This window comes from Ciceribacter sp. RN22 (assembly GCF_024054295.1).
GTDB classification, from domain to species: Bacteria; Pseudomonadota; Alphaproteobacteria; order Rhizobiales; family Rhizobiaceae; genus Allorhizobium; species Allorhizobium lividum.
Map to the genome: position 1 here is coordinate 1,119,362 of NZ_JAMXLD010000002.1, position 113,578 is coordinate 1,232,939.

Consider the following 113,578-nt stretch of genomic DNA (forward strand, 5'->3'; position numbering starts at 1 on the left):
TCACCCAATGACAAACGAGGCCGGTGCATCATAACAAATGCACCGGCCTCGCAATGTATAAGCCGCCGGGAACTATGTCCCGGCGGCGTGTAATCTTAAGCGGCTTGGCGGTCAGGCGGCGAGATCGCGCAGAACGGTCTGCAGGATGCCGCCGTTCTCCATGTAGGTGACCTCGTCGAGCGTATCGATGCGGCAAAGCAGCGGAACTTCCTTCACCGAACCATCGGCATAGGTGATCTTGGCGATCTTGGTTTCGCGCGGTTTGATGTCGCCTTCGAGACCGTCGATGGTGACCGTTTCGTCGCCCTTGAGGTTGAGCGAAGCCCAGGTCGTGCCGTCTTCGAAGGTGAAGGGAACGACGCCCATGCCGACCAGGTTCGAGCGGTGGATACGCTCGAAGGACTGGGCGATCACGGCCTTGACGCCGAGCAGGTTGGTGCCCTTCGCGGCCCAGTCGCGGGACGAGCCGTTGCCGTATTCGACGCCGGCGAAGATGACGAGCGGAACGCCCTCTTCCTTGTACTTCATGGCCGCGTCGTAGATCGACATCTCTTCTTTCGACGGATAGTGGATGGTGTAGCCACCTTCCTTGCCGTTCGGGCCGAGCATGTGGTTGCGGATGCGGATGTTGGCGAAGGTGCCGCGCATCATGACTTCATGGTTGCCGCGGCGCGTGCCGTACTGGTTGAAGTCCGCGACCTGGACACCGTTGTCGAGCAGATATGCACCAGCCGGCGAGGCGGCCTTGATCGAACCGGCCGGGGAGATGTGGTCGGTAGTAATCTTGTCGCCGAACAGGCCGAGGACGCGGGCGCCCTTGATGTCGTGCAGGCCCTCGCCGGTTTTCTTCATGCCGATGAAGTAGGGCGGGTTCTGAACGTAGGTCGACTTGTCGTCCCAGGCATAGGTCTGGCCTTCCGAAACCTGCACGGCCTGCCAGTTGGCGTCGCCCTTGAATACGTCGGCATACTTCGATTCGAAGAGTTCGCGGGTGACGTATTTGTGGATGAACTCCTGCACCTCGGCAGAGGTCGGCCAGATATCCTTGAGGTAGACCGGATTGCCGTCCTTGTCCTCGCCGAGCGGTTCCTTGGTCAGGTCTTTCTGGACCGAACCAGCGAGCGCGTAGGCGACGACGAGCGGCGGAGAGGCGAGATAGTTCGCCTGAACGTCGGGCGAAATGCGGCCTTCGAAGTTACGGTTGCCCGACAAAACGCCCGCAGTGATCAGGCCCTTGTCGTTGATCGTCTTCGAGATCGCCGGCGGTAGCGGACCGGAGTTGCCGATGCAGGTTGTGCAGCCGAAGCCGACGAGGTTGAATCCGAGCGCGTCGAGTTCCTTCTGCAGGCCGGACTTGGCAAGGTATTCGCCGACGACCTGCGATCCTGGTGCGAGCGAGGTCTTGACCCACGGCTTGGTCTTCAGGCCCTTGGCAACGGCGTTGCGGGCGAGAAGGCCGGCGGCGATCAGGACGCTCGGGTTCGACGTGTTGGTGCAGGAGGTGATGGCGGCGATGCAGACGTCGCCATGGCCGAGATCGAAGTTCTCGCCTTCGACCTGATAGCGCGTGGCGAGCTGGCCCGGCTTCTTGTAGTCGCCTTCGAGGGCGGTTGCGAAGTTCGGGGCGATGGTTTCGAGCGGCAGGCGGCCTTCCGGACGCTTCGGGCCGGCCATGGACGGTACGACGTCACCAAGGTCGAGTTCGAGTGTGTCGGTGAAGACGAGATCGGAACCGTCACCTTCGCGCCACATGCCCTGTGCCTTCGAATAGGCTTCGACGAGGGCGATACGATCCTTGCTGCGGCCGGACATGTCGAGATAACCGACCGTTGCCGAGTCGACCGGGAAGAAGCCGCAGGTCGCGCCGTATTCCGGGCCCATGTTGCCAATGGTCGCGCGATCGGCGACGGGCAGCGTGTCGAGGCCGGGGCCGAAGAACTCCACGAACTTCGAGACGACACCCTTCTTGCGCAGCATCTGCACGACGGTCAGCACGAGGTCGGTGGCGGTGACACCTTCCTTCAGCGTGCCGGTCAGCTTGAAGCCGATGACCTCAGGCAGAAGCATGGAGACCGGCTGGCCGAGCATGGCGGCTTCGGCTTCGATACCACCGACGCCCCAGCCCAGCACGCCGAGACCGTTGATCATCGTGGTGTGGCTGTCCGTCCCGACGCAGGTGTCCGGATAGGCGATCGTCTCTCCGTCCTCTTCCTTCGTCCAGACGGTCTGACCGAGATACTCAAAATTCACCTGGTGACAGATGCCCGTGCCCGGAGGAACGACGCGGAAATTCTTGAAGGCCTGCTGGCCCCATTTCAGGAAGCGGTAGCGCTCCCCGTTGCGCTGGTATTCGAGCTCGACGTTGCGGGCGAATGCCTGGGGCGTGCCGAATTCGTCGACGATAACCGAGTGGTCGATGACGAGGTCGACCGGAACGAGGGGATTGATCTTCTCCGGATCGCCGCCGAGCGCCTTGATGCCGTCACGCATCGCGGCGAGGTCGACGACCGCCGGAACGCCGGTGAAGTCCTGCATCAGGACACGGGCCGGGCGGTAAGCAATCTCGGCTTCAGTCAGACCCTTGTTGGTGAGCCAGGCGGCGACACTTTCGATGTCGGCTTTGGTGACTGAACGCCCGTCCTCGTTGCGCAGCAGGTTCTCAAGAAGCACCTTCATCGAGTAAGGGAGCTTCGAGACGCCTGCGAGGCCGTTCGCTTCCGCCTTGGGAAGGCTGTAATAGACGTAATCCTTGCCATTCACGGTAATCGTGGATCGGCAATTGAAACTGTCGAGTGATTTGGACACGGATATGAACCCCGCTTATTCTGATAGCCAACACATTCGTGCGGACGCCTATGCACTTCATGCACATCAGGATGCGGGTGCGACCATTTCCGCTGTCCGCCCGAGAAAACCGCTCCTCGCAATCTTCAAGTTCGGCACAAGGATGAACTACACGCCGGCCGCTGGCGTGGTTGCAGGTCTTATAGATAATTTCTAAGAAGGGTACCAGACCAACGAATGGCGAATTTCTACAAATTTTTGCAGGGCCCGAAGGGCCTCCGCTGGAAGGCTGGAACATGCGGCTGAGTGCCGAAAATCTCTCCGCCAAGCGCGGCGAGGACTTCATTTTCGAAGACATCTCCTTCACGCTGGGCGCGGGCGAAGCACTGGTCCTGACGGGACGGAACGGTTCGGGAAAATCGACGCTCCTCAGGGTGCTCGCCGGTTTGCTGAGACCCGAGCGAGGCCGTGTCGATTTTGTCGCCGCCGGAGATCACGAAAGCCGCCCCGCTCGCGAGGCGAGCCACTATCTCGGCCACCGCAATGCAATGAAGCATGAGCTTACGGTGGCGGAGAACCTCGTCTTCTGGAAGGAGTTCCTCGGAGACTTTGGCGGGGGGGATGGTATCCCGGTAGAGGATGCTGCCCACGCCGTGGGTCTCGAAGGTATTACACATCTTCCGTTCGGCTACCTTTCGGCCGGCCAGCAACGGCGCTTCGCGATGGCGAAGCTGCTGGTGGCCTACCGTCCGGTCTGGATTCTCGACGAACCGACCGCAGCCTTGGACGCAAGCGCCGATCGTATGTTTGCCGGTCTGGTCCACGATCATCTCGCAGTCGGCGGGATCGCGATCGCCGCGACGCACCAGCCGCTTGGCCTCAACGCCGCCCGCGAACTGAAGATGACGGGGTTCTCCGGCGCCCCCGGAGGTGTTTGGCAATGATGGCGCTCTTCCTACGTGACCTCAAGCTTTCCGTCAGGGCCGGTGGCGGCGCGCTGATCGGCGTCCTGTTCTTCATGACCGTCGTTGCCGTCATCCCGTTCGGTGTCGGACCTGATCTCAACCTGCTTTCGCGTATCGGACCCGCCATCGTCTGGATCGGTGCTCTTTTGTCCGCGCTGCTCGGACTCGACCGCCTTTTTCAGGCCGAGCGGGACGACGGATCGCTGGATCTGATGCTGATGCAGGAGTCGCCACTGGTCGTAACGGTCATCGTCAAGTGTCTGGCGCATTGGACTGCGACGAGCCTGCCGCTCGTCATCGCCTCACCCCTGCTTGGCCTTTTTATGAACATGAACGAGATCGCGATCGGGGCGGTGATGCTGACCCTGCTCGTCGGTTCGCCCGCCATCACGTTTATCGGTGCGGCAGGTGCGGCTGTGGCTGTTGCGCTTCCGCGCGGTGGCCTGCTCGTGTCCATCCTCGTGCTTCCGCTTGCCATTCCCGTGTTGATCTTCGGCGTCAGTGCGTCCTATGCGGCGGTCGAGGACCCCGCCCCATTTATGCCGCCCTTTCTGTTTCTGATCGCGATCGTGCTCTTCTTTGCCGTGATCGGCCCTGTGGCCGCTGCCGTCGCCTTGCGCAACGCCTCGGATTGATTGGTATCAATTGCAGCAAAACGGCAGTCAGGTTAGAAGTGTTCTATGAACCAAGCGAGCCTTACCATCTCCAAGATCACCGACCTTGCAAACCCCACCCGTTTTCTCGCACTTGCCAGGCGCGTGATTCCGTGGCTCGCGGTCTTGACCGCGCTGTTCTTCGTGGTTGGCCTCTATCTGAGTTTCACGACCGAGGGCGATTATCAGCAGGGCATGACGGTGCGCATCATGTATGTGCATGTGCCTGCCGCCTGGCTCTCGATGATGTGCTACACCATCATGGCGATTTCCGCCATAGGAACGCTCGTTTGGCGTCATCCGCTGGCCGACGTGTCCCACAAATCCGCAGCGCCGCTTGGTGCGGCATTCACGTTCATCGCTCTTCTCACCGGCTCCCTCTGGGGTAAGCCCATGTGGGGTACGTGGTGGGTCTGGGATGCCCGGCTCACTTCGGTTTTCGTGCTGTTCCTGATGTATCTCGGGCTGATCGCACTCAACCGTGCCGTGGATGAACCCTCCAAGGCTGCGCGGCTCAGTGCAGTTCTCATTCTCGTCGGATTCGTGAACATCCCGATCATCAAGTTCTCAGTCGAGTGGTGGAACACGTTGCACCAGCCGGCTAGCGTGATGCGCATGGGTGGCCCGACGATCGACGTCGAGTTCCTTCGACCGCTACTCGTGATGGCGATCGCCTTTACCCTTCTCTTTTTCACACTGCATATCGCGGCCATGCGCAACGAGATCTGGCGCCGTCGGATCGCCGTCCAGCGACGACTCGCCGCACGTATGGCGGGCCGGGAGACCTCGCAATGAGCCACGACTTTTATATCTATGTGTCGTATGGCGTGAGCGGTTTGGTCATCCTGGCTCTGATCGGTTGGGTCTGGCTGGATGGCCGTGCACGGCAGCGGGAACTGAAAGCGCTGGAAGCGGCAGGTGTCCGCCGCCGCTCGGCGACGGGTGCGAGTGATCGGCAGGCATGAGTGAGAGATTGAGCGAATCCCCCGAAAAGGCTGGTCGAGGCATTGGCCGCTACGCCTTGGCGATCGTGCCGCTGGCCATCTTTCTGGTCATTGCCGGCACTGCCGGCAAGATGCTCTATGATCAGGATTTCAACGGCAAGAGCACGACGGAAATTCCCTCCGCCCTGATCGGCACAAAGGCGCCCGATCTTGACTTGCCCGTGCTCGAAGGCGCGCAGGTGCCGGCACTGACTTCCAAGGTCGTTGCGGGCAAGCTGACACTGGTCAATGTCTTCGCGTCCTGGTGCGTTCCTTGTAGGCAGGAGCATCCCATCCTCAAGGAACTCGCAAAGGATCCGCGGCTTACGGTCGTCGCCATCAACTACAAGGACACCAGCGAGAATGCGCTGAAGTTCCTCGGCGAACTCGGAAATCCCTACAGCGCGATCGGCGTCGACCCCAACGGCAAGGCGGCTATCGACTGGGGTGTTTACGGCATTCCGGAGTCCTACCTTGTCGACGCCGACGGAACGATTGTCTACAAGCGCGTCGGTCCCTTCGACGCGCTCTCGCTCGAGAAGGGGCTCTATCCGGCGATCGAAAAGGCGCTGGCAAAAGGCTGAATCAAAGGCCGGCCTGCCACACCTTGATGGCTTCGATAGGCCACAGCAGCATCAGCACGTTCAGCGTCAGGTTGTCACGGATCAGCCATCCGACGTAGATCTCCAGGAACACAGCGATCGAGACGGTCAGCCACACGGGCGCGCGTGCGGCGAAGAGGAAGCCGACGACCATGAACAGGGTGTCCATGGTGGAGTTCAAGATGCTGTCGCCCTGATAGCCGATCGCCATGGTCGCAGTGCGATATCGGTCGATGACGAGCGGGGAATTTTCCACCAATTCCCATGCGGCCTCGATCAGGGTCGCAAACGCAAGTCGCATGGACAATGGCCGTCGTCTAAAGAGGACGAAAGCGAGAAGATAAAACAGGAAGCCGTGAATGATGTGCGACGGTGTGTACCAGTCCGCGATATGCTGCGAGTTTCCTGCGGTGTTCACACCGGGCTCGAAGAGCTTGATATAGCCGCATTCGCAGATAGGTATCCTGCCCATCAGGTGAAGGATGCCGATCTGTGCAAGGACGATCAGGCCGATGGCGGACAGCCAGAGGCGGGTCGCTTTGTGGCGATCCTGCGGATCGATCGCGGTGATCGTCACTTCGTCTCCTCCGTCTGTTCCTCGAGTGTGTGACGCATGATCAGCGGCATCTGTGCGAGCGTGAAGAGGATCGTGATCGGCATCGTACCCCAGACCTTGAAATTGACCCAAGCCTCGTCGGAGAAGTTGCGCCACACCACTTCGTTCAGGACGGCCAGAAATAGAAAGAAGACACCCCAGCGCAGCGTCAGCTTTCGCCAGCCGATGTCATCGAGTTGGAAGGCCGCGTTGAAGACATAGCCGAGCAGTGACTTGCCGAAGAAAAGCCCGCCGAGCAGGACAGCGCCGAAGAGCGTATTCACGATCGTCGGCTTCATCTTGATGAAAGTCTCGTCCTGCAGCCAGATGGAGAGCGATCCGAAGACCAGTACGACGATACCCGAGACGAACGGCATGACCGGCAGGTGACGAAAGACAATCTTGGAAACGATCAGAGATGCAACCGTCGCGGCCATGAACAACGCGGTTGCGATGAAGAGCGGGCCCCCCACGGCAGCAAGCACCGGGAACGTCTTCGCAAGCCATTCGCCACGAAGGTTGCCGAAGAAGAAGATGAGCAATGGGCCCAATTCCAGCGCCAGTTTGAGAAGTGGATGGTGCTTCTCTTCCTCCGTTGGTTTCTCGGATTCAAACTGCGCTTCGACCTGGGCAATGACCGTTCCTCGTACAGGGTCTTGCTTCAGGCGCGAGAAACCATTTGTGAACCAGCGAAAGAGCGGTTGCTTGCTCATGCGTTTACTCCTGCAATCGCCTTGGCGAAATCATCCGCCTCGAACGGTTCGAGGTCATCGATACCCTCGCCGACGCCGATGAAATACACCGGCAGCTTGTGCCTGGCGGCAATTGCTACGAGGATGCCGCCGCGGGCGGTGCCGTCCAGCTTGGTCATTACCAATCCGTTGACACCGGCGACGTTACGGAAGATCTCGACTTGGGCCATCGCGTTCTGACCCGTGGTCGCATCCAGCGTCTGGAGTACCGTATGCGGTGCATCAGGGTCGAGCTTGCCGAGCACGCGGACAATCTTCTCAAGCTCCGCCATCAGTTCCGTCTTGTTCTGAAGACGACCGGCGGTATCGATGATCAGGACGTCCGAGCTTTCGGCCTTGGCACGCTCGAAGGCGTCATAGGCGAGACCCGCCGCGTCCGCTCCCAGTTTCGTGCCGACAAAGGTTGACCCGGTACGATCGGCCCAGATCTTCAGCTGTTCGATCGCCGCGGCGCGGAAGGTGTCGCCGGCTGCCAGCATGACCTTCAGGCCGGAACCCGAGAGTTTCGCCGCCAGCTTGCCGATCGTGGTGGTCTTGCCGGTGCCGTTGACGCCGACGACCAGGATGACGTGCGGCTTATGGCTGAGGTCCAGTTCGAGCGGTCGTGCAACGGGTTTCAGAACCTTGGTAATCTCGCTTGCCATGATGCGGGCGACGTCTTCGCCGGTGACATCCTTGCCGTAGCGCTCGGAAGAGAGCGTGTCAGTGATGCGCATCGCCGTCTCGACGCCGAGGTCGGCCTGGATGAGCAGGTCCTCGAGGTCCTGAAGCGTGTCCTCATCGAGCTTTCGCTTGGTGAAGAGGGCGGTGATCTGTCCGGTCAGCTGCGAAGACGTGCGGAACAATCCGGCGCGCAGACGCTGGAACCAGGAGAGCTTTTGAACAGGCTCCTCCGGCACGTCCTCAGGCGCAGCCGTACCTAGCGCAAATCCCTTCGGAAGAGCAGGTTCGGCGAGACTCGCCTGTTCCTTTTCTCCAACCGGAGGCATCGCCTCGGCGTCTTCCTGTTCCGCTTTCGCTTCCGTATCCGAGGGCGCCTCCGGCGCCTCGTCACGGTCGGCGGGCAGGGGAGGAGCCTCTTCCTGCTCGGGCGGCGAGGTCTTCGCCTTGTCTTCGGACGTCAGATCGGCAACGGCCTGGTCTTCCCCGGTCTGGTGCAGTGTCTCGTCAGAGGCCGAAGCGTCGTGCTCTGTGGGCGCCGAGCCGCTCGGCTTGTCCTTGCCGAAAGTGAAGACCTTCTTGATGAAGCCGAGCGCCATGAACAATCCGTTCGAGATCAGGCAGCCGAGCGGCTAGCCAATTGCATTTCCAGGTTCTTGCCATTGTGGCCGGTGATCGTGACGGTCACAAGGTCGCGTGGCGCAAGCCCGGAGGCCTCGACCAGCGAGAAGTTTTCCGTATGGCCCATGCCGTTGTTTTCGACAAGGATCGTCTGACGCGTTCCGACCATTGACGACAGATGTGCGGTATGAAGCTTCTGGGCGCTTTCGCGCAAGCGTGCCGCTCTCTCCTTCACCAGCGTGCGATCGAGCTGCGGCATGCGCGCCGCCGGCGTGCCCGGGCGCGGACTGTAAGGGAAGACGTGGAGGTGTGCGATGCCGATCTCCTCGGCAAGGCCCACGGCGTTCCCGAACATTTCCTCCGTCTCCGTCGGAAAGCCGGCTATCATGTCCGCGCCGAACGCAATGTCCGGCCGCAGTGCCCGGACCTTTCTCGCGAAGTTGACTGCGTCCGAACGGCCGTGGCGACGCTTCATCCGCTTGAGGATCAGGTCATCTCCATGCTGCAGCGAGAGATGAAGGTGCGGCATGAAGCGCGGCTCATCCGCGATGAGATCGAACAAATGGCTGTCGACTTCGATACTGTCGATCGAGGACAGGCGTAGCCGCCGGATCTCCGGCACTTGCTTCAGGAGCGTTTTTGCAAGCAGGCCAAGACTCGGCCCGCCGGGAAGATCGGCACCATAGCTGGTCGCGTCGACGCCGGTCAGCACCACTTCGCGATAGCCGTTTTCAGCAAGCCTGCGGGCCTGCTCGACGACTGCACCCATCGGGACAGAACGGGAGTTGCCGCGGCCGTAGGGTATGATGCAGAATGTGCAACGGTGGTCGCAGCCGGTCTGAACCTGCAGAAAGCCGCGGACGTGGCCATCAATATGCGCGACCATTTGCGGCGCAGTTTCCGAAATGCTCATGATGTCGTTGACGCGGATCTTTTCCTCGCCTTCGACCCCGAAATCCGGAATCCTCCGGTAATATTCAGCTTTGAGTTTCTCCTCATTGCCAAGGACGGCATCGACCTCGGGCATTGCGGCAAAGCTCTGGGTATCGGTCTGAGCGGCGCAACCGGTCACCACAATCCGGGTGTTCGGATTCTCGCGGCGCGCGCGGCGGATCGCCTGGCGCGCCTGCCGGACAGCTTCGCCGGTAACCGCGCAGGTGTTGATGAGAATCGCATCGCTGAGGCCGGCTTTGGCCGCTTCAGCCTTCATCACTTCGGACTCATAGGTGTTGAGTCGGCAGCCGAAGGTAATGACCTCGATCCCGCTCACGAGGCGGATGCTCCGCTTTCCGACGGTGTGCTGCGCTGCCAGGCGCCGGTCGCCGGATCGAGCGTGCCGGACCATTCCCATTCGGCGGGGCCGGTCATGACCACACGGTTGTCGCGTTCGCGCCATTCGATCGTAAGGGCCTGCCGGTTCGGGCTGGAGGCGACGGTAACAGTCACCCTGCGGCCGGTTCGGCCGGTGCGTGCGCCGGTGACGGCCGCCGCGCATGCGGCTGAACCACAGGCGAGCGTCAGTCCCGCTCCGCGTTCCCAGGTGCGGGTCGTCATTGCGTCGGGTGCGGTCACCTGCGCCAGTGTGATGTTCGCCTTTTCAGGAAACATTGGATGATTTTCGAGAAGCGGACCGAAACGGTCGAGATCGAAGGTCATCGGATCGCGGTCGACCCAGAAGATCGCGTGCGGATTGCCCATCGAAACGGCCGAGGGTGAATGCAGGATCGGAGCGTCGATTGGGCCGATCTGCAATTCGATGCGGCTGGTGTCGTGAAATTCTTCGGCAAGTGGAATGCGGTTCCACTCGAAGACGGGTTCGCCCATATCGACCGAAATGGTACCGTCCTCATGCTCGACGGCATTCAGGATCCCAGCGATGGTCTGAAATGTGAAGGTCTTGCGTCCTGTCTCGGCTGCAAGCGCCTGCACGACGCAGCGTGTTCCGTTACCGCAGGCCTGCGCTCGCGTGCCGTCGCAGTTCAGGATATCGATATAGGCATCGGTGCCAGACAGCTTCGGATCGTGGATCGCCATGATCTGGTCGAACGCCGTTTCCGGGTTACCGGCGAGGCTGACGGCCGCCCCCGGCGAGACCCGGTCGGCACGGCCGCGCATGTCGATGACCAGGATCTTGTTGCCAAGCCCGTTCATCTTCGCGAATTCGACCGTCGCTGCCGTCATGCTGTCACTTTCGATAGTTGTCGTCGCTTATATGGCGGAAAAGCACCGGAATTACCAGTGTGCTTCATGCTCGGTCGGAGCCTTACGGGGCATGAATGGTGGCTGTCCGGGGTGCCCCGAAGGGGGCTCGCGGGCAGATCGACGGGTGCATTCGTCAAGAAGGGGCTGAAATACTTGACTCCGGCGCGGTTTTCCTGTTTACCGCCTGCAAATCTGCGACGAGATTGAGACTCCGAGCCGCCGACCGGGACCCGCCAAGGTATAAAGAGATCCCGGAGGTCAACACCCGACAGCGCGTTGCGCCCTCGGGTGCTTTTTGGTTTTGCGTCTTGTTTTCGGCGGAGAAAAGACCAACGTTTCGGGGATCCGAAACGATAAGGAAGAGCCGATGTTTGAAAACCTCCAGGACCGCCTTGGTTCCATTCTGAATGGACTGACGGGCCGTGGCGCCTTGTCGGAAGCCGATGTTTCCGCCGCGCTGCGCGAGGTACGCCGTGCGCTTCTGGAAGCCGACGTCGCCCTTGAGGTCGTGCGCTCGTTCACCGACCGAGTGCGGGAAAAGGCCGTCGGCGCTGCCGTCCTGAAGTCGATCAAGCCCGGGCAGATGGTCGTCAAGATCGTCCATGACGAACTCGTCGAGATGCTGGGCTCCGAGGGCGTTTCGATCGATCTCAATGCGCCGGCGCCGGTTGTCGTGATGATGGTCGGTCTGCAGGGTTCGGGCAAGACGACAACCACCGGCAAGATCGCCAAGCGCTTGACCGACCGCGAGAAGAAGAAGGTCCTGATGGCCTCGCTCGACACGCGTCGTCCGGCCGCCCAGGAACAACTGCGTCAGCTCGGCATGCAGACCGGCATTGACGTTTTGCCGATCATCGCCGGCCAGTCGCCGACCGATATCGCCTCGCGCGCCGTGCAGGCCGCAAAGCTCGGCGGCCATGACGTGGTCATCCTCGACACGGCCGGCCGGACCCATATCGACGAGCCGCTGATGATCGAGATGGCCGAAATCAAGGCCAGGTCGAAGCCGCACGAGATCCTGCTCGTCGCCGATGCGCTGACTGGTCAGGACGCCGTCAATCTCGCGCGCAATTTCGATGAGCGTGTCGGCATCACCGGCCTCGTGCTCACCCGCATGGACGGCGACGGTCGCGGTGGTGCTGCTCTTTCGATGCGCGCGGTCACGGGCAAACCGATCAAGTTGATCGGTGTCGGCGAAAAGATGACGGAACTCGAAGAGTTCCATCCACGGCGCATCGCCGATCGCATTCTCGGCATGGGCGACATCGTTTCGCTGGTCGAGAGGGCGGCCGAGACGATCGATGCCGAGAAGGCGAAGGCCATGGCCGAGAAGATGGCCAAGGGCAAGTTCGACTTGAACGACCTCGCCGAACAGCTGAAGCAGATGCAGAAGATGGGCGGCATGGGCGGCATCATGGGTCTTATGCCCGGCATGGCCGGAATGAAGGACAAGATGGCCGCCGCCGGGCTGAACGACAAGCTGTTCGGCCGCCAGATCGCCATCATCCAGTCGATGACCAAGGCCGAGCGGGCCAATCCCGACATTCTCAAGCATTCCCGCAAGAAGCGTATCGCCGCCGGTTCCGGCACGGACGCCGCCGAGATCAACAAGCTCCTGAAAATGCACCGCCAGATGGCCGACATGATGAAAATGATGGGCGGCAAGAAGGGCGGCGGCATGATGAAGCAGATGATGGGCGGCCTCGCCGGCAAGATGGGCCTTGGTGGCATGGGCGGGATGCCGGATCTGTCCAGCATGGATCCGAAGCAGATCGAAGCACTTGCCAAGCAGGCGGAAGCGGCGGGGATCAAGCCGGGTGCGCTTCCGGGGCTTGGCGGTGGCGGATTGCCTGGACTGGGCGGAAAGTTGCCGGGTCTCGGTGGTGGGTTCCCGGGCCTTCCCGGGTTGCCGAAGAAGAAGTGAGGCAAGACACACCATGATCGCTCCGCACGTCAAGGAACAGCTCGCGAGCTACCGTCAGTCGATCGACAATATCGACGCTGCTCTCGTGCACATGCTCGCCGAACGGTTTCGTTGTACGAAGGCGGTCGGCGTTCTCAAGGCCCAATACGATTTGCCGCCGGCCGATCCGGCGCGCGAGGAATACCAGATCGAACGTCTTCGTCGCCTGGCGCAAGACGCCCATCTGGATCCGGATTTCGCAGAAAAGTTCCTGAATTTCATCATCAGGGAAGTTATCCGGCATCATGAAGCAATCGCCGCCGATATCGGCAGCAATTCGGAAAAGACCGCCTGACATCAGGCGGACCAGAAAAGCCCAAGGAGTAAAGAAATGGCACTGAAAATTCGTCTCGCCCGTGGCGGTTCCAAGAAGCGTCCGTACTACCAGATCGTCGTTGCCGACGCCCGCTCGCCCCGCGACGGTCGTTTCCTCGAGAAGGTCGGCGCGTGGAACCCGATGCTTCCGAAGGACAGCGAGAAGCGCATCGAACTGAACGTCGAACGCATCAAGGAATGGGTTGCCAAGGGCGCCCAGCCGACCGACCGCGTTCTGCGTTTCATGGCTGAAGCCGGCCTCGCCGCTCGCGACGCCCGCAACAATCCGGAAAAGGCAAAGCCGGGCAAGAAGGCCCTGGAGCGCATCAAGGAAAAGGAAATGAAGGCCGCCGAGGCCGCTGCCGCTGCTGCCGAAGCAAGCGCCGCGGAGTAATTTCCATTCCCTGCGAATCCGACGGGCGGCAGCATCTTGCCGCCCGTTTTTCGTTTCCTTTCACCGTGCTTCGTCCTAAAAGACAGCATAGTGAAGATCTCGGATGGCCAGTACTCATGACGACCCTTAGGAATCCTGTTCTGATGGCTACTGTGGGCGCCGCCCAGGGGCTCCGGGGAGAGGTTCGCGTCAAGGCGTATACGGCCGATCCGATGGCGCTCGGCGATTATGGCAACCTGCGGAGCCTTGACGGTCGGGTCTTCGAGATTCTCGAAATTCGCGAGGCGAAGAACGTGGCGATCGTGCGCTTCCGTGGCGTGAATGATCGCAATGCAGCCGAGGCGCTGAACGGACTCGAGCTCTATATCGAGCGGGACGCACTTCCTGATGGCGAGCTCGAGGACGACGAGTTCTACTATGCTGATCTCGAAGGCCTCGATGTCTATGACGGTGCCGGTAAGCACTACGGGTCAGTGTCCGCCGTGTTCGACTTCGGGGCGGGGGATCTGCTGGAAATCAAGGGGCCGGGCAAACGACCCGTACTCATCCCGTTCTCGGAGACGGCTGTACTCGAAATAGATCTCGAAAGCGGCCGTTTGCTGATCGACCCCATCGCGGCGGGCCTCGAGGAGGAGGGCAAGCCACCGCGCAGGGACGGACAGAGTTCCAAAAGTCCCGACGAGAGGTAAGTGGCCGGACATGGGCTTCCGAGCGACGATCCTTACCCTCTACCCCGAAATGTTTCCCGGCCATCTGGGTTTCTCGCTTGCGGGTCGCGCACTCGAGCGCGGCCAGTGGACGATGGAGACCGTTCAGATTCGTGACTTCGCCGCTGACAGACATCGGACGGTTGACGATACGCCGGCTGGCGGCGGCGCCGGCATGGTGCTCAAACCGGACGTGCTGGCGCGAGCGATCGATGACGTGGCGAAGGACGACCGGCCGAGGCTGTTGATGAGCCCCAGGGGCAAGCCACTGACGCAGCAACGGGTGCGGCAACTCGCGTCCGGCGAGGGTGTGGTAATCGTCTGCGGCCGTTTTGAAGGTGTCGATCAACGCGTCATCGAAGCCCGCGATCTCGAGGAAGTCTCGATCGGCGACTATATCCTCTCGGGAGGGGAGCCGGCGGCGCTTGTCGTCCTCGATGCTGTTGTCCGCATCCTGCCGGGGGTCATGGGCAACGAACTTTCCGGGGTCCACGAGAGCTTCGAAGGCGGTCTCCTGGAACATCCACAATATACCCGCCCGCAGATCTTCGAGGGGCGAGAAATTCCCGCGGTGCTGACGTCGGGCAATCACGGCGCGATCGAGAAGTGGCGCCACGAACAGGCGCTTGCTCTCACAAAGGAGAGGCGCGCGGACCTCCTGAGTGGCGATACCGGGTCTCAGCCGGTGAAGAAATAGTAGGCTGCGAGAGCCAGCCCGAGGGCCACGACGATCCAGCGCAGCAGGGCCTGTGGTGCACGCCTGGCGATACCGACGCCGGCGTAGCCTCCTAGCGCAACGGCCGGCACCATGATGGCGGCGTGCAGCCAGGAAATGGCACCGGCGGATGTGAAGACGGCAATCGCAACCGCGGCGATGACGATCGAGAGGAAGTTCTTCAGCGCGTTGAGACGGTGATAGTCGCCGCCACTGGCAAGTCCCAGTGAGGCGAGCATCATGATGCCCATGCCGGCGCCGAAGAAACCTCCGTAGAAGGAGGTCGCCGTCTGCAGCCCGAGACCGAGCGGGCTCGCGGGATGGCTTTCTCCCGCATTCTTGGGCCGCAGTTTCGGCCCGACGGCGAAGACCGCGGTCGCCGCGACCAGCAGCCAGGGAACCATGGCGCGAAAGGCAGGATTGGAGAGAGATACGAGGAACAGAGCGCCGCCTAGGGAGCCGGCCGCCGACACGAGTGCCAGGACGACCGTGCCCTTGCCGATCGCCTTCAGTTCGCGCAGGTATGCAAGAGTCGAGGTGATATAGCCCGGAAACTGGGTAATCGACGAGGTGGCGTTGGCGGCGATCGGAGGAAGACCGGCAAGCGTCATGGCTCCAAAGGTCAGGAAAGTGCCACCACCCGCGATGGCATTGACCACGCCCGACAGGAAACCGGCGACAAACAGAAGCACAATGACGGCCAAGGTCATGATCTCACCCCTCCAGATGCACGGCATGCATATTCGTTCTGACCGTTGTCGGCAAGCTTGCGCGACGGGGACAAAAGAGGCGGGAGGGGGTGACAAGCCGCTTCGTTTCGTGTAATGGCACGCGCGGAAATGGGCTTTTGCCCGTCTGCCACAACAAAGAACCGCGTATCCGCTCCGACCCTTCCGGGTCAATATCCCGAGGCATGACCAAGGGATCACAGTCGAGCGCTCTGGCTGTTTCAGAAGAAATCGAGGTTAGACAGATGAACATCATTCAGCAGCTGGAAGCCGAACAGGCCGCCAAGATCGAAGCCAAGCGCAAGCTCCCGGAATTCTCCCCGGGCGACACGCTCCGCGTCAACGTCACCGTCAAGGAAGGCAACCGTACCCGCGTTCAGGCCTATGAAGGCGTGTGCATCGCTCGTTCGGGCGCCGGCATCAACGAGAGCTTCACGGTTCGCAAGATCTCCTACGGCGAAGGCGTCGAGCGCGTATTCCCGGTCTACTCGCCGCTCGTTGAAAGCGTCGAAGTCGTGCGCCGTGGTAAGGTTCGTCGCGCCAAGCTCTACTACCTGCGCGATCGTCGCGGCAAGTCGGCTCGTATCGTCGAGAACACCGGCACCCGCGCCCGCAAGCTCAACGAAAACGAGCGCGCTGCGATCGCCGAGGAAAAGGCACGCATCGAAGCTGAAAAGGTTGCAGCAGCCCAGGCTCTCGCTGCCGAAAAGGCAGCCGCAGAAGCCGCTGAAAAGGCCGCTGCCGCCGAAGGCGCAGCAGAATAAGATCTCCCACAGCGGGTTTGGAAAGGCGGCTTTCGAGCCGCCTTTTTTGTTTCGTCCGTTGGTCAACGACGTTCCAAAGCGGGAATCGCCGCTTGCGCACCACGGTGGCTGCTGTACATTCTCTCGGCTACCTGGGGGAGGCGATGCGACGTAGAACAACGACATGGCAGATGGCGACGCGTGTTTTGTGCGTGGTCACGCTTGTCTTCATTGGCCTCGCTCATCGCGCACCTGCAGTTGCCACCTCCAGTCTTTCCGCGAGCGAGATAGCAGCCTTCACCTTGCCCGACGGCAGTTGGCCGGCGCTCTGCCTTCCCGGTGACGGTAAGGCTAGTGGTGACAAGGGCCAATTGGCCGGTGGTGGTTGCGAAGCCTGTCGCCTCGCGGCGGGTATGCTCCTTCCGCAGCCGGAGGATGCAATCGGCAGACGCCTGCCCGATGTCCTCGACATTCTTCCAACCGTTCGTGTTGCCGTTGCGAGCTTCCGGCATTTCTCACCGAACGCCGCGCCGAGAGCGCCTCCTTTCCCGACCGTCGCCTGAACCCGGCCGCGCGGACTCCGCGTTCGCGCGCCGGGTACGTGTTCACAGCCTAGAACGATCTTCTTTTCGATCGCTTATCCGCAGCGGCCCAAGACGGCTTCAGCGTGTGGGTTCCCGGCGCTGTGAACCGAATCCACTCTCTGCCCGCTCGTGTGTAGCGCTGGCGGAGCCACAAGGCACTCTTCTTCTTTGAGGTAACTCATGTCCATTCTCGTCGAAACACCGGCGGTTCAGAAATCCTCTTCCCTTACCCAAGGTTTCTACTTTACCGCGTGGCGCTGGCACTTCTATGGCGGGCTCTACGTGGCTCCCTTCCTGATCATGCTCGCTGTTACCGGTCTCGTCATGCTGTGGTCCGCCGTCCTTGTCGGACGTGATGGCGAAAAGGTATATGCGGTCAGCCCCAGCGGAGTCGAAGCTCCGATCGTCCAGCAGGCCGAAGCCGCACTTTCGGCGGTTCCGGGTGGCGCGCTCGTGCAATACATCGCACCACGCACGTCGGAGCAGGCTGCGATCTTTCGCGTCAATCTCGGCGATGCTTCCACGATGGTGGCGGTGGATCCCTATTCTGCTGCGGTGCTCGGAAGCTGGGAGCGACGCCACGGCCTTTACGACCTTGCTGATACGATTCACGGCACGCTTCTGATCGGTGACATCGGCGATCGGTTCATTGAAGTCGCGGCCGGTTTCGGTGTCGTCTTGATCATCACCGGCCTCTACCTCTGGTGGCCGCTTAATGGTGGAGGCCTCTCGTCCGTGCTGGTGCCGAGACTATCGGCGAGCGGTCGGCAGCTTTGGAAATCGCTGCACCAGACCGTCGGGTTCTATGCTTCCCTGATCCTACTTGTCTTCCTCCTCTCGGGCCTCACATGGGCAGGTGTTTGGGGTGAGAAGTTCACGCAGGCGTGGAGCACGTTCCCGGCGGAAAAATGGGATAATGTTCCATTGTCAGACGTCACTCACGCCAGTATGAACCACGGCGGCATCAAAGAGGTGCCCTGGACGCTGGAGAAAACCCGGATGCCGGCCTCCGGCTCGCAATCCGGCATTCCGGGCATAGCCCAGGGCGAACCCGTAAACTTCGGCAGCGTTGTCGCCTTCGCCCGTCAGCTTGGCTTCGACCATCGTTTCGAACTTGCGTTCCCGTCTGGCGAAACGGGTGTCTGGACGATCTCACACGATACCATGAGCAACGACGGCGGCGATCCGACTTCCGACCGGACGGTGCACATCGACCGCTACAGCGGAAATGTGCTCGCGGACGTCGCCTTCAAGGACTACGGACTGGCGGGAAAGGCTATGGCGATCGGCATAGCCTTTCACGAAGGTGACATGGGCACCTGGAACATCACCCTGGTAACGCTCTATTGCCTCTCGGTGATTTTCCTTTCCGTCAGCGGCGTGGTCATGTGGTGGAAGCGGCGACCAAACGGCGCTCGCCGTTTGGTTGCTCCGAGCGTGCCGGCCGCAACACCGGTATGGAAGGTGGGCATGGTCATTATGGTTGCGGTATCGTTGCTCTTTCCGCTGACTGGGGCCGTCCTGATTACGGTGCTCGCGTTCGACATGCTCATTGTTCGGTATTTCAAGCCACTGAAGAGAATTCTGAGCTGACATTTTCCGAGAGGAGCTGCGGTCCGCCGTCTCGGCAGCAGGACCGCAAAGCTGTTTCGTGGCGTCGTGCCTATCGGGGAACCGATGTGGTACGACTCCCTGAATACTGGGGGGCCTCCCTTGCAACGGCAGAAGAAATTGTGACACTCTGCCGTTGCCACAATTCAGGAGACCACAATGTTCCTTCGCCGCGCCGTCCTTGCCGGTCTGTCCCTTCTTGTCCTCGCGCCCTTCTCTTTCTCTGCCGACTTGCCGGATCTCGGCGGCAAGACCGTTGTGGTTGTGACGGAGAATGCCTATCCCCCGCTGCAGTTTGTCGATCCCAAGAGTGGGGAGGCGATCGGCTGGGAATACGATGCGATGAACGAGATCGCCAAGCGGCTGAATTTCAAAATCGAGTACCAGAACACCTCCTGGGACGCGATGATACAGGCCGTTTCGGACGGACAATACCAGATCGGCATGACCGGCATCACCATCAAGGACGACCGCAAGGAGAAGGTCGATTTTTCGAACCCTTACATGCGTTCGCAGCAGCTTATGCTGGTACGAGGAGACGAGGCGAGGTTCAGCGACGCAAAGAGTTTTGCAGCGCTCGAAAGCGGCCTCGTCGGTGCGCAGCCCGGTACCAGCCCGTTCTACACGGCGGTTTATGAGATTCTCGACGGCAACGAACAGAACCCGCGGATCAAGCTGTTCGAGACGTTCGGCGCAACCGTTCAGGCACTAAAGGCCGGTGACGTCGACCTTGTCCTGACCGATAGCACCGCGGGTGAAGGTTACGTCGCCGCCTCGAACGGCAGTCTGAAGATTGTTGGAGAGCCGCTCGGTACAGAGGACTTCGGCTTCATCTTCCCCAAAGGGTCCGACCTCGTCGTCCCGGTCAATGCGGCCATTGCCGCCTTGAAGGCAGATGGCACGTTCGAAACGCTGAACAAGAAATGGTTCCTCGACTACAAGATGGGCGAATGACCACGCCCCGTTGTCTCTTGGGTGGGGCGCTCTTCTGATGGGCTTTCAGACTCTACCCGGTACGAGTGACAAAGGCGATCGGCCGTGGTGGTTGGTCGCCTTTGTCACGGCGGCCATTGCCATCGCCACGATCATCGTCGTCAACGAGCTTTACACGCAGGTCTTCAGAACCGTCGCGGCCGGACTCGGCGTGACGATCTTCGTCACGCTTGTCGGCTTCGCGCTGGCCATCGTGTTGGGGCTCATGATCGCCCTGCTCGGCATGGCACAGAGCCGCATCCTGCGCCAGATCGCACGTTTCTATGTCGAAGTCATCCGTGGCGTTCCTATCCTGGTGCTGCTGTTCTACATTGCCTTTGTGGGCGCACCCGGGTTTGTCGCGCTCTACAACTTGATGACGTCACCGCTTGCTGCAGCGGGGTTCATCGAACCGCTGGTCGTGCGGGACGTTTCGCTGATGTGGCGGGCGATCATCGCACTGTCTATCGGCTATTCTGCCTTCATAGCGGAGATCTTCCGTGCCGGATTCCAGTCGATCGAAAAGGGACAGATAGAGGCGGCGATGGCGCTCGGTCTCAGTCGTTACCAGCGCTTTCGCCTGGTGGTCTTTCCCCAGGCGATCCGCGTGGTCTTTCCGCCGCTGTCGAACGACTTCGTCGCAATGGTCAAGGATTCGTCGCTGGTCTCCGTCCTCGGCGTTGCCGACATTACTCAGATGGGTAAAGTGTACGCATCCGGCTCCTTTCGCTTCTTCGAAACCTATTCGATCGTCGCTTATATCTATCTGTTGCTGACAGTCGGACTGTCCCTTCTCCTTCGCAGTTTTGAAGGAAGGATGCGGAAGAGGTATTCGGCGCGTTGATCAGTTCGTCGATAGGGCGCGCGTGCCGGAACCAATTTGATTGCCGGTTTTCGCGAAATCTGGTATGAGCCCGGCCATGGAATCTAAGTTCGGATGTCTCGCGCCTCATATTTTCGTGCTGCAGGACCGCAAGCGGCTGCCGGCACGTTTTTTTGCGCGCGTCTCCGGGGCGCTCAACTGCCGCCTATCCTGATCGGCCGACCTTTCGAGCCGCAGGCGATTTCCGCCCGCCAAGATCCCGTTCCATTCACTCACGGAAGCTGATATCATGAGCGCACCCCGCACCCTTTACGACAAGATCTGGGACGACCATCTGGTCGACCAGCAGGACGATGGCACCTGTCTGATCTACATCGATCGCCATCTGGTCCACGAGGTTACGAGCCCACAGGCCTTCGAAGGTCTCCGCATGGCCGGCCGTGCCGTGCATGCGCCGCAGAAGACGCTTGCAGTCGTTGACCATAACGTGCCGACGACCCCCGATCGCGCTGAGGGGATCAAGAACGAAGAGAGCCGGATCCAGGTCGAGGCGCTTGCCAAGAACGCTGCCGATTTCGGCGTCGAGTACTATTCCGAGAAAGACAAGCGCCAGGGTATCGTCCACATCGTCGGACCAGAACAGGGTTTCACTCTGCCCGGGATGACGATCGTTTGCGGTGACAGCCACACATCGACGCACGGCGCCTTTGGTTCGCTTGCGCACGGTATCGGCACGTCCGAGGTCGAGCATGTGCTGGCAACCCAGACGCTGATCCAGAAAAAGGCGAAGAACATGCTGGTGCGCGTCGACGGCAAGTTGCCGGAAGGCGTCACCGCCAAAGACATCATCCTCGCCATCATCGGCGAGATCGGCACGGCCGGCGGAACGGGTCATGTCATCGAGTTCGCCGGTGAGGCCATCCGGGACCTGTCGATGGAAGGCCGCATGACCGTGTGCAACATGACGATCGAGGGCGGCGCGCGTGCCGGCCTCATCGCCCCGGACGAAAAGACCTTCGAATATATCAAGGACAAGCCGCGCGCGCCGAAGGGCGAGGCCTGGGACCAGGCGGTTGCCTACTGGAAGACGCTGCACACCGACGAGGGCGCGCATTTCGACAAGGTCGTCGTGCTCGACGCCGCCAACCTGCCGCCGATCGTCTCCTGGGGCTCCTCGCCGGAAGACGTCGTGTCGATCGAGGGCGTCGTGCCGAACCCGGACGAGATCGCCGACGAAAACAAGCGCGTCTCGAAGTGGCGGGCGCTGGACTACATGGGCCTGAAGCCGGGCACCAAGATGACCGACATCGCCATCGACCGCGTGTTCATCGGCTCGTGCACCAATGGCCGCATCGAGGACTTGCGGGCGGCCGCGAAGGTCGTGGAAGGCAAGAAGGTCGCTTCGTCGGTTTCCGCGATGGTGGTGCCGGGCTCCGGGCTCGTTAAGGAACAGGCTGAGGCAGAGGGTCTGGACAAGATCTTCAAGGATGCCGGCTTCGAATGGCGCGAGCCGGGTTGTTCCATGTGCCTTGCTATGAACGATGACCGTCTGAAGCCGGGCGAACGTTGCGCCTCGACCTCGAACCGCAATTTCGAGGGTCGTCAGGGGTATAAGGGCCGGACGCATCTCGTCTCTCCGGCCATGGCTGCGGCCGCGGCCATCGCCGGTCATTTCGTCGACGTTCGCGACTGGAAATAAAGACGCCGTTGCACGTGTTTCGGGATGCCGCTCCGAACGGGGCGGCATTTTGCTTTTCGCAACCTTTGACTCCTGTGGCATGCTGCGCCGTCGGCCATGATGGAATGGAGCAGCGGCGATGGGTGATCACAACGGCAAATACGCGGCGAATACACGGCGTCGGCTCTTGCTGTTGCGCCACGCCAAGTCGGACTGGCCTGACGATGCCGAGGATCATGAGCGCCCATTGGCAAAGCGTGGCAGAAAGGCAGCCTTGCTCGTCGCGGATTACATGGTGAAGAAACGTTTGAGGCCAGACGTCGTGCTCGTCTCCGGCGCTCGGCGCACGCGGGAGACATGGGCTTTCATCGAGAGTCGGCTGACAAAGACAACCGAGATACGCATTCTCGAGACGTTGTACGAGGCGCCTGCGGAGCGCATTCTCGCTCTCTTGAGAGACCTCCACCCCAAATACCGGGACGTACTGGTGCTGGCCCACAATCCTGGTCTCCAGGATATTGCGCTTCGGCTCGCAAGCAACGGCGAAGGGGATGCTCTAGCGCGCCTGCGTGACAAGTTCCCAACGGGAGCGCTCGCATGCATCCTTTTCGATGCCGAGGATTGGAACCAAGTCGGCGAGGGGCGCGGATATCTGGAGCGGTTCGTTGTACCGCGGTCGCTCGCCTGAGATGTCCTGCTGCGTGAAGGTTCACAGAATGTGAATACGTGTGCCGCAACGGAAGTGGCGGATGAGGCACAGCATGTCTCTTCGGGCGATCGCGATACAGCCCTCGGTCGGCGTGTAACCCGGGCGCGCCAGGTGGAAGAAGATTGCCGATCCCCTGCCTCGTCGACGTGAAGTGACGTTCCAGTCCATGATCAGGCATATGTCGTAGAGCGAATCGTCGCGCATCAGCCGTTCATGGCTGGCTGCAAAGGGCGCGGAAACCGGACGGTTATAGGCGGGGTGTCCCGGCTCGTCGCACCACAGCATGCCCGCTTTCGTCCGCGTCATTGGTAACGGCGTGACGAGATTCCTGATACGATCGCCCCGGATGTAACCACCCAGCAGCCGCATCGCCGCGCGGGGAGACCCTCCATCACCTTCCTTCTTGCAGAGAACCGTGCCGGCGCGACCCAAGGCCGCGGGCAACCGAAGGACACCGAACTGCAGGACGGCCCGCGAGCGATCACCGGGTGCGGTGCGAAGCACGACCGGTTGACCCCGGCCGGCAGACTGCTTCCGAAGGGGCGACTTCACGAGATTTTGCCTTGCCTGTGACTCGTTGTATTCATAGCAGCGGAAACGATAACAAAGCGTTTGGTGCTGCCGAAACCCGGATTTTCGATCCGGTCCGGAAAGCGGGCGCAACGACAAGAGGCGAGATCATGACGGCGCGGACAATTCTTCTTGTGGACGACGATGAAGACCTGCGGCAGACGCTCATCGAGCAATTGTCGCTGTATGAAGAATTTTCTCTTCTTCAGGAGGAGACTGCCGCCAAAGGCATCCAGACGGCCCGCAGCGCACAGGTCGATCTTCTCATCATGGATGTCGGACTTCCCGACATGGACGGGCGAGAGGCAGTGAAATTGCTGCGCAAGAACGGATTCAAGGCGCCGGTCATCATGCTTACCGGGCATGATACCGATTCGGACACAATTCTGGGCCTGGAGGCTGGTGCCAACGATTATGTGACGAAGCCGTTCCGTTTTGCCGTACTGCTTGCGCGCATCCGTGCCCAGCTTCGTCAGCATGAGCACAGCGAAGACGCCACCTTCACCGTCGGCCCCTATTTGTTCAAACCGAGCCAGAAGCTGTTGACCACGGAGGACGGCAAGAAAATCCGCTTGACCGAAAAGGAAGCGGCGATCATCCGTTATCTCTACCGGGCGGGCCAGAAGGTGGTCACTCGTGACGTGCTTCTGGAAGAGGTTTGGGGCTACAACTCCGGCGTAACCACTCATACGCTTGAAACCCACGTTTACCGACTGCGACAGAAGATTGAGCACGATCCTTCGAATGCCGAGATCCTGGTGACGGAGAACGGCGGCTACAAGATCGTCCCTTGATTCGGAAAGGCCGCAATGGCGCTGAGCGACGACATCGAACTGCTCTCATATGTGCCCTTGTTTGAGGGGCTGGACAAGGACCAACTGCGGCTGATCGCCTTCGGTGCCGAGCACCGCACGGTCGCAGCGGGACAGGCCTTGTTCCGCGAAAGGTCTCCGGCCGAGTGCGCTTACGTTGTCTCGAGAGGGCGATTGGAGTTGTCTACTTTCGGGCGAGGTGGGAAGCCGAAGGTCGAGGCGGTGGCCGAGAGGGGAACCATGCTCTCGGAACTGGCACTCGTGACCATGGTCGAGCGGAAGTACACGGCGATTGCGCTGGACGATTGCGAGGTGATCAGAATCACCCGAGCCATGTTCCATCGCTTGCTCGAAGAGTATCCCGCGATGGCCGTAGTCGTGCAGGAGCGTATCCGGCGGTCGCTGCGGTCGCTGGTCGAGGGAAGCGCTGCAATAGCGCCACGCTTCGAATAGAAAGTTCCTCAGGCCGAAAAATGAGCCGTCACGGGAACATGATCGGACGGCCTTTCCCATCCGCGGGCCTCTTTCAGGACCTCGATCCTGTCGAGGTACTCTCCGAGGTCGGGAGATGACCAGATATGATCCAGTCGGCGCCCGCGGTCGGCCGCCGCCCAGTCTTTCGCCCGATAGCTCCACCACGTATAGAGCTTCTGGGAGGGATCTATGGCCTGACGCATCAGATCGAGCCATCCTCCGCGACTGATGACTTCCAGAAGCCCTTCCGTCTCGACCGGTGTATGGCTGACGATCTTCAGCATTTGTTTATGAGACCAGACGTCGTTCTCGAATGGCGCGATGTTGAGATCTCCGACCAGGATCGATGAAACGCCAGGCTCCGCATTGGCTCGCAAGGCTTTCATCTCGTCGACGAAACTCAACTTGTGCGCAAACTTGGGATTGGCAGTCGGATCCGGTTCGTCGCCTCCCGCCGGGACATAGAAATTGTGCAGCCGGATACGTCTGCCAGCCCATTCGAAAATCGCCGAGATGTGGCGAGCGTCGCCCATTCCACAATAGTCTTGGCGATGATCCTCGCTGAGCGGCAGTTTCGAAACGATGGCGACGCCGTGATAGCCCTTTTGGCCGTGGAGGATGATGTTGCCGTATCCAAGCTCCCGCAGTGCGTCTGCCGGGAACTCCTCGTTTTGACATTTGATTTCCTGGAGGCACAGGATGTCGGGTGTGAACTGCTCGAGGAATTGCACGACAATCGGCAACCGCAGCCGCACCGAGTTGATGTTCCACGTGGTGATCGAAAGAGCCACGGCGATTTTCTCCTTCTCGGGGACGGTAAGCGCCCAACGAACCTGGATGAAGAACTAGGACGTTCTATCCGTCGTGAATAGCCGAAAGCCGGAGGCGCCAGCGGGCACCACCGCTCTTCTCCACAGACAATCCGGTGATGTCAGCGTTTCTGGCTGTGAACGTCGCTGTAGGGAATTTCAAAGACGCTTGGATCGAATGCCGTCCCGGTCTTCACATTGAAGATCATCACGGTGGTATCCTTCGCCTGAGCATCCGTGATCGTCCACTGACGCAGGTCGAAGGTCTTTGGATCGAACATGAGGGTTATGGTCGAGTCGCCGAACACCGTCCTGTCGCCGAGGACGATCGTGGTCAGATCTGATTCTTCCTTGACGTCGCGGACCATCTGGTGCCCGAGATCGATCCTGTTGGACAGGAGCAGGCTGAGCGGCGTCTTCGACAAGGGGTAGAGATCCCAGGTCTTCAGCTTGGTGTTGCCGATGACGACGTTTTTGCCATCCGAGATCACCCGCATCGGCGAAGGCTTCTCGTAGTTGAAGCGCAGCTTTCCCGGGCGCTCAATGAAGAATTTTCCGCCCGTCTGTTCGCCGCGCGGGCCGAACTGCACGAACTCGCCCATCATTGTCTTAACCGATGAAAAATGGTCGGCGATCTTTTGTGCGGCGTCCGAGGCGTTGGTAACGGCAAGAGCGGGCAGGGGCAGGGCGGCAGCCGTGAGCAGCGCGGCTGCGCCGGCGAGAAACGCCCTGCGCTCGGTTTTCACGTGAATCATTGGATACTCCTTGATTTGTCCCTGCATGGCCGAGAAACGCGGCGCCATCATGACGATACCGGTCGAGCCGGCGGATGGTTTCGGACGCCGGCGTCGGGCGGCAAAGGCCGCCACTAGCGCTCGATGATGTCGGCCTCCGTAGGCACGAGAATTTCGCGTTTTCCGGCGTGGTTCGCAGGTCCGATGATGCCTTCCTGCTCCATGCGCTCGATCAGCGACGCTGCACGGTTGTAACCGATCCCGAGGCGTCGCTGGATATACGATGTCGACGCTTTTCCGTCGCGGAGCACGATCGCCACAGCTTGGTCATAGGGATCGTCGGAGTCGGCAAGGTTGGAGGCTCCGCCATGTCCGGCATCGTCCTCATCCTCCTCGTCGGCGGTGATCGCGTCGAGATACTGCGGCGCGCCCTGCGTCTTCAGGTAAGCGACGATCTCCTCGACTTCGTTATCGGAGACGAAGGGGCCATGAACACGCTGGATCCGTCCGCCACCGGCCATGTAGAGCATGTCGCCCATGCCGAGCAGTTGCTCCGCTCCCTGTTCACCGAGAATGGTGCGGCTGTCGATCTTCGAGGTCACCTGGAACGAGATACGTGTCGGGAAGTTCGCCTTGATTGTACCGGTAATGACGTCGACAGACGGGCGCTGCGTCGCCATGATGACATGAATACCGGCCGCTCGCGCCATCTGGGCTAGCCGCTGGACCGCCCCTTCGATGTCCTTGCCGGCGACCATCATGAGGTCTGCCATCTCGTCGATGATGACGACGATGTAGGGGATCGGCTGAAGATCGAACTCTTCCGTTTCGTAGATCGCCTCGCCCGTCTGCCGGTCGAAGCCGGTCTGTACGGTGCGCGTCAGGATCTCGCCCTTGGCGAGCGCCTGTTCGACGCGGCTATTGAAGCCGTCGATGTTGCGCACGCCGATTTTCGACATCTTCTTGTACCGCTCTTCCATCTCCCGGACGGTCCATTTCAGAGCCACGACCGCCTTCTTGGGATCGGTGACGACCGGCGACAGCAGATGAGGAATTCCGTCGTAGACGGAAAGCTCCAGCATTTTCGGGTCGATCATGATCAGGCGGCACTTCTCCGGCGGAAGCCGGTAGAGCAGCGACAGGATCATCGTATTGATGGCCACAGACTTGCCGGAGCCGGTCGTTCCGGCCACCAGAAGGTGCGGCATCTTGGCAAGGTCTGCGATCACCGGCTCGCCACCGATGGTCTTGCCAAGGGTCATTGCCAGCTTCGCCTTGCTGGCCTCGAAATCATGACTGGCGATAAGTTCGCGCAGATAGACCGTTTCGCGTGTCTGGTTCGGCAGTTCGATGCCGATGGCGTTGCGGCCTGGAACAACGGCAACACGAGCCGCGATAGCGCTCATCGAGCGGGCGATGTCGTCGGCAAGGCCGATCACACGCGAAGACTTGATGCCGGGGGCGGGTTCCAGCTCATACAGGGTAACGACAGGCCCCGGTCTGACGTGGATGATTTCGCCCCTGATGCCAAAGTCCTCCAGGACGCCTTCCAGCATGCGGGCATTCTGTTCCAGTGCGTCGGCCGATAGCATCGCTGCGCGGCCGACGTTCTTCGGCTCCGCGAGAAGATGCACGGACGGGAGCTGGAAGCCTTCGGGGCGAATGAAAGAGGCCTGTGCTTCTCTCTCGACGCGTGCGCCGGGCTTCGGACGCGCGGGAGGTGCGGCAATACGCGGGGAGACCCGCCCGCTGGAAGGGGACCTCATATCGCCGGAAGGCGCCTTGATCCAGTCGTCACCGTCATCATCCGGCAGGACACCTGCAGGACGGGCGTCGTCCAGATCGAACGGCGGATCGTCATCGAGGCCAAGATCGGAGTGATCGCCCATCATCGGAGGCGGTGCGACGACGGATCGTTGCCGCCCAAGACCAGCTGGCGACGTCGTGTCCATCGACGGTTCCCTGCGGATTCCGGCGCCGCCCTTTGCCCGTGTCGGTTCGGTCAGCGGGCCGAATTCATCCTCGTTGAAGTCGTAGGGTTGATCGAAGCGATTGCGGTTGTGCTCGGACGGCTTGAGACCCAGGAGGCGTCGCACGCGGGCGCGGGCCGTATACCAGCTGTGGGCAATCGCTCCGAGGGCCAGCCAGCCCCCGTCATCCTCATCAGTCTCGTCCTCGAATGCCGGTTCGATCCGCGTGGACTTTGCAGGTACCCTGGCCGGGGCGATCTCCTGTTCGTCTTCGATGGTTCTACCAACCAGACCCGCGGCGAAGAGCAGTGACCAGGCTGCAGGAACGGCCAATATTGCGCTGACGATCATGGAGGCCGTCCCGGTGGGATAGCTGCCGATAAAAAGCCCGGGAAAGCGAAGGATGGCGTCGCCGAGGACGCCGCCGATTCCGTTGGGGATCGGCCATGTCAGTGGCGGCGGGAAGCAGCCAATGACGGCCGACGAGAGAAGTGAACCGATCGCCCAGGCGCCAAGACGGGCAGGGAAACGATGGAGTGGGCGGCTGGTGATGAGTGCCAGCGACCAGGCAAGCACGGGAAGCAATGCAATAACGCTCGCCAGCCCCAGAAACTGCAACATGAGGTCCGCGAAGGCGGCACCGCCGCGGCCGAGAATGTTCGTCGGTTCGTTGGCCGTTGCGTAGGAGAAGCTCGGGTCCGAGACGTTCCACGTCGCCAATGCCGCGACCGCGAGCATCAGCAGCACAAAAAGCGCGAAACCGGCCAGTGTGAGAAGCTGCCGGAGAAGGAACGCCGTCAAGGCGGAACGATCGCCATGGTCTCCCATCATCACCGAGTTACCTCTGTTCATGTCCTGCCTGCCCGTTTCGAGAATCGTTCACACATGCGCTGCGAACGATGGCTTTCTGGCCCTCTCGCCCTTCGCCGCACAGTAAGCGAGGTACAGTTAATGGCCTATTAACCATCCGCAGGCACTGGCCGCCGCCGGGCAGAGGAGAGGTGACAAAAAAGAAAAGCCCAGGCTTGGTGCCTGGGCTTCGACGGCCGCGGGCGCGACCGTTTGGGTGGGGTCCACGCCGGCTTGGGACCGGCGTGGCTTTGGGCTCAGCTGTGGTACGCGGCTTCGCCGTGCGAGGCGAGGTCGAGACCTTCGCGCTCTGCTTCCGGAGCAACACGCAGGCCGATGATCAGGTCGGTGATCTTGTAGAGGATGATCGAGCCGATACCGGTCCATGCGATGGTGACGAGAACAGCCTTGATCTGAACGATGACCTGAGCGCCCATGGTGACGCCTTCAGCATAGCCGATGCCGCCGAGGCTTGCAGAAGCCAGTACGCCGGTGCCGATAGCGCCGAACATGCCACCGATTCCGTGAACGCCGAAGACGTCAGCCGTATCGTCGTAGCCGAACTTGTTCTTCACAACAGAGACGAAGAAGAAGCAAAGCGGGGAAACGAGCAAGCCGAGAATGATGGAGCCCATCGGACCGGCAATACCTGCAGCCGGCGTAACGGCAACGAGACCAGCAACCATGCCGGAGATCGCGCCGAGGACGGAAGCCTTGCCGCGGACGATCTTTTCAACCAGCGACCAGGAGAGGGTTGCTGCGGCGGTGGCAACGAAGGTGTTGACGGTTGCGAGCATTGCGCCGCCAGAAGCTTCGAGGTTGGAACCGGCGTTGAAGCCGAACCAGCCGAACCACAGCATGGCAGCGCCAACCATGGAAAGCGTCAGCGAATGCGGAGCCATCATGTCTTTGCCGAAGCCAATGCGCTTGCCAACCATGATCGCACCAATCAGGCCTGCAATACCGGCGTTGATGTGAACGACCGTGCCGCCAGCGAAGTCGAGAGCGCCCCAGCCGAAGAGAAGGCCGTTGGCGTCCCAGACCATGTGAGCGACCGGGAAGTAGACGAAAGTAACCCAAAGTGCGCAGAACAGAACCGAAGCGCCGAACTTGATGCGCTCAGCGTAAGCGCCGATGATCAGGCCGGGTGTGATGGCTGCGAAGGTCATCTGGAACAGCATGAAGATGTATTCCGGAATGACGGCATCAGAGAAGGTCGCAGCCGTGCTGTCCGGTGTGATACCGGCCAGGAACATCTTGGCGGTGCCGCCGAAGAACGGATTTGTGCCGCCGCCGAATGCGAACGAGTAGCCATAGACGACCCAGATGATCATCACGGTGCAGGCGATAACCGTCGTCTGCATAAGGACCGACAGCATGTTCTTGGTGCGAACAAGGCCGCCATAGAAGAGAGCGAGACCCGGGATGGTCATGAACAGCACGAGGATGGTGCTGAGGAACATGAAGGTCGTGTCGCCCTTGTTCGGAACGGGCGCTGCAGCGGCGGCTTCGGCGACCGCAGGCGCAGCCTCCTGCGCGAAGGCCACGACCGGCGCCAGCAGGGCGGCCGAAGCGGCGCCGATACGGGCGCAAGTGGAAGAAAATTTGGCAAATGACATCAGAAAGACTCCCCTAGCGGCCATTTTTTACAGGGCTTCGGAATTGGTTTCGCCGGTACGAATGCGCACGGCCTGGTCGATCGAGTATACGAAGATCTTGCCATCCCCGATCTGACCCGTCTTGGCAGCGGACGCGATAGCCTCGACTGCCTTGTCCGCGAGCTCCGACGCTACGGCGATTTCGATCTTGAGCTTGGGCAGAAAGCTGACGGCATACTCTGTGCCGCGGTAGATTTCGGTGTGGCCCTTCTGGCGGCCGTAACCCTTCACCTCGGTTACGGTGAGGCCTTGTATGCCGACGGCTGTGAGGGCTTCGCGCACCTCGTCCAGTTTGAACGGCTTGATAATGGCCATTACAATTTTCATCTGGCGTCCCATCCTTTGTTTGTCCTCGGCTCGGAGCCGACTCTCCTTGCCGCTGGCGACGTGATTTGATCAGCGACCAGCGTGAGACATTCAAAGGGCGTGCCAGATTCTGGGTGCCATATAAGTTATTGAAATGTAAAGGCTATAGTGTGCCCGTTCAATAAAGCGGCACGAAAAGGATATTCATCTGATAAAAATATAGGCAGATTCTATTTTTTGCCTTCGTTTTCATCATTTGCACGATTGCGGATCAGACCCTCTTGCGCAACCGAGGCGATCAGCTGACCAGACCGCGAATAGAGGCTCCCGCGTGTCATGCCTCTTGCGCCCGAAGCACTGGGGCTGTCCTGCGTGTAAAGCATCCAGTCTCCGAGGTCGCAGGGACGATGAAACCACATGGCGTGGTCGAGGCTCGCAACCTGGAGGTTGGGATCAAAAATTGACGTGCCGTGCGCGTAGAGCGAGGTATCCAGCAACGTCATATCGGAAAGATAGGCGAGGATGGCCGCCTGGTAACGATGATCGTCGGGCACCGCTCCCACTGCACGAACCCAGATGTGTGCGGTTGGTTCCAGCTTTTCCTTGGAGACATAGTGGATGAGCGAAACCGGTCTGATCTCGATCGGACGGTTACGCCCCCAATACCGCCGCACGTTCTCGGGCGCATCCGCGAGGAAGATTTCCTTGAACTCCTTTTCGCCGATCAGTTGTTCCGGTGGAGGAACTTCTGGCATCACCACCTGGTGGTCGAAACCGGGTTCCTCCAGCTGGAAGGAGGCCGACATCGAGAAGATCGCTTTGCCGTGCTGGATTGCGACAACGCGGCGGGTTGTGAAGCTTGCGCCGTCACGAATGCGCTCGACCTGATAAATGATCGGCACGGATGGGTCCCCGGGACGCATGAAATAGGCGTGGAGGGAATGGACGAGACGGTCATCCTCGACGCAGCGCTGCGCCGCCATCAATGCCTGGGCAATGACCTGCCCACCGAAGACGCGTTGCCAACCGTTCTGCGGGCTGCTTCCGCGAAAGAGGTTCTCCTCCAGCTTCTCGATATCGAGGGTCTTGATGAGACCGTCCATCGCACTGGGTTCTTCGTTCTGCTGGGACATGTTATGAAGGCCTCGCATGTAGGAAGAAGTTCAAGGCTGATCTATATAGGTGCCTTGCCACACACAAGTGCTAATGGAGTGCGTGATGTTGGATATGTTGGTCGTCGGCGGCGGATATGTCGGGCTTTCGGTGGCGCTGGCGGTCAAGCAGGCCGCCCCGCATCTGTCCGTGGAGGTCGTCGAGGCCGCTCCGGAAGACGCCTGGAAGAAGGACCCCCGTGCCTCGGCGATCATTGCGGCGGCCATCCGCATGCTGGAAGTTTTCGGGATATGGGCTCGTATCGAGCCGGAGGCGCAGCCGATCACCAGGATGATCGTGACCGATTCGAAGACGTCCGACCCGGTCCGGCCGATTTTCCTCACGTTTGACGGTGCGGTCGAGGAAGGGCGACCGTTTGCCTATATGATACCGAATGTGGCCATGGTGGGTGCACTGAGGGACGCCTGCGCCAAGGCTGGCGTCGCCATTCGGCACGGGTTGCGCGCCACCGGATTCGAAAGTGGTCCGGCTGCCGCGGCATTGACGCTCTCCGACGGGACGGTGCTGTCCGCCCGACTCGTCGTTGCTTGCGACGGCGTGCGCTCAAGACTGAGAGACATGGCCGGAATCAAGACGATCACCTGGGACTACGGCCAGTCTGGAATCGTTACGACCGTCGAGCATGAGCGGCCGCATGATGGCTGCGCCGAAGAGCACTTCCTTCCCGCCGGACCCTTCGCCATCCTGCCGCTGAAAGGCAATCGCTCGTCCCTCGTGTGGACGGAGCGCACGGAAGAGGCCGACCGGCTTGTTTCTGCCGACGATCTCGTGTTCGAGGAAGAACTGGAACGTCGTTTCGGTTACAAGCTGGGCTCTATACGGGCGGTGGGCGACCGACGTGCCTTCCCGCTCGGACTGACATTGGCACGTGCCTTCGTCGCACCGCGCCTTGCGCTCGCAGGCGATGCTGCCCATGGCATTCATCCGATCTCGGGTCAGGGCCTGAATCTCGGCTTCAAGGACGTGGCGGCGCTTGCCCAGACAGTGGTCGAGGCGGACCGTATCGGCCTTGATATCGGCGATCTCAACGTACTCGAACGTTACCAGGAGTGGCGGCGCTTCGACACCTTCCGCATGGGTGTGACGACGGACGTGCTGAACCGCCTGTTCTCGAACGACGTGTCACCTATTCGAGCCATGCGCGATTTCGGATTGGGCCTTGTCGATCGGCTGCCGGGGCTGAAATCGTACTTCATTCGTGAAGCGGCCGGAACCGGAGGGGGCGCCGGGCAACCACGACTTCTGGCGGGCCAGTCGCTTTAATCGGTCGCGTCGTCAGTCTCCGAGCCTGCGCGCTTCGGATACGAGCATGATCGCGACGCCGTCGCGAACCGGATAGGCGAGCTTCGCCTTTTCCGAAACCAGTTCGTTTTTCTGTCGGTCATAGGTCAGGTGGGTCTGTGTCAGCGGACAGACGAGAAGCTCCAGAAGCTTCGGATCGACTGTGCTCGTTAGGCTATCCATACCGGTCGTCCTACTGGAGAATCGTGTCGGGGTCGCCAAACTCGCGCGCAAGAGCAATCTCGGTGATCGCAATCAGCGTTTCGGCACGGCTGCGCATGTCAGGAGCCTCGAGGAGCGCTTGCTTTTCTGCCGGGCCGAAGGGCGACATCATCGACAGGGAGGTCACGAGCGTCGTGTTGCTTGCACGCTCGACGCTTTCCCAGTCGGCTTCCAGTTTGTTCGCCTCGAGGTAGGCGCGGAACGCGGCGAGAAGTGCGTTGCGATCGATCGTCGCCTCTTCGTCCGCATCGGAAAGGTCGGCAAAAAAGGGCGCGATCCGAAAGCTGCGGTAGGGACGATGACTTGCGATCTCCTCCATCAGCCGGAAGCGACATACGCCGCCGAGCGAGGTGATGTAGCGTCCATCGCCCGTCTCCCCGAAGGAAGTAATTCGTCCGATACAGCCGACCTGACAGAGCGCTGGTCCCGACACGGGTTCGCTCGCGAACGTTCCCTGGAATGCTGGTTGGACGACGCCGATCAAGCGGTTACCCGCCAGCGCATCGTCGAACATCTCAAGGTAGCGCGGCTCGAAGATGTTGAGGGGCAATTGTCCGCCGGGCAGCAACAAAACGCCGCTCAAGGGGAAGACCGGCAGGACTTCCGGCAAGTCCTTTTCCGTCAGATATCTCGCATTGCCGACTTTCATCAATGCACTCCCGGTACGGGCGGAAAAGCCGCCCGTACCTTTCAATATGTGGTTCGTGCCGAAGCGAACTCAAGAAGCGCTTGATCGATCGTCAGGAAAAGAGGATCGACGAAAGCTTCCTTCGGGCCATGGCTGTCACCGGGTCCTTTGCACCCCATACATCAAAGAACTGCAAGAGCTGGCGACGGGCGCCATCATCATCGAAAGCCCGGTCGCGACGCATGATCATCAACAGGTGCTCCGCCGCTTCCTCGCGCCGCCCCTGCACGTTCAGAATCTTGGCGAGTTTCATGCGGGCTTCGTGATTGTCCGGGTCGAGAGACAGTTCGTGCTCGAGCGCTTGCGGATCTCCGAGCTTGCGAGCCTCGCTGATCTGCTCCAGCTTCCTGGTCACAGCCTGCAGTTCCGGCGCCTTGGCAAGGGGCTCGGGAAGATTGGCAACGAGCTGCGACGCGCGCTCGTGCTGACCGGTGCCAAGCATGCATTCCGCGATGCCCGCTATCGCACGCACGTTTTCGGGATCGGCTTGCATCACGGCTCCGAAAAGCTGTGCGGCGCCTTCGAAGTTTCCTGCGGCGACGAGACCGTCAGCCTCGTCGAGCGCTGCCGTCAGCTCGGCTTCGCCGGTGTTGCCTTCAGGGCCGGCCAGCTTGTCGATGAACTGCCGGACCTGGCTCTCGGGAATGGCGCCCATGAACCCGTCGACCGGTTGACCGTTGACGAAGGCGACGACGGCCGGGATCGACTGAATGCCGAGCTGCCCGGGAATGGCCGGATGGTCGTCGATGTTGAGCTTTACCAGTTTGACGCGGCCGTTCGATTCGTTGACTACCTTCTCGATTACCGGCGCCAGTTGACGGCAGGGCCCGCACCACGGTGCCCAGAAGTCGACCAGCACTGGCTGCTTGCGGGATTCGTCAAGAACGTCCTTCGCAAAGCCCGCGGTCGTCGTGTCCCTGATGTGGCTTCGTGGCGGGGTATCTCCCAAATGAGCATGGCCCGTCATCTGGCCACCAAAACCGCTATAGGGATTGCTGTTGTCGCTCATCAGAATACTCCGCCGTTGATGGCCGCCTGGGGCCTTCGGTGTGTCGCTAAGATCGTATGTCAGGCCGTTACTTTCAAGACAAGCGGTGTATGTCCGGTTGCTTCAAGAAAGCGCAGCAAGTCGTCACGAGCCACCGATGTCGTAGCGTCGTTCGACAGGGGGTGACCGTTGACGATGTCTTCTTTCATGAGATCGGAATCGAGCACGAACGTGACGTTGTGGCCGGTATCGTTGATCGCCCCGAAGACCGTTACCGCACCCGGGATGACGCCGAGGTATTCCATGAGCTTTTCCGGTCTGCCGAACGAGACGCGACCTGAGGCGCCGAGGATCGTGTGTACCGTCTTCAGGTCCACGACGGCGTTCTCCTCGACGGTCAGAAGAAAATACCGATCCTTCTTGTCCTTGACGAAGAGGTTCTTGGTGTGGCCGCCGGGAATCTCATCGCGAAGCGCGACCGATTCCGCGACCGTGAACACGGGCGGATGATATTTGGTCTTATGGCCGATCTTCAGCTCATCGAGCAGCTGGAAGAGGTCACTGGCGGCTTTTGGGGTATTCGTCATGACTGTCTCTCGGGAAAAGCGTTCGGGGGGGGCCGGGTTGTCCGGCAGAATGATTGATTGATACGGTCGGCGACTTGCGTTGGCAATCACAGACGTTATCGCTCAGGCGGGCGTTTTCCCTTGTTTCCCAACAAGTTGAAAAAATTCTGGACGATTTCGTCATTTCCCTGTTGCATTTGAAAAACGGTTAGGCCATATAGCGCCCGTCGCCGCAACGCGGATGACCCACGATCCACCGACTACCCCCGGATCGCGGATATGAGCGGGTGTAGCTCAGGGGTAGAGCACAACCTTGCCAAGGTTGGGGTCGGGCGTTCGAATCGCCTCACCCGCTCCAATTCTCCGAAATAAATGAGATCAGGCCAGGCCATCGGAGATGGAATAGCCGCTTTACGGCTGGTCGTCGCCCGCCATTTACGGGCTCCGGCATTTCCCTCAGGAGAATTGCCGGAGGGCGCACTTGGCGCGTACACCTGTCGGTGCACTCGGTCTTCTCTGGCTTCATGCCTTTGAGAAAACGTAATCCGTCTCTTGTCGCAGGAGTTCGCCCGGACGCAGAACGGCGCTCGGAAAATTCGGGTGGTTGATTGCGTCCGGCCACGTCTGGGTTTCCAGGCAGAATCCGGCGAACGGACCATACCGGCGACCCTCGAGCCCTGCGACGGGAACGTTGAGCTTTGCGCTGGCATAGAATTGAACGCCCGGCTCCGTCGTCCGTACTTCCATGGCAACGCCAGAGGTAATGCTGCGAGCAATCGCTACTGTGCGCTTTTCGACACGTGAGGGCGAAAGGCAGAAGTTGCGATCGTAGAGAACACGCTTTCCATCCAACTGGCGGTCCATCGGTGACATTGTCCGGAAGTCGAACGGCGTGCCGTCGACCGGACGAATTTCTCCGGTCGGGATCAGTCGGTCATCGACCGGCAGATAGGCGTCGGCGGCGAGCATCAGGTCGTGGCCGAGGGCATCTTCTCGACCATCGAGGTTGAAATACGAATGCTGGCAGACGTTTGCGAGCGTCGGACGGTCGGTGGTCGATGTGTAGACAACGGACAGAACGCCGTGCTCTCGAAGGGCATAGGTCGCCGTGATCGAGCAGTTTCCGGGATAGCCGGCACGGCCGTCCGGATCCACGATTGCCAGTTCGACACGATCGGGCGCCAGGCTGGCGATGTCCCAGTTGCGTTTGGCGATACCGTCGCTGCCGCCGTGAAGGTGCCCGGTGCCGTTTTCGTTGCGTTCAAGCTGGTATTCTTTGCCGTCCAGTGTGAAGCATCCGTTGGCGATACGATTGGCGCATCGCCCGGGCGTGGCGCCGAAATAGGGGGAGTGGCGCGGGTAGTCGTCGAAGGTTTCGAAGCCGAGGACAAGTGGATGGCTATGTCCTTCAAGGCGCAGATCCTGGATCACCGCTCCCCAGGTCATCACTTTCATCGTCAGCCCGCCGCCCTCGAGGGTCACCCTGTAGACCGGCTCACCCGCCGCCGTCTGCCCGAAGAGTTCGCGTTCCATGGTTCCTCCGCTCGAATTGCCGTTCATTTCCGCAACAGCTCACGCTGAGTGGTCTTCAGCCCGCCGCTGTTTCCCAGGAAAGGGGCTTGGGCCACAACCCTGATCAGGCCGATCGGTCGAGGCCGATGGCATTCAGTTCGTAGGGCGTCGTCTGGTAGATCTCGTTGATCCAGTTCCCAAAGAAGAGATGCGCATGGCTGCGCCAGCGGTTCAACGGTTTCTTCGCCGGATCGTCGTCGGGAAAGTAGTTGTGCGGCACCTTGATCGCCACGCCAGCTGCTACGTCGCGGTTATATTCGTCGGCCAAAGACGTCGAGTCGTATTCTACGTGGTTGAACATGTAGAGGCGGTTTGCCGTCTTCTCGTGCACGAGGCAGACACCCATCTCGTCCGACTCCATCAGGATCTCGAGCCCTTGCACCTTCTCTATGTCGGCCCGGCGCACTTCAGTCCAGCGCGAGACCGGAATCTGGAAGTCGTCGGAAAAGCCGTTCAGGTACACGGAGGACGGATTCAGAATATGGTGGCGGTAGATCCCGAAAGCCTTCTCGCTCAGGAGGTACTTCGGCACGCCGTGGAAGTGGTAGATGGCCGCCATCGCGCCCCAGCAGACATTCAGCGTCGAATGGACGTTGGTCGTCGTCCAGTCGAGAATCTGCCGCAACTCGTCCCAGTAGGTGACCTCCTCGAAAGGCAGAGTTTCAATCGGCGCACCGGTGATGATGAAACCGTCGAACTTGCGGTCGCGGACCTCCTCCCATGTCTGGTAGAAGGCAAGCAGATGCTCCTCCGGCGTATTCTTCGCCTTGTGCCCGCCGATACGGACGAGGGACAGCTCCACCTGAAGCGGCGAGGCGCCGACCAACCGCGCCATCTGCACCTCCGTCTTGATCTTGTTCGGCATGAGGTTCAGAAGGCCGATCTGCAGGGGGCGAATGTCCTGGCGGATCGCAACCGTTTCGGTCATCACGCGCACGCCCTCGTGCACGAGAGTCTCGAAGGCAGGCAACGTATCGGGAATCTTGATCGGCATGTTCGAACTCGACCTTCCTTGCGGTGCAGTTGCAGCCACACATACAAAAACTGCCGGCGATCTTGCAGATCGCCATTGGTCCTCGGAAAGTCCTTCGGAGCTCGCCTCGGCCCTTTAGCGATTTGTTTAACGTGGCTGCAAGCCGGCCGGCCAAATCACCACGAGTGTGGCTAGATACGCTCAGGTACCCTGCCAGTCAACGGAAATCCAGCATTACGCCGGCCTGAACACGGCTTTGCAGCTTCCCTCCCGTACCATGAAGGCAAGTCGGTGTGGCCACCGATATTCTTTCCTTTTCCTGACGAGATGCGCTATGGCGGGCGCATGACGAAGACTACCTTTACCATCCTCCTCGGGGGGCACCTGGTCCTGACCGAGCGGTTGAAGTCGGCCGTCTCGGGTGGGCGTTTCATCGCCGCCGACGGCGGAATGCGTCACGCGTCCATGCTCGGTATCGTGCCGGAGCTATGGGTTGGTGACTTCGATTCTTCGCCGGAAGCTCTGGGAGAAGCCTGGCCGAATGTCGACCGGCTCCCATATCCGGCTCAGAAGGCGGAAACTGACGGTGCGATCGCGATAGGCGAAGCGATCCGACGCGGCGCCGACCGGCTGATCCTCGCCGGTGCGCTCGGGGGGGAGCGCTCGGATCATGCACTCATGCATCTCCTGCAGGGACTGCAACTCACCAAGGAAGGATACGAAACGCTCCTGACCTCAGGCGAGGAAGAGGCCTATCCACTGCTTCCCGGAAGGGCGACAGTGGATCTGCCGCGAGGTTCGCTGTTTTCGGTCGTCGGACTGTCACCCCTTTCAGGCCTGTCGATCCACAACGCGCGCTATCCGCTTGAAGACTTCTCCCTGCCGCTCGGGTCGACGCGTACCATCTCGAACGTCGCCGAGGGCGCGATTATCTTGTCGCTCGACAGCGGGGAAGCAATGCTTCTTGCCCGCCCCTTTGACCTGACTGGAGCATAAACCATTGGCGCCTCCTATCCTCAAACTCGACAACATCTTCCTGTCCTTCGGCGGTACGCCGTTGCTTTCCGGCGCGAACCTTCAGGTAGAGCCGGGCGATCGCATCTGCCTCGTCGGACGCAATGGATCGGGTAAATCGACTTTGATGAAGATCGCCGCCGGACTTGTTGAGCCGCAGTCCGGTGAGTTGTTCCGACATCCGGGCGCGACTGTCCGTTATCTCGAACAGGCGCCCGATTTCGACGGATACGAGACCGTCCAGTCCTATGCGGAAGCCGGACTGGGGCCGGGAGATGACCCCTACCGCGTCGCATATCTTCTGGAGCACCTCGGTCTGACCGGGCAGGAGGATCCCAGGAGCCTTTCGGGCGGCGAAGCGCGCAGGGCAGCGCTGGCACGTGTTCTTGCACCTGAACCGGATATTCTGCTGCTCGACGAGCCGACAAACCATCTCGACCTGCCGACCATCGAGTGGCTCGAAGGTGAGCTTCAGAAGAGCCGCAGCGCGCTCGTTCTGATCTCTCACGACCGCCGCTTTCTTGAGAAGGTTTCGACCGCGACGGTCTGGCTCGACCGCGGCATTGCGCGTCGTCTCAACCGGGGCTTCGGTCATTTCGAGGAGTGGCGTGACAAGGTCCTCGAGGAGGAAGAGATCGAACAGCACAAGCTCGGCAAGGCGATCGAGAGGGAAGAGCACTGGCTCCGTTACGGCGTTACGGCGCGACGTAAGCGCAATATGCGTCGTCTCGGGCAGTTGCAGGCGATGCGCGCCGACTATCGCGGCCACAGAGGACCGCAGGGGACCGTGCAGGCAAGCCTCGCCGATGCGCGCGAATCCGGGAAGCTGGTCATCGAGGCGGAACGGATCACGAAAGCGTATGGTGGACGCACGATCGTCGCCCCGTTTTCGATCCGCGTTCACCGTGGCGATTGCATCGGCCTCGTCGGGCCGAACGGCGCAGGCAAGACGACACTGCTCAAGATGCTGACGGGGCAGCTGGAACCGGATGGTGGAACCGTCAAGCTCGGAACCAACCTCGAGATCGCTGTGCTCGACCAGAAACGCGAGGATCTCGATCCCGACGACACGCTGGCCCACTATCTGACCGACGGTCGGGGCGAGAATCTTCTCGTCAACGGCGAGCAGCGGCACGTCACCGGTTACATGAAGGATTTTCTGTTTCAGCCCGAGCAGGCGCGCACCCCGATCCGCAATCTGTCTGGCGGCGAGCGGGCACGGTTGATGCTGGCGCGCATCATGGCAAAGCCGTCAAACCTGCTGATCCTCGACGAGCCAACGAACGATCTCGACATCGAAACGCTTGATCTGTTGCAAGAGATCGTCGCCGGTTATCCCGGTACGGTTATCCTCGTCAGCCACGACCGTGACTTCCTGGACCGCACGGTTACCTCGACGATTGCGCCGGCCGACCCAGAGCTGCCGGACGGTCGCTGGATCGAGTATGCCGGCGGCTATTCCGATATGCTGTCGCAAAGAAAAGGCGCCGAGGACGAACGTCGCCGCGCTGCAAGGACAGACAAAGGGAAAGTTCAGGAAGGCGGTGAAAAGTCGCCGGAGGGGCCAGCATCGAAGGGCAAGGCCAAGCTCTCTTACAAGCAGAAGTTCGCGCTGGAGAACCTGCCGAAGGAGATTGCGAAAGCCGAGGGAGAAATCGCCGCCCGGGAAGCGAAAATGGCAGATCCAGGCTTGTTCTCGCGGGACCCGGCAGCGTTCAACATGCTGGCGAAGGAGCTGGAGAAGCTGCGAGCCGACCTCGCGCGAATGGAAGAAGAGTGGCTCGAACTGGAGATGCTGCGCGAAGAACTCGAAGGCTGAAGGTCACCGGCCAGTTTGCGGGAGCGCCTCCAGGTGCAGCAGTCTCGGAGACATTGCGTCGTAGAAGGCGCCGGATCGCCCGATATAGATGAGGGTGGCGTTCTGGAACTCGTGCATCACCGACGATAGTCGTTCGACCGTTTCCGGTTCCAAACCTTCGAGAACATCGTTGAAGACGATCCATTGCGGGCATCGCAGCAGTAGACTGGCGAATGCGAGCGATATCTGCTCGTCCTTTTCGAGCCTGCGATCCCATCGGGCATGTTCGTCAAGGGATTGCGTGAGATCGCCAAGCCCGACCCGGGTTAGTGCTGCTGCGATCTCCTCGTCGGAGAAGGAGGGCGCCGACACCGGGAAGAGCAAGGCATCGCGCAGTGATCCTTCCGGAAGATAGTCCAGCTGTGGGACGAAGAGGATCTCCTGCGCAGGCAGCTCGATCGCCCCGCTACCCCACGGCCAAAGTCCGGCAAGCGCATCGAAGAGCAGCTTCCGGTTAATGCCCTGGTCGCCGTTGATCATCACCCTTTCGCCGGCTCCGATGACTGGATCCGGTTCGCGCAAACGAAAGGCGTGATCGCAGCTGTTGCCATTCGGTTTCGCGCAGATCGTCACGTTCTTGAACGCGAGCTGTTCCGTCGCGCCACGCTCGAGCAGGACCTCGCTGCCTTTGGGATGGTAGTCATCCATGTCAACGAGCGCAGCCCTGAAGCTCATGACGCGCAGGAGCGTCGCTTTCCAGTCCGCAATGGAGTCGAAATTGTTGACGTACCAACGCAGGGCCGAGTGGACCTGATTGAAGGCGGCTGCCGACATCATCAATTCTCCGAAGCTCATGGTTCCGGCAAAATAGGCCGGAGACGCGATCAACGTCGGGACGACCAGAGCGAGCCAGCCGAAGCCCGCGGTAACCCAGGTGAGGTTGGTGAGAGCTATCGCGAGTTGGCGGATCAGGCCTATGACATCGTCGATCTTGGTGTGGATGCGCTGGCGCTGGGTTTCGTCGCCGCGCGCAAGTGCTATCGCTTCGAGATTCTCGTTGGTGCGCATCAGCGAGAAGCGCAGGTCGGCTTCACGGGCGTACCGTTCGGCATTGATGCGCGTCAGCCGAAAACCGACAAGGTTGCTGGCCAGAGACGCAATGCTGGCATAGAAGATCGCTCCCCAGACCATGTAGCCGGGGATCGAGAAGCTTGTATCGCCGAAATGAAAGACGAAGCCACTCGATAGTTGCCAGAGCACGCCGATGAAACTGATCAGCAAGATCGTCGCCTGGACGAGGCCAATCGTGAGCGAAGTGGTCATCTCGGAAAGCTTGCGTGCATCCTCGTGCAGCCGCTGATCGGGATTGACGCCGAGAGGACTGGAAAGCGAAAGCCGATACGCTCGCCGGTCTGTCAGCCACTGGTCGACAACGTCGCGTGACAGACCTTCTCGCATGTAGAGCGCAGCCATCTGATTGAGCCATGTCTGCACGACGTTGAGCAGAAGAAGGAACCCGGCGATGAATGCAAAATTCTTCAGCTGGACGATGAATTCCGGCAAATCTCGGCGTTCCAGCGAATTGTAGAAAGGCGCGTTCCATCTGTTCAGAAGGATCTGGCCGTAAGCGGTCAGCAGAATGATTGCCAGCAAGGCTGCCGCGACGAGAACGATACGATTGCGAACCGGCGATTCCCAGAACGACGCTACGGCAATTGTAATCTGTCGTTTGAAGCCGATCTCGTAACTCGCCGCCGCGGTTCCAGACTGCTCTAGTGGCTCTGCATTGGTCATGGGTCAGGCTCTTCCGCGCACCAGGTGGCCGGATAATAGGGCCAAGCAACTTGCCGATCGGTTGATAAGCCGATTGCTGTGGCATGAAAAAGGCAGAAAGGGCAAGCGTCACCGTCCCGTTGAAGCCAGGCGTTCTGGTCGCAAGCCGTCCCATGCTTGCGTGGCGCAAAACGTCGCGCTATTTCTGCCTTGCTCTAACGGGGTGCCAAGGGGTCGTCAGGAACCGGAGGCTGAGAGGTGAACACCAACCCGCGGAACCTGATCCGGCTAGGACCGGCGGAGGGATTAGACGCGTAACAGACGCCCTTTTCCCGGAAGACCAATTCAAAGGAGGGGCGCTTATGCGAGCCACGATATCTGTTTTTCCCGGCCGAGCTTTGGCTGCGGCGGCCGCAATCGTCATGCTGTCGACTGTTCCCGTGTCGGCTGCGGACAAGACGTTGACGATCTACACCTACGAGAGCTTCATCTCCGAGTGGGGGCCGGGGCCAAAGGTCAAGGAGGCTTTTGAAAAGACCTGCGAGTGCAAGGTGGACTTTGTTGGGGTCGCCGATGGTGTGGCTCTGCTCACGCGCCTGAAGCTCGAAGGAGATACGAGCAAGGCCGACATCATCCTGGGGCTCGATACCAATCTCGTTGCCGAGGCGAAGCAGACCGGGTTTTTCGACGTCCACGGCGTCGACACGTCAGCAGTCGAGGTTCCCGGCGGCTTCTCCGACGATACCTTCATCCCGTACGATTATGGTCATTTTGCCGTCGTGTACGACACGCAGGCGCTGAAGACCCCGCCGAAGAGCATGAAGGAACTCGTGGAAGGGGATCCTTCGCAGAAGATCGTGATCGAGGATCCCCGCACGTCGACGCCGGGGCTCGGTTTTCTGCTCTGGGTGAAGTCTGTCTACGGTGATGACGCGCCGGCCGCCTGGCAGAAATTGAAGCGGCGCGTCTTGACCGTGACACCCGGCTGGTCGGAGGCCTATGGACTTTTCACCAAGGGCGAGGTGCCGATGGTGCTGTCCTACACGACATCACCCGCCTACCACATGATCGCCGAGGAAACCGACCGCTACCAGGCTGCCGCCTTCTCCGAAGGCCACTATATCCAGATTGAAGTCGCCGGCATGCTCAAGAATGCGCCCCAAAAGGACCTCGCGAGAGACTTCCTGAAGTTCGTGCTGACACCCGGTTTTCAGGACACCATCCCGACCAACAACTGGATGATGCCCGCCGCGCCAACCTCGGAACCGCTGCCGGAGGCATTCGGAAAGCTCGTCAATCCCTCCAGGACATTCCTGATGTCGCCGGAGGAGGTCGCGGCCAACCGGAAGGCCTGGATCGACGAATGGCTCACGGCAATGACGCTCGAGTAGCGAGATGTTGGTACGACGACAACGCTTGACGGGTTTTCTTGGCGGGGCATTCAGCCTTGCAGCCATAGGGGCGTTTGTCGGCGTCGCGATCCTGTCGCTGCTCCGCTACGGCGGGAGCGGCGGCTTGGCGGTTCTTTTCTCAGATCGGCTACTCCTGTCCGTGCTGCGCTTCACCTTGTTGCAGGCAGCGCTCTCGACGGTACTCTCGGTAATGCTGGCCATTCCGGTTGCAAGATCGCTCGCCCGCCAGACGCGCTTTCCCGGACGGCTGTGGCTTGTCCGGCTTATGGCTGTGCCGATGGGACTCCCGGTGCTGATCGGCGCGCTCGGACTGATCGGCATCTGGGGTCGACAGGGACTGGTCAACGACGGACTGCTCTTCCTTGGCAAGGCGGAGCCGGTCAGCATTTACGGTCTCGGCGGCATCTTGCTCGCGCATGTCTTCTTCAATCTGCCGCTCGCCGCGCGCCTGATGCTTGCCGGACTGGAGCGCTTGCCGTCCGAATATTGGTTGATGAGTGCGACGCTTGGCATGAAGCCACGAGCGGTCTTCCGTTTCATCGAATGGCCTGCGCTCCGCCCGCTCATCCCCGGCATCGCCGGCCTCGTTTTCATGCTTTGCGCCACCAGCTTCACGCTTGTCCTCATTCTCGGGGGAGGTCCCGCCGCCACGACCCTCGAAGTGGCGATCTACCAGGCCCTGCGGTTCGATTTCGATCCGGAGCGGGCGGTTTCGTTGGCCTTCCTGCAGATCGCCGTTACGGCCCTGGTTCTGGTGGCGATGGCCCTTTTTCCGGCGCCGGAGGGACACGGGCAGACACTTGGCCGTCCGTCGCGACGGTTCGACAGCGCGAGCCTTACTGTGCGTCTTTCAGACGGGGCGGTGCTTACCGCCGCTATGTTGTTCCTCGGTCTCCCGCTCGGCTCTGTCGTTCTCTCCGGCCTGAAGGCCGACCTCCTCAGGCTTCTCAGCGAGGAGGCGTTTCTGCGGGCAGCGGTGACAAGCATGGCAATCGCGCTCGGCTCGGCGCTGACGGCACTCGCGCTCGCGCTGGCGACAATCCATGCACAGACGGTGATCGGTCTTCTGCGGCGCCCTGCTCCGGTGATGAACGGCGTCTCGGTGCTGCTGGCCGGTGTGTCATCCCTCGTACTGCTCGTCCCGACCATTGTACTCGCGACGGGTTGGTTCATGGCGCTAAGATCGATGGGCGACATCGCGAGCTTTGCACCGGCGGTCGTTGTTGGGATCAATGCGTTGATGGCCTTGCCCTTCGTCATGCGGGTCGTGAAGCCGGCTCTGGCAAACCATCGCGCGGCAACGGAGCGTCTGGTCCTTAGCCTGGGCATCGGCGGTTTCTCGAAGTTGTGGCTCGTCGACTGGCCACCGCTCAAGAAGCCATTACTGACAGGTCTCTCCTTCGCCATGGCGCTTTCGCTCGGCGACCTCGGAGCCGTGGCCTTGTTCGGCTCGGAAAAAGTAACGACCTTGCCGTGGCTGATCTACAGTCGCATGGGGCACTACCGGACTAACGATGCCGACGGGCTCGCTCTGATTCTCGGCCTGATTTGCCTGCTCTTAACCCTCGCCGGCACCACCGGCGAACCGCCCCGGAAGGATAACGTCGAGAATGCCGGACGAATCTGATGCCGTTGTCCTGGAGGATGTCCGGCTCCAACTCGGGGCACAGGACTTTTGGTTCGATTGCCGAATTCCCAAGGGAGCGATCACCGCAGTCGCCGGACCCTCCGGCTCCGGAAAGTCGACTCTGCTCAACCTCATCGCCGGGTTCGAAACACTGGATCAAGGTCGGCTACTGATCGAAGGGAGGGACGTCGGCGGCCTTCCGCCGGCCGATCGTCCGGTTTCCTTGGTGTTTCAGGACAACAATCTCTTTGCCCATCTCGATTTGTTCACGAATGTCGGTCTTGGCATCAACCCGGGTCTCCACCTCGGTGCCGACGAGCGTGCGATGGTCTCGACGGCACTGAAGCGCGTTGGGCTCGCGGGCTTTGAGTGCCGTCTTCCCTCGACGCTCTCCGGTGGGGAGCGTCAGCGCGCTGCGTTTGCGAGAGCGCTCGTGCGGCGCAAACCGCTGCTGTTGTTGGACGAGCCCTTCGCAGCCCTGGATCCGGGATTGCGATCGGCCATGGCAGACCTTCTCGAAGAGCTACATCGCGAAACGCGCAACACGGTGATGGTCATCACCCATGACGCGGATGAGGTGGCACGTCTTGCGGAGCATGTGCTCTTCGTGGATCAGGGAAGAATCTCCTTCTCCGGTCCGGTCGATGTGTTCTTTGATCGTGGCGACATCGAAGGCATCAGGACGTTTCTCGGTGGTTGACTTGAAGTGTTGCATCTCGGTGTCGTCGCCATAATTTGGACGTGCCCCAGTGGCATTCGCAACTCGGATGATGCATTTTCCGCGTACATGCCTCGGTATCGTCTTACCGGAGAAGGCTCCCTTTCCTATATGTTGTGTTGCGGTTACCGGTTGAATGATGTTGTTTCGGGCATATCGAAGACACGAAGAACACGCAGCCGGTAATGTTTATCGAGGGCGGCACGCATTGGTGCCGACCCTTCATATCGAAGGAAGGTAGCCTGGGCAGAATGCCAGCTCCGACGGACAGAGATATGTTGGTGCCCAGTCCTTTTGCGAGCTCGCGGGGATTGCGGCGGTCGTTGCATCTGCTCGCAGCCGTTTCGTTGACCGCGCTCTTGTCGTCATGCCAATCGCTATTCGAACAGGCTTACGTCGCCGACGTCTCTCCGTCGAGTAACCCGCAGATCGTCGAAGAGGTTCAGAAGGGCGACCCGCGTGCACAGATGGGCGCGCGCGAACATCCGCGGATCGTCGCGAGCTATGGCGGCGAGTATCATGACGAGAAAACCGAAAAGCTGGTCGCACGTATTGCGGGCGCGCTTACCGCCGTTTCGGAGAATCCCAACCAGTCCTACCGAATCACGATTCTCAATTCCCCGGCAATCAACGCCTTTGCGTTGCCTGGCGGCTATCTCTATGTGACCCGTGGTCTCCTTGCGCTTGCCAACGACGCATCGGAGGTCGCAGCCGTCTTGTCGCATGAGATGGCTCACGTCACAGCCAATCATGGAATTGAGCGCCAACGACGCGAAGAGGCGGAGGTGATCGCAAGCCGCGTCGTGGCCGAGGTTCTTTCGAGCGATCTCGCCGGCAAGCAGGCATTGGCCCGTGGGAAACTTCGGCTCGCGGCCTTCTCGCGCCAGCAGGAGTTGCAGGCGGACGTGATCGGCGTGCGAACACTGGGGGAGGCGGGGTACGACCCCTACGCGGCGGCTCGCTTTCTCGATTCCATGGCGGCCTACAGCCATTTCACGTCGGTTGACCCTTATTCGGACCAGAGTCTCGACTTCTTGTCGAGCCACCCCAATGCCCCTCAGCGGGTCGAGTTGGCTCGACGCCACGCGCGCGCTTTCGGTCCCGAAGGAACTCACGGCGAGACGGGGCGTGACTATTACCTGCAGGGAATCGACGGCCTGCTTTATGGTGACAGCCCGCAGGAGGGCTATGTCCGTGGACAGACGTTCCTTCACACCGGGCTCGGTATTCGTTTCGATGTTCCGGACGGCTTTCAGATCGACAACAAGGTCGAAGCCGTCTTGGCGACCGGACCGGGTGACGTGGCAATTCGATTCGACGGGATCGCCGACAGCGATCACCGCAGCCTTTCCAATTACATTTCTAGCGGATGGGTCACAGGGCTTCTTCCCGAAACCATTCGCGCGACCAACGTCAACGGCCTCGAGGCGGCCACTGCACGGGCCTCGGCGGAACGGTGGGATTTCGATGTCACCGTCATCCGGATCGGTCCGCAGATCTTCCGCTTCCTCACGGCAGTGCCGAAGGGTAGCCCGGCCCTTGAGCCGACGGCGGAAAAGCTTCGGTCGAGCTTCCGCCGGATTACCCGACAGGAGGCTGCTTCTCTGAAGCCGTTGCGTGTTCGGGTTGTGACGGTCGCGCAAGGCGACACGGTTGGGTCGCTCGCGGCGCGGATGATGGGCACAGAAAGGAAGCTCGAGCTGTTCAAACTGATCAACGCGCTCAATTCTGGTTCGACTGTGACGCCCGGAAGTCGGGTCAAGATCATTTCCGAGTAACGCTCGCCGATCGGCGAATTTTTGTCAGGTGGCGAGTTCGCGCAGTTCCCCCGATTTGGGGCCGCAGGTGGTTAGCGCCGTCTTCAGCTTTTCCATTGCCCGGGTTTCGATCTGACGTACCCGCTCCTTCGATATGCCGAGTTCGGCGCCCAGTTCCTCAAGTGTGGCACCGTCTTCGGATAGGCGGCGTGCCCGTATGATCCGGGTTTCCCGGTCATTCAGTCGCTCCATCGCGCACTTGAGCCATTTCGACCGGCGCTCTCCATCGATCTTGCCGCTGACCTGCTCGTCGGGCGGGAGCTCGTCGCTTTCCAGCATTTCAAGTTGCTCGACGCCCTGTCCGTGTCTGCCCATAACGGGTGTCTGCAGGGAGGCGTCACTGCCGGCCAGACGGGCGTCCATCGATTGGACATCCGCGATGCTGACGCCGAGAGCAGTGGCGATCTGCTGATGGATGGCCTGATCGGTCAGGTGACTGTCGGTTTGCGCGAGCTTCGCACGCAGCCTGCGAAGATTAAAGAAGAGCGCCTTTTGAGACGAGCTCGTTCCGCCCCTGACGATCGACCAGTTGCGGAGAATGTAGTCTTGCATCGAGGCGCGGATCCACCATCCGGCATAGGTGGAAAAGCGAACCTCCCGCGCCGGGTCGAACCGGGCCGCCGCTTCGAGAAGGCCTATGTATCCTTCCTGGATCAGATCGTTGAGCGGAAGACCGAAGCCACGGAATTTCGTCGCCATGGCGATGACAAGGCGCATATGCGCGTAGGCAATGCGATTGCGGGCTTCCCGGTCCTGGCCATCTTTCCATCTTTTGGCGAGATCAATTTCCTCCTCGCGTTCGAGATAGGGCTGAGCCATCGCAAAGCGGATAATGTGTCTGTCAACGGACATGGCGTTCATTTGCGTCTCCAAAACTGGATGGCCATGCGGGGCACGAGCACTGACGGCCCTTGATGAACGGGTAAGCAGGGCGCTGGTTCCATGGTTCAGGAAAATTTCCTCTCTGCTTCCAAGGAGAACCGCACGGAGCTGCGCATCGCGCACCCATTCTACGGGTTCGTCGCCAAATCGATGCATGTCGTTGACTGGAAATGCCTCTTCTCACGCACTTGTGAAAGTATGAGAGGGAGCGGAGTCCTCAGCGTGATCGTCGTGCGCGAAAACCCGGCCAGACGTTGCGAAGCAGAGAGAGACGCGGCGCCGGTAGCCCGTTCGGAGCGGTTTTGAAGACGATGCCATAGCGAGAAAAAGCGATCGCGATGAACAGCGAAAACCACGCTCCGAACGCCAATCCAGCAGTTACGTCGCTGGGATAATGTGCTCCTACCATGACTCGCGTCATGCCGAGCCAGACCGCCAGCATGGCAAGAACGACACGATAGCGCGGAAGAAGCAGCGCAAGAGCCATGAACAGCGCGCCTATGGTGGTTGCATGGCCCGAAGGGAAGCTTTCGAAGCGGGCATTTCCGGCAAAGGGCGAGAAGCCGAATGCACCCCACTCTTCGAACTGGATCGGTCGGGCGCGGCCAATCGCGCGCTTGATCAGATTCGCCGAAAGTCCGGATAGCGCGACGGTTGCGAAGAGATAAAGGGCAATCTGGCTTGTGTAGAGCGCTTGAAAGCGTCGCCTGGCACTTTCGATCTTGCTGGATGCCGTGAACGCGGCGAGGAAGACGAAGGCGGACCCGAAAAGAATCCAGCCGGATTTGCCGATGTCGGTGACGGCGCGACTGACCGACCGAATAGCGCTTGCGGCGTCTCCGGCCGTTGCGGCCGCGGGAACATCGAAGACCAGAAACGCAAGCAGGACAAGATTGGCGGTGACGAACAAGAAAATCCGCCAGTAGGACGAAGAAGCAGGAAGCGTATTCCTCTCGTGACGGGCTTTCAGCCAAGCCGCGATTGCACCCGCATTGACTTTCTCAATCGTTCTAACTTGGCGGCCGTTTGCCACGCTCCGTCCTCGATCCTTCTGGCTTCTTGCAATGCGGGGTGGCGTGCAGCCACCCGGCAAAAGTCTACCACGCAACCAGAATGCCCGCGTTCCTTTTGCGCGGGCTCGGTTGTTCGGTCCTTTAGGCAGAAAGTGCCTTGAACTCGGCGAGAATGGTGTCGCCCATTTCCGAGGTCCCGACCTGCCGGCAACCTTCCGCCATGATGTCGCCCGTCCGGATGCCTTTTTCAAGGACGTTTGCGATCGCCTTTTCAAGCGTGTCGGCTTCCTTGATCATGTTGAACGAGTAGCGAAGGCACATCGCGAAAGATGCAATCATCGCGATCGGGTTCGCAATGCCCTTTCCGGCGATATCGGGCGCGGAGCCGTGAACCGGCTCGTAAAGGGCCTTGCGCTTGCCGGTCTTCGCGTCAGGTGCACCGAGTGATGCCGAGGGAAGCATGCCAAGCGAGCCGGTCAGCATGGCCGCGACGTCGGAGAGCATGTCGCCGAAGAGATTGTCCGTGACAATGACGTCGAACTGTTTCGGGTTGCGCACCAGCTGCATGCCGCCGGCATCGGCCAGCATGTGCTCGAGCTTGACGTCCGGATACTTCGTCTTGTGAACTTCGGTAACGACCTGGTTCCAGAGCACGCCCGACTTCATGACGTTCCGCTTTTCCATGGAGCAGACGGCATTCTTACGGGTGCGGGCAAGCTCGAACGCGACCGATGCGATACGCTCGATCTCGTAGGTGTCGTAGACCTGTGTGTCGATTGCGCGTTTCTGACCGTTGCCGAGGTCGGTGATGGTCTTCGGCTCGCCGAAATACACGCCACCCGTGAGCTCGCGCACGATCAGGATGTCGAGCCCCTCGACCAGCTCCGGCTTCAGCGACGATGCCGAGGCGAGCGCGGGATAACAGATCGCCGGACGAAGATTGGCGAAGAGTTCCAGATCCTTGCGAAGACGAAGAAGGCCGGCCTCCGGGCGGACGTCATAGGGAACTGCGTCCCACTTCGGACCGCCGACGGCGCCGAAGAGTACGGCGTCTGCGGCCATGGCCTTGGCCATGTCGTCTTCGGAGATCGCAACGCCGTGCGCGTCGTAGGCGCAGCCGCCGACGAGGCCCTCGTCGGTCTCGAAGCCGGCTTTCACTTCCGAGTTCATATAGGCGATGATCTTGCGGACCTCGGCCATGGCCTCGGGGCCGATGCCGTCACCGGGGAGGAGGAAAAGCTTGCGCACTGTCATGGGAAACCCCTGCTTCAAATGAGTTGCGGCGTTTTATCGGCGGCAGACCGCCATTTCAAGCGCGGCAAGGCCGCAAGCGGTACGCCTTGGGCCACAAGCGATGAAGGCGACCGTAGGGCCGCCTTCATCGAAATTATCGAGAGAGCTTATGCCCAGGGATGAGCAACAGCATTTGCCTTTTCGAAATTCGCGATGCTTGCGGCCTTTTCAAGAGTAAGGCCGATGTCATCGAGGCCGTTCAGCAGGCAATGGCGCTTGAACGGATCAAGGTCGAACTTGATCGTCCCACCGTCCGGACCGGTGATCTCCTGGTTTTCCAGGTCGACAGTCAGGACCGCATTCGAACCGCGGCTCGCGTCGTCCATCAGCTTTTCCAGATTTTCCGGGCTGACGACGATCGGCAGGATGCCGTTCTTGAAGCAGTTGTTGTAGAAGATGTCGGCGAAACTGGTTGAAATCACGCAGCGGATGCCGAAATCGAGCAGAGCCCAAGGGGCGTGCTCGCGAGAAGAGCCGCAGCCGAAATTGTCTCCGGCGACCAGGATCTGCGTGTTGCGATAGGCGGGCTTGTTGAGGACGAAATCCGGGTTCTCGGAGCCGTCTTCCTTGTAACGGGCTTCTGCGAAAAGTCCCTTGCCGAGGCCGGTGCGCTTGATCGTCTTCAGATAATCCTTCGGGATGATCATGTCGGTGTCGATATTGACGACTGGAAGCGGTGCGGCGACACCGGTGAGCTTAACGAACTTTTCCATCATTCCTGCCTGTGATCTTCAACATTCCTGCGGGGCTTCCTGCCAATAGAGGAAAAGCGAGAGAAATTGAAGGAGAATCTCACGGCAGCAGCGTGCTACCGGAATCAGGCGGTTGAGGATTACGTCTGCCCGAACGATATACGGAGCCGGCACTCAAAGATCGATGATGGTGCCGCGGCCGTCATTCCACACATGCATCTCGCGATGCTTGGCCTTGGCATAGAGCGGCGCCGGTTTTGCTCGCGTCGAAAGCATACGTACGGCGAGAGAAACGGTCAGGATCGCTCCGGCGACCAGCGTAAGCGAAATCGTGAAGACGGCGGCGGTCGCGAAGACGCAAATGCCGGCGAGAGCAAGGCCAATGGTGCGAAGGTTTTGCATGGTCGAAGTCCTTTCCAGGATAACGTGGGCCTTCTGCCCCCGAATTGCAAGGTTTTACGAGGTTCGATCGTCTTGCATGCTCCGACAAAGCTTGGCACAAGTGCGCCCATGAGCTCGTCGTCCCTTGCCAATCTTCCGGTCCGGCTGCGCCGTTCCGTCTTGAGCGTTCCCGCCATTAATCCGCGGGCGCTCGCCAAAGTTCCGGATCTCGATTGCGACGTCGTGATCTTCGACCTCGAAGATTCCGTCGCTCCGGAGAAGAAGGGGGAAGCGCGCGAAAATCTCCGGCGTTTCTTTGCGGACGTGTCGGATCTGCATGGCAAGGAGTGCGTCATCCGGATCAACGGGCACGATACCGGATTCGCCGCCGACGACATGGCGGCCGTCATCGCTTGTCGTCCGGACGCAGTGCTGTTACCGAAGGTCGACGGTCCGCAGGACGTGGAACAGGTGGCCGATCTGCTGGCCGAGGCTGATGCACCGGAGCATTTGCGCATTTGGGCCATGATGGAAACGCCGCTCGGCGTGCTCAATGCCGCTGCGATCGCACGAACCGGCCGGACCGACGGGGCGCGGCTTGACTGTCTGGTTGTCGGCCTCAACGATCTGCGCAAGGCGACCGGCGTGCCGGCCGAGCCCGGACGGACCTTTCTCGTCCCCTGGCTGATGCAGGTCGTCTTGGCGGCGCGGGCGTTCGGGCTCGACGTGATCGACAGCGTCAGCAACGATTTCAGGGATATTGCCGCCTTCGAAGCCGAATGCCGGCAAGGGCGTTCCATGGGCTTCGATGGAAAGATGCTGATCCATCCCGCGCAGATTGCTCCGGCGAACTGGAATTTCGGTCCGAGTGCGGAAGAGATTGCGGACGCGCAGGCAATTGTCGAGGTCTTCGCCGATCCGGCAGCGGCTGGGCTCAACGTCGTCAACAGCGGCGGCCGAATGATCGAGCGACTGCATCTCGAGCAGGCTCGACGGTTGTTGACGAAGGTAAGGACTATCCAAGATGGGAAAGGCAATTCAGCATGAGACTTTATCGTTTCCTCACCGGGCCGGATGATGCATCGTTCTGTCACCGCGTCACCGATGCGTTGAACAAGGGCTGGGAGCTGCACGGCGCTCCGAGCCTCTCCTTCAATACCGCGACGAACCAGATGTATTGCGGGCAGGCGGTGGTGAAGACGGTGCACGGCAAGGATTATGATCCGAGCATGAAGCTCGGTGAACAATAAAAAAATGCAACGGCGCGCGTGACGCCGTTGCTTTTCCTTGAAATTTTTCCTCTTCAGCCGCCGGCTGCGGTGTCTTCGGCGCTTTCCTCGATGCGGGCCATGTCGTCGTCACTCAGGCCGAAGTGATGTCCGATCTCGTGGATCAATACATGGGTGATGATGTCGCCTAGGGTTTCGTCGTTTTCAGCCCAATAGTCGAGGATCGGACGGCGGTAGAGCATGATACGGTTCGGCATCTCGCCGGTTTCCATGGTGAAACGCTCGGAAATACCACGGCCTTCGAAGAGGCCCAGCAGATCGAAAGGTGTTTCGAGCGCCATGTCCTCGAAGACTTCATCGGTCGGAAAGTCGGCGATCTCGATGATCAGATTGTCGGTGAGTGCGCGGAATTCTTCTGGCAGATGGCTATAGGCCTCGATCGCCAGTGATTCAAACGTGCTGATCGTCGGTGCGTGGCGCTCGCGCCAATCTTCGGTCTGATCCATCCGGGCCATCGGGACTCCTTGTCTATCCAGTCATATAGGACCTTTGCCGGAGCTTTTCGAGGGGAAATCCGGGCAAGGAATAAATTCTCATGAAATACGGTTGACTCTTTGCTGAAGCTCTGGAATCCATATGGAACATATAGAGAACAAATAACGGAGTTGGACGTCATGGCTGCGAAAGCTGTGACGCGGGAGACGCTTTTTGCCCTGCGTCAGACCATTGCTCACATCGAGGGACGAACCGAGGTCGATCTGGATGTTGCTCGCAGGGGACCAGAGGCGTCCGGATTTGGAGGACGGGCATCCGAACGAGACGAGACAAAGGTATTGTCGATCGGCCTTCAGGCACTGGATGGGCCGATGGAAGGCGGAATACCGCTTGATGCGGTGACCGAAATTCGCAGTGGTCGGTTGGGAGATGCCGGAGCGGCAAGCGGTTTCGTGATGGCTCTTTCCGCTTGTCTTCTGGCGCACTCCTCTTCCGGTTCCGGGCCGGTTCGCATTCTCTGGATTGGTGATGAGACTGTGGCCAGGGAGGTGGGGCTGCCCCATGCTGCCGGTCTTCGGGATTACGGGCTTGATCCGCAGTATCTCCTGTGTGCCAGACCAAGGCGCATCGAGGATGGACTCTGGCTCGCGGAGGCGGGCCTCGCAAGCGGTGTCTTCTGTGCCGTCATTCTGGAAGTTTGCGGCAATCCTCGTCGTTTCGGCCTGACGGAAAGCCGCCGCCTCAGTCTCAAGGCGCGTTCCGCAGGCCGGCCTCTGTTGCTGCTGCGGCAGGGAGGGGAGGAGGAGGCCGGCAGCACTGTCTTTCGTGCGCGCATCCGCCCATCTTCGGCGCAATCCCGTATTCTTCCCGACGGTTCGGCGCTCGGCGGCGGCATCGCCAATCCCGTCTTCCAGGTCACCTTGGAAAAGAGCCGACTTCCGGCCCCTGTCGATATCCATCTGGAGTGGAACCCCTATGAGCGTCTGTTTTCCCTCGCCACCGTCCTCCCTGCTCCAGCAGCCAACGAGCAGACGAATTCTGGCTCTGTTCTTTCCCCATCTGCCGACCGACAGGATTGCACGTCGTCTTTGGGGGCCGTCGTGGCGTTCGGCCGGGCGTCCTGACCATCCACCTCTCGTTTGTACGGGACGGATGAAGAATGCCATGCGGTTGACTGCTGTCGATGAGATTGCTGCAACCATTGGACTAAAGTCGGGACAAAGTCTGGCGGAAGCGCGGGCGATTTGTCCCTCTCTTGATGCCGTTACCGCCGATGAGGCCGCCGATCGCCGGTTCCTGGAAGGAATCTCCGACTGGTGCGATCGTTATACACCGCTGGTCGCCATCGAGGGCAGAGAAGGCCTCTTCCTCGATATCACCGGCTGCTCCCATCTTTTGGGCGGCGAAAAGCTGCTGCTTGAGGATATCCTGAAGCGCCTGTTCCAAATGGGACTTGATGTCCGTGGGGCGATTTCCTCCACTCCCGGATTATCCTGGGCAACGGCGCGCTTTGGCAGCAATGGCACGATCTCCGAGGGGGATGCCAAATCCGTTCCGGCTTCCTTTCCGATAGCTGCATGCCGACTGCCGGAGGAGACGGTACTGGCCCTTTGCAAGATGGGACTCAAACGGATCGGTGATCTGCTTGCCGCTCCGCGGGCGCCTCTTGCACGTCGATTTGGTTCCTTGCCATTGCGTCGCCTCGACCAGATGTTCGGGCGGGAGGATGAGCCGATCTCACCCCGTCGGCCGGTTGCGGAGCTCTCCGTTGAGCGGCGTCTTGCCGAACCCCTTCAATGTGAGGAGGCCATCCTTCAACTCATCCAGCGGATGGCTGTGACGCTGAAATTGGAACTCGAGGCACGTTGCCAAGGCGGGCGCCGCTTTGAAGTGCTCCTTTTTAGGGTCGACGGAAAGGTTTTCCGGATAGGTGTGGGCAGTTCCGTCCCTCTACGCGATCCAATACGCATCGCCTGTCTCTTTTCCGAACGTCTCGTCGCCCTGCATGACGAACTGGATACGGGATACGGTTTCGAAATCCTGCGGCTCAATGTGTTGCAGGCAGAGACGCTCGATCGCATGCAGTCGGATTTTATCGGCAGTGCTGCCGTCGAAACCGCGTTGGCAGTCTTTGTCGATCAGGCAGTCGCCCGTTTCGGCCCGGATTGTCTTGCACGGCCTGTCTTGCAGGAAAGCCATGTCCCGGAACGAGCATCGCTTCTCCTGCCGGTCAGTGATCTTATGGAAATCGTCTCTCCGGAAAATGGGCAGAGAGAATCCGGGGCGAACCGGCCGGTCCAGGCAAGACGACCGATCCGGCTCCTGAAGGTTCCGGAAATCATCGAGGCGACGGCCGAGGCGTCGGAAGGTGCGCCCATGAGTTTCCGTTGGCGGCGATGTCTTCATCGTGTCCGGCGGGCCGAAGGTCCGGAGAAACTCGCCATGGAATGGTGGATCGATGGTGAAGAGGCTCCAGCGCGAAACTATTTCCAGGTCGAGGACGATGATGGGCATCGCTACTGGCTGTTTCGTGAGGGCGCCTATGTCTCGAATGTCGAGATGCCGCGCTGGTTCATGCACGGAGTTTTCGCATGACGGCTGCGCCCGCCTTTTTCGAGATCGGAACACGAACGAATTTTTCCTTTCTGGAAGGGGCGTCTCATCCGGAGGAACTCGTGGAGGCGGCCAGCAGGCTTTGTCTTCCGGGTCTCGGTGTTGCAGATCGAAACACTGTTGCCGGTGTGGTGCGAATGCATGCCCAGGCCAAGGAAACGGGCTTCCGGTTCCAGCCGGGGGCACGGCTTGTCTTCGCCGACGACACACCTGACGTCCTCGCCTATCCGCAAAACCGCCGCGGATGGGGCAATCTCTGCCGGCTGCTCAGTGCCGGCAATCTCAAGGGGGAAAAAGGCGTTTGCATTCTCCATGAGACGGATCTGCACGCGTGGGGAGGGGATTTGCTGATCGCGGTGGTGCCGAAGGTTGAGCATGCCACCTACGAAGGACACTTGCCGGGACTGCTCCGCCGGCTGGCTTCCCGGTTCGGCAACCGGGTATTCCTGGCACTTGTCCCGCGTTATGATGGTCTCGATCGGATCACCTTTGCCGTGCTCGCTTCCATGGCCGAAGAGGCGGGGCTTGCCTTGATTGCCAGCAACGAGCCGCTTTATCACGAGGCGACACGCCGGCCGCTCGCCGATATCGTTACCGCCATCCGCACCCATATTCCCATCACCGAAGCCGGTTTCCGTCTGGCTCCGAATGCGGAACGGCATCTGAAGACCGGGGCGGAGATGGCCCAGTTCCTCAGGCATTATCCGCAGGCGATCGCCAATACCGAGGAGTTCTTTAGCCGGCTCTCTTTTTCTCTGGACGAATTGCGCTACCAGTATCCCAATGAGAGCCTTGCCGGTGAAACACCGTCTGAAACGCTTGAGAGATTGGCTCGCTCCGGTGCGGCAAGACGTTACCCCGCAGGGGTACCCGAAAAGGTATCAAAGCAGATCGACTATGAACTGGCCCTCATTCGCGAGAAGCAATACGAGCCCTATTTCCTCACGGTCCGCAATATAATCGAATTTGCCCGGAGCGAAGGCATTCTCTGCCAGGGACGGGGTTCGGCGGCCAATTCCGTCGTCTGCTACTGTCTCGGCATTACCGAAGTCGATCCGAAGGAGACAACGCTGCTCTTCGAGCGGTTCATCTCGACGGAACGCGACGAGCCCCCGGATATCGACGTCGATTTCGAGCATGAGAAGCGGGAGATCGTCATTCAGCATATCTATGAGCGATACGGGCGCGAGCATGCCGGGCTGGCGGCGGCGGTGAGTTGCTATCGTGCGCGTTCGGCAGGCCGTGAGGTCGCCAAAGCTTTCGGACTGTCGGAGGATGTGCAATCGGCACTCGCGAGCACCGTCTGGGGATGGTCAGCCGCGGATCTTTCCGAGCGTGAGGCCAGGGCGGCGGGCCTGGATATGAGCAATCTGACGACGCAACGTGTCCTCACCTATGCTTCCAAACTCATCGGATTTCCGCGTCACCTGACCCAGCATGTGGGTGGCTTCGTCATAACGCGTGACAGGCTGGACGAGGTGGTTCCGATCATGAAAACGGCGATGGACGGTCGTTACATGGTCGAATGGGACAAGGATGATCTGGATACGCTCGGCATCCTCAAGATCGATATTCTGGCGCTTGGCATGCTGACTTGCCTTGCCAGAGCCTTCAAGCTGCTGGAAAGCCATTACGGAAAACGTATTACACTCGCCGATCTGTGCCGGGACCATCGGCCGGCGGTTTATGACATGATTTGCCGCGCCGACACGATCGGCGTTTTCCAGATCGAGAGCCGGGCCCAGATGAGCATGCTGCCGCGCCTCAGGCCTGTGAATTTCTACGATCTGGTGATCGAGGTGGCGATCGTTCGGCCCGGTCCCATTCAGGGCAACATGGTGCATCCCTATTTGAAACGGCGGGAGGACAAATGGGCCGGCCGACCGGTTACGTATCCGAGCCTTGAACTGGAGGGGGTACTGGAACGAACGCTCGGCGTTCCGCTCTTTCAGGAACAGGTCATGCAGATCGCCATTACCGCTGCAGGCTTCACGCCAGGTGAGGCAGACCGTCTCAGGCGGGCGATGGCGACGTTCAAAAGGACCGGAACAATCCATACCTTCCGGAAGAAGATGGTCGAGGGCATGGTGAACAATGGTTACGATGCCGAGTTCGCCGAGAGTTGTTTCCGGCAGATCGAGGGGTTCGGCGAGTATGGTTTCCCGGAGAGCCATGCCGCATCCTTCGCCCTGCTGGTTTACGCGTCCTGCTGGCTGAAGGCGTATTATCCGGATATCTTTTGTGTCGCCATTCTCAATTCACAACCGATGGGATTTTACGCTCCGGCGCAATTGGTTCGGGATGCCCGGGATCATGGGGTCGTCGTACGACCGGTCGATATCAATGAGTCCGAATGGGATGCGACGTTGGAGGACGGCGCCTTCGAGCGTGATTGCATCCACCCTCGGCACATTTCGATGCAAGACGTGATTCTGGCGCGGAAGGCGGTGCGGCTCGGATTCCGGCAGGTCAAGGGGCTGACGCGGAAGAATGTCGACCGGCTCCTCGCTTGCCGGGGCAACGGTTACGTTTCCGTCCGGGATCTCTGGCTGCGGACCGGTCTTCCGCGTTCCGTCATCGAACGGCTCGCGGATGCGGATGTCTTTCGCTCGATCCAGCTCGACCGCCGGGCTGCCTTGTGGGCGGCAAAGGCCCTTGACGAAGGAAGCGCCGTTGAACATCTGCCACTCTTTACCGATCACGGCGACCTTCAGGTGGAGCCTGAAACACCGCTTCCGCAGATGCGGGACAGCGAACAGGTGGTCAACGACTACCGCTATCTCTCCCTCTCCCTGAAGGCGCACCCTGTTTCGTTTCTTCGCGAGCAACTGGACGCGCTCCAAATACGTCGATGCCGAGATCTGGAGGTCGTGGAGAACGGACGGAAAATTACCATCGCCGGGCTTGTGCTGGTGCGCCAGCGTCCCGGCTCGGCGAACGGCATTATCTTCATGACCATCGAGGACGAGACAGGAATTGCCAATATCATTGTCTGGTCGAGGACCTTCGAGCGTTTTCGACCGGTGGTCATGGGGGCCCGTTTCATAAAGATCCATGGACGATTACAGAAGGCCGACGGGGTCATTCATGTGGTTGCGGAGGAGATCGAGGATTGGTCGTCCGCTCTCGGTCTGCTGGAAGGCGACCGCCATAGCGGGCTGGTCAATGCCGGCGCGACTTCCCGCTTGATGATCCAACAGATGTTCGGCAAGCCCGGGAACCCAACAGGCATGTTTCCATCTGCCGGGTCAACACGGGACGCAATGCCAAAGGGCCGCAATTTCCATTGACCTACGTAGCGATTGTCGTACGTACCCGAAATTTTCTTGACACTAAATCTCTTCTTTAGCAAAAGGAGGGTACGAGTACGAGTTTCCGGACAGGCCGCATCATGCTTGTTTGCAGCTGCAACTACATCACCGACACCGAAATCAAGGACGTCATCAATCAGCTCCTCGATGAGGATTGCTGGCAGCTCATCGTGCCTGCAAAGGTCTATCACGCGATGGCCAAGCGGGGCCGCTGCTGTGGCTGTTTTCCGACGGTTGTTGATCTGATTATCAACACAACCGAGGAATATCATGCCCGCCGCCAATCGACACAGGCCGAGGTTGTTGATTTCATAGCGCGCCTGAAGACTTTCCACGAAGAAAGAAGGAGAGCTGATCTTGAAAGGCGACAAGGGAGTCATCGAGCAGCTTAACGAAGCCCTCTTACTCGAACTCGGCGCAGTCAACCAGTATTGGCTTCACTACCGTCTCCTCGAAGACTGGGGTTATACGAAGCTTGCCAAGAAGGAGCGTGCCGAATCCATCGAGGAGATGCATCATGCGGACAAGCTGGTTGCCCGTATCATTTTCCTCGAAGGCCATCCGAACCTGCAGTCGGTGGCTCCGCTAAGGATCGGGCAAACCGTCAAGGAAGTGCTGGAGTCCGATCTTGCTGGCGAGTATGACGCGCGCACTTCCTACAAAAAGTCTCGTGAGATCTGTCATCAGGCCGGCGACTACGTCACCATGGCGCTCTTCGAGGAACTCCTCGCCGATGAGGAAGGTCATATCGACTTCCTCGAGACCCAGCTGGATCTTCTGGGCAAGCTTGGAGAGGAGCGCTACGGACTCCTGAACTCGGATTCGGCCGACTCGGCTGAGTAGTAACATCGAGAGACGCCCGCAATCATGCGAACGTCATCTCTCAGCCAGCCAGATGGCGAAATTCCGCGATGACCTGATCGTAGACCTCTTTTTTGAAGGGAACGATCAGGTCCGGCAGTTCGTGCATGGGCTTCCATTCCCACGCGTCGAATTCAGGGTGATGGCCGCCAGGAGGTGGATTAATCGCGATCTCGCTCTCATTTCCCTCGAAACGGAAGGCGAACCAACGCTGTGTCTGGCCGCGGTATTTTCCTTTGAGTGCAATCCCGACCAGGTGTGGCGGCAGGTCGTAGTTGATCCAGCGGCTGGCTTCCGCCAACAGGGATACGGACTGCATTCCGGTCTCCTCGTAAAGCTCCCTCATCGCCGCGCTCAGGGCATCCTCGCCGTCGTCGATTCCTCCCTGCGGCATTTGCCAGAGCTTCAGTGAACCGTCAAACTCGGAGTTCTCCGCCGGAATCCGTCGTCCCACCCACACGAGTCCCTCTCCATTGAGAACCATGACGCCGACGCAGGGGCGATAAGGCAGATCTTCGGCCTGGACTTTCCGTTCACTCACACGGGACATGTCGATCCTTCATGGCTGGATGTCTTCCGCCAGCGCCGAGATCGCAACGATCTCGACGCCGCGTCGCGATGCTTCTTCGCTCCATTGGCGAACAGCGTCAATTGTTTCGTCGAAGGCCGAGCCGACGCCGATTGCACTTCCCTTCCGCAGCGCAATGCGCTCCAGTTCATCCAGACGGCGCAGGATAGCCTGCTGATCGAGTTGTCCATCGATCTGCGCATCGGCGAAAGCCTGAGGCATTCCGATTGCCTTTGCTATCTGACCGCTCAGCGAGCGAGCGGATGATCCGTCGTCGAAGAACAGCAAGCCACGCTTGCCGATGTCACGCATCACGGGTTCGAGCGAATTGGCGTCCGCAAGGAACTTGCCACCCAAATAATTCATAATCCCCGTGTAGTTTGTGATGCTCGCCATTGCCTCGTGAAGATAGGCCATGTTGGCCGCCGGTTTTGCCGTCGTCAAAAGTGTGCCGGGTCCGGGGTCGTTGCTCGGGTAATCGAAGGGCTCGAGCGGAACCTGCAGCAGAATCTCGTGACCGTCCCGCCGTGCCTCCTGCATCCATCGCTGGAGACTGTTACCCGTCGCCGCAAATGCCAGCGTAATCTCCCCCGGAAGCTCACGAATAGCCCGCTGTGTGCCCGTCTGGCTGAGGCCCAGACCTCCGACGACAATCGCGATCCGCGTGCCCCTGGCTCCGGACCATGGCCGAGCATACTGGTCGACCGGCCGCAGCCCGTCGGGCCCGACCGTTGGCAGCCTGCCCTGGGGACTGTCCTCGAGAAGGAGCTCGTTCGGCGTCGCCGCCATGCGCGGATCTTGTCCGACGCGGGGGGTATCGATCAACAGCGGTCCGCTGCCGCCGCGTGCCTTCGGGCTGTATTTTGTAACAACCGTTCCGTTGTCGGTCACCGTCCGTTCGACGTTGGCGCCCGCGGCCGGTCGCGTCGCGCTCATCCCAGCGGCCGATGATACCTGCGATGCGGCTTCGTTCTTCGTATCGAGATCGGACGATTGGGCCGGCTGCTGGTTCGGCGGCAACCCATGCAAGGGGAGCGGAGTCAGGGCCGAGAACAGAGAGAGACCAAAAACGACCGTCACGGCTGCGAGGCTCGCAGCCGCGCGCCACGAAATATGCATGATCCTGCGAGGACGGCGCCGTTCGCCCTGTCCCAGCGGCTTGTGCAGGTCAGCCCCCAATGCCTTCTTCCGTCCCCTCAAGCGGCAACAAAACGGGCGCCGGAAGACCCCGGCGCCCGTTCATTTACTTGGCAACGACCGCCTTTTCGGGATCGGCCGGGAAGGACGGGTCCGTCTTCTTGCCGCGCAGCAGATCCAGAGCATAGTTCAGCTGAACGTCGTCTTTCGCTTCCGGCGGCACATAGGCGAAGGAGCCGGAGCCTTCGTCCGTCTCGTTTTGTCCCTGGATATGTCCAGGCAGGGCCGATTCGCCTTCCGCCCGAACGCGTCCCTTCAGATCTTCCGGCAGGGGCTGTTCGACCTTGATATCGGGTTCGATGCCGGTGCCCTGGATCGATTTACCCGACGGGGTGTAATAGAGCGCAGTCGTCAGGCGCAGGGCTCCCTTTTCGCCCATCGGAATGATCGTCTGCACGGAGCCCTTGCCGAACGAGCGGGTTCCGAGAACGGTAGCGCGCTTCAGATCTTGCAGCGCGCCAGCCACGATCTCCGATGCTGATGCGGAGCCGCCGTTCACGAGAACGATGACCGGCTTGCCGTCGGTGAGGTCGCCCGCACTCGCATTGAAGCGGCGCGTGTCGTCCGCATTGCGGCTGCGGGTCGAGACCACCTCACCCTTTTCAAGGAATGCGTCGGAGACGTAGATCGCCTGATCCAGAAGGCCGCCCGGATTCAGCCGAAGGTCCAGAACATAGCCCTTCAGCTTGTCGGCCGGAACTTCCTTCTTGATCTTCGTGATAGCCGCCTCGAGGTCGTCATAGGTCTTCTCCGTGAAAGAGATCACCCGAAGATAGCCGACGTCTCCCTCGACACGCGACTTGACGGCCTTGACCGCGATGACCTCGCGAACGATGTTGAACTCGAGAGGCTTGTCCGCACCCTTGCGCAAGATCGTCAGCTTGATCGGCGTATTGACCGCCCCCCGCATCTTTTCGACGGCTTCCTCGAGCTTCAAACCACGCACCGGTTCGCCGTTGATTTCGGAGATAAAATCGCCGGCCAGAATGCCGGCACGTGCACCCGGCGTATCGTCGATCGGCGTGATGACCTTGACGAGCTCATCTTCCATGGTGACTTCGATGCCGATACCGCCGAACTCGCCCTTCGTCTGGGTCTGCATGTCGGCCGCGTCCTTGGCATTCATGTAACTCGAATGCGGGTCCAGCGAGCTCAGCATGCCGTTAATGGCGTTTTCGACCAGCTTCTCTTCATCCGGCGGCGTCACGTATTGCGCGCGGACGCGCTCGAAGACGTCGCCGAAAATCGCCAGTTCCTTGTAGGTGGAGGGCCCGGCGGCCTGCGCGGGAACACCGGCCGAATAAATGACGCCCATCGCCGTCGCGCCCATCAACGCGCCGACGAGAAGAAGTGAAACCCTACGTACCATTCTGTGCCTTTCCAGAGTCCTGACCAGTCCACCAGGGACGGGAATCAACAGGTTTTCCGTCTTTCCTGAATTCAATGTAAAGCGTCGGGCGATCGGTTTCCAGCGTCAATGCCGTGGCGCTCGCCAGTCTCTTCTCGCCCATCGTTCCGATGGGTTCGCCGGAGAGGACGAACTTGCCTTGACTGGTACTGACCTCGTCCATCCCGGACAGGACGACGTGATAGCCGTCGCCCGTATTCAGGATGATCATCTGCCCGTAGCTCCTGAACTCGCCGGCAAACACGACCCAGCCATCCGATGGCGCGGTCACCAGCGATCCCGGGGCTGCGGCGATCGTCATGCCCATCGCCGAGTGGCCGGTCCCGTCCGGATCCCCGAAACGGCGCAGGACTTCACCCGCCGCCGGCAGCTCGAGTTTGCTCTTCAGTTCGGAGAAGGGATATGCCGGGGCAATACGGTTTTTGTCAGGCAGGCTTTCGGCGAGCTCTCTCGCTCTTTGTCGCTGTTCTTCCGTTTGTAGGCGGCGACGTTCCTCCTCCTGTCTAGCCTTCTCGGCGGCCTCGCGGACGGAGGTGATCTCGCCCTCGAGCGAGGCGATGAGTTGTTCGAGATTGGAGGTCTTCTCAGCCAATTGTTCGGAACGTTGGCGTTCCGTCGCCAGTTCGTCTGCTCGGGAGCGCGAAAGCCGTTCGTTCGCGATCAGGAGCAGGTCCATCCGGCGTTCCTCCTCCTGCCGGCTGGCCATGGTGGTAACCAGCGCTTCCTTTTCCGTGCCGATCTTTGTTCTGAGATCTGCCAGTTCCTGCAGATCCGCCGCCAGTTCCTCCGTTTCCTTGCGGATGCCCGGAACGACAGCGCCCAGGAGGATCGCGGTTCGTACCGAGGCAAGGGCATCCTCGGGACTGACGAGCAGCGCGGGGGGCGGATTCCGCCCCATTCGTTGCAGAGCCGCAAGAACTTCGGCGAGGACCGCGCGCCGCTCGCGAAACGAGCGACGAATTTCGTCTTCCCGAACGCCGAACCCGGCGAGTTTCGCCTCACTCTCGTTGATCTTCTTTTCCAGATCCTTGCGGCGCTCCGCGGATTCGATCAACGCTGATCGCAAGTCCACTGCATCCTTCTTGAGCGCGGCGATGTCGGCTTCAAGTTCGGCAGCTTTCTCTTCCGAAAGATGGATGGTCCGGGATAGGTCGCGCAACTCCCGACTGACCTCATCGCGCTTCTGGCGCAGGACAAGATCGGGGGGCGATTCCGAAGCATTTTCGGAGGGGGCCGAAGCGGGGCGGGCATCTGTCTCCTGCGCGCATACAAGGCCGCCGCCGTGAAAAGGGCTCAGGGCAAGAACCAACACAACGACACATGCCGGAAGATGCGTATGCCGCCTTCCAGCCGGATGTATGAACGTCGAGTGGGGTTTATTGTCCTGCAAATCGCTGTCCCGGTGTTGCCCGGAAAATATGCTGATTTGCCTCGATGCGCAAAGGCGCAACTGCGGGCCGTTTACCGCCCCTCCGGTCGGCTCGTCAGGCTCGGTGGTAGGGATGCCCGGAGAGAATCGTGACAGCGCGGTAGAGCTGCTCGGCGATCAGGATGCGAACGAGCTGATGAGGCCACGTCATGCGGCCGAGATTGAGCACGGTATGAGCCTTGTCGCGAAGATCATGGTCGACGCCATCGGCTCCGCCGATCAGGATCGCCATGTCCCTCTGCCCACGATCTCTATAGCTACCCAGCAAGTCTGCGAACTGCTCGCTGTCGAGTGCCTTGCCGTGTTCATCGAGAACGATCAGCACCGAGCCCGCAGGCAGCGCCTTGCCGAGCTCCACGGCCTCCTCGCGCTTGCGCGTCGCGGCGTTCGTCGCGCGGCTTTCTGCAATCTCGGTGGTGCGGGTGAACTCAAGCCCGGTTGCAGGACCTGCCTTGGCGAAGCGCTCAAGATAACGGGAAGCAAGTTCCTTTTCAGGGCCGGCTTTCAACCGTCCGACGGCAAAGATGCCAATGCGCATGGTCTCTATTCCATTGATCGGTCACAAAGACCATTGGTGGCAACGTTGGCCGTTGCCACTCTTGCCGATACGGCGGACGCCGGCGCTATCCGCCTATCAGTGCAGCTTGCCTTCCTCGATCTCCGGAGCCGCCCACATCTTTTCGATGTTGTAGAACTCACGGATTTCAGGACGAAAGACGTGCACGATGACGTCACCGGTGTCTATGAGCACCCAGTCACCCGCGTCGAGCCCCTCGACCCGCGGGCTTCCCAATCCTTCATCCTTGAGGTCGGAAATGAGGTGTTCGCAGATCGCTACGACGTGTCGGGTCGATCGCCCTGAGGCGACCACCATGTAATCGCCGAGCGCCGATTTTCCGGCAATGTTGATGGTGACGATATCTTCTGCTTTCGAGTCCTCGAGGCTTGTGAGGACCAGCTCAAGAGCCCGGGCTGCGGCATAGGCGCCACGTTCCGCGCTTTGTGGGACGACGACCGGCGTGCGTCCCTTGGTGTGTACTGTTGTCAGAGTCTTTCCTTTCCTTGAAGAACAGCACGGTGTCCGCCAGACTCAGCGGATGCACTCAAAAGGTGGCATCAAATCGGCAATCTTTCAAGGGTTGCGGCGCAAATCCTAGCCCTTGGCGGTTTCCCGCAATGCCGTAGAGCTGAGGGATGAACGTGGCCCGTGGATGAACGTCCAGGCAGGTGGCCTCTTCTGCCAGAGCACGGCCGCATCGTCCTCGTCGATGCGGCTACGAGCATAAGTGCGGGCCATCTTCGAGGACAGGTGGGAAAGGGTTGACCCGGGCCGGTCGATGACGGCGATCGGAAAGGTGGTGGCGATCCGGCGCCAATGTTGCCAGTGATGAAAGCTCTTGAGATTGTCGGCGCCCATTATCCAGACGAAATGAGCATGCGGATTGTGCCGCTTCACGAAGGCCAGCGTTTCGGCCGTGTAGGTCGTGCCGAGCGCCTGTTCGAAAGCCGTGACCTTGATGCGGGAATCGTGGACAAGCGCCTCGCAGAGTTCCAGCCTGCGTGTGAGGGGGGCAAGTTCTACGTGACTTTTCAAAGGATTGCCTGGAGTGACGATCCACCAGAGCTGATCGAGACCTAGACGTCGAAGTGCAATCTCTGCCACCAGGACATGGCCTTCGTGCGGAGGATTGAAGGATCCGCCAAACAGGCCGACGATCATGCCGCGCTCGACATGCGGCATGAAGCGGTATCGATGGGCGATCGTTTCGTCCCCCACGTCAGGGCCTGACCTGTCCGTTGCCGTGCACCCGGTACTTGAACGACGTCAGCTGTTCCACGCCGACCGGCCCGCGAGCATGCATCTTGCCCGTGGCGATCCCGATCTCCGCTCCCATGCCGAATTCGCCGCCATCGGCGAACTGGGTAGAGGCATTATGCAAGAGGATAGCCGAATCAACTTCGTTGAAGAACCGCTCAACTGCCGCCGGATCTTCGGCGAGGATGGCTTCCGTGTGGTTGGAAGAATATCTCGCAATATGATCGATAGCTCCGTCCACACCGTCGACAAGCGTGACAGCGATCACAGCGTCGAGGTATTCCGTCCGCCAGTCCTCTTCCGTAGCAGGCTCGGCTTCGGGGAAGACCGCCTGTACATCCGGCGAGGCGCGAAGTTCGCAGCCCGCCTGCGCCAGCGCTTGCAGAATGGGCACAAGGTGGGTGCCGGCGGCAGCTCGGTCGATCAGAAGGGTTTCCGCCGCGCCGCAGATACCGGTGCGCCGCATCTTCGAGTTGAGCACGACCTTCTTGGCCATCTCCAGATCGGCGGAGCGATCGACGTAGACATGGCAGAGGCCTTCCAGGTGCGCGAAAACGGGCACGCGGGCTTCCGACTGGACACGTGCCACGAGGCTCTTGCCGCCTCGCGGAACGATGACGTCGATAGAGCCGCCGAGACCTGTGAGCATGGCGCCGACTGCCGCACGATCGGTGACCGGTACCAGCTGGATCGCATCTTCCGGAAGACCCGCCGAGCGGAGGCCAGCAGCGAGGCAGGCATGGATGGCTCGCGACGAGTGGGCCGAATCGGAGCCACCCCTGAGGATTACGGCATTGCCGGCCTTGAGGCAGAGCGCTCCGGCATCGGCCGTAACGTTCGGGCGGCTTTCGTAAATCACACCAATCACGCCGAGAGGTGTCCGTACGCGTTCGATATGAAGACCGTTGGGACGATCCCACCCGGCGATGACCTCGCCCACCGGGTCCTTGAGCGCTGCGATTTCGCGGATGCCTTGGGCGATCGCTGCGACCCGGCTGGAATCAAGTGTCAGGCGATCCATGAAGGAACCTGTCAGGCCCGAGGCTATGCCGTTCTCGACATCGATGGCGTTGGCGGCGAGAATCGTCTGCGTGCCTTCGACGATTGCCTGCGCCATGGCGTGCAGTGCGCGGTTCTTCTGTTCTGTCGTCGCGATCGCAAGTGGCCGCGCCGCGGCTTTCGCCCGCGCGCCGATATCGAGCATCAGCGCTTGAACATCCCCAGAGGTGGCGACGGCTTCAAGCATTGGCCTTATCCTTGTTCTCCATGGATCCTTCGACCTTCTTGCGCGTCACGCCGGTGATCACCAGGTCGTCCCGGTGAATCATGGCGGCGCGACCGGCATAGCCGAGAATCGCTTCGATCTCGCCGGATTTTCGTCCGGTGATCCTGCGCGCTTCGTCGGCGTCGTAGGAAACCAGTCCGCGAGCGATCTCCCGACCCTGTTCTCCGATAACGCTCACCGTATCGCCACGGCTGAACTGGCCGACGACCTTTCGCACGCCTGCGGGGAGAAGGCTCTTGCCGGCGCGAAGCGCCGTCTGCGCGCCCGCATCGACGTGCAGCTCGCCCGCAGCTTGAAGATGTCCGGCGATCCAGGTCTTGCGCGCCGTCACCGGTGCTCGTGAGGGGGCGAACCAGGAATGACGTGCACCCTCGACGATCGCGCGGATCGGATTGTCGGTCTTGCCGGATGCGATGATCATCGCGCAGCCAGCAGCCGTGGCGATCTTGCCGGCGTCGATCTTCGTGCGCATGCCGCCGCGTGAGAGTTCGGAGGCAGCCCCACCGGCCATCGCCTCGATTTCCGGAGTGATCTCCGCAACCGCCTCGAGAAAGCGAGCATTCGCGTCCAGATGCGGTGGTGCCGTGTATAGGCCGTCGATGTCGGAGAGCAGGATCAGGAGATCGGCGCCTGCCATCGTGGCGACGCGTGCGGCCAGCCGATCATTGTCGCCATAGCGGATTTCGGTGGTCGCAACGGTATCGTTCTCGTTGATGATCGGGACTGCGCCGATCTTCAGGAGTTGATTGATCGTCGCGCGGGCGTTGAGATAGCGCCGTCGCTCCTCTGTGTCGCCGAGCGTCAGCAGGATCTGACCGGCTACGATCGAGAAGTGCGACAGGCTCTCAGACCAGGCGCGTGCGAGAGAAATCTGTCCCACGGCCGCGGCTGCCTGGCTCTCCTCGAGCTTCAATGCGCCGGACGGCAGATCGAGAACGGTCCGGCCGAGCGCGATGGCGCCGGAAGAGACGACGAGTACGTCCACTCCCTTCGCCTTCAGGTCGGCGATGTCCTGGCAAATCGCGTCCAGCCATGGGGATTTGAGACCGCTCTTGCGATCGACGAGCAAGGCCGAGCCGATCTTGATGACGACACGCCGATAATGCGAAAGTGATCGCTCGTGGACGGTCATTGCTCTTCGTCCTCGGTTGCCGCGTCGTGCTTGCGCTTCTTCTGAGGGCGTTCGGGGATTTCGGTTTCCACGTCGCCGCCTTCGGTGACGACGTCCCTGAGCGCTCGCAGCGCTTCGGTCATCCCCTTGCCGGTCACGGCCGAAAGCAGCAATGGTGTCTTGCCCGAGGCGCGTTTGAGTGCCGCCGCCTTCTTCTTCAGCTCCGCCTCGTCGAGCACGTCGATCTGCGAAAGTGCGACGATCTCCGGTTTCTCGACGAGGCCGCCGCCATAGGCTTCGAGCTCGTGCTTCACCGTTTTGTAGGCCTTGCCGACGTTCTCCTCCTGAGCGGACACAAGGTGCAGCAGCACGCGGGTACGTTCCACATGACCGAGGAAACGGTCGCCGATGCCGACGCCCTCATGCGCGCCCTCGATCAGGCCCGGAATGTCGGCGAGAACGAATTCCCGGCCGTCGACGGTGGCCACACCGAGGTTCGGATGAAGTGTCGTGAAGGGATAGTTGGCGATTTTCGGGCGCGCGCGGGTGCAGGTTGCCAGGAATGTGGACTTGCCGGCGTTCGGCAATCCCACGAGACCGACGTCGGCAATGAGCTTCAACCGCAGCCATATCGTCTTTTCTTCACCCTCGAGGCCCGGATTGGCCCAGTTCGGTGCCTGGTTGGTCGACGACTTGAAATGCGCGTTGCCGAAGCCGCCATTGCCGCCGGCAGCCAGCCGGAAGCGTTGACCTTCGCGCACCATGTCGACGATCAGCGTCTCGTTGTCTTCCTCGAAGATCTGCGTTCCGACCGGCACCTTCAGGGTAACGTCACCGCCGTTGGCTCCGGTCCGGTTGCGGCCCATTCCGTGCTGCCCCGTCTTCGCCTTGAAATGCTGCTGGAAGCGGAAATCGATCAGCGTGTTGAGACCGTTCACCGCCTCCACCCAGACGTCGCCGCCACGCCCGCCGTCGCCGCCGTCCGGACCGCCGAATTCGATGAACTTCTCACGCCGGAAGGAAACGCTGCCGGCGCCGCCGTCACCGGATCGAATGTAGACTTTTGCTTCGTCGAGAAATTTCATCGCACTGCCATGGCTCAACTGTCGGAATGGGCGGATTTTGCGGGCCATCGATATAGGCCGTTTGCCCGAAGGTCAAAGAGTATCGCGAACTTCGCGACTTACAACATTCAGTTTGGCATCGTCGTTGGCACCAAATTCGATCCTACCGGAAAGGAAGATCGCTTTTTGCTTCAGCTCGATGTCGCCGGACGGCATGCGGCCGTCCGGCAAGGGCTTCGGCCCGCCAGCTTACAAGCATGCCGGGCGACGGAAACTCGGCGGGATAAGCCTGGTTTCGATATGCGGTGCCATCGCTCCCCGTGCGCGGCTATAGAGGTCGTCACAGCGCATGATCGAGAAGCCGAGCTTTTCCTGAATCTTGAGCGATGCCGTATTGTCCGCGAACGCACCGGAATGGATGATCGCCTCGGGCATGCGCCGATAGAAGCGGTCAATCCCGGCCGCAACCGCCTCGCTCATGATGCCTCTTCCCCAGAAATAGCGGTTCAGCCAGTAGCCGAGATGCCACCGCCCATTTCGGAGTTCAATGGCAACCGTTCCGATATGGACATCATCGCCCGTGGTGACGGCGAATGACCAGTCGGGTGTCGCAACGGCTCTGGTGTGGTTCAGCCAGTCGGTGGCGTCCTGCAGGTCGAACGGTACGGGGACCCGCGCCAGCATGCGTGCGACCTGAAAATCGCCAAGGGATTCGGCAATCGCGGGGGCATCGCTCATCTTGTGCGGGCGCAGCACCAACCGTCCGGTCCGAACGACAGGGCAGGGGCCGGGAAGCGAGGACGTTTCTCTGGGGAGCAGCGCGTTCATCGCATTTCCCCCCAGCTCTTCAGAGACATCCAGGTCTTGCGATCCAGCCGGTACCACTCGACCGGTACCATGCCGCCGAGCGCCAGACTTCCAACCATTCCCGAACCCTGAAACTGGAAGCCGCATTTCTGGATCACGCGCCGGGAGCCGATGTTGGTTACACGGCAGCGGGCGTCTATGAAGCGGATCTCCCGGGTACGGAAGGCCATATCGATGAGCGCATGTGCCGCCTCGGTTGCGTAGCCCTGGTTCCAGTAAGGCTGGCCGAGCCAGTAGCCGATCTCGAGCGTCTCGGGATCGTTCTGATGTGGCTCCAGCCCGCAGCAGCCCAGGAACGTGCCGTTTTCCGTTTTCGTAATCGCATAGACGCACTTGCCGATCTCGCCGAGATTGGAGCGTCGCACGAAGTCGGCGGCGTCTTTTGCCGTGTATGGATGGGGCATACGCGACACCATGGTCGCGACGGCGGCGTTGTTGGCGAGATGGGAAAGGGCGTCGATGTCTTCTTCGTGGGGCGCGCGCATGACGAGCCTCTGCGACAACAGGACGGGGCAATCGCTCCTTAACCGATCCGGTCTCAGCCGGTCCTTGGGCGACCGGCACTGGTCGTCCCGTAACAGCTCACTTTGCATGGTTCAGTCCTCCTTGGAGTTTAAAAAGCGCAAAAGAAAAGGGGAGTTGGGTGGCGCCCCATCTCCCCTTTTTGGCTTTTTCTGAACCTGTTACGTCCAGCCGGGTCGATGCGACGCCGGCTGTTTTAGAGCGTTACCGGCTTATTCCGCTGCTTCTGCCGTTTTCGGCATGACCGACACGTACACGCGGCCATTGGCCTTCGTACGGTAGGCGACATTACCGGCGGCGAGTGCAAAGAGGGTGTGGTCCTTGCCCATGCCGACGTTGGCGCCGGGATGCCACTGCGTGCCACGCTGACGAACGATAATGTTGCCCGGAATGACGACTTCGCCGCCGAACTTCTTCACGCCAAGGCGCTTGGATTCAGAATCGCGACCGTTGCGCGAGGAACCGCCAGCTTTTTTGTGTGCCATTGGACTTCTCCTTTAAACCTTAAGTACCCGTGAACCGTTAAGCCGCGACGATGTCCGTGATGCGGACGACCGTGTGGTGCTGGCGATGGCCGCGCGAACGCTTGGAGTTCTGGCGGCGGCGCTTCTTGAAGGCGATGACCTTCTTGCCACGGTTATGCTCGACGACTTCGGCCTTGACGCTGGCGCCCTTCACGAAGGGAGCGCCGATCTTGGCATCGGCGCCTTCGCCGATCACGAGGACTTCGGTGAATTCGATCTTGTCGCCAGCGGCGGCTTCCAGCTTTTCGATGGTCAGCACGTCATTGGCTGCAACGCGGTACTGCTTACCGCCGGTCTTGATGACTGCGAACATTTTTTGTCCTTTCATGTTCGTTCCGGCTCTGCCCTTGCGGGACGGCCGTCTTTTTGCCAGTCGGATGGAGCGGGCCTGTTCGGTTCCGGAAGAACCTTTCATGCCTGCCGGCGAAACCCTGCCCGTAGGGCGAGAGAAATCAAGACACAGTTAGCCCATGCCTAATTCACCGCCCGCATACGTGAGGCGCAAAAAACTGTCAAGACAAAAGCTTTGGGCGATTTGATATTCACCCTTGTCAGCCCGGACTTTCGCCGCTATGAGACAGCCCGCGCACAAATCGCGCCGACCAATGTGACCGGAGAGGTGGCTGAGTGGTCGAAAGCACCGCACTCGAAATGCGGCATACGGGCAACCGTATCGTGGGTTCGAATCCCACCCTCTCCGCCATTAGGAATCCTGTCCATACCGAAGACATAGGTAACATCGTGTACCTAAGACATGGGTGACAACCTCGTGCCGAACGGGTTGTCGATGGTTTGCAAAGTCCTCTGCTCCCAGAGATTTCTCTAGAACGAAGGACATCGTCGCCAGCAGCGCCGCCGCCCTCGTCAGTGAGCGGATGTATAATCCTACCCCCTCAAACAAGTCAACAACCTTTTGTCAGAAAACTGACATTTTCTTGTAACCGATTGATCATCAACGATTTATTCGAAATCGTCAGGAATTCGGCGGAAGAAGGTCGCCCAGACCCTCGCTCATGTAACGAGCGCGCGATCCGTCTGTAGACTTGGTGAGCGTCGTCGCCGAATTCAAGGTCCAAATTCGAGAGAAGGAACGCCAACGCGCCCCTTCCCTCCCCACCGAAAGCCTCAGAACGGGTAGTGCTGGCCGGCATCCTCGACGGTCACCCAACGCAGCGTCGTGAACTCGTTGATCGCCGCCTTGCCGCCGAACCGGCCGTAGCCGCTGCCCTTCACACCGCCGAACGGCATCTGCGCCTCGTCGGCAAGCGTCGGTCCGTTGACGTGGCAAATCCCGGTCTCAAGCTGCTCGGCGACCTTTAGAGCACGCTGGATGTCGCGGCTGAAGACTGCGGAAGACAGGCCGTATTCCGTGTCGTTGGCGATGCGGATCGCCTCTTCATCTCCCGACACACGGATCACCGGTTTCACGGGACCGAAGGATTCCTCGGCATAGACCCGCATGCCGGGATGAACCCCGTCGATGACCGTGGCCTCGACCACCGACCCCTGCCGCTTCCCGCCGGCGGCAACCTTCCCGCCCTTCTCGACGGCGTCGGCAACGAGGGCTTCCATCTTCGCGGCCGCCTCGGGGCTCACCAGCGAACCGAGTACCACGTGGCCGCGCGGGTCGCCCGCCGGCAGCCCGCCCGCGCGTGCGGCGAGCTTCTCCACGAATTCGTCGGCGATCTTTTCGTCGACGATGAAACGTTCCGTCGACATGCAAATCTGGCCCTGGTTCATGAAGGCACCGAAGACTGCGGCGTTCACCGCCCCGTCGACGTCGGCGTCGTCGAGCACGATGAGCGGCGCCTTGCCGCCGAGCTCGAGCAGCGCGGGCTTGAGATGCCGCCCGCAGAGCTCGCCGATGATGCGCCCGACGCGCGTCGAGCCGGTGAAGTTCACCCGCTTGACCTCGGGTGCTGCGATCAGCGCTTCGACGATTTCGGCTGCGTCCTCCGGCGCGTTGGTGACGACGTTGACCACCCCTTCCGGGAAGCCGGCATCGATGAACACCTGGCCGATCAGCACATGCAGCCCGGGGCAGAGTTCCGACGCCTTGAGGATGACGGTGTTGCCGCAGGCGAGCGCCATCGCGATCGCGCGCGTGCCGAGAATGACCGGCGCATTCCACGGTGCGATGCCGAGGCAGACCCCGACCGGCTGGCGGATCGCCATCGCGAGCGTTCCCGGCTTGTCGGACGGAATGATCTCACCGGAAATCTGGGTGGTCATGGCAGCTGCTTCGCGCAGCATGCTCGCCGCCAGCATGACGTTGAAGCCGGCCCAGGGTGCCGTGCCGCCGGTTTCGGCCGTCAATAGTGAGATAAAGTCCGGCGCCCTGGCGTCCATCGCATCGGCCGCTTTCATGAGCAGAGCCCGCCGCGCCCCTGGACCGAGCTTCGACCACGCCGGAAAAGCGGCAGACGCTGCCGCAACCGCCGCCCTGACATCGTCGAGGCCGGAGGCGGGCGCGACCGAGGCGACTTCACCGGTGAATGGATCACGGCGTTCGAAGGTGGCTCCGGTCACTGCGTCGACAGATTTGCCGTTGATGATCTGCTGTATTCTCATGGTCGATCGTCTCCTCTCAAGATCACTGGTGAAACAGGGTGGCGTGTGCAGCGCGCCGTCATATCGGGTAGGTCTCGCGGCGGCCATTGACGGTGATCCAGCGCAGTTCGGTGAACGCATCTACCGCCTGCATGCCGCCGAAGCGGCCATGGCCACTTGCCTTCACACCTCCGAAGGGTGCCTGCGGTTCGTCGGAAACCGTCGCGCCGTTGATGTGGCAGATGCCGGATTCGATCCGTCGTGCGACCTCCATCGCCCGTCCGACGTCCCGCCCGAAGACGGACGCCGAGAGCCCGTACTGGGTGTCGTTGGCGATCGTGACGGCCTCGTCGACGTCTGCAGCGCGGATGACGGCGACGACCGGCCCGAAACTCTCGTCGCCATAAAGGCGCATCGCCGGCGTCACGCCATCAAGCACGGTGGCGTCCATGAAGCTGTCGTGGCTCGTTCCACCCACGAGAAGACGTGCGCCCTTCGAAACCGCGTCCTCCGCCAATGCCCGGACCCGCCTCACGGCCTCCGCGCTGATCATCGAGCCGAGCGGCATACCCGCCCGTAGCGGGTCACCTGCCTTCAGACGCGCTGCCCGCGTGGCAAAGAGCGAGAGGAAATCCTCGGCGATCGCGTCGAGCAGGATGATGCGCTCGGTCGCCATGCAGATCTGTCCCTGGTTGAAGAAGGCTCCGAAGGCCGCCGCATCCGCGGCATGCTCGAGATCGGCATCCTCCAACACCAGCATCGGCGCCTTGCCGCCGAGCTCGAGAAGGCAAGGCTTCAGGTGCCTGGCCGCGACCTGCCCCACCACGCGGCCGATGCGGGTCGAGCCGGTAAAGTTGACGCGGCGAACGGCGGGATGGGCGATCAGCGTCTCGACGATCATCGCCGCATCGGCTGGATCATTGCTGACGACATTCACCACGCCCGGCGGGAATCCGGCATCCCGCATGACGTCGCCGATCAGCCAATGGGTTCGCGGACAGAGTTCGGATGCCTTGAGCACGACCGTATTGCCGCAGGCGAGCGGCATGGCTATTGCCCGGAAGCCGAGGGTTACCGGCGCATTCCACGGCGCAATCGCAAGGCAGACGCCGGCAGGTTGCCGGACGGCGAGCGACAACCGTTCCGCTACGGCGGAGGGTAACACAGCCCCGCTTACGGCCGTGGTCATCGAGGCCGCGTCGCGGATGATCTCGGCGCCGAGCGAGAGATTGAAATCGCACCAACTGCGGGTGGCTCCGGTCTCCGCCGTCATCGCCGCCGCAAAATCGTCCGCCCGCGCGCTCAATATGTTTGCGGCACGTTCGAGAAGCGCGCGGCGTTCGCCGGGGCCGGTCGCGGACCAGGCGGGAAAGGCCGCCGCCGCCACATTCGCCGCACGTTCGGCATCTGCGGTCGAGGCCGCCGCACCGACGGTCACGATGTCTCCGGTCACCGGATTGCGCCGGAGGAAGGTCGCCCCGCCGGCGGCATCCTCGTCGGCACTGCCGATCATCAGCCTTGCCTGGAACATTTCGGCCCCCTCGGACCCGGGTTCAAAAACGGTTCTTCAGGGGAATCCGGGCGCAAGCCAGCGAATGCGCTGGCATGCCCGCCAAGCCTCCTCCCAAAGGCATTTTGCGAGCTTAGGGGTTGACCTCGGTGTTGAGAATGCGATTTTCTGGCAGTGACATGTGATTTTCCGGCGATCTGTCATCGAAAGGCGGAGGGACGGAAAGCCGGGGCTCCGATGACCGACAGACACGCCATTCACCGCAAACTGCGCTGCAATCCGCTTTCTCCGGCCTTGGCGCGACGATCGATGCGCATCACCGCACCACCTTACGAACATTTCGCGCACGTGCTCGTTCTTTCTGGCGGACAAGTCAGACTGCGCTCGCCGGCGCGCGACGAGGTTCTCGCCGGTCCCGTCGTGGCGATCCTGCCGCCCTGCGACGACCTGTCCCTGGTCATCGACGCGGGCAGTACGGGTCACATTCTCGGTCTTTCAAGCATGCTTCTGGCGGAGGTGGTCGAAGATCAGCCCGAAGGCCACGGCCTCAGACTTCTGCTGTCGCAGGAGATCATCCGGCAGGACATCGAACGCGCGGAGGTCGAGGCTCTCGTTCCGCTGCTTCGGGGCCTTTCCGATGAACTCGAGCGGGAACACCCGTCCATAATGGCCTCCTGCGCCTTTCTGCAGCTTCTCCTGTTGAGGGTCTGGCGTCTCACCGGCGCGGGTGACCTGCCTTTCACCAGGCCGGCGAAGACCGGCGACATTCTCCAGCGTTTTAGGCACCTCGTCGAAAGTCACTTCGAAGAACAGAGGCCAATCGGCTTCTACGCCGAGCAACTCGGCATTACCGCGGATCGGTTGCATTCGCTTTGCAGCAAGGCTCTCGGCAGGACACCGATCGAGCTTGTCCACGAGCGCACGATCCGCGAGGCAAAGATCAAGCTCGAACGCTCGCCGCGGAGCATCCATGGGATCGCCGAAAGCCTGGGCTTTCGCGACCCGACCTACTTCAGTCACTTTTTCAAACGAAAGACCGGCCTGTCCCCCGCCGCCTATCGCCAAAGCTTCACCTCGATCGGCGACAGGACGGGACAGGAAGCGCCAGCGAGCTACGCCGACTGGCCGTGATCGATCCGGCGCACGATCGGATCACGGCGACAAACAGATATATCAGGCCTGCCATCTAACCTCAGGCCTGACAGTCTGCCCTTTCCCCGATGGTAGCCGAGCGCGGCGATCGCCGCCGTATTCTTCACCGTGATGAAGACGCAGGACACACTCGCCTGACGGGGAGCAGCCGGGGAAACCTCCCCCGGCCGCACTCCAGACGAGACAAGCGAGGTGGCGTCAGCCCTTGGTGATCACGATCAGCGTCGTGAAGATCACCGGTACGGCCGTCAGAGCCGGCAGGATGATGGCCGGATAGCCGAAATAGCCGATCGCAAGAATCCAGACCAGGACCAGGTTGAGAATGAAGAGAAGCTTGGCAGTGGTCGGCCCGGTGAGGGCTTCTCTGAGCATCCATCCGAAAACAGGTACACTGTAGACCATTCTTGCGAGCATATCGGATTTCCTTTCTCCACGGGCGGCAGCCTTGATTTTCGTCAACCCGTAGACGCCGTCGAGAGCCGCCGCAATGCGGCATTTTGGCCTGTCGCCGCTTCCGACCGATTGCGCACACCCGCGTCATCGGCTATCACCAATCGACCTGCACTGAAAAAGCCCGTGGTCACGACCGGAACGGTCCATTCCACGTCGCGAACCGGACGGCAGGCGAATTCAAAACCAGCGATGGTTCCACCCGACGAAAACGAAGTGGTGGATGAAAAGGGAATACGGTGAGGATTACCCATCAGGGGCCGAGACCGTAGCTGCCCCCGCAACTGTGAGCGGAGAGCGACGTCCAGCATGCCATTGGCCGGAAACGGTTGATAAGGCGGACCGAGCCGAGACCCGCGAGCCAGGAGACCTGCCATCGCCTCGGCCACGATTTTCGTGGCGTCTCAAGCAATTCCGCGCGGTGGGCGCGGAGGAAAGGCAATAGAATGCATATTGAAGTTGGAATTATCGATCCTGTTCGTATCGCGCTTGCGAACGCAGCCGCCCTCAGCGTCGTCGCGTCCCAGCTGCCGGCCGTCGTGCGCAACCCGCTGGCCGTGCCGAAGACCCTCGTTTCGGCCGTGGTGTTTTCCGCGCTGATGCAAGCCTGGCATCTGCCGGTCGGCCCGTCCGAACTGCACCTCATCGGCGCGACGACCATTTACATGCTCTTCGGGTTCGCACCGGCCATGCTCGGCTTCGCGCTCGGCCTCGTCCTGCAGGCTTTCCTGTTCGAGCCCGGCGACATCCCGCATCTCGGCGTCAACGCCCTCTCGCTGATGGTGCCGATGATCGCGGTCCACTACAGCTTCGGCCGCCGGCTTTTCGACGCCAAACTGCGGGACCGTTTCAACCTCGGCAAGGTCCTGCGCATCGACGCCGTCTATTACGCCGGCGTGTCGGCGATGGTCGGCTTCTGGCTGATGATCTCCAACGACGCGGTCGCCTTCACCGACTGGGCCGCCTGGGTCGCAGCCTATTTCCCGGTCTTCCTGGTCGAAGCCTTCATCACCTTCACCGCCGTGTCCGTGATCAAGGGCTTCCGCGCCAATGGGCTCGTCTCCCGCATGACCGAGGTCGGACGCCTGACCTTCGCCTGATACCGCCAGGCGCTTCTGCCTGCTGCAAGAACCGGAAAGCGCATGGCGACCACCATGCGCCTTTTCTTTTGATAAGGAGCGGTCAAAGCGCCTTGGCTCTCCTTCCGCCGAAGGCCTCGCTTGACAAAACCCGGCGGTAAACTAAGGGTCCGGCGAGGACGACCGGCGTCCGTTCCATGACATCAGAAGGGCGAGGCCATTGCGCATTCTCTCCGAAGCCTATTTCCCCGAACTGCCGAACTACTATCGTGGCAAGGTTCGCGAAAACTACGATCTTCCGGACGGCCGGCGCATCATCATCTCGACCGACCGGCTGAGCGCCTTCGACCGCATTCTCACCTGCATTCCCTACAAGGGCCAGGTGCTGACCCAGACGGCCCGCTACTGGTTCGAGCAGACGAAGGATATCTGTCCGAACCACGTGCTGGACTACCCCGACCCGAACGTCGTCGTCGGCAAGAAACTCGACATCCTTCCCGTCGAGATCGTCGTGCGCGGATATCTTGCAGGCACGACGGGCACCTCCATCCTGACGCTCTACAAGGCCGGCCAGCGGGAGATGTATGGAATCCGGCTGCCGGACGGCATGCGCGACAACCAAGTCCTGCCGCAGGCGATCATCACCCCGACGAGCAAGGCTTTCGACGGCGGCCACGACGAGCCGCTGACGCCGGAGCAGATCGTCTCGACGGGACTGCTGACGCAGAAGCAGTGGGACACGCTTTCGGACTATGCGCTGGCGCTCTTCGCCCGCGGCCAGACGCTCGCCGCGGAACGCGGACTCATCCTCGTCGACACCAAGTACGAGTTCGGCACCGACAAGGACGGCACCATCATCCTCGCCGACGAGATCCATACACCGGACAGCAGCCGCTACTGGATCGCCGACAGTTATCCCGAACACTTCGAGAAGGGCGAACGTCCGGTGAGCTTCGACAAGGACTTCGTCCGCTCGTGGGTCGCCGAACGGTGCGATCCTTACAAGGACGACATTCCGGAAATTCCGGCGAAACTGGTCGAGGACACCTCAAAGGTCTATATAAAGGCGTATGAGGCAATTACCGGCGAGACGTTCGTGCCGGACGACAGCGGTGAAACGCCGCTGGCGAGGGTTCGCGCAAATCTCGATCGCTACTTTCCAAGGAGCTGAGTGAAGCGTTGGCGATCGCGCCGAAAGAGGAAGGGCTCCCGGCGAGCAACGTACGGGCCGGCACGCGCACCGCGCGGGGCCAGCGCAAGCCCCGTCGCCCGGCCGCGGAGACGCGCGAGGACATCCTCAACACGGCCGAGGAACTGTTCCGGACCAAGGGCTTCACGAACGTTGCGGTGGCAGACGTCGCCGCTGCGCTCGGCATGTCGCCGGCCAATGTGTTCAAGCATTTCCATTCGAAAGTTGACCTCGTCGACGCCATTTCCGTGCGCCACCTCGAAGCCATGATCGAACGGCTCGCACGGCCGGACGACCGCAAGGCGCCCCCGGAGCGCCTTCTCCTCTTCGTCGAGCAGTTGATGGAAAGCCATCTGCAGGATCTCCAGAAGAGCCCGCACATCTTCGAGATGATCGTCTTTTCCGCCGGCCAGGAACTGGCCTGCGCCGAGCAATACCGCGAAATGCTGATCGACGACATCACCCGGATCATCGACGCGGGCGTCGAAAGCGGCGTCTACCACGTGAAGGACAGCCGCAAGACCGCCGAAGTCGCGGCAATGGCATTGGCCTGTGTGCTCCATCCGGTGTTGATCGCCAGGGAAAAGGCCGACATATTGGCAACACGTTGCCGTGAAGTTGTGGCTCTGATCGATACCGCACTGCAAAATCCGCTTGCAAAGTGACGATACTCTTCTTACGTCACTTTGCATCGCCTCCCGTCCAGTGACGAGAGGACGACGCGGAATTATGCCGTCACCATCCCTTGTCCGGGATGAACGCGGCCCACGAAAAACTGACGCTTGCTAATTTTTGTCGGCCCTGCCGGCCCTCCCGTGCTCGCCTCTTTTCGGAAAGAAACGATGACCAGACGTTTTCTGCTGCCTTCTCTTTTCCTGCTCGCCGCCGCACTGGCGAGCTGCAACGATTCCGGTGATCAAAAGGCCGGAGCTGGCGCGGGCGCAGCGCGTCCGCCCTCCCCGGTCAGCGTCGTGACCCTCAAAAAATCCGAGCAACCGCTCACCACCGTGCTTTCGGGCAGGGCTGAGGCCTTCCAGACGGCTGAAATCCGCCCGCGGGTCGGCGGCGTGATCAAGCAGATCGCCATCAAGGAAGGCAGCTTCGTCAAGGCAGGTGATCTGCTCTACAAGATCGAGGACGACACCTATTTGGCGTCGGTCGCCGAAGCCCAGGCCGCGCTGGAAAAGTCGGAAGTCAGCGTGCCCGCGGCGGAAGCCAACCTGCAGCGTTACGAGCGCCTTGCAAATACGGGTGCCACGCAGAAGGAATACGAAGACGCGCGCACCACGCTGCTGCAGGCGAAGGCCTCGGTGGCGGAAGCCCGCGCCACCCTGCAGACCGCGCAGATCAGTCTTGGTCTCACGGAGATCCGTGCGCCCTTCGACGGCGTGACCTCCGCCACGAATTTCTCGATCGGCAACGTTGTCACGGCAAGTCAGACTGACTCCCTGATGACGCTTCGACAGATCAATCCGATCTATATCCAGCTGAACGAGTCGAGCGTAAACCTCTTGAGGTTGCGGGCGGCCATCGAGGCCGGCAAGCTGGAGCGAAATGACGACAGCGAGACCACCGATATCCGGCTGACGATGGAGGACGGCTCCGACTATCCGCATGTAGGCAAGCTGGACATGTCGGAAATGGCGGTGAGCACGACCACGGGCACCTTCACCATCCGCACACTCTTCGACAATTCTGACAACCTGATCCTGCCGGGCATGTATGTGCGCGCCACCATCACGGTCGGCAAGGACGCAGGCTATCTCATTCCGCAGCGGGCAGCGGGCCGCAACGCCAACGGCGAACTGACCGCGAAATTCGTAACGGCGGAGAATAAGGTCGAAACCCGCACTTTCAGGAACAGCCAGCTCTCCGGCAACGGCTGGCTCGTCACGGAAGGGGTGAGCGACGGCGACAAGCTGATCGTCGATGGCTTCCAGTGGATCGCCGACAATGCAACGGTCACCCCCATCCCCGCTGAGGTCGATGAAAAGGGCTTTGTCATCGAAAAGCCGGGCAATCAACCCGCTCCGGCGCCGAAATCATGATGTCCAAGGACATGCTCGGCAACATCGTGATCAGGAACTAGACCATGGCTAAATTCTTCATACGGCGACCGATCTTCGCATGGGTCATCGCCATCATCATCATGCTGGGCGGCACGCTGGCGATCAACACGCTGTCGATTTCGCAATATCCCGAAATCGCGCCGCCGACAGTACGCATCAGCGCGACCTATACCGGCGCCAGCGCCGATACCGTTCGCAAAACCGTCACGCAGGTCATCGAGGACGGCATGACGGGGCTGGACGGCCTCACCTACATGACATCGTCATCGACGACCGGCTCCTCCAGCATCACGCTGACCTTCGATAACAGCGTCGATCCCGACATTGCTCAGGTCCAGGTGCAGAACAAGCTTCAGCTTGTCACCTCCCAATTGCCGTCGGTTGTGCAAAATCTCGGCATTGAAGTGACCAAGTCCACGTCGAGCATTCTGCTGGTCGGGGCGTTGGTCTCCACGGATGGCAAGCGCTCCTCCGCCGATCTGGGCGATATCTTCGCCAGCCAGATTGAAGATCAGGTCAAGCGTCTGGAAGGCGTCGGCAGCATCAATTCCTTCGGTTCAGCCTACGCCATGCGCATCTGGCTCGACCCCTTCAAGTTGAAGAAGTTCCAGTTGACGGCTGCCGACGTGACCTCGGCCATCGAAGCGCAGAACACACAGGTGTCGGTAGGTTCGGTCGGCGGGCTGCCCTCGGTGGAAGGCCAACAGATCAATGTCACCATGACGGCCCAGAGTCAGCTCAACACTGTGTCCGATTTCGAGCGCATCATTCTCAAGGTCGACACCAGTGGTGCTAATGTTCGGCTCAGCGACGTGGCGCGCGTCGAAATCGGCCTTGAAACCTATTCCTCGACCTCCCGTTCCAATCGGCAACCCGCCTCCGGTTTCGCCGTGAACCTGGCAACCGGAGCAAATGCGCTCGACACGGCCGCTCTTGTCAAGGACAAGCTGGCGCAGATCGCACCGTCGTTGCCACAGAACGTCGAGATCATCTATCCTTACGACACGACGCCCTTCGTTTCGCTGTCGATCGAGAAGGTGGTCCACACACTGATCGAAGCGATCATCCTTGTCTTCTTCGTGCTGCTGATCTTCCTGCAGAACCTGCGTGCGACATTCATTCCGATGATCGCGGTGCCCGTCGTGCTGCTGGGAACCTTCGGAATCCTGGCCCTGACCGGCTACTCGATCAACACGCTCACGATGTTCGCGATGGTGCTGGCGATCGGCCTTCTCGTGGATGACGCGATCGTCGTCGTCGAGAACGTCGAGCGCATCATGTCGGAAGAAGGTCTCTCGCCGCTTGAGGCGACAGAGAAGTCGATGGGTGAAATCACCGGCGCCATCGTCGGTATCGCCCTTGTCCTCACCGCCGTGTTCATCCCGATGGCCTTCTTCGGAGGGTCCACCGGGATCATCTACCGGCAGTTCTCCGTGACCATCGTCTCGGCGATGCTGCTTTCGGCGCTCGTCGCGATCGTGCTCACGCCTGCGCTCTGCGCCACCATGCTGAAGCCGATCGACCACTCGAAGAAGCAGCGCGGCCCCGCCGCCTGGTTCAACCGGAACTTCGACCGCACCACACGCGGCTATGTCTCGAGCATTGGCTATCTGCTGAAACGCTCGGCGCGGGTTCTCGTGGCCTTCGCCATCGTGATCGGCGGCTGCGCGTGGCTCTTCACGCGCCTGCCGAGTTCCTTCCTGCCGCAGGAGGACCAGGGCGTGCTGATGACCATCATCCAGCTTCCCAACGGCTCCACCAGTGCACAGACGGCCAAGGTCATCGAAAAGGTAGAGAACTATTATCTCGACAAGGAGAAGGACGTCATCGACAGCGTCTTTGCGGTCAACGGCTTCAGCTTCGCTGGCAGTGGGCAGAGCTATGCCCTGGTCTTCGCCAGACTGAAGGATTTCGACCTGCGCAAGGATCCGAGCATGGCGGCGGGCGCCGTCGTGCAGCGCGCCATGGGCTATTTCTTCTCTATCCGCGAGGCGCAGGTCTTCCCGATTCTGCCACCCGCCATCCAGGGCATGGGCAATTCCAGCGGCTTCTCCATGTATCTGGTGGATAACGGCAACCATGGCAGCGATGCCCTAGTCAACGCTTCGAAGCAACTGATGCAGGCGGCCAATAGCAGCGGCAAGGTCGTGGCTATGCGTGCCAATGACCGCGACGAGGAAAGCCAGGTCAAGCTCGATCTCGACCAGGAAAAGCTGAGCGCCATGGGCTTGAGCATTTCGGACGTCAATACGATGCTGACGACGATCTTCGCCGGCAGCCGTGTGAACGACTTCACGCTGAACAACAAGATCAAGAAGGTCTATGTCCAGGCCGATACGCCCTTCCGCATGCAGGCTGAGGATCTGAAATACTGGAATGCCCGCAATTCCAGCAGTGAAATGGTGCCTTTCTCGTCCTTCACCACGGCGAAGTGGGTGAACGGCCTGCCCTCCATCTCCGCCTTCAACGCGGTGAACGCCTTCTCGCTGGAAGGCTCCTCGGCTCCCGGCGTCAGCTCCGGCGATGCCATGAACGAGGTGGAGCGCATCGTCTCGCAAATGGGCGGCGGCTACACGGTGGCCTGGACGGGAATCTCCTACCAGGAACGACTCTCCGGCTCGCAGGCACCGCTGCTTTACGCGCTGGCGGTCCTCATCGTCTTCCTGTGCCTTGCGGCACTCTACGAAAGCTGGTCGATCCCCTTCTCGGTCATCATGGCCGTGCCGGTCGGGGTTCTCGGCGCGTTGACGGCGGCCCATTTCCTCGGCCAGTCCAACGACGTCTACTTCAAGGTGGGGCTGCTGACGACCATCGGCCTTGCCGCGAAGAACGCCATCCTGATCGTGGAGTTTGCGAGAGAGCGGCAGTCACACGGCATCTCGCTGATCGACGCAACGCTCGAGGCAGCCCGCCTCCGCCTGCGCCCGATCATCATGACCTCGCTCGCCTTCATCCTCGGCGTGGCTCCGCTGGCGGTCGCGACGGGTGCCGGTTCCGCGGCCCAGAACGCGATCGGTATCGGCGTCCTCGGAGGCATGGTCGCAGCAACAGGGCTCGGCGTCTTCTTCGTGCCGTCGTTCTTCGTCATCGTCCGGCGGCTCGTCACCCGTGCAAAAGGACAAGAGGCCCTGTCATGAGAGACGCGGAGTTGCTAATCTCCCCAAATCACCGGGGCCGATTCCACCGGAATTGAACAAGCATTGGCGGCGGGGGACAGCGGTCGTTCCCGACCTCCCCCGCGCCGACAACACGAGTGTATTCACAGGATCACACAATGAAGTCCATTCGCGTAGCCGCGCCACTTGCCATGCTTTTCCTCGCCGGATGCGTTTCCGGCCCCGAGCATACGCCACCTGAAACACCGTTGCCGCAGAAGTTCGGCGAAGGCAGCACCAAAAGCGCCGGCGACGTCACCATGGCGCCCTGGTGGACCGCCTTCAACGACCGCCGCCTCGACGGCCTTGTCCAACAAGGTCTCTCACAGAACCTCGACATCCTGCAGGCGATGGAGCGCATCACGTCGGCCGAAGCGAACGTCGTCGTCGCCGGTGCCGGCGCCCTGCCGAGCCTTACCGGGTCCGCCGACGAAACGGTGAGCCGCACCAAGGGGACCGGCGACTACAAGAGCCGTACCTCCGACACCCTGTCGACTGCGAGCGGTGGCCTGAACATATCCTGGCTTCTCGACCTGTTCGGCCAGTACAAGCGCGCAAAGGAAAGCGCGGAAGCATCGGTAGACGCCGCCTATGCGAGCGCCGATGTCGCAAGGCTCACTTACCTCTCGGATCTCGTCACCTCTTATATCAGTGCCCGCTACTACCAGGAACGGCTGGCGATCGCCCGCAAGAACATCGCCTCACGCCGGGAAACGCTGGAGCTCACCAAGCTGCAGCTCGAGGCCGGGGCGGCTTCGCGTCTGGACGTCGTTCAGGCGGAAGGCCTGGTCAACTCGACGCTTTCCGAACTGCCCGGCTATGAGACCAACTTCCGCAAGTCGGCGCACCACATCGCGACCTTGCTCGGACTACCGGCCTCTTCCCTCGTTGCAGATCTGCAGAAGGGCGCACCGCAGCCGTTCGCGCGCCGCAGCGTGAATGCCGGCGTTCCGGCCGACCTGATCCGCAACCGTCCCGACATCCGCCAGGCGGAACGTAACCTGGCGTCGGCAGTCGCCGAAATCGGCGTCGCGGAAGCCCAGCTCTATCCGACAATCACGCTCGGCGGTGCGATCACCCCGTCCTTCCTGTCGACCAAGTCTCTGAGCGGCAGCGTCACCTCGTGGAGCTTCGGCCCGAGCCTCTCGCTGCCGATCCTCGACGGCGGACGCCTGCGGGCCAATGTCGATATCGCCAACTCGAGCGCACGCGAACAGTATCTCGCCTGGAAGGCGACCGTGCTGAACGCTGTCGAGGAAGTCGAGAATGCGCTTGCGGCCGTCAACCGCGACAGCCGGACGGTGAGTGCGCTGACGGCGACCGTCCGCTCCTATGAGGAAGCGCTGTCGCTTTCGACGGCGAGCTACAAGGACGGCGCGTCTTCGCTGCTCGACGTTCTCGATGCGCAGCGTTCGGTCGCCACCGCGCAGGCGAACCTCGCCCAGGCGGTGCAGCAGATGGCCGCCGACTACGTCACGCTCAACGTCGCGATCGGCGGCGGCTATGCCTTCGACAAGCCGGTGAAGGTTGCGGCCAAGAAGTAGGCCAGAGCACCGAGCGGAAACACGCTTCGACACCCGGCAACCTAGGTGGTTGCCGGGTGTTTCTGTCTTCGGGTCAGGCGCTCAGAAGGTCGCCGGCGTGTTGATCCAGATGAGCACCGTTTCGCCGTCGAAGCTGTTCCGCCAGGAATGAGGCCTGCGGCTTTCGAAATAGAAGCTGTCGCCGGCATGAAGATCGAAGAACTGGTCGCCATCGAGGATGATGGCGAGGCTGCCGGCAAGGACATGGATGAATTCCTCGCCCTCATGCTGATAGGCCCCCTCGCTCGATGCGCCGGGCGCCAATTGAAACCGGTGACACTCCATCATGTTGTTGCCCTCGGCGAGGGTCTGGATGGTGACACCGGATGCCGTCGTCGGCCAACTCGGCCATTTGCCGTCGCGGATCAGCGATTCCCGCGCGTCCTGCTTCTCCCGACCGCCGAGCGAGGCGATGGTCGTTCCGAGGCAGGTGGCGACCGCGTGCAGCGCTGTGAAGGAAAGGCCCTGTGACGTCCGCTCGAAAGTGGAAAGCTGGGAGATCGACACGCCGGTCGCCTGTGCGATTGCCTCGAGCGTCTTGCCCGCCTGTCGCCGCAGATGCCGGATCTTGAAGCCGATCGGCATCTCTCCCCCGTCTTCCGCCGGTTCGCCGGAAACGCCGGCGTCGACGTCTTCCTCTTCGGCCATCCCCTCCTCCCGCAGCGTCTCACGGATCGCGGCGGGATTGAGCCCCTTCTCGCTGCGGAGCCAGGCTATGGTCTTCAGCCGTTCGACGAGCTCATGGTCATAGAGCCGTTGCCCCGACGGTGTACGGATCGGCCTTATGAGTTCCTGCGTTTCCCAAAGCCGCAGGGTGGACGGGGAAACCCCCGCCATACGGGCGGCTTCGGCGATCCTGAAGCGGATATCGTCCATGGGGATCGGGCTCCATTTCCCGGTGTCGCTGCCATGCGTGATAATTGCGATAAAGCATATTGCAAGTCTACAGAAAAAATGTAGGAAATATTGCAGCTTTGCGATCGCCCAAAGGCCGCGTCGAAGGCCAACACGCTCACCAGAGGAATTTTTGACGATGAAAAACTCCGAAATCTCAGCCCGCAAGAACGAGGCCATCTCCCGTGGCGTGGGCATGACGACCCAGGTCTATGCGGCAAAGGCCGAGAATGCCGAAGTCTGGGACGTCGAAGGACGCCGCTATATCGACTTCGCCGGCGGCATCGCCGTTCTCAACACCGGCCATCGCCATCCGAAGGTGATCGACGCGGTCAAGAAGCAGCTCGACTGCTTCACCCACACCTGCCACCAAGTGGTACCTTACGAGAATTACGTCGCACTGGCCGAGCGGCTCAACAAGCTTGTTCCCGGCGACTTCCCGAAGAAGACGATCTTTGCCACCACGGGCGCCGAAGCGGTCGAGAACGCCGTCAAGATCGCCCGTTGCGCCACCGGCCGCTCGGCCGTGATCGCCTTCACCGGCGGTTTCCACGGGCGCACCTTCATGGGCATGGCGCTGACCGGCAAGGTCGTCCCCTACAAGGTCGGCTTCGGCTCGATGATGGGCGACGTCTTCCACGTCCCCTTCCCGATCGAACTGCACGGCATCGATGTCGAGACCTCGCTCGACGTTCTCGACAAGCTCTTCAAGGCGGATGTCGATCCGAAGCGTGTCGCCGCGATCATCATCGAGCCGGTTCAGGGCGAAGGTGGCTTCTATGACGTGCCGCGCGCACTGATGAAGGCGCTGCGCCAGATCTGCGACGAGCACGGCATCCTGCTGATCGCCGACGAAGTGCAGACCGGCTTTGCCCGCACCGGCAAGCTGTTCGGCATGGAACACTACGATGTTCAGCCCGATCTGATGACCATGGCGAAGAGTCTTGCAGGCGGTTTCCCGCTGTCGGCAGTGACCGGCCGCGCCGAACTGATGGACGCCCCCGGACCGGGCGGCCTCGGCGGCACCTATGCCGGCAACCCGCTGGCGATCGCCGCAGCCCACGCCGTGCTCGACGTTATCGAGGAGGAGAAGCTCTGCGATCGCGCCAACCAGCTCGGCGCCCGCCTGAAGCAGCGCCTTCAAGCCTTGCGCTCCGATGTAGGCCAGATCTCCGATATTCGCGGGCCCGGCTTCATGGTCGCCGTCGAGTTTGCCGTACCGGGCTCGACCAAGCCGAATGCGGACTTCACCAATGCGGTTCGCTTGAGGGCTCTGGAAAAGGGTGTCATCCTGCTGACCTGCGGCGTCTACTCCAACGTCGTCCGCTTCCTGGCCCCGATCACGATCCAGGACGAGGTCTTCAACGAAGCGCTCGACGTGATCGAGAGCTCGATCCGCGAATGCGCTGAGGAGGCAAAGTAATGGCCATTTCGAACAGCCTTGCATCCAGGCTCAAGGATCCGTCGCTTGCGACGGATCGGGCCCTCGTCGGCGCCGACTGGGTCTCGCAGAGCGAGAGCGGCAAGACCTTCGACGTCACGAACCCGGCGAACGGTGAAGTCATCGCCACCCTGCCCGACCTCGGCAAGGTGGAGGTGACCCGCGCAATCGACGCTGCCTATAAGGCGCAGAAGGCCTGGGCCCGCAAGACCGGCAAGGAACGGGCTGCGGTGCTTCGCAAGCTCTACGACCTGATGGTCGCCAATGCCGACGACCTCGCCACCATCCTGACGATGGAAATGGGCAAGCCCTGGCCCGAGGCCCGCGGCGAGATCCTCTACGGCGCCTCCTACGTCGAGTGGTTCGGCGAGGAAGCCAAGCGCGTCTACGGCGACACCATTCCCGGTCACCAGCCCGACAAGCGGATCCTCGTGATCAAGCAGCCGGTCGGTGTCGTCGGCGCGATCACGCCGTGGAACTTCCCGAATGCCATGCTGGCCCGCAAGATGGCGCCGGCCGTCGCTGTCGGTTGTGCCATGGTGTCGAAGCCGGCCGCACAGACGCCGCTTTCGGCACTGGCGCTCGCGATCCTCGCGGAACGGGCCGGCCTCCCGGCCGGCGTCTTCTCCGTCGTAACGGCGACCGACGCCGCCATGGTCGGCAAGGAGCTCTGCGACAACGACAAGGTGCGCAAGCTCACCTTCACCGGCTCCACGAACGTCGGCCGGATCCTGATGCGTCAGGGCGCCGACCAGATCAAGAAGCTCGGCCTCGAGCTCGGCGGCAATGCGCCCTTCATCGTCTTCGATGACGCGGACCTCGATGCCGCCGTCGAGGGCGCCATGATCTCAAAGTACCGCAATGCCGGCCAGACCTGCGTCTGCGCCAACCGGCTCTATGTGCAGGCGGGCGTCTATGACGCCTTCGCGGCCAAGCTTGCCGAACGGGTGTCGAAGATGAAGGTCGGCGACGGTTTCGCCGAAGGCGTGACCACCGGCCCGCTGATCGACGAGAACGCACTGAAGAAGGTCAGGGAGCACGTCTCCGACGCCGTCTCGAAGGGCGCCAAGGTCGCGATCGGCGGCGAGGCGGCCGAACAGGGCGGCCTGTTCTTCCAGCCGACCATCCTGACCGGCGTGACCTCCGAGATGAAGGTGGCGGTCGAGGAGACCTTCGGCCCGGTGGCCCCGCTCTTCAGGTTCGAGACCGAAGAGGAAGTAGTCGAACTCGCCAACGCCACCGAGTTCGGACTTGCCTCCTACTTCTTCTCGAAGGACGTCTCGAAGATCTTCCGCGTCGCGGAAGCCCTGGAATACGGCATGGTCGGCGTCAATACCGGCCTGATCTCCACCGAGGTCGCCCCCTTCGGCGGCATCAAGCAGTCCGGTCTTGGCCGCGAGGGCTCCAAGTACGGGATCGATGACTATACCGAGATCAAGTACATGTGCCTCGGCATCGAGATCTGAGACATACTGAGACAGGAAAGCCCCGGAATGGCCTCACCATTCCGGGGCTTTCTGCATTCTGGCTGATGCGAGCCTCAGTTCTTGGCGCGCTCGACGTAGGAGTTGTCTTCGGTCGCGATGACGACGCGGGTGCCGGCGTCGATGTGCGGCGGCACCATGGTGCGGATACCGTTCGAGAGCATCGCCGGCTTGTAGGAGGACGATGCCGTCTGGCCCTTCACGACCGGCTCGGTTTCGACGATTTCGAGCGTGACGTGGCGCGGAAGCTCGATGGCGAGCGGAACGCCTTCGTGGATCGACAGAACGCAGGTCATGCCTTCCTGCAGGTAGGCCTTCTGGTCGCCCATGGTTTCCACGTCGACGACGACCTGGTCATAGGTTTCCGGGTTCATGAAGTGGAAGCCTTCACCATCCTCGTAGAGATACTGGAAGTTCAGGTCCTCGACGAAGGCGCGCTCGACCTGCTCGGTGGTGCGCCAGCGTTCCGATACCTTCACGCCGTCGACGATGCGGCGCATGTTCACCTGCGTGACCGGGGTGCCCTTGCCCGGATGGAAGTTTTCGGCGGTGAGCACGACGTAGAGCTTGCCGTCGACTTCGAGAACATTGCCCTTGCGGACGGAGGAGGCGATAATCTTGACCATTGGAATTCCTTGTATCTGCGAAAGACCCGTCGTAAAGGACGCCGATCCGCCCCGGGACATCTTCGAAACTTTTCCTGGGCGCAACTAACCCAAAATCCGCTAAATTGCCAGCCCGCGATGCAACAACCTTCGAGAAAGACGCGATGAACGGCCGAAGCACCGCCACACCGGCCTGGTGGACGCCGTCGATTCATGCCGATCGCCGCCCGTTTCTCCTCGGGCGCAACGCGATCCAGGCAAAGTTGCGCGTCTTCTTCGCCGAGCGTGACTTCATCGAGGTCGATACCGCGACGCTGCAGGTTTCCCCGGGCAACGAGGCGCATCTCCATGCGTTCGCGACCGCCGCGACCGGACCGGACGGGCGATCGGCGCCGCTCTTTCTCCACACGTCTCCGGAATTTGCCTGCAAGAAGCTGCTCACCGCCGGCGAGAAGCGCATCGCCTGCTTCGCCCACGTCTATCGCAACCGCGAGCGCGGTCCCCTGCACCATCCCGAGTTCACCATGCTCGAATGGTACCGCGCAGGGGAATCCTACGAGCAGCTGATGGCCGACTGCGCCGACATCCTGGCGCTTGCAGCCGAGACGACGAAGAGCCGTGCGTTCACCTGGCGGGAGCGCACCGTCGACCCGTTCCTCGAACCGGAACGGCTGAGCGTCGCCGAAGCCTTCGACCGTTTCGCCGGCATCGACTTGCTCGGCTCCGTCGAAGACAGCGGTGCGACCGATCGCGACCGCTTGGCCGCCGAGATGCGCAAGACGGGCATCCGCGTCGCCGAGGACGACACCTGGGCCGATCTCTTCAGCCGCGTGCTGGTCGAGAAGATCGAACCGAACCTCGGCTTCGGCCGGGCGACGATCCTCGATGAATATCCAGTGAGCGAGGCGGCACTTGCTCGCCCCTCCGCCCGGGACCCCCGGGTCGCCGAACGCTTCGAACTCTATGCCTGTGGCGTGGAACTCGCCAATGCCTTCGGCGAGCTGACGAATGCTGCCGAGCAACGTCGGCGGTTCGAGGCCGAGATGATGGAGAAGCAGCGCGTTTACGGAGAGACCTATCCGCTGGACGAGGATTTCCTTTCCGCTCTCGACATCATGCCGGAGGCAAGCGGCATCGCACTCGGCTTCGACCGACTGGTGATGCTCGCAACCGGCGCACCGCGGATCGAACACGTCCTGTGGGCTCCGGTCGCGGAGATCGGCTGATGGCGAGCCGCAGCATCACGACCGTCGACGAGCTCGTCGCGGCGGGCCTGCTTGCAGCCGGGGAAGAAGCGTCCGCTGCCGCCGCCGCCGAGCACTATGCGATCGCCGTCACTCCGGCGATGGCGGACCTCATCGACCCGTCGGATCCGCTTGATCCGATTGCCGCACAGTTCGTCCCGACCGCCGCCGAGCTCGTCCGGACCGAGGAGGAACGGGACGATCCGATCGGCGACCGGCCGTTCACGCCGCTTCCCGGCATTGTCCATCGCTATCCGGACCGGGTGTTGCTGAAGGTCGTGCATGTCTGCCCGGTCTACTGTCGCTTCTGCTTCCGCCGCGAGATGGTCGGTCCGCAGGGCGACGGCACGCTGACCGCCGAGCAATTGTCCGCCGCCCTCGACTACGTCCGGGCGAACACCGGGATCTGGGAGGTCATCCTGACCGGCGGCGACCCGCTCGTCCTCTCGGCCCGGCGTCTCACCGAGATCATGCGGCAGCTGGCGACGATCCCGCATGTGAGGATCGTCCGCATCCATAGCCGCGTGCCGGTCGTCGACCCGGAAAGGATCGACGCCGCAATGATCGACGCCCTGAAACAGGGCGGCAAGACGGTCTATGTCGCCCTTCACGCAAACCATCCGCGCGAACTCTCCGCGCCGGCGCGCGACGCCTGCGCCCGATTGGTCGACGCCGGGATCGTGATGGTCAGCCAGACCGTGCTCCTGAAGGGAATCAACGACGACGTGACGGTGCTCGATGAGCTGATGCGCGCCTTCGTCGAGAACCGCATCAAGCCCTATTACCTCCATCATCCGGACCTCGCACCCGGCACCGGCCATTTCCGGCTGTCGATCAAGGAAGGTCAGGCGCTCGTGCGCGCGCTCAGGACACGTCTCTCCGGCCTCTGCATTCCCGCCTATATCCTCGACATTCCCGGCGGCCACGGTAAGATCGAGATCAGCGAGCGGGCCCTGGCCGGAGATCCGGATGCCGGCTACTGCGTCACTGACCCGCAGGGGAACACGCACCCCTATCCGGTAAAGAAGTAAGAAGACGTCGCGGGCGAGGTAAAGTACGACTTCCTTCCTTTCCGGGAAGGAAGGAAGGGCTCGTTCGACGGTCGGCGGCGACCATTCTTGTGGTCATTTTTGTTTAACTACGGCGTTTAGCGGAATCTTATGCTTTCATCCGTAGAACGCAAAACAACTGTCATCAGAAGTATATCTTGGGAAAGGGGACAACATGAACGGAGAAATTCGGGCTCTGCTCGCAAAATTCGGTGGGTTGCCTGTGTCGATCGACACGATCGACGACAATGGCGATCTTTACGCCGCCGGACTTTCTTCCTTCGCGTCCGTCCAGCTCATGCTCGGACTTGAAGAAGCCTTTGATATCGAGTTTCCGGATCATTTGCTGAACCGGAAATCCTTCGCCAGCATTGCCGCCATCGAGAACACGGTGAAGACGATCCTAGCCGACAGAAAGGTCGCATGATGGACCTCTCCGCCACCGCATCCGAGAAGAACCTGAAGAGCCGCGTCAATCACGTGGCGACGGTCGCCGCCGCCTATGCGGACGAGGTCGATCGCGACAGCCGGTTTCCGAAAGAAGCCGTCGACGCAATGAAGGCCGAGCGCCTGCTCGGCATCATGATCCCCGAAGAGCTCGGGGGCGAAGGTCTTTCCATTTCGGAAATTGCCGAACTCTGCTCGACGCTCGGGCAGGCATGCGCCTCGAGCGCGATGATCTTCGCGATGCACCAGATCAAGACCTCGAGCCTCGTCACGCACGGTAAGGACGCCGACTGGCACCGGAATTTCATGCGCCGCATCGCCGCCGAACAGCTGTTGCTCGGCTCCGCCACCACGGAAGCCGGCATCGGCGGAAACCTGCGCAACAGCATCTGCGCCATCGAGGTGAAGGACGGCCGCTGCTTCCTCGAAAAGGATGCGACCGTGATTTCCTACGGCGTCGAAGCCGATGCGATCCTGATCACCTCGCGCAGCCACAAGGACGCGGCATCCTCCGACCAGGTGATGACGGTCTTCCTGAAAGACCAGTACACGATCGACAAGACCCATGTCTGGGACACCCTCGGCATGCGCGGCACCTGCTCCGACGGCTTCATGTTCCGGGGCGAGGCACCCGCCGAACAGATCCTGCCCCATCCGTTCGCGGAAATCGCCGCGCAGTCGATGCTCGCGACCGCCCATCTCCTCTGGAGCTCAGTCTGGTACGGCATCGCGCTCGACGCCTTCACGCGCGCCCAGAACTTCGTGCGCGCAGCCGCCCGCAAGGCACCGGGAACGCAGCCGCCCGGCCTCGTCCAGCTCGCGGAGCTTTCGAGCCAGCTTCAGGCCGTCAGGTCCAACATCGTCGGCGGACTGCGGTCCTATGAGGACGCCTGCAAAGATCAGGATCGCCTGTCGTCCATGGGCTTTGCCGTCGCGATGAACAACGTCAAGATCGCCTCCTCCGAGAGGATCCTGCCGATCATCAACCAGGCCATGCGTATCTGCGGCATCATGGGCTACAAGAACGGTACGCCCTACAGCCTCGGACGCCACCTGCGCGACGCCCATTCGGCACAGCTGATGATTTCCAACGACCGCATCCTCGGAAATACGTCGAACATGCTTCTGGTGCACAAACAAGAAACAAGCTTGCTGGGGTGAGACCAATGGACATGCAGAGAAGTTTCCTCGACCGCCTGTTCGAGTCCGGCCTCCTCATCGAGACCGGCGTCGACGGACTCTACGGCCGCGGCGGCCGTTTTGAAGACGTGATCGCGGCCTTCGAACGGCTGATCGATCGCTTCGGCGGCGCCGACGGCGCGGAAGCGATCCGCTTCCCGCCCGGCATGAACCGCGCCTATTTCGAGAAGAGCGGCTACATGCGGAGCTTCCCGCAGCTCGCCGGCACGGTGCACAGCTTCTGCGGCAACGAGCTCGATCATATCAGCCTGCTGAAATGCATGGATGCCGACGAAGACTGGACCGCGGAGCAGAAGGCGACCGATATCGTGCTGACGCCGGCGGCCTGCTACCCGCTTTATCCGACGGTCGCCAAGCGCGGCAACCTGCCGGCCGGCGGCGGTCTCTATGACCTGCAGTCCTATTGCTTCCGCCACGAGCCCTCCAACGACCCGGCACGCCAGCAGTTGTTCCGCATGCGCGAATACGTTCGCATGGGGACCCAGGCCGACGTCACCGAGTTCCGCCAGACCTGGATGGATCGTGGTGTCGAGATGATGAAGGAAGTCGGGCTGCCGGTCGAGATCGACGTCGCGAACGATCCCTTCTTCGGCCGCGCGGGCAAGATGCTCGCCAACAACCAGCGCGACCAGAACCTCAAGTTCGAGCTGCTGATCCCGATCACCTCGACGACCAGCCCGACCGCCTGCATGAGCTTCAACTACCATCAGGACGCGTTCGGTACCAAGTGGGGCCTGAACCTCGAAGACGGTTCCGTCGCCCACACCGCCTGCGTCGGCTTCGGGCTGGAGCGCATCGCGCTGGCGCTCTTCCATCACCACGGCCTCGACACCGAACAATGGCCGGCGTCGGTACGCCGGGCGCTCTGGGGCTGACCTGCTGATGGCTGCCGTCTTTCCCGGGCTGGATCCCGCCGGCTACACACCGCATGCCCTTCACGCGAGTGAGCGGATATGGCCCGAAACCAACTGCTACGTCGATCTCTGGATCGAGGTGCTGACCTCGCTCGGGCTCGCGCCCGAGGCGATGCTGGGTTTCACCCTGACCCAGGACTTCGAAGGCGACCAGTTCACCTTCTTCAAGGTGCCGCTGGAGGATCTCGAAGGCCTCTACGGCATCCGCTGCACGGAGCTTGCGATCTTCGATACGGTCGAGGCCCATGTCGCGGAACAGATCGCCCGTGGGCGGCTCTGCCTGGTCGAGATGGACAGCTTCTTCATGCCCGACACCCGCGGCGTCGGCTATCGCCAGGAGCACGGCAAGACGACAGTCGCGATCAACCGCCTCGACCCGGCGAACCGCAGCATGGACTATTTCCACAACGGCGGCTTCTTCCATGTCGAGGGAGACGACTTCGACGGCCTCTTCCACCGCGGCGCCTGCCAGGAAGAACTACCTTTCCTGCCCTATACGGAGTTCGTCAAATTCCCGGAGAAGCGGGCGGACGAGCGCACCACGCGCGAAGTCGCGATCACGCTGATACGGCGTCACCTCGCGCGGCGTCCCTCAACCAATCCGATCGCTGCCTTCGCGACGGTCTTCCCGAAGCAGGTGGAAGCCATCGCGGAACGCCCGTTCGGCTTCTTCCATAAGTATGCATTCAACACGCTGCGGCAGGTTGGAGCCAACTTCGAACTGTTGGCGAGCCATCTCGAGTGGCTGCTTCCGAATACGACCGAACACGAACGCCAGCAGGCGCTGAAGATCTCCGAGACGGCGAAATCCGTCCAGTTCCAGCTCGCCCGCGCCGTCGCCCGGCGCAAGTTCGACCCGCTGGCCGGCGCGCTTGCACCGGCTGCGGAAGCATGGGACAGCCTGATGGAAGGACTGGGCAGGCAGCTTGCCTGAAGGAGCCGAACGATGGCGGATCGCATCTATCCCGGCGCGGATGAACGTTCGCTGGAAGGCGGCTGGACCCTGCTCCTGACCGAGAGCGGGCGCTATTCGCATCCATCCGAGATCGACGGCCACGCCGCCCGCCTTTCGGCCCCGGTGCCCGGCACCGTCGCACAGGCGCTGGCAGCCGCCGGCCTCTTCGATCCTTCGGCGCCGCAACCGCTGCACGGCAAGGACGCCTGGTATTTCCGTTCGCTCGCGGGCGAGGCGCCCGGCCCGGCGATCCTGCGCTTCGAAGGTCTCGCGACGATCGCCGAGATCTTTGTGAACGGCGTACAGGCGTTCACCTCGGAGAGCATGTTCGAGGCGCACGACCTGCCGATAGAGATCACCGGCAGTGACGAACTGGCGATCTGTTTCCGCGCCCTGCAACCGCATCTCGACAAGCGCGGTCCCCGAGCCCGCTGGCGCCCGCAGATGATGGACCATCAGGGCCTGCGGCTCATCCGCACCACCTTGCTCGGCCATATGCCCGGCTGGTGCCCGAGCATCCACCCGATCGGTCCATGGCGGCCCGTCAAACTGATACGCCCCGCCGACATCACCCTCTCCGACCTGCGGCTCACCGCCGATCTCGACGAAAACGGTTCCGGCATTCTGGACGTCTCCTACACGAGCGACGATCTCGGTGCCGATGCCCGGATCGCCTGTGGCGGACACGAGGCTCCGCTTCGCCGGGATGCCGACGGGATCTGGCGCGGACGGCTGGATATTCCCGGCATCGCCGCCTGGTGGCCGCGCACGCACGGCAAACCAAACCTGCACGACGCCGAAATCGTCAGCGGTCCGCTCCGGCTATCGATCGGCCCGGTCGGCTTCCGGCGGATCACGGTGGAGCGTGGTGCAGACGGCCATGACTTTGCCTTGCGGGTCAACGGCGAACCCGTCTTCTGTCGCGGCGCCGTCTGGACCAGTGCCGACATCGTCAGCCTGCCCGGCACGGCGGAGCGCTACGCGCCCTGGCTTGCCAAGGCCGCGGAAGCGAACATGAACATGATCCGCATCGGTGGCACCATGGCCTACGAGACGGCGGACTTCTTCCGTCTCTGCGACCGGCTCGGCCTGATGGTCTGGCAGGACTTCATGTTCGCCAATTACGATTACCCGGTGGGCGATCCCGCCTTCGCCGCCCATGTGGAGCGCGAGGCGAGAGAGTTTCTCGCATCGGTTCAGGGAACGCCCTCGCTTGCGGTACTCTGCGGCGGCAGCGAGATCTATCAGCAGGCCGCGATGATGGGACTGCCCGCCGGCACATGGAAAGGTCCGCTGACGGAGGAGATCCTGCCGCGGGTGTCCGCCACCCTGCGCCCCGACGTACCTTATGTGGCGAATTCTCCCTGCGGCGGCGCCATGCCGTTCTCGCCCAATGCCGGCGTAACGCACTACTATGGTGTCGGCGCCTATTGCCGGCCGCTCGAAGATGCGCGGCGGGCCAATGTGCGCTTCGCCGCCGAATGTCTCGCCTTCGCCCATGTGCCGCAGCAAGAAACCCTCGACCGCCACCTGCCGGTCGCGCCGGTTCACTATCCCCGCTGGAAGGCGCGCGTGCCGCGCGACCGCGGCGCATCATGGGATTTCGAGGACATCCGCGATCACTATCTGCGGGAATTATACGGGCAAGACCCTGCCCGCCTTCGCCGCGAGAACCCTGCGTTCTACCTTGCGCTCTCGCGCGCGGTGACCGCGGAGATCGTCACGGAAACCTTCGCGGAATGGCGCCGTCCGGGCTCGTCCTGCAATGGCGCGCTGGTCTGGACCTTCCAGGATCTGCTTCCCGGTCCGGGATGGGGCATCGTCGATTCCACCGGGGAACCGAAACCGGTCTGGCATGCGCTGAAGCGCGCCTTCCGTCCGGTCAACGTCGTTTTCACGGATGAAGGGACGAACGGTCTCGACGTTCACGTCCTGAACGAGGGCTCGCGACCGTTAACCGCATCGCTGTCCGTTTCCTGCCTGCGCGACGGGCGCCAGCAGGTCGTTGCCGGCGGGCGAAACCTGACGCTGCCGGCGAGAGGCGCGGTCTCGATACCCTGTACCGATCTCTTCGGCGCCTTCTTCGACACCACTTACGCTTTCCGCTTCGGACCTCCCTCGCATGACGTCACCGTCGCACGCCTCGTAGACGAAACCTCGGGGAACCTCCTCGCGGAGGCTTTTCATTTCCCGCTCGGTCGCGCCGCCGCATGGCATGAGGCACAAATCTCGGCCGACCTTGTCGATGAAGACGAGGACTGGCTGCTGGAACTGCGGACCGATCGCCTCGCCCAGTCCGTCCACGTCGCGGTCGAAGGCTACCGAGCCGACGACGACTGGTTCCATCTGGCGCCGGGCCATGTAAAACGCGTACGATTGCTGCCGCGCGCGGCAACGACCCGCGACCAAAAGCCGACCGGCAGCGTCACGCAGCTCGGGACGCCGGCCACACTCCATTTCTGACGGGGCGCGACGAGGGAGCAGCTCACGCCTGCGGATCGAGGGCAGACGCGATGGCGCTCAGCGTTTCGAAATAGGAGAGCCGGGCAGGCTCCGGCGTCAAGTTGTGATCGGCGCCTTCCAGAATGGTAAGGTCCACGTTCTTGTAGCGACGCAATCCCCTGGCCGAACTGCCGAACTGCTCCGCGAAATGATCGAGGCCGACGTCGTTCTCACTGTAGAGAAGCGCGACGGGCACGCCCCTGTCCGACAGCGTGTGGAATGCGCCGACCACCTCCCGTCGCATGACCCTGTTCTGGGGCAGCATGTGGACGAGCGGCATCGCATGCCGTGCCAGCCGACGCCCGAGAGCCCGCCCGATATTGGTCGCCGCGCGGGCGATGTCGATACGACCTTGCAGCAGTCGCTGGAAGGTTTCTCCCTGAAGGAGGCGCCCCTTGTAGTCGCCGAGCGTGCGGGGAATGAAACGAAGTGATTCATCGATGTCCCGCGTCGGGTCCCAGTAGAAGACGAAGGGATTGACCGCGACGACACCTTCGATACGGGCATCCTGCAAGGCGCTGCGGAAGGCAAGATAGGCGCCGCTGCAGCGTCCGGTGGCGACCACCGGCAGCAGATGACGTCGCTCGACGACGTCGAGTGCAGCACTGACATCGTTGGATTGCGCCTCGTGATAGAGAACCTGATCCGGCAGTCCGGGCACGGGCGGACTATCGGCGACATTGGCCGTGTCGAAGCGCAATGACGGAATGCCCTGCACAGCGAGATCGCGTGCCAGACGAACGCCGGAACGCGCCCAGCCGGCAGCGCGGTCGTAGGCCGTGCCGACGAGCAGGACGGTCGCGCCCTTCCGTTCACCGAGCGGTTCGCACAGTACCCCGTAGAGCCTTCCGCCCTCAGCGAAGTTAAGGGCTTCCTCGCGAAAATCGGGGCCGCAGAGAACGGCGGGTTCGGCAGACGCGAGCCACGGCTTGGCGGTCCGCACCGGCAGCGCTGCGGCCAGGTTCGAGATCCACTCGACCACGGCCAGCCGCACCGCCTGCGGCATCACGGCGGTCGCGGGATTGGAGACGAGATCGTCATAGCCCTGATAATCGGCGTCGGCGACCACCGCGCCGATTGCAGCAAGCTTGGCGGCGAACTCCTGGTCGCCTGGCCGGTCCGGGCGCTTCACCACGAGGCACTGCGGCGCGGGTTTCTCACCCAGGGTCGCAAGGCTGAACTTCCGGATATCGACAGCGATTTCCTCCGGCATTGCGAGGCCGGCGATGACGATACCCTCGGTAGCGCGGTGCTCCTTGGCGATGCCGAGCCCTTCCTCGACCATCTTCGCCCAGATCTGCATTTCCCGCAGATAGGCGCGACCGGATGTCACTGGTGCCAACGCGACGAAGCCGGCCACGCCGTCGAGGCGGTGGATTGCCCTGAGCGCAATGGCCGTCCCGAGCCCCTGCCCGACGACCACGATGCGCGAGCAGCCGGAGAGCGCGGAGAGCCGACCCGCTGCTGCCACTACGGCGTCTTCCCATATCGTCAGCCCACCTGAGAAATCGCTTCTGTCGAGGGCATCGCCCGTCCCCGGATAGTCGAAACGCAGGCTCGCGACCCCGCATGCGGAGAGATCGTCGGCGACGATGCGCCAGAACTTGCGCAGGCACATCTCTTCAAGGCCCCAGGGACTCACGAACAGGACGCCGATGTCGGAGGCGACCTGTCCGTCGGCAGGCATGAAGAGCCCGATCGTTTCAGAGAAGGCAACCGGTTTCGCTGCCGACGGGCCGCCGCTCGAAGCCGCAGGCAGGCTCGTTTGCTGTTTCATGGATAGAACTCCCCCAAAACTCTCACCCGGAATCAACGTTCCCCGTTGCGAGGACCCCGGTTCGCAAATACCAGCTCCACCACGCGAGCCGCTGCGATCCCTGCGACGCCCGGCAAGCGGCGGGCGATGCTCTCGATGACAGCGTAGTCCTCAAGGGCGACGGCCCTGAAGAGCCGCAGTGCGACGATGTAGCACAGCGCGCCCGCAGAGATCGCAAGGACAAGACCCACAAAACCCGAAATGAACGCGAGTACCAGCGAGGCGGCACCGGCGCAGGCCGCCGCCGCGAGGGCGATCCGCAACAGGTTCCAGTAAAGTCTCGCAAGAGAGCGTTCGAATGTCAGCCGGCGCATCATCAGCGCGCTCATCAGCGTGAAGACGACAAAGCGCACCGCCGCCGCGCCCTCCGCCCCGTAGGAGGGGACGACGAGGAAGGCCCCGACCACCATCGCGACCGCACCGATGATCCCGATCATCAGGCGCTCACGCACCCGATCAAGAGAGAACAGGTACTGCGTACAGATGAGGCCAAGCACGTTGGCCGGCGTGACCAGCGCAAGGATGGTGAGTGCCGGACCGGCAGGCGCGAACGCCTCGCCGAAGATCGTGGAGATCAGCCGCGGCGCGATCACCGCCAGTCCGAAACTCAGCGGCAGGGTGATGTAGGAGAGGCTGCGGATGACGGCTTCAAAAACCGCGGCCGGTAGCGTCGTGCCGCCGTGGTCCTGCAGCTTCTCGGAGTAATAGGGCACGAGGCTGCCGGTGAGCTGTACCGGCAGCTGCAGCGCCAGATTGGCGAGCGACATCGCAGCGGCATAGAAACCGACGACCGCGACACCCGAATAGCGCTCCAGGAAGAAGAATTCGACGCGGTTCAGGAAGATCGAATCGACGATGAACTGCACCGAGAGCAGCATGGACGAGCCGAACAGGTAGCGGGGCGAGATACCGCAGTTATTCGCCCGCACCGAAAGGATGCCGGCCGCGTAGGTGAACTGGACCGTGAAACCGAGCGTGTAGCCGATGAGTGCACCGGGAATGCCGAAAAACACCGCGCCGACCGCAACGCCGAAGAGCTGAAGGAGGCCGGAGGCGGCCGAGAGCCGGAAGAAGGTCCCGACCTGCTGTTCGCCGAGCAGGTAGTTCTTGGCAGAGGAGCCGATCGACTGGATGACGAAGAGCGCACCGGTAATGACCACAACGATGGGCGCGCTGGTCGCCCAGTGTTCGTACTCCGCCAGCGTGAACACCGCCGCGTAAATCGCGGCCAGGAGGAGGGTAGATCCGACGACGGGGCGAAGCAGATAGGCGGCAAAACCACGCCGATCCACCGGCGAGTAGCCCTGGCTCTTCAACTGCGGGAGCAGGCGGAGCAGCATGACCCCGGTTCCTAGCTCGGCCACCAGCGAGGCCGTGACGGCAAGCCAGAGCGAGAAGGCGATGATGCCGTTCGCCTCGGGCCCGAGAAGACGCGCGGTAATGATAGAGCAGGCAAAGCCGATGAGAAGAAGAGACAGCCCGGCTGCAGCATTCAATGCCGAATTCGCAACGATACTCTTGGCCATATGGTGATCTTCTATCCGCCCGGAAACCGTCATGGGACTGCGATGCATTCGTCTGGTTCTAGCCAGAAAATGCTTAAGGAACCCTCCATCTTGTCCGGCCGCCGATTGGCGGCTTTACGGAGATTTAAGCGGGATCCGATATCCCTTCCCCATGTTCCTGCCAACCTGTCGCGGTGTCATTTGCAGATCGTCTTTCTCGTAGCTTCGGCCCAGGACAGGATGTGCGGCGTCGCCGACTACACGGGACGGCTGGCGGCTGCGCTGCGGGACGTCGGCGCCTCGGTAACGGTCGAGTACCTCGATTCCTGGTCTCTCAGGAACATCCTGGAGATCCGGCAGCGCTATGCCGGAAAGAGGCACGTGGCCTTTCACCTGCAGTATCCGTCGCTGAGCATCGGCAAGTCGGCGTCGCCCGGGTTCCTGCCGCTGCTGCTGCCCAACACCTTCGTCACGCTGCACGAATTCCGGATCTTCCACATCCTGCGCAAGATGGTGTTCCTGTTGCCGAGCCTGCTCGCCAGGGCGGTCATCTTCTCGAACGACGAGGAGAGAACCCTCTTCGCGCGCTATTTCCCATGGTCCCGCAAGCGCCTGATGGTCGTTCCGATCGGCAACAACATCCCGAGACTTGCAGCGAAAAAGGCACCCGGCGGCGGGGAACGCATCGTCTACTTCGGGCAGATCTCGCGTAACAAGGGAATAGAGTTCTTCATCGAGACGATCGAGCGGATGCGTGAGGGAGGCTCGCTCGCCGAGGCCCACATGATCGGCGCGCTCGTCGAAACCGACACGGACTTCGTGGACTATGTACGGGACTCGGCAAGACGCCTCGGCATCGAGCTCAGGCTGAACCTGCCGCCGGAGGCGGTTTCGGAGACGCTGAGCGAGGCGACCATCGCCCTTCTGCCCTTCCCGGACGGTGTTTCGAACAAGCGCGGCTCGGCGCTCGCCTGCCTCGACCATGGTGTGTGCGTGCTCACCACTCACACCGAGCGGACACCCGAATGGCTTGCCGAGGTCACGTATCCCGTCACCACACCCAAGGACGCGGCGAGCATGATCGGGAAGATCGTACATGGCGACGCTCCCCGGGTACGTTCACCGCTGGTCCTCGAAAGGGAAATGGCGGCACGCGACTGGCATGCCATCGCCCGCGAGCATCTTCGCATCTATCAGCAAGCCGTCCGCTGACCGGCTTCCGCGCCGGTGGCGGGGTCACTCCGCCAGGGCGTCGCGATAAACCGCGTCGTAATGCCCGACCACCGTATCCCAGGAGTAACTGCTCGCCGCCGCGATGAGCGCGTGTCGCGTCGCTTCGGGGTCGGATATGAGGTCGGCCAAGGCTGCTTCCACGACCTCGGAAGCCTTTGAGACGTCGTCGAAATCCGCAAGGCGGATGACGGAGTGCTTGTCGGCAAGGTTGCGATAGGCCTCGTTCGAATTGAGAACCGGCAACAGGCTGGCGCTCATAGCCTCGACGGCGACGAGGCCGAAGCCTTCATAATCGGAAGCGGAAACGAAGATCGATGCGCCGGCGATCAATTGGCGTACAGTCTCGTTCGGCACCGCCACGTGCAGGCCGACATGCTCCACCAACCCACGGGCGGCGATCTCCCGGCGCAGATCGGCTTCCGTCAGGTCCGACGGAGAACCTACGATATCGAGGTGCCAGTCTGGATCCTTCTCGACCAGACGGGCCGTGACGTCGAGAAGCCGCTCCAGCCGCTTGTTTACGGAAAAGCGGCCGATCGTGATCATCCGCCGCGTCGGTCGAGAGGAGGCGAGACCGGCGAATTTTTCCGTATCCACACCGTTTTCGACCAGAACGGTGCGACCGGCCGCGATCGTGTCGAAGAGATCGAGGTCCGAGCGGCTGCAGCAGACGACGGCGCGATAGGCTAGACAGGAGAGCCGTGTCAGCGTGCGGAACCAGAGCCGTTTGATCGCCGCATATTTCCTTGTGTGAAAGAACCCGCCATGGGTGGTGGCAATCATCGGCTTGCCGTGGAAAGGACGCGTGACGGCGAGAAAGTCGAAGAAGAAGTCCACGGCATGGACATGCACCAGATCGGCGTCACGGATGTGCCGCAGCACCTGCGGAGCGACTGGATAACGGGTGCTGCCGGACCAGGGGACGCGCACCACCTCGACGCCGTCGATCACCTCCGATGCGGGCAGCAGCCGCTCGCGATCGGTAAAGAGGCTGTTGCAGGTGACGACGCGGACACGGTAGCCGCGCGCCAGCAGAAGACGGCTGAGATTGCCGACGACGTCTTCGAGGCCGCCGCGGCCGGGCGCATATTGCCGGACGACCTGGACCACCAGAGGCGCTCGCCCGTCGCGCTGCGCAGAAGCGGACATCGTTTCGTCGTTCGCCTCCATCACCCTTCCTTCCGGCGCTGCGAAGATCGGCTTCATGCCGATCTTCTGTTCGGGCGAATTGAAAGCGCGAAAAGCTTAAGATCGCGTATGTCCGGCATCTCGCCGCCGCTGGTGCCGGGCTCCGGCCCTTCAGAAACCGTTAACCATGATCTGCGAGGATTGTCTTGACCACTGCGGTTGCCGGAAGCCCTCGCCCATAGGCCCCATTCCCGATACCGGCCGCTCGTTGTGTCCTGCGGGATCGCAAACCCGCACCGGATTGATCGTCCGGAGGCTGCGGAAACGACAATCTCTGACCGGACGCGGTCTTGGGCAGGAAAATGGACATCGACATTTTTCAACTACCGGGAATCCTGAGACGCCGCCTGCACTACGTGATCCTCACCGTGATCGTCTGCCTGGCGCTCGCTTTCGTCTATGTCCTGCGCCTCACACCGCTCTATACCTCTTCCACCGAGCTCCTCCTGGACCCGAAGGGTCTGGTCACCGGCGGCGCGGACCCTGTCAACGCGGCTACGCCGGTTCCGCAGGACCAGCCTGCCGTCGACAGCCAGATCTATGTCATGCAGTCGCGCGCGACGCTCGAGGAGGTCGCTGACAAGCTCAATCTCGTAAAGGATCCGTTCTTCGCCGCGGCGGTGAAGAAGGCGAAGAACGATCGTGATCGGCTGATGGCCGTCGTCACGGTCCTCAAGGCGCATGTGACGATAGAGCGTGCCGGCCAGTCGCTCGTCTTCTCGATCAGCGCTGAGCATCCGAATGCCGCGACCGCGGCCGACATTGCAAATTCAATCGCCACCGTCTATCTGCGCCAGCTCGACGAGGCCCGGGCAAGTGCCGCGCGACGTGCCAGCAGTTCCTTCCAGCTGCAGGCGAGCGAGCTGCGCGACCGCGTGCTCAAGGCCGAACTCGCCGTCGAGAAGTTCAAGGCGGAGAATGGCCTCGTAAGCACCGGGCAGCAGGGCCTGGTCATCGACCAGCAGGTGGCCGGCCTCAACCAGCAACTCATCGATGCCCGCGCGGTCGAAGAGCGGCAGCGGACGATCTACGAGCAGGCGAAGAAGCTTACGATCGAGGCGATCGAGTCCGGCGCCATTCCCGAAGTCCTGCAGTCGACGTCGATCGGTCTCCTGCGTGACCGCTACGTGAACCTGCTCGACCGCCGCTCCCAGCTTGCGACCAGCCTCGGCGTCAATCACCCACAGATCAAGGCGATCAATTCCCAGATCGCCAACATGCAGAACGCGATCGAACTGGAGCTCGGCCGCGTCCGCCAGTCCATGAAGAGCAGCTACGAGCGCGCTGTTGCAGACACGAAAGCTCTCACCGCGCAGCTCGAGAAAATGAGCGCCACAAGTTTCGACAGCAGTGCGGCGCAGATCAAGATGCGCCAGCTCGAAAGCGAGGCGGACGCAGTCCGCACCCTCTACAAGGCATTCCTCAGCCGCGCCGAGGAACTCGGGCAGCAGCAATCGGTCAACACTGACAATTCCCGCGTGATCACCGCCGCGGTGCCGATGCCGAAATCCTCCACCGTGCTGAAGCTGATGATTCTCGCCGCGGCCTCTCTCTTCGGCTTCGTGCTGGGAAGTGCGCTGGCCGTGCTGCGCGAACTGCTGGTGCGGCAGACCCCGTCCGCCGAAACCCTGGGCAAGCGGACCGGATTTCCCGTGCTTGCGCGGATCAGGATGCCGCGCCGGCCCGCCAAAACGCCTCTGCTTCGCCGGCTGCTGCTTCTGGGGCGCTCGATCGAAGAGCCACCGCTTCCACTCGGCGAGAGCCACCCGGCGATCCGTGCGCTTGCCGGGCAGCTCGTCGAGAGGCTCGGCACACGCGTGCCCGCGATGGTACTCTTTTCGACTCCGAAGCCGATGCGGGAAGCAACCGGCATCGTCGCCGACACGGTGCAGGCGCTTCTCGACCTCGGCCACGACGTTCTCTACGCCCCCGGAGATCTCGCCGACCGGTCGCCGCGATCCACGCGGTTCGGTCGTCCGAGCCTGCGCGGCGCCCTCGAGCGCGAACGCGAGGACTCGGGTCCTTTCGGCGATCTCCTGAGATATGATCTCTTCCGTGCCCGCCGGGGAACCGGCCGGTCCATGTCGGAGGAAGGCAGCCACCGTTTCGTGATCGTCAACGCCTGCGGCACGCAGGCCACCGACTTCCTGCCTTCACTGATGAACCACGCCGATGCCCTCGTGCCGATCATCGATGCGAGAGAGACGACGCAAGACGACCTGGCGGCATTCGTCAATTCGTTCGGCGAGAGGCGGAGCCTTGTCCTCGGAACCGTTCTGGTGGAGGCCTAGGCCATGACGTCACGGTTGCCGGCAGCAGCAAGGCCTCTGCCCGCCGACGGCGACCGATGGACATGTCATGCGTACCGCTGAAGCCTTCGCATCGCCCCTTCCGCCCGAGGAGGCAGCCGGCGGCTGGATGACGCGCACGAGGCGCCACCTCGCCGTCTTCACCGTGATGGGCGGCCTCACGTTCAACCTGTTCCTCTGCTTCGTGAACACGCGCGTGATGGGCATACGCGACAGTCACGTCATGCTGTTCGAGATGCTGCTGATCGGCTGCGCCTTACTGGCAGCCTTCACCCGCAAGCTCGACATCTATCTCGTTCTGGCGCTCTACGTCAGCTACATGGTGCTGCTCTTCGCACTACGCGGCGCCGTCGATCTCAAGGCGCTCCGCGACATCCTGATCCCGATCGCCTTCTATTTCATGGGAACGCGCGTGCGGGACCTGCGGCTGGCCGACCGGCTCGTCACCGCATCGATCGCGATCGTCGTCGTCTTCGGTCTCTTCGAGTACCTGCTGACGGATCTCTATCTCGATTTCTTCAACGTGCTCGGCTACTTCATCGCCCGCGGCACGGTAACGCCGGAGGAAGCTTTCGGAGCGACGAGAGGGCTCTTCATCAGCGGCATGCGCCCGGAGCCGCGCTCGCTCTTTTCGTTCCTCGGACAGCACCGTGTTTCGTCGGTATTTCTGGAGCCCGTCTCGGCGGGCAATTTCGGCGCGATCGTCTTCGCCTGGGCGCTCTTCCGCTCCGACATGCGCTATCGCTTCGCCGTCATGGCGGGCGCGATCCTGACCGTCATCCTGGCCGATGCCCGTTTCGGGTTCTTCACCTGCGTCCTGATGACGCTCATGACGCCTTTCTACCGCATCATTCCGAAGACCATATGGCTGGCTCTGCCCTTCCTCATGCTGGCGATCATCGCCGTCTACGGGCTCGCCACCGGCACGGAGGGCGGAGCAAACGACGTCGGCGGACGCCTCAAGGTCACGGCCGGCATCCTCACACATCTCGATCTTCCGGTCGTGCTGGGGATTGCGGTCACCGACCAGTTCACGGCCGACTCGGGCCTCGCCTACACCCTCACCAAGTTCGGCCTCTTCGGCTTCATCGCGCTCTGGGCCTTGATGGTCATGGCGCCGATCCGCGACGCGAAGGCGTGGTCCTTCCATTCGATGGTCATCGTCTACCTGCTGCTGCTGATGATCATCAGCAACTCGCTCTACTCCATCAAGACGGCCGCACTTCTGTGGTTCATCCTCGGAACAGCCGACCGTATCGACTGGCGAGCGCTCGCCGAGGGGCGGGTCAGGGACGATCGAGCGCCTGGCATTCCGCGGCCGACGACGAGAAATCCTTGAGCGCCGGGGCAAGCCCCGCAAGCTGCGGGCGGTCGCCCTCGATCGTCGGCTGGATGTTCAGCGCCTCGGACGGCGGCCACCAGTCACCCGCAACCCAGTAGGCCCAGCCGACCCAGAGATCACGATTGCTTTCGACGACGCGCACCATGTCGGCGAGGGTCCCGACGCAGGCCTCGTCCGCCGGCACGCCGAACTCGCCGAGATAGCCGCGCTTGTCGTGATCGCGCAGCCACCGCGTGAACGTCTCGACGGCCGCAACGGCATCGGCACCACGATCGCAGCTCGAACTGGTTCCGGAAAAGTTGGAGTCGAAATACTGGTGGACCTCGTAGGCATAATTGTCCGACGGATCGACCACACCGAGCATCACCTCGCCGTTGACACCGTCCGCCGATGATGTCTGCCAGCTATGGGCGCCGGTCCAGGCCGTTCCTGGAACCAGCACAAGATTGTCGGCACCGGCCTCACGGATCTCTGCTATTGCCGCATTGGCACCCTCGAGCCACTGGCCGGCGGAGATGTCGTGCGGTTCGTTCATCAACCCGAAGGAAACGTCGGGCTGGTTTGCGAAGACGCGCGCGAGCCGACCCCAGAAGTCGGCAAATGTTGCCGCCGGAACGGCTGCCGAGCCGATGGGTTCGCCGCGATAACGGGCGTAGTTGTGCGGATCCAGCACGACCCGCAGCCCCCGTTCGCGCAGGCGCCCGACCGCCTCCACAAGACGCGCGAGTTCGGCGGGGTCGAGTTCCGCACCAAGCTGCGGCTGCAGGCGTTCCCAGAGGAAGGGAAGGCGCACCGAGGTGAAGCCCTTCGACGCGAAATAGTCGATGGTCTCATTCGAGGGATAGACGTAATCCTTGCCTGCCGTTCCGGGCGGCTCGCCGAACTCGGCGCCGGAGAGATTGATGCCGCGAAAGCATCCCTCCGTTGCCTGCCCCGGCGAGGCAGCGAGAAGTGCAATCGTGGCCGCCGCCGCCGCGATGCCAAAGAAGGAAGAGCTCCCGAAACGCGAACCGACGAACATGCAACCCCACTCTTGACGACCACGAAGCGGACGTTAGGACCGCTGGCGGCGAAAGGTCAAGGAAGCTCCCGAAGGAGACCTCCGGAACAGCGCCCAGCAAGGCGACGACGGGAAATCGCTTGCAGAAGACGCAACCGGAACGGAATTTTCCGTCATCCGCCCTAAGCTCACCCTCAAGGAACGGGAGGGGACCGGATGCCGGAAACCACGCCCGTTCGGGCAGAAACGAAGGCCAACGGCTTTGCGCGCCGTGGCGAGTGCGCTAGATCAGTCGCCAGTCCGCTCGCGACGGGAAAAGGGTGAGAGAACATGAAGAGCTACGTATTGACGGTTTCGTGCAAGTCGACCCGCGGCATTGTTGCTGCGATATCGGGTTATCTTGCCGGAAAGGGCTGCAACATCGTCGACTCATCGCAGTTCGACGATCTCGACACCGGCAAGTTCTTCATGCGGGTGAGCTTCATCTCCGAGGAAGGTGCCACGCGCGAAGCCCTCGTGAAGGATTTTGGCCCGATCGCCGAAACCTTCGACATGGAATGGGACATGCACGACGCCAGCGAGCGCATGAAGGTGCTGCTGATGGTCTCGCGCTTCGGCCACTGCCTCAACGACCTGCTCTATCGCTGGAAGATCGGGGCGCTGCCGATCGACATCGTCGGCGTCGTCTCCAACCACTTCGACTACCAGAAGGTCGTCGTCAACCATGACATCCCCTTCCACCACATCAAGGTGACCAAGGAGAACAAGCCCCAGGCCGAGAAGCAGTTGCTGGACCTCGTCGAGCAGACCGGCACTGAACTCATCGTGCTCGCCCGCTACATGCAGGTCCTTTCCGACAGCCTGTGCCAGAAGATGTCGGGCAAGATCATCAACATTCACCACTCCTTCCTGCCGAGCTTCAAGGGTGCAAACCCCTACAAGCAGGCCTTCGAGCGCGGGGTGAAGCTGATCGGTGCGACTGCCCACTACGTCACCGCCGATCTCGACGAGGGCCCGATCATCGAGCAGGACGTCGCCCGCATCACCCATGCGCAGTCGGCGGAGGACTACGTCTCGATCGGCCGCGACGTCGAAAGCCAGGTGCTGGCGCGGGCCATCCACGCCCACATCCACCACCGGACCTTCATCAACGGCAACCGCACCGTCGTCTTCCCGGCCTCCCCGGGTTCCTATGCCTCCGAGCGCATGGGCTGAGCCCCAGCGACCATTGACCGCAGAACAGGTCTATCCCGGCGCGAGCGCTTCGCCGGGATAGACGGCTGCTTTTCCTCTGATAATCTCCGCTCAAGGATTCTCGAGGGAGGCCAATCATGTCCGACAATGCTTCTGTGCAGCGCGCCCGGCTGCCGCGGCCGAACGTCAGCGCCGAACAGGCGGCAGGGATCCTGCGCGAGCACTACGGACTGGAAGGCTCGATCCGCGAACTGGGCAGCCAGCAGGACCGCAACTACCTGATCGACACCGGCGCCTCGCGCTTCGTCTTGAAGATCGCCCGGGCGGAATATGCGACGGTCGAACTCGAGGCGCAGAATGCCGCGATGCACCACCTCGCGGGTCTCCAGAACATGCCGCGCGTGCCAGTACCGCTCGCCGACGGCGCCGGACGGCACATTCTTGCCCTTTCCGTTGGCGGAGAGGATTGCCAGGTCCGCCTCCTTACCTATCTCGACGGCGAACCCCTGACGCGGCAGCGTTTCCTGCCGGCGCAGGCGGTCTCGGCGCTCGGCACCCTCTCGGCACAGATCGCTCTCGGGCTGCGCGACTTCTCCCATCCAGGGCTCGACCGTGACCTGCAATGGGACCTGCGCCGGGCCGGGCCGGTGGCGCTCCAGCTCCTCGGCTCCGTAAGCGATCACGCGAGACGCGACGCGATCGCCAAGGCGATGATCGCCGCCGTCAAGCATATCCGCCCGCTGCAGGCGGCGTTCAGGACTCAGCCGATCCACCACGACGTCACCGACGACAACGTCGTCAGCCGCCGGGACCGGCATGGCCGCTTCGTGCCCGACGGCGTCATCGACTTCGGCGATGTCATGACCGGCTGGCTGGTCGCCGATCTCGCCGTCACCTGCGCCTCTCTGCTGCATCACGCCGACGGCGATCCCTTCTTCATCCTGCCGGCGATCCGCGCCTTCCACCGGCTCTATCCGCTGAAGGAAGAGGAACTGCGGGCGCTCTGGCCGCTGGTTGTCGCACGGGCGGTGATCCTCGTCGCAAGCAGCGAGCAACAGCTTGCGATCGAGCCCGACAACGTCTACGTGCTCGGCAATATCGACCACGAAAGGAAGATCTTCGAGGTCGCGAATTCGGTGCCCTTCTCGCTGATGGAGACGGCAATCCTGCAAGCTGTCGGGTTCACCGCCGAAAAGCCGCTGCCGGCGATCGGCCTGCTTCTGCCCGGAATCGCTCCGGAGGACGTCCGCCTCACCGATCTCTCGGTTCTGAGCCTCGACTTCGTCAATGAAAACTGGTCGGATCACGAGATCGACTGGAAGCTCCTCGCCAAGGCAGCGGCGGAAACCGAGGTCGCCTCGACCCGCTACGGCGAATACCGGCTTTCCTACACGC

The 113,578-nt window shown here is 61.5% G+C and carries 105 protein-coding genes, 2 tRNA genes and 3 riboswitches (1 of these 110 only partly in view); of the genes, 56 read left to right on the top strand and 51 right to left on the bottom strand.

All coding sequences use genetic code 11. The annotated features are described in order from the left end of the window. Positions 1–111 precede the first annotated feature (111 nt). Entirely contained in the window at positions 112–2,805 is a 2,694-nt protein-coding gene (gene acnA, locus NHF53_RS20245) for an aconitate hydratase AcnA (RefSeq protein WP_252835783.1), read from the bottom strand. A gap of 275 nt (positions 2,806–3,080) precedes the next feature. Between acnA and ccmA the strand changes: the two genes are divergently transcribed. The 5 genes from ccmA to NHF53_RS20270 are packed head-to-tail and all read left to right on the top strand — an operon-like array spanning position 3,081 to position 5,969. Continuing rightward, positions 3,081–3,728: a heme ABC exporter ATP-binding protein CcmA gene (ccmA, locus tag NHF53_RS20250; protein WP_252835784.1), complete on the top strand. Its 648-nt coding sequence runs from the start codon at positions 3,081–3,083 to the stop codon at positions 3,726–3,728. Beyond that, complete coding sequence (gene ccmB, locus NHF53_RS20255) at positions 3,725–4,384, top strand: heme exporter protein CcmB (RefSeq protein ID WP_252835785.1); 660 nt, start codon at positions 3,725–3,727, stop codon at positions 4,382–4,384. The genes ccmA and ccmB overlap by 4 nt, the downstream gene beginning before the upstream one ends. A gap of 45 nt (positions 4,385–4,429) precedes the next feature. Next, entirely contained in the window at positions 4,430–5,197 is a 768-nt protein-coding gene (locus NHF53_RS20260) for a heme ABC transporter permease (protein ID WP_252835786.1), read from the top strand. Further along, complete coding sequence (ccmD, locus tag NHF53_RS20265) at positions 5,194–5,367, top strand: heme exporter protein CcmD (protein WP_252835787.1); 174 nt, start codon at positions 5,194–5,196, stop codon at positions 5,365–5,367. Before NHF53_RS20260 ends, ccmD begins: the two co-directional genes overlap by 4 nt. Further along, a complete protein-coding gene (locus NHF53_RS20270) occupies positions 5,364–5,969 on the top strand; it encodes a DsbE family thiol:disulfide interchange protein (protein WP_252835788.1) in 606 nt (201 codons plus the stop codon). The genes ccmD and NHF53_RS20270 overlap by 4 nt, the downstream gene beginning before the upstream one ends. A 1-nt stretch (position 5,970) precedes the next feature. Here the strand turns inward: NHF53_RS20270 and NHF53_RS20275 are convergent, their stop codons facing one another. Genes NHF53_RS20275 through dapF form a run of 5 tightly spaced genes read right to left on the bottom strand, consistent with a single transcriptional unit; the run spans position 5,971 to position 10,796 of the window. Beyond that, entirely contained in the window at positions 5,971–6,558 is a 588-nt protein-coding gene (locus NHF53_RS20275; protein WP_374591282.1) for a DUF2585 domain-containing protein, read from the bottom strand. A gap of 2 nt (positions 6,559–6,560) precedes the next feature. Continuing rightward, on the bottom strand, positions 6,561–7,295 hold the full coding sequence (locus NHF53_RS20280; protein ID WP_252835789.1) for a septation protein A: 735 nt from the start codon (positions 7,293–7,295) through the stop codon (positions 6,561–6,563). After that, positions 7,292–8,593 (bottom strand): signal recognition particle-docking protein FtsY, encoded by a 1,302-nt coding sequence (gene ftsY / locus NHF53_RS20285; protein WP_252835790.1) that lies wholly within the window; start codon positions 8,591–8,593, stop codon positions 7,292–7,294. Before ftsY ends, NHF53_RS20280 begins: the two co-directional genes overlap by 4 nt. A gap of 17 nt (positions 8,594–8,610) precedes the next feature. Continuing rightward, the gene (gene mtaB, locus NHF53_RS20290; RefSeq protein ID WP_252835791.1) at positions 8,611–9,885 is read right to left on the bottom strand and encodes a tRNA (N(6)-L-threonylcarbamoyladenosine(37)-C(2))-methylthiotransferase MtaB; all 1,275 of its coding nucleotides are present in this window, start codon (positions 9,883–9,885) and stop codon (positions 8,611–8,613) included. Further along, entirely contained in the window at positions 9,882–10,796 is a 915-nt protein-coding gene (gene dapF / locus NHF53_RS20295) for a diaminopimelate epimerase (RefSeq protein ID WP_252835792.1), read from the bottom strand. The genes mtaB and dapF overlap by 4 nt, the downstream gene beginning before the upstream one ends. Before the next feature lie 388 nt (positions 10,797–11,184). On the opposite strand from dapF, the gene ffh reads away from it, so the two are divergent. The 5 genes from ffh (at position 11,185) to trmD (ending at position 14,893) form a co-directional block, all read left to right on the top strand. Continuing rightward, a complete protein-coding gene (gene ffh, locus NHF53_RS20300) occupies positions 11,185–12,741 on the top strand; it encodes a signal recognition particle protein (protein WP_252835793.1) in 1,557 nt (518 codons plus the stop codon). Between the two features lie 13 nt (positions 12,742–12,754). Further along, the gene (locus NHF53_RS20305) at positions 12,755–13,075 is read left to right on the top strand and encodes a chorismate mutase (RefSeq protein ID WP_112690617.1); all 321 of its coding nucleotides are present in this window, start codon (positions 12,755–12,757) and stop codon (positions 13,073–13,075) included. A 36-nt stretch (positions 13,076–13,111) separates the two neighbouring features. Further along, a complete protein-coding gene (gene rpsP / locus NHF53_RS20310; protein ID WP_112690618.1) occupies positions 13,112–13,489 on the top strand; it encodes a 30S ribosomal protein S16 in 378 nt (125 codons plus the stop codon). A gap of 116 nt (positions 13,490–13,605) precedes the next feature. Further along, a complete protein-coding gene (rimM, locus tag NHF53_RS20315; RefSeq protein ID WP_114362735.1) occupies positions 13,606–14,178 on the top strand; it encodes a ribosome maturation factor RimM in 573 nt (190 codons plus the stop codon). Between the two features lie 10 nt (positions 14,179–14,188). After that, positions 14,189–14,893, top strand: a complete 705-nt coding sequence (gene trmD / locus NHF53_RS20320) for a tRNA (guanosine(37)-N1)-methyltransferase TrmD (protein WP_252835794.1) — start codon at positions 14,189–14,191, stop codon at positions 14,891–14,893. Here the strand turns inward: trmD and NHF53_RS20325 are convergent. Further along, positions 14,875–15,621: a sulfite exporter TauE/SafE family protein gene (locus NHF53_RS20325; protein ID WP_114362737.1), complete on the bottom strand. Its 747-nt coding sequence runs from the start codon at positions 15,619–15,621 to the stop codon at positions 14,875–14,877. The genes trmD and NHF53_RS20325 overlap by 19 nt on opposite strands. 263 nt (positions 15,622–15,884) lie before the next feature. Here NHF53_RS20325 and rplS point away from each other — a divergent pair, with 263 nt between their 5' ends. The 7 genes from rplS to NHF53_RS20360 all read left to right on the top strand — a co-directional run bounded on the left by rplS (position 15,885) and on the right by NHF53_RS20360 (position 22,738). Further along, positions 15,885–16,403 carry a 50S ribosomal protein L19 gene (gene rplS, locus NHF53_RS20330; protein ID WP_112690622.1) on the top strand — a complete coding sequence of 173 codons (519 nt, stop codon included), beginning with the start codon at positions 15,885–15,887 and terminating at the stop codon, positions 16,401–16,403. A gap of 143 nt (positions 16,404–16,546) precedes the next feature. Then, on the top strand, positions 16,547–16,945 hold the full coding sequence (locus tag NHF53_RS20335; RefSeq protein WP_252835795.1) for a hypothetical protein: 399 nt from the start codon (positions 16,547–16,549) through the stop codon (positions 16,943–16,945). A 201-nt stretch (positions 16,946–17,146) separates the two neighbouring features. Continuing rightward, positions 17,147–18,559, top strand: a complete 1,413-nt coding sequence (locus tag NHF53_RS20340) for a PepSY domain-containing protein (protein ID WP_252835796.1) — start codon at positions 17,147–17,149, stop codon at positions 18,557–18,559. 177 nt (positions 18,560–18,736) lie between these two features. Beyond that, on the top strand, positions 18,737–19,531 hold the full coding sequence (locus tag NHF53_RS20345; RefSeq protein WP_252835797.1) for a transporter substrate-binding domain-containing protein: 795 nt from the start codon (positions 18,737–18,739) through the stop codon (positions 19,529–19,531). Positions 19,532–19,568: 37 nt separating this feature from the next. Further along, positions 19,569–20,393 (top strand): amino acid ABC transporter permease, encoded by an 825-nt coding sequence (locus tag NHF53_RS20350; protein WP_252835798.1) that lies wholly within the window; start codon positions 19,569–19,571, stop codon positions 20,391–20,393. 268 nt (positions 20,394–20,661) lie between these two features. Beyond that, the gene (gene leuC, locus NHF53_RS20355) at positions 20,662–22,071 is read left to right on the top strand and encodes a 3-isopropylmalate dehydratase large subunit (protein ID WP_252835799.1); all 1,410 of its coding nucleotides are present in this window, start codon (positions 20,662–20,664) and stop codon (positions 22,069–22,071) included. Between the two features lie 118 nt (positions 22,072–22,189). After that, on the top strand, positions 22,190–22,738 hold the full coding sequence (locus tag NHF53_RS20360) for a histidine phosphatase family protein (protein WP_252835800.1): 549 nt from the start codon (positions 22,190–22,192) through the stop codon (positions 22,736–22,738). Between the two features lie 21 nt (positions 22,739–22,759). On the opposite strand, the gene NHF53_RS20365 is transcribed toward NHF53_RS20360, so the two are convergent. After that, a complete protein-coding gene (locus NHF53_RS20365) occupies positions 22,760–23,263 on the bottom strand; it encodes a L,D-transpeptidase (RefSeq protein ID WP_252835801.1) in 504 nt (167 codons plus the stop codon). Positions 23,264–23,439: 176 nt separating this feature from the next. Between NHF53_RS20365 and NHF53_RS20370 the strand changes: the two genes are divergently transcribed. Both NHF53_RS20370 and NHF53_RS20375 read left to right on the top strand, forming a co-directional pair. Continuing rightward, a complete protein-coding gene (locus NHF53_RS20370) occupies positions 23,440–24,123 on the top strand; it encodes a response regulator transcription factor (protein ID WP_114362746.1) in 684 nt (227 codons plus the stop codon). A gap of 15 nt (positions 24,124–24,138) precedes the next feature. Further along, positions 24,139–24,594: a cyclic nucleotide-binding domain-containing protein gene (locus NHF53_RS20375; RefSeq protein ID WP_114362747.1), complete on the top strand. Its 456-nt coding sequence runs from the start codon at positions 24,139–24,141 to the stop codon at positions 24,592–24,594. A gap of 8 nt (positions 24,595–24,602) precedes the next feature. Here the strand turns inward: NHF53_RS20375 and NHF53_RS20380 are convergent, their stop codons facing one another. The 6 genes from NHF53_RS20380 to tesB all read right to left on the bottom strand — a co-directional run bounded on the left by NHF53_RS20380 (position 24,603) and on the right by tesB (position 32,074). Beyond that, positions 24,603–25,406 carry an exodeoxyribonuclease III gene (locus NHF53_RS20380; RefSeq protein WP_252835802.1) on the bottom strand — a complete coding sequence of 268 codons (804 nt, stop codon included), beginning with the start codon at positions 25,404–25,406 and terminating at the stop codon, positions 24,603–24,605. A 140-nt stretch (positions 25,407–25,546) separates the two neighbouring features. After that, the gene (locus NHF53_RS20385) at positions 25,547–26,179 is read right to left on the bottom strand and encodes an outer membrane lipoprotein carrier protein LolA (RefSeq protein WP_252835803.1); all 633 of its coding nucleotides are present in this window, start codon (positions 26,177–26,179) and stop codon (positions 25,547–25,549) included. Positions 26,180–26,292: 113 nt separating this feature from the next. Beyond that, positions 26,293–28,980, bottom strand: coding sequence for a DNA translocase FtsK (locus NHF53_RS20390; RefSeq protein WP_252835804.1), 2,688 nt, complete (start codon positions 28,978–28,980; stop codon positions 26,293–26,295). Between the two features lie 254 nt (positions 28,981–29,234). Beyond that, entirely contained in the window at positions 29,235–30,596 is a 1,362-nt protein-coding gene (locus NHF53_RS20395; protein ID WP_252835805.1) for an ammonium transporter, read from the bottom strand. 27 nt (positions 30,597–30,623) lie between these two features. After that, entirely contained in the window at positions 30,624–30,974 is a 351-nt protein-coding gene (locus tag NHF53_RS20400; protein ID WP_162699073.1) for a P-II family nitrogen regulator, read from the bottom strand. A gap of 197 nt (positions 30,975–31,171) precedes the next feature. Continuing rightward, entirely contained in the window at positions 31,172–32,074 is a 903-nt protein-coding gene (tesB, locus tag NHF53_RS20405; protein ID WP_252835806.1) for an acyl-CoA thioesterase II, read from the bottom strand. Positions 32,075–32,159: 85 nt separating this feature from the next. Between tesB and NHF53_RS20410 the strand changes: the two genes are divergently transcribed. Then, entirely contained in the window at positions 32,160–33,377 is a 1,218-nt protein-coding gene (locus NHF53_RS20410) for a ubiquinone biosynthesis hydroxylase (RefSeq protein WP_252835807.1), read from the top strand. Positions 33,378–33,389: 12 nt separating this feature from the next. Here NHF53_RS20410 and NHF53_RS20415 read toward each other — a convergent pair whose 3' ends face one another. From NHF53_RS20415 to NHF53_RS20430, 4 genes are all read right to left on the bottom strand, one after another. Next, positions 33,390–33,578, bottom strand: a complete 189-nt coding sequence (locus tag NHF53_RS20415) for a Trm112 family protein (protein WP_252835808.1) — start codon at positions 33,576–33,578, stop codon at positions 33,390–33,392. A 10-nt stretch (positions 33,579–33,588) separates the two neighbouring features. Next, a complete protein-coding gene (locus NHF53_RS20420) occupies positions 33,589–34,266 on the bottom strand; it encodes an LON peptidase substrate-binding domain-containing protein (RefSeq protein ID WP_252835809.1) in 678 nt (225 codons plus the stop codon). 91 nt (positions 34,267–34,357) lie between these two features. Next, positions 34,358–35,314, bottom strand: coding sequence for a thioredoxin (trxA, locus tag NHF53_RS20425; RefSeq protein WP_114362754.1), 957 nt, complete (start codon positions 35,312–35,314; stop codon positions 34,358–34,360). 59 nt (positions 35,315–35,373) lie between these two features. Then, positions 35,374–35,880, bottom strand: a complete 507-nt coding sequence (locus NHF53_RS20430) for a prolyl-tRNA synthetase associated domain-containing protein (RefSeq protein WP_112690640.1) — start codon at positions 35,878–35,880, stop codon at positions 35,374–35,376. 262 nt (positions 35,881–36,142) lie between these two features. Here NHF53_RS20430 and NHF53_RS20435 point away from each other — a divergent pair. Next, a tRNA-Gly gene (locus NHF53_RS20435) sits at positions 36,143–36,217 on the top strand. Between the two features lie 164 nt (positions 36,218–36,381). On the opposite strand, the gene NHF53_RS20440 is transcribed toward NHF53_RS20435, so the two are convergent. Next, positions 36,382–37,392 carry an aldose epimerase family protein gene (locus NHF53_RS20440; RefSeq protein WP_252835810.1) on the bottom strand — a complete coding sequence of 337 codons (1,011 nt, stop codon included), beginning with the start codon at positions 37,390–37,392 and terminating at the stop codon, positions 36,382–36,384. A 103-nt stretch (positions 37,393–37,495) separates the two neighbouring features. Continuing rightward, positions 37,496–38,425: a homoserine O-succinyltransferase gene (metA, locus tag NHF53_RS20445; RefSeq protein WP_252835811.1), complete on the bottom strand. Its 930-nt coding sequence runs from the start codon at positions 38,423–38,425 to the stop codon at positions 37,496–37,498. Positions 38,426–38,519: 94 nt separating this feature from the next. Next, a riboswitch (SAM riboswitch) is annotated at positions 38,520–38,597 on the bottom strand. A 152-nt stretch (positions 38,598–38,749) separates the two neighbouring features. On the opposite strand from metA, the gene NHF53_RS20450 reads away from it, so the two are divergent. Both NHF53_RS20450 and NHF53_RS20455 read left to right on the top strand, forming a co-directional pair. Next, positions 38,750–39,400: a thiamine diphosphokinase gene (locus NHF53_RS20450; protein WP_114362991.1), complete on the top strand. Its 651-nt coding sequence runs from the start codon at positions 38,750–38,752 to the stop codon at positions 39,398–39,400. Between the two features lie 4 nt (positions 39,401–39,404). Next, a complete protein-coding gene (locus NHF53_RS20455; RefSeq protein WP_252835812.1) occupies positions 39,405–41,237 on the top strand; it encodes an ABC-F family ATP-binding cassette domain-containing protein in 1,833 nt (610 codons plus the stop codon). A 3-nt stretch (positions 41,238–41,240) separates the two neighbouring features. Here the strand turns inward: NHF53_RS20455 and NHF53_RS20460 are convergent, their stop codons facing one another. After that, entirely contained in the window at positions 41,241–43,010 is a 1,770-nt protein-coding gene (locus NHF53_RS20460; RefSeq protein WP_252835813.1) for an ABC transporter ATP-binding protein/permease, read from the bottom strand. A 188-nt stretch (positions 43,011–43,198) separates the two neighbouring features. Further along, positions 43,199–43,312: riboswitch (TPP riboswitch) on the top strand. A 99-nt stretch (positions 43,313–43,411) separates the two neighbouring features. Between NHF53_RS20460 and thiB the strand changes: the two genes are divergently transcribed. The 4 genes from thiB to NHF53_RS20480 all read left to right on the top strand — a co-directional run bounded on the left by thiB (position 43,412) and on the right by NHF53_RS20480 (position 48,524). Continuing rightward, a complete protein-coding gene (thiB, locus tag NHF53_RS20465; protein WP_252836021.1) occupies positions 43,412–44,380 on the top strand; it encodes a thiamine ABC transporter substrate binding subunit in 969 nt (322 codons plus the stop codon). Positions 44,381–44,384: 4 nt separating this feature from the next. Then, a complete protein-coding gene (gene thiP / locus NHF53_RS20470; protein ID WP_252835814.1) occupies positions 44,385–46,028 on the top strand; it encodes a thiamine/thiamine pyrophosphate ABC transporter permease ThiP in 1,644 nt (547 codons plus the stop codon). Next, a complete protein-coding gene (locus NHF53_RS20475) occupies positions 46,012–46,728 on the top strand; it encodes an ATP-binding cassette domain-containing protein (RefSeq protein WP_252835815.1) in 717 nt (238 codons plus the stop codon). The genes thiP and NHF53_RS20475 overlap by 17 nt, the downstream gene beginning before the upstream one ends. Positions 46,729–47,021: 293 nt before the next feature. After that, positions 47,022–48,524 (top strand): M48 family metalloprotease, encoded by a 1,503-nt coding sequence (locus NHF53_RS20480; protein WP_252835816.1) that lies wholly within the window; start codon positions 47,022–47,024, stop codon positions 48,522–48,524. A gap of 24 nt (positions 48,525–48,548) precedes the next feature. Here NHF53_RS20480 and NHF53_RS20485 read toward each other — a convergent pair whose 3' ends face one another. The 5 genes from NHF53_RS20485 to NHF53_RS20505 form a co-directional block, all read right to left on the bottom strand. Continuing rightward, entirely contained in the window at positions 48,549–49,424 is an 876-nt protein-coding gene (locus tag NHF53_RS20485) for an RNA polymerase factor sigma-32 (RefSeq protein ID WP_252836022.1), read from the bottom strand. Positions 49,425–49,662: 238 nt separating this feature from the next. After that, positions 49,663–50,478 (bottom strand): lipid A 1-phosphatase LpxE, encoded by an 816-nt coding sequence (lpxE, locus tag NHF53_RS20490; RefSeq protein WP_252835817.1) that lies wholly within the window; start codon positions 50,476–50,478, stop codon positions 49,663–49,665. A 121-nt stretch (positions 50,479–50,599) separates the two neighbouring features. Further along, positions 50,600–51,712: a 3-isopropylmalate dehydrogenase gene (leuB, locus tag NHF53_RS20495; RefSeq protein ID WP_252835818.1), complete on the bottom strand. Its 1,113-nt coding sequence runs from the start codon at positions 51,710–51,712 to the stop codon at positions 50,600–50,602. Positions 51,713–51,858: 146 nt separating this feature from the next. Next, positions 51,859–52,464, bottom strand: a complete 606-nt coding sequence (gene leuD, locus NHF53_RS20500; RefSeq protein WP_252835819.1) for a 3-isopropylmalate dehydratase small subunit — start codon at positions 52,462–52,464, stop codon at positions 51,859–51,861. A gap of 153 nt (positions 52,465–52,617) precedes the next feature. Beyond that, positions 52,618–52,845, bottom strand: a complete 228-nt coding sequence (locus tag NHF53_RS20505; RefSeq protein ID WP_252835820.1) for a hypothetical protein — start codon at positions 52,843–52,845, stop codon at positions 52,618–52,620. 108 nt (positions 52,846–52,953) lie between these two features. On the opposite strand from NHF53_RS20505, the gene NHF53_RS20510 reads away from it, so the two are divergent. Both NHF53_RS20510 and NHF53_RS20515 read left to right on the top strand, forming a co-directional pair. Next, positions 52,954–53,871, top strand: coding sequence for a CoA ester lyase (locus NHF53_RS20510; protein ID WP_252835821.1), 918 nt, complete (start codon positions 52,954–52,956; stop codon positions 53,869–53,871). Next, positions 53,868–54,074: a DUF1737 domain-containing protein gene (locus tag NHF53_RS20515; protein ID WP_252835822.1), complete on the top strand. Its 207-nt coding sequence runs from the start codon at positions 53,868–53,870 to the stop codon at positions 54,072–54,074. Before NHF53_RS20510 ends, NHF53_RS20515 begins: the two co-directional genes overlap by 4 nt. A gap of 53 nt (positions 54,075–54,127) precedes the next feature. On the opposite strand, the gene NHF53_RS20520 is transcribed toward NHF53_RS20515, so the two are convergent. Further along, positions 54,128–54,568 carry a metallopeptidase family protein gene (locus NHF53_RS20520; RefSeq protein WP_114362767.1) on the bottom strand — a complete coding sequence of 147 codons (441 nt, stop codon included), beginning with the start codon at positions 54,566–54,568 and terminating at the stop codon, positions 54,128–54,130. Positions 54,569–54,667: 99 nt separating this feature from the next. Between NHF53_RS20520 and NHF53_RS20525 the strand changes: the two genes are divergently transcribed. From NHF53_RS20525 to bfr, 5 genes are all read left to right on the top strand, one after another. Beyond that, the gene (locus tag NHF53_RS20525; protein ID WP_308218689.1) at positions 54,668–55,672 is read left to right on the top strand and encodes a hypothetical protein; all 1,005 of its coding nucleotides are present in this window, start codon (positions 54,668–54,670) and stop codon (positions 55,670–55,672) included. Beyond that, positions 55,623–57,143, top strand: coding sequence for a DNA polymerase Y family protein (locus NHF53_RS20530; protein ID WP_308218695.1), 1,521 nt, complete (start codon positions 55,623–55,625; stop codon positions 57,141–57,143). Before NHF53_RS20525 ends, NHF53_RS20530 begins: the two co-directional genes overlap by 50 nt. Then, entirely contained in the window at positions 57,140–60,451 is a 3,312-nt protein-coding gene (locus NHF53_RS20535; RefSeq protein ID WP_252835823.1) for an error-prone DNA polymerase, read from the top strand. Before NHF53_RS20530 ends, NHF53_RS20535 begins: the two co-directional genes overlap by 4 nt. Positions 60,452–60,552: 101 nt before the next feature. Then, positions 60,553–60,864, top strand: coding sequence for a (2Fe-2S)-binding protein (locus NHF53_RS20540; protein WP_112690657.1), 312 nt, complete (start codon positions 60,553–60,555; stop codon positions 60,862–60,864). Continuing rightward, on the top strand, positions 60,830–61,315 hold the full coding sequence (bfr, locus tag NHF53_RS20545; protein ID WP_252835824.1) for a bacterioferritin: 486 nt from the start codon (positions 60,830–60,832) through the stop codon (positions 61,313–61,315). The genes NHF53_RS20540 and bfr overlap by 35 nt, the downstream gene beginning before the upstream one ends. Before the next feature lie 40 nt (positions 61,316–61,355). Here the strand turns inward: bfr and NHF53_RS20550 are convergent, their stop codons facing one another. The 15 genes from NHF53_RS20550 to rplU form a co-directional block, all read right to left on the bottom strand. Beyond that, positions 61,356–61,883 carry an RNA pyrophosphohydrolase gene (locus tag NHF53_RS20550; protein ID WP_114362772.1) on the bottom strand — a complete coding sequence of 176 codons (528 nt, stop codon included), beginning with the start codon at positions 61,881–61,883 and terminating at the stop codon, positions 61,356–61,358. A gap of 9 nt (positions 61,884–61,892) precedes the next feature. After that, positions 61,893–63,080, bottom strand: a complete 1,188-nt coding sequence (locus tag NHF53_RS20555; protein WP_252835825.1) for a divergent polysaccharide deacetylase family protein — start codon at positions 63,078–63,080, stop codon at positions 61,893–61,895. A 64-nt stretch (positions 63,081–63,144) separates the two neighbouring features. Next, on the bottom strand, positions 63,145–64,467 hold the full coding sequence (locus NHF53_RS20560; protein WP_114362773.1) for a S41 family peptidase: 1,323 nt from the start codon (positions 64,465–64,467) through the stop codon (positions 63,145–63,147). Further along, complete coding sequence (locus tag NHF53_RS20565; protein WP_252836025.1) at positions 64,457–65,866, bottom strand: peptidoglycan DD-metalloendopeptidase family protein; 1,410 nt, start codon at positions 65,864–65,866, stop codon at positions 64,457–64,459. The genes NHF53_RS20560 and NHF53_RS20565 overlap by 11 nt, the downstream gene beginning before the upstream one ends. Positions 65,867–65,990: 124 nt before the next feature. Beyond that, positions 65,991–66,473, bottom strand: coding sequence for a 23S rRNA (pseudouridine(1915)-N(3))-methyltransferase RlmH (gene rlmH, locus NHF53_RS20570; protein ID WP_114362775.1), 483 nt, complete (start codon positions 66,471–66,473; stop codon positions 65,991–65,993). 96 nt (positions 66,474–66,569) lie between these two features. Beyond that, positions 66,570–66,983: a ribosome silencing factor gene (rsfS, locus tag NHF53_RS20575; protein ID WP_114362776.1), complete on the bottom strand. Its 414-nt coding sequence runs from the start codon at positions 66,981–66,983 to the stop codon at positions 66,570–66,572. 105 nt (positions 66,984–67,088) lie between these two features. Continuing rightward, positions 67,089–67,676 carry a nicotinate-nucleotide adenylyltransferase gene (locus NHF53_RS20580; protein WP_252836026.1) on the bottom strand — a complete coding sequence of 196 codons (588 nt, stop codon included), beginning with the start codon at positions 67,674–67,676 and terminating at the stop codon, positions 67,089–67,091. A gap of 37 nt (positions 67,677–67,713) precedes the next feature. Next, positions 67,714–68,997, bottom strand: a complete 1,284-nt coding sequence (locus tag NHF53_RS20585) for a glutamate-5-semialdehyde dehydrogenase (protein WP_252835826.1) — start codon at positions 68,995–68,997, stop codon at positions 67,714–67,716. Continuing rightward, complete coding sequence (proB, locus tag NHF53_RS20590; protein WP_252835827.1) at positions 68,990–70,168, bottom strand: glutamate 5-kinase; 1,179 nt, start codon at positions 70,166–70,168, stop codon at positions 68,990–68,992. The genes NHF53_RS20585 and proB overlap by 8 nt, the downstream gene beginning before the upstream one ends. Then, positions 70,165–71,232, bottom strand: coding sequence for a GTPase ObgE (gene obgE, locus NHF53_RS20595; protein WP_252835828.1), 1,068 nt, complete (start codon positions 71,230–71,232; stop codon positions 70,165–70,167). The genes proB and obgE overlap by 4 nt, the downstream gene beginning before the upstream one ends. Before the next feature lie 72 nt (positions 71,233–71,304). Then, positions 71,305–71,427: a hypothetical protein gene (locus NHF53_RS24105; RefSeq protein WP_256481284.1), complete on the bottom strand. Its 123-nt coding sequence runs from the start codon at positions 71,425–71,427 to the stop codon at positions 71,305–71,307. 33 nt (positions 71,428–71,460) lie between these two features. Continuing rightward, a complete protein-coding gene (locus tag NHF53_RS20600) occupies positions 71,461–72,039 on the bottom strand; it encodes a GNAT family N-acetyltransferase (protein ID WP_252835829.1) in 579 nt (192 codons plus the stop codon). Next, the gene (locus tag NHF53_RS20605; protein ID WP_114362781.1) at positions 72,036–72,671 is read right to left on the bottom strand and encodes a GNAT family N-acetyltransferase; all 636 of its coding nucleotides are present in this window, start codon (positions 72,669–72,671) and stop codon (positions 72,036–72,038) included. Before NHF53_RS20605 ends, NHF53_RS20600 begins: the two co-directional genes overlap by 4 nt. 141 nt (positions 72,672–72,812) lie before the next feature. Continuing rightward, complete coding sequence (gene rpmA / locus NHF53_RS20610; protein ID WP_112690668.1) at positions 72,813–73,085, bottom strand: 50S ribosomal protein L27; 273 nt, start codon at positions 73,083–73,085, stop codon at positions 72,813–72,815. A 37-nt stretch (positions 73,086–73,122) separates the two neighbouring features. Then, positions 73,123–73,437, bottom strand: a complete 315-nt coding sequence (rplU, locus tag NHF53_RS20615) for a 50S ribosomal protein L21 (RefSeq protein WP_114362782.1) — start codon at positions 73,435–73,437, stop codon at positions 73,123–73,125. A 300-nt stretch (positions 73,438–73,737) separates the two neighbouring features. On the opposite strand from rplU, the gene NHF53_RS20620 reads away from it, so the two are divergent. Next, positions 73,738–73,827, top strand: a tRNA-Ser gene (locus NHF53_RS20620). 422 nt (positions 73,828–74,249) lie between these two features. On the opposite strand, the gene NHF53_RS20625 is transcribed toward NHF53_RS20620, so the two are convergent. Both NHF53_RS20625 and NHF53_RS20630 read right to left on the bottom strand, forming a co-directional pair. Beyond that, positions 74,250–75,695, bottom strand: coding sequence for an aldehyde dehydrogenase (locus NHF53_RS20625; protein WP_252835830.1), 1,446 nt, complete (start codon positions 75,693–75,695; stop codon positions 74,250–74,252). 58 nt (positions 75,696–75,753) lie between these two features. Continuing rightward, positions 75,754–77,205: an aldehyde dehydrogenase gene (locus NHF53_RS20630; RefSeq protein ID WP_252835831.1), complete on the bottom strand. Its 1,452-nt coding sequence runs from the start codon at positions 77,203–77,205 to the stop codon at positions 75,754–75,756. A 216-nt stretch (positions 77,206–77,421) separates the two neighbouring features. On the opposite strand from NHF53_RS20630, the gene NHF53_RS20635 reads away from it, so the two are divergent. Then, positions 77,422–78,315 (top strand): AraC family transcriptional regulator, encoded by an 894-nt coding sequence (locus tag NHF53_RS20635; RefSeq protein WP_252835832.1) that lies wholly within the window; start codon positions 77,422–77,424, stop codon positions 78,313–78,315. Positions 78,316–78,534: 219 nt separating this feature from the next. Here the strand turns inward: NHF53_RS20635 and NHF53_RS20640 are convergent, their stop codons facing one another. Beyond that, positions 78,535–78,750, bottom strand: coding sequence for a hypothetical protein (locus NHF53_RS20640; protein WP_114364713.1), 216 nt, complete (start codon positions 78,748–78,750; stop codon positions 78,535–78,537). 212 nt (positions 78,751–78,962) lie between these two features. Continuing rightward, positions 78,963–79,179: riboswitch (cobalamin riboswitch) on the top strand. A 53-nt stretch (positions 79,180–79,232) separates the two neighbouring features. On the opposite strand from NHF53_RS20640, the gene NHF53_RS20645 reads away from it, so the two are divergent. From NHF53_RS20645 to NHF53_RS20670, 6 genes are all read left to right on the top strand, one after another. Continuing rightward, entirely contained in the window at positions 79,233–79,886 is a 654-nt protein-coding gene (locus NHF53_RS20645) for an energy-coupling factor ABC transporter permease (RefSeq protein ID WP_114364714.1), read from the top strand. 199 nt (positions 79,887–80,085) lie between these two features. After that, entirely contained in the window at positions 80,086–81,036 is a 951-nt protein-coding gene (locus NHF53_RS20650) for a phosphoribosylaminoimidazolesuccinocarboxamide synthase (protein ID WP_252835833.1), read from the top strand. Positions 81,037–81,158: 122 nt separating this feature from the next. Beyond that, the gene (locus NHF53_RS20655) at positions 81,159–81,719 is read left to right on the top strand and encodes a TetR family transcriptional regulator (protein ID WP_245415664.1); all 561 of its coding nucleotides are present in this window, start codon (positions 81,159–81,161) and stop codon (positions 81,717–81,719) included. A gap of 177 nt (positions 81,720–81,896) precedes the next feature. Beyond that, positions 81,897–83,102, top strand: coding sequence for an efflux RND transporter periplasmic adaptor subunit (locus NHF53_RS20660; protein WP_252835834.1), 1,206 nt, complete (start codon positions 81,897–81,899; stop codon positions 83,100–83,102). A 44-nt stretch (positions 83,103–83,146) separates the two neighbouring features. Then, complete coding sequence (locus NHF53_RS20665; protein ID WP_252835835.1) at positions 83,147–86,260, top strand: efflux RND transporter permease subunit; 3,114 nt, start codon at positions 83,147–83,149, stop codon at positions 86,258–86,260. A gap of 137 nt (positions 86,261–86,397) precedes the next feature. Further along, a complete protein-coding gene (locus NHF53_RS20670; RefSeq protein WP_252835836.1) occupies positions 86,398–87,822 on the top strand; it encodes an efflux transporter outer membrane subunit in 1,425 nt (474 codons plus the stop codon). An 81-nt stretch (positions 87,823–87,903) separates the two neighbouring features. On the opposite strand, the gene NHF53_RS20675 is transcribed toward NHF53_RS20670, so the two are convergent. Then, on the bottom strand, positions 87,904–88,737 hold the full coding sequence (locus tag NHF53_RS20675) for a MerR family transcriptional regulator (RefSeq protein ID WP_114364719.1): 834 nt from the start codon (positions 88,735–88,737) through the stop codon (positions 87,904–87,906). Positions 88,738–88,894: 157 nt separating this feature from the next. On the opposite strand from NHF53_RS20675, the gene NHF53_RS20680 reads away from it, so the two are divergent. After that, on the top strand, positions 88,895–90,178 hold the full coding sequence (locus NHF53_RS20680) for a 4-aminobutyrate--2-oxoglutarate transaminase (RefSeq protein WP_114364720.1): 1,284 nt from the start codon (positions 88,895–88,897) through the stop codon (positions 90,176–90,178). Beyond that, positions 90,178–91,662, top strand: coding sequence for an NAD-dependent succinate-semialdehyde dehydrogenase (locus NHF53_RS20685; RefSeq protein ID WP_252835837.1), 1,485 nt, complete (start codon positions 90,178–90,180; stop codon positions 91,660–91,662). Before NHF53_RS20680 ends, NHF53_RS20685 begins: the two co-directional genes overlap by 1 nt. Positions 91,663–91,736: 74 nt before the next feature. On the opposite strand, the gene efp is transcribed toward NHF53_RS20685, so the two are convergent. Next, the gene (gene efp, locus NHF53_RS20690) at positions 91,737–92,306 is read right to left on the bottom strand and encodes an elongation factor P (RefSeq protein WP_114364722.1); all 570 of its coding nucleotides are present in this window, start codon (positions 92,304–92,306) and stop codon (positions 91,737–91,739) included. A gap of 143 nt (positions 92,307–92,449) precedes the next feature. Between efp and epmA the strand changes: the two genes are divergently transcribed. The 7 genes from epmA (at position 92,450) to NHF53_RS20725 (ending at position 100,557) form a co-directional block, all read left to right on the top strand. After that, positions 92,450–93,511, top strand: a complete 1,062-nt coding sequence (epmA, locus tag NHF53_RS20695) for an EF-P lysine aminoacylase EpmA (protein ID WP_252835838.1) — start codon at positions 92,450–92,452, stop codon at positions 93,509–93,511. After that, complete coding sequence (locus NHF53_RS20700) at positions 93,508–94,560, top strand: lysine-2,3-aminomutase-like protein (protein WP_252836027.1); 1,053 nt, start codon at positions 93,508–93,510, stop codon at positions 94,558–94,560. The genes epmA and NHF53_RS20700 overlap by 4 nt, the downstream gene beginning before the upstream one ends. A 193-nt stretch (positions 94,561–94,753) precedes the next feature. Beyond that, positions 94,754–95,005, top strand: coding sequence for an acyl carrier protein (locus tag NHF53_RS20705; RefSeq protein WP_252835839.1), 252 nt, complete (start codon positions 94,754–94,756; stop codon positions 95,003–95,005). Continuing rightward, positions 95,005–96,186: an acyl-CoA dehydrogenase family protein gene (locus tag NHF53_RS20710; protein ID WP_252836028.1), complete on the top strand. Its 1,182-nt coding sequence runs from the start codon at positions 95,005–95,007 to the stop codon at positions 96,184–96,186. The genes NHF53_RS20705 and NHF53_RS20710 overlap by 1 nt, the downstream gene beginning before the upstream one ends. A 5-nt stretch (positions 96,187–96,191) precedes the next feature. Continuing rightward, the gene (locus NHF53_RS20715; protein ID WP_252835840.1) at positions 96,192–97,100 is read left to right on the top strand and encodes an amino acid--[acyl-carrier-protein] ligase; all 909 of its coding nucleotides are present in this window, start codon (positions 96,192–96,194) and stop codon (positions 97,098–97,100) included. Between the two features lie 7 nt (positions 97,101–97,107). Continuing rightward, positions 97,108–98,073 carry a DUF1839 family protein gene (locus NHF53_RS20720; RefSeq protein ID WP_252835841.1) on the top strand — a complete coding sequence of 322 codons (966 nt, stop codon included), beginning with the start codon at positions 97,108–97,110 and terminating at the stop codon, positions 98,071–98,073. A 12-nt stretch (positions 98,074–98,085) separates the two neighbouring features. Continuing rightward, complete coding sequence (locus NHF53_RS20725; RefSeq protein WP_252835842.1) at positions 98,086–100,557, top strand: glycoside hydrolase family 2 protein; 2,472 nt, start codon at positions 98,086–98,088, stop codon at positions 100,555–100,557. 22 nt (positions 100,558–100,579) lie between these two features. Here NHF53_RS20725 and NHF53_RS20730 read toward each other — a convergent pair whose 3' ends face one another. Next, on the bottom strand, positions 100,580–102,373 hold the full coding sequence (locus NHF53_RS20730; RefSeq protein ID WP_252835843.1) for an alpha/beta fold hydrolase: 1,794 nt from the start codon (positions 102,371–102,373) through the stop codon (positions 100,580–100,582). Between the two features lie 32 nt (positions 102,374–102,405). Next, entirely contained in the window at positions 102,406–103,938 is a 1,533-nt protein-coding gene (locus tag NHF53_RS20735) for a polysaccharide biosynthesis C-terminal domain-containing protein (RefSeq protein WP_252835844.1), read from the bottom strand. 180 nt (positions 103,939–104,118) lie between these two features. Between NHF53_RS20735 and NHF53_RS20740 the strand changes: the two genes are divergently transcribed. Then, positions 104,119–105,129 (top strand): glycosyltransferase, encoded by a 1,011-nt coding sequence (locus NHF53_RS20740; protein ID WP_252835845.1) that lies wholly within the window; start codon positions 104,119–104,121, stop codon positions 105,127–105,129. A 24-nt stretch (positions 105,130–105,153) separates the two neighbouring features. Here the strand turns inward: NHF53_RS20740 and NHF53_RS20745 are convergent, their stop codons facing one another. Further along, positions 105,154–106,320 carry a glycosyltransferase family 4 protein gene (locus NHF53_RS20745; RefSeq protein ID WP_374591285.1) on the bottom strand — a complete coding sequence of 389 codons (1,167 nt, stop codon included), beginning with the start codon at positions 106,318–106,320 and terminating at the stop codon, positions 105,154–105,156. 320 nt (positions 106,321–106,640) lie between these two features. Between NHF53_RS20745 and NHF53_RS20750 the strand changes: the two genes are divergently transcribed. Further along, positions 106,641–108,629: a GumC family protein gene (locus NHF53_RS20750; protein WP_252835846.1), complete on the top strand. Its 1,989-nt coding sequence runs from the start codon at positions 106,641–106,643 to the stop codon at positions 108,627–108,629. Positions 108,630–108,696: 67 nt separating this feature from the next. Further along, a complete protein-coding gene (locus NHF53_RS20755; protein ID WP_252835847.1) occupies positions 108,697–109,986 on the top strand; it encodes a UDP-phosphate alpha N-acetylglucosaminyltransferase in 1,290 nt (429 codons plus the stop codon). On the opposite strand, the gene NHF53_RS20760 is transcribed toward NHF53_RS20755, so the two are convergent. Further along, positions 109,934–111,010 (bottom strand): glycoside hydrolase family 5 protein, encoded by a 1,077-nt coding sequence (locus tag NHF53_RS20760; RefSeq protein WP_252835848.1) that lies wholly within the window; start codon positions 111,008–111,010, stop codon positions 109,934–109,936. The genes NHF53_RS20755 and NHF53_RS20760 overlap by 53 nt on opposite strands. 309 nt (positions 111,011–111,319) lie before the next feature. Between NHF53_RS20760 and purU the strand changes: the two genes are divergently transcribed. After that, complete coding sequence (gene purU, locus NHF53_RS20765; RefSeq protein ID WP_252835849.1) at positions 111,320–112,204, top strand: formyltetrahydrofolate deformylase; 885 nt, start codon at positions 111,320–111,322, stop codon at positions 112,202–112,204. Positions 112,205–112,320: 116 nt separating this feature from the next. Continuing rightward, a protein-coding gene (locus tag NHF53_RS20770) for an aminotransferase (protein WP_252835850.1) crosses the window boundary here: on the top strand, positions 112,321–113,578 show its 5' end (the start). It continues 1,667 nt past the right edge of the window; 1,258 of the gene's 2,925 nt are visible here — the first part of the coding sequence; it begins with the start codon at positions 112,321–112,323; its stop codon lies off the right edge, out of view.

What these genes read in the sequence shown, in the direction of transcription:
- rplU (WP_114362782.1), bottom strand. Translation starts at nt 73,437, where the DNA reads ATGTTCGCAGTCATCAAGACCGGCGGTAAGCAGTACCGCGTTGCAGCC.
- NHF53_RS20750 (WP_252835846.1), top strand. Translation starts at nt 106,641, where the DNA reads ATGGACATCGACATTTTTCAACTACCGGGAATCCTGAGACGCCGCCTG.
- trxA (WP_114362754.1), bottom strand. Translation starts at nt 35,314, where the DNA reads ATGAGCGACAACAGCAATCCCTATAGCGGTTTTGGTGGCCAGATGACG.
- NHF53_RS20260 (WP_252835786.1), top strand. Translation starts at nt 4,430, where the DNA reads ATGAACCAAGCGAGCCTTACCATCTCCAAGATCACCGACCTTGCAAAC.
- NHF53_RS20430 (WP_112690640.1), bottom strand. Translation starts at nt 35,880, where the DNA reads ATGACGAATACCCCAAAAGCCGCCAGTGACCTCTTCCAGCTGCTCGAT.
- NHF53_RS20270 (WP_252835788.1), top strand. Translation starts at nt 5,364, where the DNA reads ATGAGTGAGAGATTGAGCGAATCCCCCGAAAAGGCTGGTCGAGGCATT.
- efp (WP_114364722.1), bottom strand. Translation starts at nt 92,306, where the DNA reads ATGGTCAAGATTATCGCCTCCTCCGTCCGCAAGGGCAATGTTCTCGAA.
- NHF53_RS20305 (WP_112690617.1), top strand. Translation starts at nt 12,755, where the DNA reads ATGATCGCTCCGCACGTCAAGGAACAGCTCGCGAGCTACCGTCAGTCG.
- NHF53_RS20760 (WP_252835848.1), bottom strand. Translation starts at nt 111,010, where the DNA reads ATGTTCGTCGGTTCGCGTTTCGGGAGCTCTTCCTTCTTTGGCATCGCG.
- NHF53_RS20560 (WP_114362773.1), bottom strand. Translation starts at nt 64,467, where the DNA reads ATGGTACGTAGGGTTTCACTTCTTCTCGTCGGCGCGTTGATGGGCGCG.
- NHF53_RS20730 (WP_252835843.1), bottom strand. Translation starts at nt 102,373, where the DNA reads ATGAAACAGCAAACGAGCCTGCCTGCGGCTTCGAGCGGCGGCCCGTCG.
- NHF53_RS20475 (WP_252835815.1), top strand. Translation starts at nt 46,012, where the DNA reads ATGCCGGACGAATCTGATGCCGTTGTCCTGGAGGATGTCCGGCTCCAA.
- NHF53_RS20410 (WP_252835807.1), top strand. Translation starts at nt 32,160, where the DNA reads ATGTTGGATATGTTGGTCGTCGGCGGCGGATATGTCGGGCTTTCGGTG.
- NHF53_RS20340 (WP_252835796.1), top strand. Translation starts at nt 17,147, where the DNA reads ATGTCCATTCTCGTCGAAACACCGGCGGTTCAGAAATCCTCTTCCCTT.
- NHF53_RS20420 (WP_252835809.1), bottom strand. Translation starts at nt 34,266, where the DNA reads ATGAAAGTCGGCAATGCGAGATATCTGACGGAAAAGGACTTGCCGGAA.
- NHF53_RS20600 (WP_252835829.1), bottom strand. Translation starts at nt 72,039, where the DNA reads ATGAACGCGCTGCTCCCCAGAGAAACGTCCTCGCTTCCCGGCCCCTGC.
- NHF53_RS20540 (WP_112690657.1), top strand. Translation starts at nt 60,553, where the DNA reads ATGCTTGTTTGCAGCTGCAACTACATCACCGACACCGAAATCAAGGAC.
- NHF53_RS20635 (WP_252835832.1), top strand. Translation starts at nt 77,422, where the DNA reads ATGACCGACAGACACGCCATTCACCGCAAACTGCGCTGCAATCCGCTT.
- NHF53_RS20480 (WP_252835816.1), top strand. Translation starts at nt 47,022, where the DNA reads ATGTTGGTGCCCAGTCCTTTTGCGAGCTCGCGGGGATTGCGGCGGTCG.
- trmD (WP_252835794.1), top strand. Translation starts at nt 14,189, where the DNA reads ATGGGCTTCCGAGCGACGATCCTTACCCTCTACCCCGAAATGTTTCCC.
- purU (WP_252835849.1), top strand. Translation starts at nt 111,320, where the DNA reads ATGAAGAGCTACGTATTGACGGTTTCGTGCAAGTCGACCCGCGGCATT.
- obgE (WP_252835828.1), bottom strand. Translation starts at nt 71,232, where the DNA reads ATGAAATTTCTCGACGAAGCAAAAGTCTACATTCGATCCGGTGACGGC.
- NHF53_RS20485 (WP_252836022.1), bottom strand. Translation starts at nt 49,424, where the DNA reads ATGAACGCCATGTCCGTTGACAGACACATTATCCGCTTTGCGATGGCT.
- NHF53_RS20390 (WP_252835804.1), bottom strand. Translation starts at nt 28,980, where the DNA reads ATGAACAGAGGTAACTCGGTGATGATGGGAGACCATGGCGATCGTTCC.
- tesB (WP_252835806.1), bottom strand. Translation starts at nt 32,074, where the DNA reads ATGTCCCAGCAGAACGAAGAACCCAGTGCGATGGACGGTCTCATCAAG.
- NHF53_RS20370 (WP_114362746.1), top strand. Translation starts at nt 23,440, where the DNA reads ATGACGGCGCGGACAATTCTTCTTGTGGACGACGATGAAGACCTGCGG.
- epmA (WP_252835838.1), top strand. Translation starts at nt 92,450, where the DNA reads ATGAACGGCCGAAGCACCGCCACACCGGCCTGGTGGACGCCGTCGATT.
- rimM (WP_114362735.1), top strand. Translation starts at nt 13,606, where the DNA reads ATGACGACCCTTAGGAATCCTGTTCTGATGGCTACTGTGGGCGCCGCC.
- NHF53_RS20400 (WP_162699073.1), bottom strand. Translation starts at nt 30,974, where the DNA reads ATGGGACGCCAGATGAAAATTGTAATGGCCATTATCAAGCCGTTCAAA.
- NHF53_RS20665 (WP_252835835.1), top strand. Translation starts at nt 83,147, where the DNA reads ATGGCTAAATTCTTCATACGGCGACCGATCTTCGCATGGGTCATCGCC.
- NHF53_RS20550 (WP_114362772.1), bottom strand. Translation starts at nt 61,883, where the DNA reads ATGTCCCGTGTGAGTGAACGGAAAGTCCAGGCCGAAGATCTGCCTTAT.
- NHF53_RS20345 (WP_252835797.1), top strand. Translation starts at nt 18,737, where the DNA reads ATGTTCCTTCGCCGCGCCGTCCTTGCCGGTCTGTCCCTTCTTGTCCTC.
- leuB (WP_252835818.1), bottom strand. Translation starts at nt 51,712, where the DNA reads ATGACAGTGCGCAAGCTTTTCCTCCTCCCCGGTGACGGCATCGGCCCC.
- NHF53_RS20625 (WP_252835830.1), bottom strand. Translation starts at nt 75,695, where the DNA reads ATGAGAATACAGCAGATCATCAACGGCAAATCTGTCGACGCAGTGACC.
- metA (WP_252835811.1), bottom strand. Translation starts at nt 38,425, where the DNA reads ATGCCGATCAAGATTCCCGATACGTTGCCTGCCTTCGAGACTCTCGTG.
- ftsY (WP_252835790.1), bottom strand. Translation starts at nt 8,593, where the DNA reads ATGGCGCTCGGCTTCATCAAGAAGGTCTTCACTTTCGGCAAGGACAAG.
- NHF53_RS20725 (WP_252835842.1), top strand. Translation starts at nt 98,086, where the DNA reads ATGGCGGATCGCATCTATCCCGGCGCGGATGAACGTTCGCTGGAAGGC.
- NHF53_RS20440 (WP_252835810.1), bottom strand. Translation starts at nt 37,392, where the DNA reads ATGGAACGCGAACTCTTCGGGCAGACGGCGGCGGGTGAGCCGGTCTAC.
- ccmD (WP_252835787.1), top strand. Translation starts at nt 5,194, where the DNA reads ATGAGCCACGACTTTTATATCTATGTGTCGTATGGCGTGAGCGGTTTG.
- NHF53_RS20280 (WP_252835789.1), bottom strand. Translation starts at nt 7,295, where the DNA reads ATGAGCAAGCAACCGCTCTTTCGCTGGTTCACAAATGGTTTCTCGCGC.
- leuC (WP_252835799.1), top strand. Translation starts at nt 20,662, where the DNA reads ATGAGCGCACCCCGCACCCTTTACGACAAGATCTGGGACGACCATCTG.
- NHF53_RS20460 (WP_252835813.1), bottom strand. Translation starts at nt 43,010, where the DNA reads ATGACCAATGCAGAGCCACTAGAGCAGTCTGGAACCGCGGCGGCGAGT.
- NHF53_RS20535 (WP_252835823.1), top strand. Translation starts at nt 57,140, where the DNA reads ATGACGGCTGCGCCCGCCTTTTTCGAGATCGGAACACGAACGAATTTT.
- NHF53_RS20640 (WP_114364713.1), bottom strand. Translation starts at nt 78,750, where the DNA reads ATGCTCGCAAGAATGGTCTACAGTGTACCTGTTTTCGGATGGATGCTC.
- NHF53_RS20605 (WP_114362781.1), bottom strand. Translation starts at nt 72,671, where the DNA reads ATGCAAAGTGAGCTGTTACGGGACGACCAGTGCCGGTCGCCCAAGGAC.
- NHF53_RS20325 (WP_114362737.1), bottom strand. Translation starts at nt 15,621, where the DNA reads ATGACCTTGGCCGTCATTGTGCTTCTGTTTGTCGCCGGTTTCCTGTCG.
- NHF53_RS20745 (WP_374591285.1), bottom strand. Translation starts at nt 106,320, where the DNA reads ATGGAGGCGAACGACGAAACGATGTCCGCTTCTGCGCAGCGCGACGGG.
- NHF53_RS20720 (WP_252835841.1), top strand. Translation starts at nt 97,108, where the DNA reads ATGGCTGCCGTCTTTCCCGGGCTGGATCCCGCCGGCTACACACCGCAT.
- NHF53_RS20505 (WP_252835820.1), bottom strand. Translation starts at nt 52,845, where the DNA reads ATGCAAAACCTTCGCACCATTGGCCTTGCTCTCGCCGGCATTTGCGTC.
- NHF53_RS20585 (WP_252835826.1), bottom strand. Translation starts at nt 68,997, where the DNA reads ATGCTTGAAGCCGTCGCCACCTCTGGGGATGTTCAAGCGCTGATGCTC.
- NHF53_RS20520 (WP_114362767.1), bottom strand. Translation starts at nt 54,568, where the DNA reads ATGGCCCGGATGGATCAGACCGAAGATTGGCGCGAGCGCCACGCACCG.
- NHF53_RS20385 (WP_252835803.1), bottom strand. Translation starts at nt 26,179, where the DNA reads ATGATTCACGTGAAAACCGAGCGCAGGGCGTTTCTCGCCGGCGCAGCC.
- NHF53_RS20360 (WP_252835800.1), top strand. Translation starts at nt 22,190, where the DNA reads ATGGGTGATCACAACGGCAAATACGCGGCGAATACACGGCGTCGGCTC.
- NHF53_RS20755 (WP_252835847.1), top strand. Translation starts at nt 108,697, where the DNA reads ATGCGTACCGCTGAAGCCTTCGCATCGCCCCTTCCGCCCGAGGAGGCA.
- NHF53_RS20660 (WP_252835834.1), top strand. Translation starts at nt 81,897, where the DNA reads ATGACCAGACGTTTTCTGCTGCCTTCTCTTTTCCTGCTCGCCGCCGCA.
- ccmB (WP_252835785.1), top strand. Translation starts at nt 3,725, where the DNA reads ATGATGGCGCTCTTCCTACGTGACCTCAAGCTTTCCGTCAGGGCCGGT.
- leuD (WP_252835819.1), bottom strand. Translation starts at nt 52,464, where the DNA reads ATGGAAAAGTTCGTTAAGCTCACCGGTGTCGCCGCACCGCTTCCAGTC.
- NHF53_RS20670 (WP_252835836.1), top strand. Translation starts at nt 86,398, where the DNA reads ATGAAGTCCATTCGCGTAGCCGCGCCACTTGCCATGCTTTTCCTCGCC.
- NHF53_RS20645 (WP_114364714.1), top strand. Translation starts at nt 79,233, where the DNA reads ATGCATATTGAAGTTGGAATTATCGATCCTGTTCGTATCGCGCTTGCG.
- NHF53_RS20580 (WP_252836026.1), bottom strand. Translation starts at nt 67,676, where the DNA reads ATGCCGCATGTCGAGCGCGGCATGATCGTCGGCCTGTTTGGCGGATCC.
- NHF53_RS20630 (WP_252835831.1), bottom strand. Translation starts at nt 77,205, where the DNA reads ATGTTCCAGGCAAGGCTGATGATCGGCAGTGCCGACGAGGATGCCGCC.
- rpmA (WP_112690668.1), bottom strand. Translation starts at nt 73,085, where the DNA reads ATGGCACACAAAAAAGCTGGCGGTTCCTCGCGCAACGGTCGCGATTCT.
- NHF53_RS20335 (WP_252835795.1), top strand. Translation starts at nt 16,547, where the DNA reads ATGCGACGTAGAACAACGACATGGCAGATGGCGACGCGTGTTTTGTGC.
- proB (WP_252835827.1), bottom strand. Translation starts at nt 70,168, where the DNA reads ATGACCGTCCACGAGCGATCACTTTCGCATTATCGGCGTGTCGTCATC.
- NHF53_RS24105 (WP_256481284.1), bottom strand. Translation starts at nt 71,427, where the DNA reads ATGCCGTCCGGCGACATCGAGCTGAAGCAAAAAGCGATCTTCCTTTCC.
- rpsP (WP_112690618.1), top strand. Translation starts at nt 13,112, where the DNA reads ATGGCACTGAAAATTCGTCTCGCCCGTGGCGGTTCCAAGAAGCGTCCG.
- dapF (WP_252835792.1), bottom strand. Translation starts at nt 10,796, where the DNA reads ATGACGGCAGCGACGGTCGAATTCGCGAAGATGAACGGGCTTGGCAAC.
- NHF53_RS20375 (WP_114362747.1), top strand. Translation starts at nt 24,139, where the DNA reads ATGGCGCTGAGCGACGACATCGAACTGCTCTCATATGTGCCCTTGTTT.
- rplS (WP_112690622.1), top strand. Translation starts at nt 15,885, where the DNA reads ATGAACATCATTCAGCAGCTGGAAGCCGAACAGGCCGCCAAGATCGAA.
- NHF53_RS20415 (WP_252835808.1), bottom strand. Translation starts at nt 33,578, where the DNA reads ATGGATAGCCTAACGAGCACAGTCGATCCGAAGCTTCTGGAGCTTCTC.
- NHF53_RS20515 (WP_252835822.1), top strand. Translation starts at nt 53,868, where the DNA reads ATGAGACTTTATCGTTTCCTCACCGGGCCGGATGATGCATCGTTCTGT.
- NHF53_RS20685 (WP_252835837.1), top strand. Translation starts at nt 90,178, where the DNA reads ATGGCCATTTCGAACAGCCTTGCATCCAGGCTCAAGGATCCGTCGCTT.
- ccmA (WP_252835784.1), top strand. Translation starts at nt 3,081, where the DNA reads ATGCGGCTGAGTGCCGAAAATCTCTCCGCCAAGCGCGGCGAGGACTTC.
- thiP (WP_252835814.1), top strand. Translation starts at nt 44,385, where the DNA reads ATGTTGGTACGACGACAACGCTTGACGGGTTTTCTTGGCGGGGCATTC.
- NHF53_RS20675 (WP_114364719.1), bottom strand. Translation starts at nt 88,737, where the DNA reads ATGGACGATATCCGCTTCAGGATCGCCGAAGCCGCCCGTATGGCGGGG.
- NHF53_RS20710 (WP_252836028.1), top strand. Translation starts at nt 95,005, where the DNA reads ATGGACCTCTCCGCCACCGCATCCGAGAAGAACCTGAAGAGCCGCGTC.
- NHF53_RS20680 (WP_114364720.1), top strand. Translation starts at nt 88,895, where the DNA reads ATGAAAAACTCCGAAATCTCAGCCCGCAAGAACGAGGCCATCTCCCGT.
- NHF53_RS20735 (WP_252835844.1), bottom strand. Translation starts at nt 103,938, where the DNA reads ATGGCCAAGAGTATCGTTGCGAATTCGGCATTGAATGCTGCAGCCGGG.
- ffh (WP_252835793.1), top strand. Translation starts at nt 11,185, where the DNA reads ATGTTTGAAAACCTCCAGGACCGCCTTGGTTCCATTCTGAATGGACTG.
- NHF53_RS20715 (WP_252835840.1), top strand. Translation starts at nt 96,192, where the DNA reads ATGGACATGCAGAGAAGTTTCCTCGACCGCCTGTTCGAGTCCGGCCTC.
- NHF53_RS20450 (WP_114362991.1), top strand. Translation starts at nt 38,750, where the DNA reads ATGACGAAGACTACCTTTACCATCCTCCTCGGGGGGCACCTGGTCCTG.
- NHF53_RS20705 (WP_252835839.1), top strand. Translation starts at nt 94,754, where the DNA reads ATGAACGGAGAAATTCGGGCTCTGCTCGCAAAATTCGGTGGGTTGCCT.
- thiB (WP_252836021.1), top strand. Translation starts at nt 43,412, where the DNA reads ATGCTGTCGACTGTTCCCGTGTCGGCTGCGGACAAGACGTTGACGATC.
- NHF53_RS20395 (WP_252835805.1), bottom strand. Translation starts at nt 30,596, where the DNA reads ATGTCATTTGCCAAATTTTCTTCCACTTGCGCCCGTATCGGCGCCGCT.
- NHF53_RS20350 (WP_252835798.1), top strand. Translation starts at nt 19,569, where the DNA reads ATGGGCTTTCAGACTCTACCCGGTACGAGTGACAAAGGCGATCGGCCG.
- NHF53_RS20510 (WP_252835821.1), top strand. Translation starts at nt 52,954, where the DNA reads ATGAGCTCGTCGTCCCTTGCCAATCTTCCGGTCCGGCTGCGCCGTTCC.
- rlmH (WP_114362775.1), bottom strand. Translation starts at nt 66,473, where the DNA reads ATGCGCATTGGCATCTTTGCCGTCGGACGGTTGAAAGCCGGCCCTGAA.